Annotated in this window: 116 protein-coding genes, 1 tRNA gene and 1 pseudogene (2 of these 118 running past the window's edge); 36 read left to right on the forward strand and 82 right to left on the reverse strand. The window is 33.0% G+C overall.

The genetic code is table 11. The annotated features are described in order from the left end of the window. Both V1468_RS06630 and V1468_RS06635 read left to right on the forward strand, forming a co-directional pair. A protein-coding gene (locus V1468_RS06630; protein ID WP_331809453.1) for a rhomboid family intramembrane serine protease crosses the window boundary here: on the forward strand, window positions 1–282 show its 3' end. It extends 594 nt beyond the left edge of the window; the window shows 282 of its 876 coding nt (coding positions 595–876); the start codon falls outside the window, past its left edge; it ends in the stop codon at window positions 280–282. A 26-nt stretch (window positions 283–308) separates the two neighbouring features. Then, window positions 309–1,340, forward strand: coding sequence for an endonuclease/exonuclease/phosphatase family protein (locus V1468_RS06635; protein WP_331809454.1), 1,032 nt, complete (start codon window positions 309–311; stop codon window positions 1,338–1,340). On the opposite strand, the gene V1468_RS06640 is transcribed toward V1468_RS06635, so the two are convergent. From V1468_RS06640 to V1468_RS06670, 7 genes are all read right to left on the reverse strand, one after another. Continuing rightward, window positions 1,329–1,637, reverse strand: coding sequence for a DUF6122 family protein (locus V1468_RS06640; protein WP_331809455.1), 309 nt, complete (start codon window positions 1,635–1,637; stop codon window positions 1,329–1,331). The genes V1468_RS06635 and V1468_RS06640 overlap by 12 nt on opposite strands. After that, window positions 1,631–2,254, reverse strand: coding sequence for a WbqC family protein (locus V1468_RS06645; protein WP_331809456.1), 624 nt, complete (start codon window positions 2,252–2,254; stop codon window positions 1,631–1,633). Before V1468_RS06645 ends, V1468_RS06640 begins: the two co-directional genes overlap by 7 nt. A gap of 12 nt (window positions 2,255–2,266) precedes the next feature. Next, on the reverse strand, window positions 2,267–4,297 hold the full coding sequence (lepB, locus tag V1468_RS06650; RefSeq protein WP_331809457.1) for a signal peptidase I: 2,031 nt from the start codon (window positions 4,295–4,297) through the stop codon (window positions 2,267–2,269). A 61-nt stretch (window positions 4,298–4,358) separates the two neighbouring features. After that, window positions 4,359–5,060 carry a 4-hydroxy-tetrahydrodipicolinate reductase gene (gene dapB, locus V1468_RS06655; RefSeq protein ID WP_331809458.1) on the reverse strand — a complete coding sequence of 234 codons (702 nt, stop codon included), beginning with the start codon at window positions 5,058–5,060 and terminating at the stop codon, window positions 4,359–4,361. Then, the gene (locus V1468_RS06660; RefSeq protein ID WP_331809459.1) at window positions 5,060–5,665 is read right to left on the reverse strand and encodes a DUF5683 domain-containing protein; all 606 of its coding nucleotides are present in this window, start codon (window positions 5,663–5,665) and stop codon (window positions 5,060–5,062) included. Before V1468_RS06660 ends, dapB begins: the two co-directional genes overlap by 1 nt. Then, on the reverse strand, window positions 5,655–6,560 hold the full coding sequence (locus V1468_RS06665) for a ParB/RepB/Spo0J family partition protein (protein ID WP_331809460.1): 906 nt from the start codon (window positions 6,558–6,560) through the stop codon (window positions 5,655–5,657). Before V1468_RS06665 ends, V1468_RS06660 begins: the two co-directional genes overlap by 11 nt. Further along, the gene (locus tag V1468_RS06670; protein ID WP_331809461.1) at window positions 6,560–7,327 is read right to left on the reverse strand and encodes a ParA family protein; all 768 of its coding nucleotides are present in this window, start codon (window positions 7,325–7,327) and stop codon (window positions 6,560–6,562) included. Before V1468_RS06670 ends, V1468_RS06665 begins: the two co-directional genes overlap by 1 nt. A gap of 236 nt (window positions 7,328–7,563) precedes the next feature. On the opposite strand from V1468_RS06670, the gene V1468_RS06675 reads away from it, so the two are divergent. Continuing rightward, entirely contained in the window at window positions 7,564–10,326 is a 2,763-nt protein-coding gene (locus tag V1468_RS06675) for a M16 family metallopeptidase (protein ID WP_331809462.1), read from the forward strand. A gap of 92 nt (window positions 10,327–10,418) precedes the next feature. Here V1468_RS06675 and V1468_RS06680 read toward each other — a convergent pair whose 3' ends face one another. The 7 genes and pseudogenes from V1468_RS06680 to V1468_RS06710 all read right to left on the reverse strand — a co-directional run bounded on the left by V1468_RS06680 (window position 10,419) and on the right by V1468_RS06710 (window position 17,600). Next, a complete protein-coding gene (locus V1468_RS06680; RefSeq protein WP_331809463.1) occupies window positions 10,419–11,507 on the reverse strand; it encodes a hypothetical protein in 1,089 nt (362 codons plus the stop codon). Between the two features lie 28 nt (window positions 11,508–11,535). Beyond that, entirely contained in the window at window positions 11,536–13,653 is a 2,118-nt protein-coding gene (scpA, locus tag V1468_RS06685) for a methylmalonyl-CoA mutase (RefSeq protein ID WP_331809464.1), read from the reverse strand. Window positions 13,654–13,706: 53 nt separating this feature from the next. Further along, complete coding sequence (locus V1468_RS06690; protein WP_331809465.1) at window positions 13,707–15,077, reverse strand: methylmalonyl-CoA mutase subunit beta; 1,371 nt, start codon at window positions 15,075–15,077, stop codon at window positions 13,707–13,709. Then, entirely contained in the window at window positions 15,070–15,396 is a 327-nt protein-coding gene (locus V1468_RS06695) for an FtsB family cell division protein (RefSeq protein WP_331809466.1), read from the reverse strand. The genes V1468_RS06690 and V1468_RS06695 overlap by 8 nt, the downstream gene beginning before the upstream one ends. Beyond that, window positions 15,396–16,001 (reverse strand): uridine kinase, encoded by a 606-nt coding sequence (udk, locus tag V1468_RS06700; RefSeq protein ID WP_331809467.1) that lies wholly within the window; start codon window positions 15,999–16,001, stop codon window positions 15,396–15,398. The genes V1468_RS06695 and udk overlap by 1 nt, the downstream gene beginning before the upstream one ends. A 47-nt stretch (window positions 16,002–16,048) precedes the next feature. After that, window positions 16,049–16,504 carry a c-type cytochrome gene (locus V1468_RS06705; protein WP_331809468.1) on the reverse strand — a complete coding sequence of 152 codons (456 nt, stop codon included), beginning with the start codon at window positions 16,502–16,504 and terminating at the stop codon, window positions 16,049–16,051. Beyond that, window positions 16,501–17,600, reverse strand: a pseudogene (locus V1468_RS06710) (PQQ-dependent sugar dehydrogenase). Before V1468_RS06710 ends, V1468_RS06705 begins: the two are co-directional and overlap by 4 nt. 105 nt (window positions 17,601–17,705) lie before the next feature. On the opposite strand from V1468_RS06710, the gene V1468_RS06715 reads away from it, so the two are divergent. Next, window positions 17,706–17,780: transfer RNA gene (locus V1468_RS06715), tRNA-Pro, on the forward strand. A gap of 440 nt (window positions 17,781–18,220) precedes the next feature. After that, window positions 18,221–19,009 (forward strand): hypothetical protein, encoded by a 789-nt coding sequence (locus tag V1468_RS06720; RefSeq protein WP_331809469.1) that lies wholly within the window; start codon window positions 18,221–18,223, stop codon window positions 19,007–19,009. A 2-nt stretch (window positions 19,010–19,011) separates the two neighbouring features. Here the strand turns inward: V1468_RS06720 and V1468_RS06725 are convergent, their stop codons facing one another. Further along, window positions 19,012–19,494, reverse strand: a complete 483-nt coding sequence (locus V1468_RS06725) for a hypothetical protein (protein ID WP_331809470.1) — start codon at window positions 19,492–19,494, stop codon at window positions 19,012–19,014. 158 nt (window positions 19,495–19,652) lie between these two features. Between V1468_RS06725 and trxB the strand changes: the two genes are divergently transcribed. From trxB to V1468_RS06745, 4 genes are all read left to right on the forward strand, one after another. Further along, complete coding sequence (gene trxB, locus V1468_RS06730) at window positions 19,653–20,636, forward strand: thioredoxin-disulfide reductase (RefSeq protein WP_331809471.1); 984 nt, start codon at window positions 19,653–19,655, stop codon at window positions 20,634–20,636. Window positions 20,637–20,719: 83 nt separating this feature from the next. After that, on the forward strand, window positions 20,720–21,379 hold the full coding sequence (locus tag V1468_RS06735) for a YceI family protein (RefSeq protein ID WP_331809472.1): 660 nt from the start codon (window positions 20,720–20,722) through the stop codon (window positions 21,377–21,379). Window positions 21,380–21,406: 27 nt separating this feature from the next. Further along, window positions 21,407–22,744 (forward strand): hypothetical protein, encoded by a 1,338-nt coding sequence (locus V1468_RS06740; RefSeq protein WP_331809473.1) that lies wholly within the window; start codon window positions 21,407–21,409, stop codon window positions 22,742–22,744. Between the two features lie 66 nt (window positions 22,745–22,810). Then, the gene (locus tag V1468_RS06745; RefSeq protein WP_331809474.1) at window positions 22,811–23,407 is read left to right on the forward strand and encodes a YceI family protein; all 597 of its coding nucleotides are present in this window, start codon (window positions 22,811–22,813) and stop codon (window positions 23,405–23,407) included. A gap of 8 nt (window positions 23,408–23,415) precedes the next feature. Here V1468_RS06745 and V1468_RS06750 read toward each other — a convergent pair whose 3' ends face one another. The 6 genes from V1468_RS06750 to V1468_RS06775 all read right to left on the reverse strand — a co-directional run bounded on the left by V1468_RS06750 (window position 23,416) and on the right by V1468_RS06775 (window position 28,449). Further along, complete coding sequence (locus V1468_RS06750; RefSeq protein WP_331809475.1) at window positions 23,416–24,246, reverse strand: GIN domain-containing protein; 831 nt, start codon at window positions 24,244–24,246, stop codon at window positions 23,416–23,418. Between the two features lie 183 nt (window positions 24,247–24,429). Beyond that, on the reverse strand, window positions 24,430–25,158 hold the full coding sequence (locus tag V1468_RS06755) for a head GIN domain-containing protein (RefSeq protein WP_331809476.1): 729 nt from the start codon (window positions 25,156–25,158) through the stop codon (window positions 24,430–24,432). Window positions 25,159–25,190: 32 nt separating this feature from the next. Further along, window positions 25,191–25,466 carry a hypothetical protein gene (locus V1468_RS06760; RefSeq protein ID WP_331809477.1) on the reverse strand — a complete coding sequence of 92 codons (276 nt, stop codon included), beginning with the start codon at window positions 25,464–25,466 and terminating at the stop codon, window positions 25,191–25,193. Between the two features lie 334 nt (window positions 25,467–25,800). Next, a complete protein-coding gene (locus V1468_RS06765; RefSeq protein WP_331809478.1) occupies window positions 25,801–27,579 on the reverse strand; it encodes a PspC domain-containing protein in 1,779 nt (592 codons plus the stop codon). Further along, window positions 27,576–27,917 (reverse strand): PadR family transcriptional regulator, encoded by a 342-nt coding sequence (locus V1468_RS06770; protein ID WP_076620721.1) that lies wholly within the window; start codon window positions 27,915–27,917, stop codon window positions 27,576–27,578. The genes V1468_RS06765 and V1468_RS06770 overlap by 4 nt, the downstream gene beginning before the upstream one ends. Window positions 27,918–28,002: 85 nt before the next feature. After that, entirely contained in the window at window positions 28,003–28,449 is a 447-nt protein-coding gene (locus tag V1468_RS06775; protein WP_331809479.1) for a DUF4870 domain-containing protein, read from the reverse strand. A gap of 349 nt (window positions 28,450–28,798) precedes the next feature. Between V1468_RS06775 and V1468_RS06780 the strand changes: the two genes are divergently transcribed. From V1468_RS06780 to V1468_RS06790, 3 genes are all read left to right on the forward strand, one after another. Continuing rightward, window positions 28,799–29,254 carry a DUF4442 domain-containing protein gene (locus V1468_RS06780; protein ID WP_331809480.1) on the forward strand — a complete coding sequence of 152 codons (456 nt, stop codon included), beginning with the start codon at window positions 28,799–28,801 and terminating at the stop codon, window positions 29,252–29,254. 94 nt (window positions 29,255–29,348) lie between these two features. Then, a complete protein-coding gene (locus V1468_RS06785) occupies window positions 29,349–30,176 on the forward strand; it encodes a TIGR00266 family protein (RefSeq protein ID WP_320556515.1) in 828 nt (275 codons plus the stop codon). Between the two features lie 222 nt (window positions 30,177–30,398). Next, entirely contained in the window at window positions 30,399–30,596 is a 198-nt protein-coding gene (locus V1468_RS06790; RefSeq protein ID WP_243471359.1) for a hypothetical protein, read from the forward strand. 27 nt (window positions 30,597–30,623) lie between these two features. On the opposite strand, the gene V1468_RS06795 is transcribed toward V1468_RS06790, so the two are convergent. After that, window positions 30,624–31,562 carry a LysR substrate-binding domain-containing protein gene (locus V1468_RS06795; RefSeq protein ID WP_331809481.1) on the reverse strand — a complete coding sequence of 313 codons (939 nt, stop codon included), beginning with the start codon at window positions 31,560–31,562 and terminating at the stop codon, window positions 30,624–30,626. Between the two features lie 105 nt (window positions 31,563–31,667). On the opposite strand from V1468_RS06795, the gene V1468_RS06800 reads away from it, so the two are divergent. Beyond that, window positions 31,668–32,147, forward strand: a complete 480-nt coding sequence (locus tag V1468_RS06800) for a Dps family protein (protein ID WP_331809482.1) — start codon at window positions 31,668–31,670, stop codon at window positions 32,145–32,147. Between the two features lie 81 nt (window positions 32,148–32,228). Here V1468_RS06800 and V1468_RS06805 read toward each other — a convergent pair whose 3' ends face one another. Next, window positions 32,229–32,645: a DUF2141 domain-containing protein gene (locus tag V1468_RS06805; protein ID WP_331809483.1), complete on the reverse strand. Its 417-nt coding sequence runs from the start codon at window positions 32,643–32,645 to the stop codon at window positions 32,229–32,231. Window positions 32,646–32,865: 220 nt separating this feature from the next. Between V1468_RS06805 and V1468_RS06810 the strand changes: the two genes are divergently transcribed. Beyond that, on the forward strand, window positions 32,866–33,495 hold the full coding sequence (locus tag V1468_RS06810; RefSeq protein ID WP_331809484.1) for a trimeric intracellular cation channel family protein: 630 nt from the start codon (window positions 32,866–32,868) through the stop codon (window positions 33,493–33,495). Between the two features lie 63 nt (window positions 33,496–33,558). On the opposite strand, the gene V1468_RS06815 is transcribed toward V1468_RS06810, so the two are convergent. From V1468_RS06815 to V1468_RS06880, 14 genes are all read right to left on the reverse strand, one after another. After that, window positions 33,559–34,437 carry a T9SS type A sorting domain-containing protein gene (locus V1468_RS06815; protein ID WP_331809485.1) on the reverse strand — a complete coding sequence of 293 codons (879 nt, stop codon included), beginning with the start codon at window positions 34,435–34,437 and terminating at the stop codon, window positions 33,559–33,561. A gap of 205 nt (window positions 34,438–34,642) precedes the next feature. Beyond that, a complete protein-coding gene (locus tag V1468_RS06820) occupies window positions 34,643–35,134 on the reverse strand; it encodes a VOC family protein (protein ID WP_331809486.1) in 492 nt (163 codons plus the stop codon). A gap of 43 nt (window positions 35,135–35,177) precedes the next feature. Beyond that, window positions 35,178–35,801 (reverse strand): hypothetical protein, encoded by a 624-nt coding sequence (locus tag V1468_RS06825; protein WP_331809487.1) that lies wholly within the window; start codon window positions 35,799–35,801, stop codon window positions 35,178–35,180. Between the two features lie 65 nt (window positions 35,802–35,866). Next, a complete protein-coding gene (locus tag V1468_RS06830; protein WP_331809488.1) occupies window positions 35,867–36,532 on the reverse strand; it encodes a hypothetical protein in 666 nt (221 codons plus the stop codon). Window positions 36,533–36,688: 156 nt separating this feature from the next. Then, entirely contained in the window at window positions 36,689–37,195 is a 507-nt protein-coding gene (locus V1468_RS06835) for a DUF6896 domain-containing protein (protein WP_331809489.1), read from the reverse strand. 105 nt (window positions 37,196–37,300) lie between these two features. Further along, window positions 37,301–38,083 carry a hypothetical protein gene (locus V1468_RS06840; protein ID WP_331809490.1) on the reverse strand — a complete coding sequence of 261 codons (783 nt, stop codon included), beginning with the start codon at window positions 38,081–38,083 and terminating at the stop codon, window positions 37,301–37,303. A gap of 147 nt (window positions 38,084–38,230) precedes the next feature. Beyond that, window positions 38,231–38,581, reverse strand: coding sequence for a hypothetical protein (locus tag V1468_RS06845; RefSeq protein ID WP_331809491.1), 351 nt, complete (start codon window positions 38,579–38,581; stop codon window positions 38,231–38,233). A 250-nt stretch (window positions 38,582–38,831) separates the two neighbouring features. Continuing rightward, complete coding sequence (locus tag V1468_RS06850; RefSeq protein ID WP_331809492.1) at window positions 38,832–39,491, reverse strand: hypothetical protein; 660 nt, start codon at window positions 39,489–39,491, stop codon at window positions 38,832–38,834. 196 nt (window positions 39,492–39,687) lie between these two features. Further along, on the reverse strand, window positions 39,688–40,254 hold the full coding sequence (locus V1468_RS06855) for a hypothetical protein (RefSeq protein ID WP_331809493.1): 567 nt from the start codon (window positions 40,252–40,254) through the stop codon (window positions 39,688–39,690). Window positions 40,255–40,410: 156 nt separating this feature from the next. Then, on the reverse strand, window positions 40,411–40,869 hold the full coding sequence (locus V1468_RS06860; protein WP_331809494.1) for a hypothetical protein: 459 nt from the start codon (window positions 40,867–40,869) through the stop codon (window positions 40,411–40,413). A gap of 159 nt (window positions 40,870–41,028) precedes the next feature. Then, window positions 41,029–41,556: a hypothetical protein gene (locus V1468_RS06865; protein WP_331809495.1), complete on the reverse strand. Its 528-nt coding sequence runs from the start codon at window positions 41,554–41,556 to the stop codon at window positions 41,029–41,031. A 283-nt stretch (window positions 41,557–41,839) separates the two neighbouring features. Then, window positions 41,840–42,262, reverse strand: a complete 423-nt coding sequence (locus tag V1468_RS06870) for a hypothetical protein (protein ID WP_331809496.1) — start codon at window positions 42,260–42,262, stop codon at window positions 41,840–41,842. Between the two features lie 187 nt (window positions 42,263–42,449). Then, on the reverse strand, window positions 42,450–44,594 hold the full coding sequence (locus tag V1468_RS06875; RefSeq protein ID WP_331809497.1) for a M3 family metallopeptidase: 2,145 nt from the start codon (window positions 44,592–44,594) through the stop codon (window positions 42,450–42,452). A 62-nt stretch (window positions 44,595–44,656) separates the two neighbouring features. After that, a complete protein-coding gene (locus V1468_RS06880) occupies window positions 44,657–45,361 on the reverse strand; it encodes a peptidylprolyl isomerase (RefSeq protein WP_331809498.1) in 705 nt (234 codons plus the stop codon). A gap of 2 nt (window positions 45,362–45,363) precedes the next feature. Here V1468_RS06880 and V1468_RS06885 point away from each other — a divergent pair, with 2 nt between their 5' ends. Both V1468_RS06885 and V1468_RS06890 read left to right on the forward strand, forming a co-directional pair. Further along, on the forward strand, window positions 45,364–46,005 hold the full coding sequence (locus V1468_RS06885) for an NUDIX hydrolase (protein ID WP_331809499.1): 642 nt from the start codon (window positions 45,364–45,366) through the stop codon (window positions 46,003–46,005). Window positions 46,006–46,053: 48 nt separating this feature from the next. Then, window positions 46,054–46,851 carry a lysophospholipid acyltransferase family protein gene (locus V1468_RS06890; RefSeq protein ID WP_331809500.1) on the forward strand — a complete coding sequence of 266 codons (798 nt, stop codon included), beginning with the start codon at window positions 46,054–46,056 and terminating at the stop codon, window positions 46,849–46,851. Window positions 46,852–46,938: 87 nt separating this feature from the next. Here the strand turns inward: V1468_RS06890 and V1468_RS06895 are convergent, their stop codons facing one another. Together V1468_RS06895 and V1468_RS06900 are read right to left on the reverse strand one after the other, a co-directional pair. Further along, complete coding sequence (locus tag V1468_RS06895) at window positions 46,939–47,571, reverse strand: hypothetical protein (protein ID WP_331809501.1); 633 nt, start codon at window positions 47,569–47,571, stop codon at window positions 46,939–46,941. Window positions 47,572–47,575: 4 nt separating this feature from the next. After that, complete coding sequence (locus tag V1468_RS06900) at window positions 47,576–48,070, reverse strand: RNA polymerase sigma factor (RefSeq protein ID WP_278005687.1); 495 nt, start codon at window positions 48,068–48,070, stop codon at window positions 47,576–47,578. Window positions 48,071–48,207: 137 nt separating this feature from the next. On the opposite strand from V1468_RS06900, the gene V1468_RS06905 reads away from it, so the two are divergent. Further along, complete coding sequence (locus tag V1468_RS06905; RefSeq protein ID WP_331809502.1) at window positions 48,208–49,479, forward strand: NAD(P)/FAD-dependent oxidoreductase; 1,272 nt, start codon at window positions 48,208–48,210, stop codon at window positions 49,477–49,479. A gap of 183 nt (window positions 49,480–49,662) precedes the next feature. Here V1468_RS06905 and V1468_RS06910 read toward each other — a convergent pair whose 3' ends face one another. After that, window positions 49,663–50,340: a lysoplasmalogenase gene (locus V1468_RS06910; protein WP_331809503.1), complete on the reverse strand. Its 678-nt coding sequence runs from the start codon at window positions 50,338–50,340 to the stop codon at window positions 49,663–49,665. A gap of 131 nt (window positions 50,341–50,471) precedes the next feature. Here V1468_RS06910 and V1468_RS06915 point away from each other — a divergent pair, with 131 nt between their 5' ends. Continuing rightward, on the forward strand, window positions 50,472–52,622 hold the full coding sequence (locus tag V1468_RS06915) for a TonB-dependent receptor (RefSeq protein ID WP_331809504.1): 2,151 nt from the start codon (window positions 50,472–50,474) through the stop codon (window positions 52,620–52,622). 91 nt (window positions 52,623–52,713) lie between these two features. Then, entirely contained in the window at window positions 52,714–53,442 is a 729-nt protein-coding gene (locus V1468_RS06920) for an energy transducer TonB (protein ID WP_331809505.1), read from the forward strand. Window positions 53,443–53,516: 74 nt separating this feature from the next. Here V1468_RS06920 and V1468_RS06925 read toward each other — a convergent pair whose 3' ends face one another. Then, a complete protein-coding gene (locus V1468_RS06925; protein ID WP_331809506.1) occupies window positions 53,517–54,047 on the reverse strand; it encodes a GNAT family N-acetyltransferase in 531 nt (176 codons plus the stop codon). Beyond that, a complete protein-coding gene (locus tag V1468_RS06930) occupies window positions 54,038–54,592 on the reverse strand; it encodes a thioredoxin family protein (protein ID WP_331809507.1) in 555 nt (184 codons plus the stop codon). The genes V1468_RS06925 and V1468_RS06930 overlap by 10 nt, the downstream gene beginning before the upstream one ends. Window positions 54,593–54,652: 60 nt before the next feature. Between V1468_RS06930 and V1468_RS06935 the strand changes: the two genes are divergently transcribed. Continuing rightward, on the forward strand, window positions 54,653–54,994 hold the full coding sequence (locus V1468_RS06935) for a tRNA-binding protein (protein WP_331809508.1): 342 nt from the start codon (window positions 54,653–54,655) through the stop codon (window positions 54,992–54,994). Between the two features lie 147 nt (window positions 54,995–55,141). On the opposite strand, the gene V1468_RS06940 is transcribed toward V1468_RS06935, so the two are convergent. From V1468_RS06940 to V1468_RS06950, 3 genes are all read right to left on the reverse strand, one after another. Next, window positions 55,142–57,652 (reverse strand): M14 metallopeptidase family protein, encoded by a 2,511-nt coding sequence (locus V1468_RS06940; protein WP_331809509.1) that lies wholly within the window; start codon window positions 57,650–57,652, stop codon window positions 55,142–55,144. 86 nt (window positions 57,653–57,738) lie between these two features. Then, window positions 57,739–58,128 carry a PUR family DNA/RNA-binding protein gene (locus tag V1468_RS06945; protein ID WP_331809510.1) on the reverse strand — a complete coding sequence of 130 codons (390 nt, stop codon included), beginning with the start codon at window positions 58,126–58,128 and terminating at the stop codon, window positions 57,739–57,741. A 61-nt stretch (window positions 58,129–58,189) separates the two neighbouring features. Beyond that, window positions 58,190–59,947, reverse strand: coding sequence for an ABC transporter ATP-binding protein (locus tag V1468_RS06950; protein ID WP_331809511.1), 1,758 nt, complete (start codon window positions 59,945–59,947; stop codon window positions 58,190–58,192). A 133-nt stretch (window positions 59,948–60,080) separates the two neighbouring features. On the opposite strand from V1468_RS06950, the gene V1468_RS06955 reads away from it, so the two are divergent. From V1468_RS06955 to V1468_RS06975, 5 genes are all read left to right on the forward strand, one after another. Next, window positions 60,081–61,184, forward strand: coding sequence for a Glu/Leu/Phe/Val family dehydrogenase (locus tag V1468_RS06955; RefSeq protein WP_331809512.1), 1,104 nt, complete (start codon window positions 60,081–60,083; stop codon window positions 61,182–61,184). 92 nt (window positions 61,185–61,276) lie between these two features. Further along, window positions 61,277–62,221, forward strand: a complete 945-nt coding sequence (gene nusB, locus V1468_RS06960; RefSeq protein ID WP_331809513.1) for a transcription antitermination factor NusB — start codon at window positions 61,277–61,279, stop codon at window positions 62,219–62,221. A 111-nt stretch (window positions 62,222–62,332) separates the two neighbouring features. Then, window positions 62,333–62,869 carry a DUF1573 domain-containing protein gene (locus V1468_RS06965; protein ID WP_331809514.1) on the forward strand — a complete coding sequence of 179 codons (537 nt, stop codon included), beginning with the start codon at window positions 62,333–62,335 and terminating at the stop codon, window positions 62,867–62,869. 8 nt (window positions 62,870–62,877) lie between these two features. Further along, window positions 62,878–63,168: a preprotein translocase subunit YajC gene (gene yajC / locus V1468_RS06970; RefSeq protein ID WP_331809515.1), complete on the forward strand. Its 291-nt coding sequence runs from the start codon at window positions 62,878–62,880 to the stop codon at window positions 63,166–63,168. A 207-nt stretch (window positions 63,169–63,375) separates the two neighbouring features. Beyond that, a complete protein-coding gene (locus V1468_RS06975; RefSeq protein WP_331809516.1) occupies window positions 63,376–65,754 on the forward strand; it encodes a TonB-dependent receptor in 2,379 nt (792 codons plus the stop codon). Window positions 65,755–65,809: 55 nt separating this feature from the next. On the opposite strand, the gene V1468_RS06980 is transcribed toward V1468_RS06975, so the two are convergent. The 3 genes from V1468_RS06980 to V1468_RS06990 all read right to left on the reverse strand — a co-directional run bounded on the left by V1468_RS06980 (window position 65,810) and on the right by V1468_RS06990 (window position 68,622). Continuing rightward, window positions 65,810–66,409: a YdeI/OmpD-associated family protein gene (locus V1468_RS06980; RefSeq protein WP_331809517.1), complete on the reverse strand. Its 600-nt coding sequence runs from the start codon at window positions 66,407–66,409 to the stop codon at window positions 65,810–65,812. Between the two features lie 130 nt (window positions 66,410–66,539). Further along, entirely contained in the window at window positions 66,540–67,772 is a 1,233-nt protein-coding gene (pepT, locus tag V1468_RS06985) for a peptidase T (protein ID WP_331809518.1), read from the reverse strand. Window positions 67,773–67,791: 19 nt separating this feature from the next. Then, window positions 67,792–68,622: a universal stress protein gene (locus V1468_RS06990; RefSeq protein WP_331809519.1), complete on the reverse strand. Its 831-nt coding sequence runs from the start codon at window positions 68,620–68,622 to the stop codon at window positions 67,792–67,794. Window positions 68,623–68,768: 146 nt separating this feature from the next. Between V1468_RS06990 and V1468_RS06995 the strand changes: the two genes are divergently transcribed. The 3 genes from V1468_RS06995 to V1468_RS07005 are packed head-to-tail and all read left to right on the forward strand — an operon-like array spanning window position 68,769 to window position 71,321. Then, window positions 68,769–69,788, forward strand: a complete 1,020-nt coding sequence (locus V1468_RS06995) for a quinone-dependent dihydroorotate dehydrogenase (RefSeq protein ID WP_331809520.1) — start codon at window positions 68,769–68,771, stop codon at window positions 69,786–69,788. A 9-nt stretch (window positions 69,789–69,797) separates the two neighbouring features. Next, window positions 69,798–70,412 carry a LysE family translocator gene (locus V1468_RS07000; RefSeq protein WP_408647358.1) on the forward strand — a complete coding sequence of 205 codons (615 nt, stop codon included), beginning with the start codon at window positions 69,798–69,800 and terminating at the stop codon, window positions 70,410–70,412. A gap of 45 nt (window positions 70,413–70,457) precedes the next feature. Beyond that, entirely contained in the window at window positions 70,458–71,321 is an 864-nt protein-coding gene (locus V1468_RS07005) for a hydroxymethylglutaryl-CoA lyase (RefSeq protein ID WP_331809522.1), read from the forward strand. Window positions 71,322–71,384: 63 nt separating this feature from the next. Here V1468_RS07005 and V1468_RS07010 read toward each other — a convergent pair whose 3' ends face one another. Together V1468_RS07010 and V1468_RS07015 are read right to left on the reverse strand one after the other, a co-directional pair. Continuing rightward, complete coding sequence (locus tag V1468_RS07010) at window positions 71,385–72,026, reverse strand: HmuY family protein (RefSeq protein WP_331809523.1); 642 nt, start codon at window positions 72,024–72,026, stop codon at window positions 71,385–71,387. A 28-nt stretch (window positions 72,027–72,054) separates the two neighbouring features. Continuing rightward, entirely contained in the window at window positions 72,055–74,139 is a 2,085-nt protein-coding gene (locus V1468_RS07015) for a TonB-dependent receptor plug domain-containing protein (protein ID WP_331809524.1), read from the reverse strand. Between the two features lie 90 nt (window positions 74,140–74,229). Between V1468_RS07015 and V1468_RS07020 the strand changes: the two genes are divergently transcribed. From V1468_RS07020 to V1468_RS07035, 4 genes are read left to right on the forward strand one after another with little or no spacing between them, the layout of a single operon-like run. Then, window positions 74,230–75,135 (forward strand): DUF6607 family protein, encoded by a 906-nt coding sequence (locus tag V1468_RS07020; protein ID WP_331809525.1) that lies wholly within the window; start codon window positions 74,230–74,232, stop codon window positions 75,133–75,135. A 6-nt stretch (window positions 75,136–75,141) separates the two neighbouring features. After that, window positions 75,142–76,620, forward strand: a complete 1,479-nt coding sequence (locus V1468_RS07025) for an ankyrin repeat domain-containing protein (RefSeq protein ID WP_331809526.1) — start codon at window positions 75,142–75,144, stop codon at window positions 76,618–76,620. Window positions 76,621–76,627: 7 nt separating this feature from the next. After that, complete coding sequence (locus V1468_RS07030) at window positions 76,628–77,113, forward strand: DUF2271 domain-containing protein (protein ID WP_331809527.1); 486 nt, start codon at window positions 76,628–76,630, stop codon at window positions 77,111–77,113. Window positions 77,114–77,128: 15 nt separating this feature from the next. Then, window positions 77,129–79,327 (forward strand): PepSY domain-containing protein, encoded by a 2,199-nt coding sequence (locus V1468_RS07035; protein ID WP_331809528.1) that lies wholly within the window; start codon window positions 77,129–77,131, stop codon window positions 79,325–79,327. 77 nt (window positions 79,328–79,404) lie between these two features. Here V1468_RS07035 and V1468_RS07040 read toward each other — a convergent pair whose 3' ends face one another. Beyond that, complete coding sequence (locus tag V1468_RS07040; RefSeq protein ID WP_331809529.1) at window positions 79,405–81,636, reverse strand: TonB-dependent receptor family protein; 2,232 nt, start codon at window positions 81,634–81,636, stop codon at window positions 79,405–79,407. Window positions 81,637–81,864: 228 nt separating this feature from the next. Here V1468_RS07040 and guaB point away from each other — a divergent pair, with 228 nt between their 5' ends. Continuing rightward, entirely contained in the window at window positions 81,865–83,334 is a 1,470-nt protein-coding gene (gene guaB / locus V1468_RS07045; RefSeq protein ID WP_331809530.1) for an IMP dehydrogenase, read from the forward strand. A gap of 19 nt (window positions 83,335–83,353) precedes the next feature. Here the strand turns inward: guaB and V1468_RS07050 are convergent, their stop codons facing one another. The 21 genes from V1468_RS07050 to V1468_RS07150 all read right to left on the reverse strand — a co-directional run bounded on the left by V1468_RS07050 (window position 83,354) and on the right by V1468_RS07150 (window position 100,156). Continuing rightward, the gene (locus tag V1468_RS07050) at window positions 83,354–84,166 is read right to left on the reverse strand and encodes an alpha/beta hydrolase (protein WP_331809531.1); all 813 of its coding nucleotides are present in this window, start codon (window positions 84,164–84,166) and stop codon (window positions 83,354–83,356) included. Between the two features lie 24 nt (window positions 84,167–84,190). Next, entirely contained in the window at window positions 84,191–84,649 is a 459-nt protein-coding gene (locus V1468_RS07055) for an SRPBCC family protein (RefSeq protein ID WP_331809532.1), read from the reverse strand. Between the two features lie 21 nt (window positions 84,650–84,670). Continuing rightward, window positions 84,671–85,564, reverse strand: coding sequence for a tetratricopeptide repeat protein (locus V1468_RS07060; protein WP_331809534.1), 894 nt, complete (start codon window positions 85,562–85,564; stop codon window positions 84,671–84,673). A 62-nt stretch (window positions 85,565–85,626) separates the two neighbouring features. Next, a complete protein-coding gene (locus V1468_RS07065; protein WP_331809535.1) occupies window positions 85,627–86,088 on the reverse strand; it encodes a hypothetical protein in 462 nt (153 codons plus the stop codon). Further along, a complete protein-coding gene (locus tag V1468_RS07070; RefSeq protein ID WP_331809536.1) occupies window positions 86,088–87,170 on the reverse strand; it encodes a hypothetical protein in 1,083 nt (360 codons plus the stop codon). The genes V1468_RS07065 and V1468_RS07070 overlap by 1 nt, the downstream gene beginning before the upstream one ends. A 93-nt stretch (window positions 87,171–87,263) precedes the next feature. After that, window positions 87,264–87,644 (reverse strand): hypothetical protein, encoded by a 381-nt coding sequence (locus V1468_RS07075; protein ID WP_331809537.1) that lies wholly within the window; start codon window positions 87,642–87,644, stop codon window positions 87,264–87,266. A 1-nt stretch (window position 87,645) separates the two neighbouring features. Beyond that, the gene (locus tag V1468_RS07080) at window positions 87,646–88,209 is read right to left on the reverse strand and encodes a hypothetical protein (protein ID WP_331809538.1); all 564 of its coding nucleotides are present in this window, start codon (window positions 88,207–88,209) and stop codon (window positions 87,646–87,648) included. 173 nt (window positions 88,210–88,382) lie between these two features. Beyond that, complete coding sequence (locus V1468_RS07085) at window positions 88,383–89,114, reverse strand: sulfite exporter TauE/SafE family protein (protein WP_331809539.1); 732 nt, start codon at window positions 89,112–89,114, stop codon at window positions 88,383–88,385. 47 nt (window positions 89,115–89,161) lie between these two features. Beyond that, the gene (locus V1468_RS07090) at window positions 89,162–89,620 is read right to left on the reverse strand and encodes a RidA family protein (protein WP_331809540.1); all 459 of its coding nucleotides are present in this window, start codon (window positions 89,618–89,620) and stop codon (window positions 89,162–89,164) included. A gap of 229 nt (window positions 89,621–89,849) precedes the next feature. Further along, window positions 89,850–91,148: a M20 metallopeptidase family protein gene (locus V1468_RS07095; RefSeq protein WP_331809541.1), complete on the reverse strand. Its 1,299-nt coding sequence runs from the start codon at window positions 91,146–91,148 to the stop codon at window positions 89,850–89,852. Between the two features lie 74 nt (window positions 91,149–91,222). Continuing rightward, window positions 91,223–91,813 carry a Crp/Fnr family transcriptional regulator gene (locus tag V1468_RS07100; RefSeq protein WP_331809542.1) on the reverse strand — a complete coding sequence of 197 codons (591 nt, stop codon included), beginning with the start codon at window positions 91,811–91,813 and terminating at the stop codon, window positions 91,223–91,225. A 131-nt stretch (window positions 91,814–91,944) separates the two neighbouring features. Next, on the reverse strand, window positions 91,945–92,805 hold the full coding sequence (locus V1468_RS07105) for a hypothetical protein (RefSeq protein ID WP_331809543.1): 861 nt from the start codon (window positions 92,803–92,805) through the stop codon (window positions 91,945–91,947). Between the two features lie 567 nt (window positions 92,806–93,372). Next, complete coding sequence (locus tag V1468_RS07110) at window positions 93,373–94,260, reverse strand: hypothetical protein (RefSeq protein WP_331809544.1); 888 nt, start codon at window positions 94,258–94,260, stop codon at window positions 93,373–93,375. A gap of 165 nt (window positions 94,261–94,425) precedes the next feature. Beyond that, entirely contained in the window at window positions 94,426–95,106 is a 681-nt protein-coding gene (locus V1468_RS07115) for a hypothetical protein (protein WP_331809545.1), read from the reverse strand. Window positions 95,107–95,295: 189 nt separating this feature from the next. Further along, window positions 95,296–95,877 (reverse strand): hypothetical protein, encoded by a 582-nt coding sequence (locus V1468_RS07120; protein WP_331809546.1) that lies wholly within the window; start codon window positions 95,875–95,877, stop codon window positions 95,296–95,298. 121 nt (window positions 95,878–95,998) lie between these two features. Beyond that, complete coding sequence (locus V1468_RS07125) at window positions 95,999–96,388, reverse strand: hypothetical protein (protein WP_331809547.1); 390 nt, start codon at window positions 96,386–96,388, stop codon at window positions 95,999–96,001. After that, a complete protein-coding gene (locus tag V1468_RS07130) occupies window positions 96,378–96,770 on the reverse strand; it encodes a pentapeptide repeat-containing protein (protein WP_331809548.1) in 393 nt (130 codons plus the stop codon). Before V1468_RS07130 ends, V1468_RS07125 begins: the two co-directional genes overlap by 11 nt. A gap of 157 nt (window positions 96,771–96,927) precedes the next feature. After that, window positions 96,928–97,413 (reverse strand): hypothetical protein, encoded by a 486-nt coding sequence (locus tag V1468_RS07135; protein WP_331809549.1) that lies wholly within the window; start codon window positions 97,411–97,413, stop codon window positions 96,928–96,930. Between the two features lie 740 nt (window positions 97,414–98,153). Then, a complete protein-coding gene (locus V1468_RS07140) occupies window positions 98,154–98,945 on the reverse strand; it encodes an anti-sigma factor (protein WP_331809550.1) in 792 nt (263 codons plus the stop codon). Between the two features lies 1 nt (window position 98,946). Continuing rightward, window positions 98,947–99,477: an RNA polymerase sigma factor gene (locus V1468_RS07145; protein WP_331809551.1), complete on the reverse strand. Its 531-nt coding sequence runs from the start codon at window positions 99,475–99,477 to the stop codon at window positions 98,947–98,949. A gap of 97 nt (window positions 99,478–99,574) precedes the next feature. Beyond that, window positions 99,575–100,156: a superoxide dismutase family protein gene (locus tag V1468_RS07150; RefSeq protein ID WP_331809552.1), complete on the reverse strand. Its 582-nt coding sequence runs from the start codon at window positions 100,154–100,156 to the stop codon at window positions 99,575–99,577. 260 nt (window positions 100,157–100,416) lie between these two features. On the opposite strand from V1468_RS07150, the gene hemN reads away from it, so the two are divergent. Continuing rightward, window positions 100,417–101,781: an oxygen-independent coproporphyrinogen III oxidase gene (gene hemN, locus V1468_RS07155; protein ID WP_331809553.1), complete on the forward strand. Its 1,365-nt coding sequence runs from the start codon at window positions 100,417–100,419 to the stop codon at window positions 101,779–101,781. A gap of 16 nt (window positions 101,782–101,797) precedes the next feature. After that, window positions 101,798–102,631, forward strand: coding sequence for a universal stress protein (locus V1468_RS07160; protein WP_331809554.1), 834 nt, complete (start codon window positions 101,798–101,800; stop codon window positions 102,629–102,631). A 92-nt stretch (window positions 102,632–102,723) separates the two neighbouring features. Here V1468_RS07160 and V1468_RS07165 read toward each other — a convergent pair whose 3' ends face one another. The 9 genes from V1468_RS07165 to V1468_RS07205 form a co-directional block, all read right to left on the reverse strand. Further along, window positions 102,724–103,287, reverse strand: a complete 564-nt coding sequence (locus V1468_RS07165) for a hypothetical protein (protein WP_331809555.1) — start codon at window positions 103,285–103,287, stop codon at window positions 102,724–102,726. Window positions 103,288–103,365: 78 nt separating this feature from the next. Next, entirely contained in the window at window positions 103,366–104,067 is a 702-nt protein-coding gene (locus V1468_RS07170; protein WP_331809556.1) for a sulfite exporter TauE/SafE family protein, read from the reverse strand. A 1-nt stretch (window position 104,068) separates the two neighbouring features. Continuing rightward, window positions 104,069–104,515, reverse strand: a complete 447-nt coding sequence (locus V1468_RS07175; RefSeq protein ID WP_331809557.1) for a FixH family protein — start codon at window positions 104,513–104,515, stop codon at window positions 104,069–104,071. Window positions 104,516–104,522: 7 nt separating this feature from the next. Next, window positions 104,523–105,947, reverse strand: coding sequence for a cytochrome c oxidase accessory protein CcoG (gene ccoG / locus V1468_RS07180; RefSeq protein ID WP_331809558.1), 1,425 nt, complete (start codon window positions 105,945–105,947; stop codon window positions 104,523–104,525). 20 nt (window positions 105,948–105,967) lie between these two features. After that, window positions 105,968–106,990 (reverse strand): cbb3-type cytochrome c oxidase N-terminal domain-containing protein, encoded by a 1,023-nt coding sequence (locus V1468_RS07185; protein ID WP_331809559.1) that lies wholly within the window; start codon window positions 106,988–106,990, stop codon window positions 105,968–105,970. After that, on the reverse strand, window positions 106,987–107,172 hold the full coding sequence (locus V1468_RS07190) for a CcoQ/FixQ family Cbb3-type cytochrome c oxidase assembly chaperone (RefSeq protein ID WP_331809560.1): 186 nt from the start codon (window positions 107,170–107,172) through the stop codon (window positions 106,987–106,989). Before V1468_RS07190 ends, V1468_RS07185 begins: the two co-directional genes overlap by 4 nt. A 5-nt stretch (window positions 107,173–107,177) precedes the next feature. Continuing rightward, a complete protein-coding gene (gene ccoN / locus V1468_RS07195) occupies window positions 107,178–109,370 on the reverse strand; it encodes a cytochrome-c oxidase, cbb3-type subunit I (RefSeq protein ID WP_331809561.1) in 2,193 nt (730 codons plus the stop codon). A 10-nt stretch (window positions 109,371–109,380) separates the two neighbouring features. Further along, complete coding sequence (ccoS, locus tag V1468_RS07200; protein WP_331809562.1) at window positions 109,381–109,566, reverse strand: cbb3-type cytochrome oxidase assembly protein CcoS; 186 nt, start codon at window positions 109,564–109,566, stop codon at window positions 109,381–109,383. 74 nt (window positions 109,567–109,640) lie between these two features. After that, window positions 109,641–112,016, reverse strand: coding sequence for a heavy metal translocating P-type ATPase (locus V1468_RS07205; RefSeq protein WP_331809563.1), 2,376 nt, complete (start codon window positions 112,014–112,016; stop codon window positions 109,641–109,643). A 109-nt stretch (window positions 112,017–112,125) separates the two neighbouring features. Between V1468_RS07205 and V1468_RS07210 the strand changes: the two genes are divergently transcribed. Then, a complete protein-coding gene (locus V1468_RS07210; RefSeq protein ID WP_331809564.1) occupies window positions 112,126–112,803 on the forward strand; it encodes a Crp/Fnr family transcriptional regulator in 678 nt (225 codons plus the stop codon). Between the two features lie 58 nt (window positions 112,804–112,861). Here V1468_RS07210 and V1468_RS07215 read toward each other — a convergent pair whose 3' ends face one another. Next, window positions 112,862–115,343, reverse strand: partial view of a VPS10 domain-containing protein gene (locus V1468_RS07215; protein ID WP_331809565.1) — the 3' portion only. 725 nt of this gene lie beyond the right edge of the window; only the last 2,482 of its 3,207 coding nucleotides appear in the window; the start codon falls outside the window, past its right edge; the stop codon is at window positions 112,862–112,864.

Here is a 115,343-nt window from a genome sequence, read left to right on the forward strand (position 1 = left end):
GGTTACGTTTACGCAAGTCAATTGGTAAAAGGAAAAGATATAGGTAAAGGCTTTGAACGCTTTATGGACTCGATTGCAAGTTGGTTTAAGCCTAAATCTAAATTAAAAACCGTGCATAGAACATCAAAAAAGAAGACTTATGCAGGAAAAACCAGAGAAGAGTTCCATACGTATAACGATCAGAAGAAGATAGATCTAATTTTAGATAAAATTAGTAAAAGTGGTTATGAAAGTTTAACAGCAGAAGAAAAAGAGTTTTTGTTCAAAGCAGGTAAGAAATAAAGCTATCACTTGGAGGGCTAATGAATATGAAAAAATTAAAATTCTTTAGTAAGCTTGTGTTTATCGTCAACTCGTTGGCGGCATTTTTGTTGCTTGTTTCTTACTTATTGCCTTATGTGCCTCCAAAAAGTTTCGCTAGTTTATCTATTCTAAGTTTAGGTGTACCACTTTTAATTTCACTCAATATTGTATTTTTTATCTATTGGTTACTTCAAGTTAAGAAGCAAATGTTGTTATCGCTTGTGGTATTACTTTTAGGGTGGAATTATTTAGGGTCTCTCTATAAGTTTTCATCTTTGAAAAAAGTAGAAGAAGCAGATAATATATCTATAATGTCTTTTAATGTTAGGTTGTTTAATAAGTATAATTGGAAGCCTAATAAAACGACTAAAGAAGATATCATAGATTTTTTTTATAAGGAATCTCCAGATATTATATGTATTCAAGAATACACAAGAGGGAAGCCAATAAATTTAGAAGGATACACTGATTTTAATGGTAGGTTCGTCAAGGATACAAAGGGCGGACATACAATTTTTTCTAAATTTCCTATTATAAACTCGGGTTCTTTAGAATTTGAAGATACAAACAACAACGCTGTTTTTGCAGATGTTGTTAAGGGAAAGGACACTATTAGAGTGTATAACGTTCATTTACAATCAGCCAAAATAAATACTGAAATAGATTATATAAACAGTCAGTATTCAAGAGATGTGTTTATAAAACGTGTAAAATGGGCATTTCAAAAGCAACAATCTCAAGTAGAAAAATTTCTAAAGCATAAATCTAAATGTCCTTATAAAACTATTGTGGCCGGTGATTTTAATAATACTGCATTTTCATACAGTTATAAGAAAATCTTAGGTGATGATTTGGTAGATACATTTGAAAAAGCAGGCAATGGTTTTGGTAAATCGTTTGATATTAAATTCTTTCCTCTAAGAATTGATTTTATTTTAGCTGATAAGCGTTTTAAAGTTAATGGATTTAAGACATATAGTGACATCAATCTTTCGGACCATTATCCTATAAAAGCTACTTTGAATTTAAATAAGTAAGCAATCTACACTATCTGATACAATGTGTGCAAGCAATCCTAAAGCAAACACACGTGTTGGTTTTTTCCAAAGTAAAAAAAAGTAAACGGTAATGGCATAATAGCTATGAAGCGGATGAAAGTTTATGCTACATCTATTAGAATCAAAAATAGGGTCCGCTAATAAGTGGTCTAAATCTATTACAAATGCAGCGAGCATAACTAAATACATTTTTAGCCATTGCTTTCTGTAAAATACCAATGCAATAATTAAAGGCAGACCAAAATGCAAACCATAATGAATGGTAAATTTTAGCATAAGTTTACGCTTTGGCGAGTAAGATATAACTCTGTGTTAGGCCCTTCGTTAAAGAGTAAATCTAGAATACTTAAATTAGGAATAAAACCATGTTTTTCGGTAAAAACCTGAGTGTATTTTTCTAGGTTATTGGCTTCGTAATTTCGTTTTACTAAAGGTCTATAATCTGTTTTGTTTAAAGGTTCTTTTTCAAAGACTGCGCTTTCAGAAATGTTTAGCTCCAATTGAAGGCTATCTTGAAGAATTTCAAAACACTTAAAGTTTAAATCTAAGATGAAGTCAAATTTAGTTTCAAAAAGAGGCATTAAATCATCAATATAAAACTCAAAAAAAGGAGACATACTGTAGGCAGATTGCAACGATTTTAAATGTTGTAATTGCCAGTCGTCTTCATTAGCAATTTTTACATCTCTGTACAATTGCCTGTTTTTTTGAGAATAACTAACAGGCACAGTTAATGCTAACTTGCCATTGGCGCCATAGATCTCCGTACGATTTCTATACGATTGCTTTTGGTAATTGTCACAAACCTCAAAACATACTGAATCTGACTTTACCATAGCTACAAAGTGTACTATGTTAGGGAAGTATGTTGGATGCAATATAACATCTAGCATAATCCACTTTTTTTATTCTTTTTTTATTACGACAGAATTTACAGCTTTATCATGTATTGCTGTTTTGTTGTCACTAAAACTTATACTAATAAGCGAAATCCATCCTAATAAACTTTTTAATAAAAATCTCAACATGGCATTTGGAAAAGCAATGTTTTTATCAATATTATTACTTCTTCTAACAGTTATGTTTGCTGCTGAGTGACCAATAGTTCCACCATTAAAAGCTGTCATAAGTGGGTCATACAACAGAAAAATCAGTACCCATGAAACAACTTTTATATTATTGGGAACATTTCCTAAAAATGAAAATAAAACAGAAAAGGCATACATAAAAATTAATAAAATTAATGAGTCTATTAAAACAGCCTTTACTCTGTCATTTATTGATGCATAAACAGCTGTAGTACCTGATATTTTTTCATTTTCATCTAACTTCTTCTTTTTTAACCATTTGTTGACTAGATAAATAACTAATAATAAAAATAAAAACGGGATAAAATAGGATGTGGATTTACCACTTCCACTCACAGTTGTAAAGATTCTGTCCCAACGGAATTTCCAGTTTTTAATACCGCCTTTCATTAGTCCATCTATACTCATCCAAATAAATACAGGTTTACCAAAAATATGGTCATAAGGGACAAATCCCCAATATCTACTATCAATAGAGTTATTTCTGTTGTCTCCCATCATCCAGTAGTAATCTTGCTTAAAAGTGTAGGATGTTGCTAATTTATCATTAATATAAATTTCATCACCACGTGTAACAACCTTGTTCCCTTCGTACTCACCAATCGCACGTTTGTACAATCCTATGTTTGTTTTGTCTAGTGCTACGGTTGCACCAGCTTTAGGAATCCAAAGAGGGCCAAAGTAATCAGTGTTCCAGTCGTTGTGATAATTATCTCTTGGAAAAACATTGCCAGAAATACCTTTTTCTTGAGTCACCCGTTCTACACTAGCTACATTTGGCTGTACTCTTAGTTTTTTAACAGCTTCGTCTGAAGCTGCAGCTAGGTAGAATGTACCATCGGGATTAATTCTAAAACCATCATCAATATCAGCTTTATCTAACATATTATAAAACATGCGTTCTTCACTTGCTGAACTTATAGGCTTTTTTAAAGTTAATAAGTAAGAAAATTGTAAATGCGATCTTGGTGGTAATACATTTTGTTTACCGTTAATATATACGTAGCCATCTCGTATTTCTAATGTATCTCCAGGTGTAGCAACACAACGCTTTACTAAATTTGTCTTTTTATCAATTGGTTTGTAGTAGTTACGATCTGGATTAAAATCATTCATGTCCAAAAGCGTATCTGCAGGTTGGTTAAAAACAACAATATCGTTGCGTTCTACATTTTCAAAACCAGGCAGTCTAAAATAGGGTAGTTGTAGTTTGTTTTTCCAAGATGTATTTCTTTTATCATAGTTGTCACTAAATAAATATGATTTAGTTCCTAATTTAGGAATAGTGTCATGCACCATTGGTGCTGCAACAGTAGTCATTGGCGCTCTGGCACCATAATGTATCTTACTCACAATAAGAAAATCACCAACTAATAACGATTTTTCTAAAGATGAAGACGGAATAACAAACGGTTGAAAAAAGTATGTATGTACAATGGTTGCAGCAACAATAGCAAATAGAATAGAAGTAATCCATTCACCAGTAGAAGTTTTTGGCTTTAGTTGTCTGTTTTCAATATATTTAACATCTTCAACGTAGTTGAGGTAATAGAGATAAAACCCAAGAGTTACAATACAAATTAAAGCATCTAATTTACTGTCTTTACCAAATGCTCTGGCTGTTTCAACCCATGCAGCAGGAATCATAATTAGATTAACAATTGGTAAAAACATAAGAATTACCCACCACCAAGGACGCGAAATAATCTTCATTAAGATTACTGCATTATAAACAGGTACAAATGCTTCCCAAGCTTGTCTACCAGCTTTAATGTATAGTTTCCAAGTTCCTAAGCCATGAATAATTTGTAATATCAGTAAAAAAATAAACCACTCTGTCCAAGTCATGATGTTATGTTTAGTCTAGTAGGTTGAAAAATATTTTATTTTGTTTCAAATGATTGGCAAATTAACCAATGTTTAACACATCTTTCATGCTGAAGATGCCTTTTTTATCTTTAATCCATTCTGCTGCAATTACAGCACCTAAAGCAAAACCTTGTCTACTGTGCGCTGTGTGCTTAATGCTAATAGAGTCTATTTCAGAATTATAAGTTATTTCATGTGTGCCAGGAACTTCAGGTATACGTTTGGCTTCGATATGAAGCTCATCGGAATTTGGTTTATTTAATGTCCAACCTTTATAACGTGTGTTATCAATAATTTGTTCTGCTAAAGTTATTGCAGTTCCACTTGGCGCATCTAGCTTTTGCGTATGATGAATTTCTTCAATCTCTGTATCATAACCTTCAACGGAAGCCATAAGTTGGCTTAATCTTGAATTAATTTCAAAAAAGATATTCACACCCAAACTAAAATTTGATGCATATAAAAACGTACCATTATTAGATTTGCAGTAGTCCAAAACTTCATCATAATGGTCTAACCAGCCTGTTGTACCAGATATAACGGGAACACCAGCTTCGATAGCTTTTTTTATGTTGTTTACTGCAGTTGAAGGAATGCTAAAATCTATAGCAACATCTGTTTCAGAAAAATCAAATGTTGTGGTAGAACTTGTTGCCTTTAATGTAATATTATGGTTTCGGTCTAAAGCAATTGTTTCAATACTTTTGCCCATTCTGCCATAACCGAGTAAAGCTATATTCATTAGAATTTAAAGTTAAGAGTTAAGCCTAAATCTCCAGAGTTTTCCATTTGGTTATATTGGTAATGCGGACTTAAACTTAAATTTTCATCTACATTAAACTGAAGTAAATGTGCATCTACATTGGCATCGATGATATTAAGCGCATATAAGCCAATAGTAACCAAAAGTGAAACTTCTTTGTTTCTTCTAAACTGTTGTTGTGCTCTAATTAGCCCATCATTAGAAATGAGTGGATTTCCGTTTGCATCTGAAAATTCATCATCTGTAAAACCTGCTAATCGCCTTTTATAAGCATCTCTATAACGGTCATATTGCTTATCGTTTCTTATATAAAAGTAAACACCTGTGCCTATTGCACCCCAAACAATCGGGATTTTCCAATATTTTTTGTTGTAAAATTGTCCTGCACCTGGTAAAATAGCAGAATAGAATGCAGCTTTAGAAGGTCTTAAAGGGTCTATTTCCTTTTTTTCTATAAATGCATTATCAATTAATACTGTTTCTTTATCTAAACCAACATTTGTGCTGTCATTTTCTACTTGAGCTGATGAAAATGATATAGAAATAAAGCAGAGAATGCCAAAGAAAAGCTTTTTATTTAGCACGCTGTACTAGTTTTTTAATTCTATTGAAATCTTCTTCAGAATGAAACGGAATTGTAATTCTTCCGCTACCATTTTTACCAAGTTTCACATCAATTTTGTGACCAAAATAATCTGAAAAATCTTTAATTCCCTTTTTTACATATTTAGGAATCTCGGTAGTTGTTTTATCTTGTTTAGCTTCCTCTTCTTGGTTATTAAGGTTTTTTACAAGTTGCTCAGTAGCCCTTACAGAAAGTTTGTTGCTGATAATTTTTTCATAAACTTCAAGCTGGTCTACGGGACTTTCAATATTTACCATAGCTCTACCATGACCCATAGAAATAAATCCATCACGCATTCCGGTTTGGATAATTGGGTCTAGTTTTAGTAATCGAAGATAATTGGCAATAGTAGAACGTTTTTTACCTACACGCTCACTCATTTGCTCCTGCGTAAGGTTAATTTCATCAATTAAACGTTGGTAGGATAATGCAATTTCTATTGGGTCTAAATCCTGTCTCTGAATATTTTCAACCAATGCCATCTCTAAAGATTCTTGGTCATTAGCAATTCTTATATAGGCAGGAATAGTTTCTAAGCCAATAAGTTTCGAGGCTCTAAAACGGCGTTCTCCAGAAACTAGCTGATAGTTATTAAATGCTAATTTTCTAACCGTAATAGGTTGAATAACACCTAACTCTCTTATTGATGAAGCTAATTCTCTAAGCGATTCTTCATTAAAGTTGGTTCTTGGTTGAAAAGGGTTAACCTCAATACTGTCAATATCTAGTTCAACAATATTACCAACAACTTTGTCTGCATTTTTGTCTTCTGCAGATTTTATATCATTTTCAGGATCTTTAAGTAAAGCAGATAATCCGCGCCCTAAAGCCTGTTTTTTTGTAGCCTTCGCCATTACAATTCGTTTTTCTTTATAAGCTCTTTTGCCAAGTTCAAATAATTGGCAGCACCTCTACTACTTACATCATAGTTAATTATACTTTCTCCATAACTAGGAGCTTCACCAAGTTTCACATTACGCTGTATAATGGTTTCAAACACCATATCGCTAAAGTGTTTTTGAACTTCTTCTACAACCTGATTCGATAAACGTAAACGCGAATCGAACATAGTAAGCAGCATGCCTTCAATGTCTAACGCTTGGTTGTGTATTTTTTGTACACTTTTAATAGTATTTAACAGTTTTCCTAAACCTTCTAATGCAAAATACTCGCATTGAATAGGAATAATTACAGAATCGGAAGCTGTTAAGGCATTCAAAGTTAGTAACCCTAATGATGGAGCACAATCAATTAAAATATAATCATATTCAGATTTTAAACCTGAAATTGCTTGTTTAAGCATATACTCTCGCTCATCTTTATCAACAAGCTCTATCTCAATCGCAACAAGATCTATATGCGCAGGAATAACATCTACATTAGGTGCATTAGATGCCATAATAGCTTCTTTTGCTGTTTTGGTATGTTCTAAAACCTGATATGACCCAAGCTCTACGGTGTCAACATCAATACCCAATCCAGAGCTTGCATTAGCTTGCGGATCTGCGTCTATAAGTAGGACTTTCTTCTCTAGTGCACCTAAAGAAGCTGCTAAATTTACTGAGGTAGTCGTTTTTCCGACACCACCTTTTTGGTTAGCAATTGCAATGATTTTACCCATTAAATGATTTGGTTTATTAAGGGTTTAAAAATACAATTTATTATGAGTATAGAAAATTGAAGTTGTTAACAGTTTAGCTTTTTGTATGTCTACAATATTTTTAAACTTTTTTTCATTAATGTTTGAGTCAGATTTTTTAGAGTTAAATTCTTGTGAAGCTTTAATTGTCAGTTTTTTAACATGATTTTAAAATCTTAATATTTAACTTTAACGTAACCAATAAATTAATCAAAAACATGAAAACTAATTTTCGCACTGCATTAGTGCTGGTAATTGCTTTACTATTCTCTGTTATAGTAGAAGCTCAGCCAAAACAAACTGCCTCGGTAGAAGGTATTACAGAGTACAAATTGGATAACGGACTTAAAGTCTTATTGTTTCCAGACAATTCATCTCAAACCATTACAGTTAATATTACTTACAAAGTAGGGTCGAGACACGAGGGTTATGGAGAAAAAGGAATGGCTCACTTATTAGAGCATTTGGTGTTTAAAGGCACGCCTAATCATCCAGATATTCCAAAAGAGTTAACATCGCATGGAGCAAGACCAAATGGTACCACTTGGTACGATCGTACAAATTATTTTGAAACTTTTAATGCCACCGACGAAAATTTAGATTGGGCTTTAGACCTAGAAGCTGATCGTATGGTGAATTCTTACATAGCCAAGAAAGATTTGGATTCTGAATTTTCAGTAGTAAGAAATGAGTTTGAATCTGGTGAAAATTCACCAACAAGTGTATTAATGCAAAAAGTAATCAGCTCTGCATTTTTATGGCACAATTACGGACAATCCACGATTGGTAATAAGTCTGATATTGAGCGTGTGCCAATTGAAAACCTAAAAGCATTCTATAAAAAGTATTACCGACCAGATAATGCTGTTTTAATGGTAACAGGAAAGTTTGATAAGGACAAAACACTTGCTTTAATCGAAAAGAAGTTTGGTGGAATTAAAAATCCTGATACTCCTTTAAAAGATGTACCAACAATAGAGCCACCTCAAGATGGCGAAAAAAGAGTTGAGTTAAGTCGAGTAGGAGACTTGCAACTAGTTTCTGCATTGTATCATACACCAGCAGGTTCTCATGTAGATTATGCACCTCTAGCACTAGTAGAAAATATTTTAACAGATCAACCATCTGGTCGTTTATATAAAGCTTTAGTAGAAAGTAATAAAGCATCTTCTATATGGAGTTTTTCGCCGTTTACCAAAGAACCTGGGTTTATCTACTTTAATGTAGATGTACCTTCAGATAAATCTTTAGCGGAGGCAGAAGCTACATTGTTAGAAATGTTTGATGGATTACGTGAAAATCCAATTACAGAGGAAGAGCTAAAGCGTGCAAAAGCGAATTTAGGAAAACAGATGGATCAGATGCTTCGTAATTCTTCATACTTAGGAACTTATACAAGTGAATTTATAGGTGCTGGTGACTGGAGATTAATGTTTATTCACAGAGATCGTGTGGAAGCTGCAACATTAGATCAGGTTAATGAAGTTTTAAATAACTATTTTATTAAGACAAACAGAACGGTTGGAAACTTTGTTCCAACAAAGCAGCCAATGCGTATCGAGATTCCTCATACTGAAGGTTTAGAAGACTTGGTGACTAACTACAAAGGAAAAGAAGCATTAAGTACAGGAGAAGCTTTTGATGTGTCTTATGCAAACATTCAAGACCGCTTAGAAACAGGAACTATTGGTAAAACAGGTATCGAATATGGCTTCATTAAAAAAGATAACAGAGGAGAAACTGTTAATGTTAATTTCACTTTTAGAAATGGTGGTGTTGATGATTTAATGAACAAAGGAAGGGTTGCAAATTATACGGCAAGAATGCTTAATAAAGGTACTAAAACAAAATCCAGACAAGATATTGAAGATAAACTTAGTGAGCTTAAATCTAGCGTATATTTTAGTGGAAGTAATGGTAGAACGTATGCTTATGTAACATCTACCAAAGAGCATTTAATGGAAACATTAGATTTAATGACCGAAATGTTAAAAACACCAGCATTTAGTCAAGAGGAATTAGATAAATTGAAAACTCAAGATATTGCAAATATCGAGCGAAATAAAACAGAGCCACAGTACTTAGTGCAAAAACGTTTGGGTGAAATTAACCAGACGTATCCTAAAGGACATCCGTTGTATAACATGTCTATGGAAGAAGAATTGGCAGCTATCAATGATGTAACAGTAGAGGGAATGCAAGCCTATTATGATGATTTCTACGGAATTTCAAATAACGCGACTTTAGTGGCTATTGGTAATATTGATGAAGCAGCACTAAAAGGGTATTTTGAAAAAGAGTACGCTGATTTTAAATCGGATTTACCTTATTCTGAAATAAAAGATCCTTATAGAGCGAATAACCCAGCAAATGAACAAATAAAAACTCCAGACAAGAAAAACGCTTTTACCTTAGGATTCTTAAACTTTGAGTGTAGCCAATATGATGAAGACTATGCGGCTTTACAAGTAGCTGGATCTGTGTTTGGTGGTGGTTTCTTAAACTCTCGTATAGCAACAAGATTACGTCAGCAAGATGGTGTAAGCTATGGCGCAGGAGGTGGAGTTAATGTAGATGGAGATAAGGATGATAAAAATTCTGGAATGTATATCTACGCTATCTACGCGCCAGAAAACGAAGCTAAAGTTCAAAAAGGATTTGAAGAAGAAATAGCTCGTTTTATTAAAGACGGAATTACACAACAAGAGTTAGACGATGCAGTTGCTGGTTGGGTTCAAGCACAAAGTGTATCTCGAGCAAAAGATAATGAATTAGCAAGTACGATTAATAATAACTTGTATTATGAAAGAGATATGATGTTTCAGAAAAACATTGAGGAAAAGGTAAAAAGTTTAACCGTTGAAGATGTTAATAAAGCGATTAAAACCTATTTTAAAGAAATGAAAGAATGGTCTGTTGTTAATGGAGGTGATTTTAAAGAATTTGAGATTAAAGACACCAAAGAAAAAGTTGATGATTAATAAGAGTGAATTATAAATAAAAAAGCCCTTCGAAATGAAGGGCTTTTTTTAATAGATTTAAATTAGTTTTTGTTTGATCTTTTCGGATTAAATCATTCTCTTCTGAAATCTTGAATACCAATTATAACGTTTATGGCATCAAATATATCTTCTTGATCAGATTTTTCACTCCATCCTTTTTCTGCTAATAATAATCTGACTTCACTTATCGGTTTGTTTTTTTTAATAAGGAATATTGTATATTCTAGGACTTCTTCTGGTACCTTTTCATAGACAGCTTTCATTACAATAAGTGTAGATTTAAAAACGGCTATAATAAATGGTAGAACCAATTGAAATCCCCAAACAATTATTAGCCCAATCCAGCCGGTCTCAATGTTGTCAATTGTAAGTCCTCTTTCTAAATGTAAGTTGATGAAATTAAAAAAGCTTAAATCTGTTAAGCTGTTTTGAGTTTTTATAATAATGAATCCTATAAATTGACTTGATATTAAAATTATCAAAAGGATGCTGCCTATCATTATTTTAGCAGGTTTTTCGTGTAGATAGTTGGCTCTTACTAATATTTTTCCAAATAAATATCCTACAGATATACCAATTCCAAATTCATATAATCCAATTAAATACCCGAATAGATTAGTTAAATAACCATAAAAGAAACCAAGAATAATTGCTAATATTAGTCCACCAACTATAGCAATACTAATGTTAGGTTCTCGGTTCTTTTTTGGAAGTGGAAGTTTGTCAGGGACTTCGTATCCTTCCCAGTTATTTATTTTATTAAATTCTTCTTCTAATTCATTTAATTTGCCGTTAGCACTATACTCTTTTTCAAGTTTTTTAAAAAGCGCAATGAATAATCCGGTTCGTTTTGAGTTTTTTCCAAAATCAGTTAAGTGACCTTCTAGAGATTTGCTGTGAACTTCAATTCTTCCTGAAGATTTTTTTATAACAGTAATTTTCGCAGTTAGTTTGTTCCATTCATTTTTTCGCTTAGCTTCAACTGATTTATTATCGGTATACACGATGGGCCAATCTAATATTTTAAAAACCTCTTGGATTAATGGAATTATTTGGGTGTCTTTGATGTTGGTTTTGAAATTTTCAGAAAATTGAGGGTTAATCCTAAAACTAAATCTTCGCTTTACCAAATATTGTAAATCCTCTAATTCTTTATTCATCAGCTAGGAAGAGTAATGTTGGATAAACCTAATCAATCAAAATTTCCAAAATCTGAATCGCTGCATCACTAATTTTAGTTCCTGGTCCAAAGACTGCAACTGCACCAGCATCGAATAAATATTGGTAATCTTGTTTTGGGATAACACCACCAACAATAACCATAATATCTTCTCTGCCATAGTTTTTCAATTCTTCAATAACTTGTGGAACCAGTGTTTTGTGTCCTGCAGCTAATGAGGATACACCTAAAATATGCACATCATTTTCTACAGCTTGCTTAGCAGCTTCTTTTGGTGTTTGAAATAATGGGCCAATATCTACATCAAAACCAACGTCAGCGTAACCAGTAGCTACAACTTTAGCACCTCTGTCATGGCCATCTTGTCCCATTTTTGCAATCATTATACGTGGTCTACGACCATCTTGTTCTGCAAATTGGTCTGCTAGTTCTCTGGCTTTTTTAAAGCTTTCGTCGTCTTTTATTTCTTTGCTATACACTCCGCTAAATGATTTTATTTGTGCTTTGTAACGTCCAAATTCAGCTTCAAGAGCGTCACTAATTTCACCAAGTGTGGCGCGTTTTCTTGCTGCATCTACTGCTAAAGCTAATAAATTTTCTTCACCAGATTTTGCAGCAGCTGTTAATTTCGCTAAAGCATCAGTAACAACTTTGGTGTCTCTTGTGCTTTTTATATGATTAAGGCGCTCTATTTGTTGGTTTCTAACCGTTTGGTTGTCTACTTCTAAAATGTGAAGCGGATCTTCTTCTTTCAGTTGGTATTTATTCACACCCACAATAATATCTTGACCAGAATCAATACGAGCTTGCTTACGTGCAGCTGCTTCTTCGATACGTAGTTTCGGAATTCCGGCTTCAATAGCTTTTGTCATTCCGCCTAATTCTTCAACTTCTTCAATAAGTTGCCAGGCTTTTTCTGCAATTTCGTTGGTTAAGCTTTCAACATAATAACTACCAGCCCAAGGATCTACAGTTTTGGTAATATGTGTTTCTTCTTGAAGATATATCTGTGTATTACGAGCAATACGAGCCGAAAAATCTGTTGGTAAGGCAATCGCTTCATCTAGTGCGTTGGTGTGCAAACTTTGTGTGCCGCCAAAAGCAGCAGCAGCAGCTTCTATACAAGTTCTTGCAACATTGTTAAAAGGATCTTGCTCAGTTAAACTCCAACCAGACGTTTGGCAATGCGTTCGTAGTGCCAGAGATTTTGGGTTTTTAGGGTTGAACTGTTTCACGAGTTTTGCCCAAAGCATACGTGCAGCACGCATTTTGGCAATTTCCATAAAGTGATTCATGCCAATTGCCCAAAAGAAAGATAAACGCGGAGCAAAAGTGTCTATGTCCATTCCTGCACCTAATCCTTTTCTTATGTACTCTAAACCATCAGCTAAAGTATACGCTAACTCAATATCGCAGGTTGCACCAGCTTCTTGCATATGGTAGCCGGAAATACTAATACTGTTGAATTTTGGCATATTTTGACTTGTATATTCAAAAATATCTGAAATGATTTTCATCGATGGAGTAGGTGGATAAATGTATGTGTTACGCACCATAAACTCTTTTAGAATATCATTTTGAATTGTTCCTGCTAATAATTCTGGTTTTACACCTTGCTCTTCTGCAGCCACAATATAAAATGCCATGATTGGCAGAACAGCACCATTCATGGTCATAGAAACAGACATTTTATCTAGAGGAATTTGATCGAAGAGGATTTTCATGTCTTCAACCGAATCTATTGCTACACCAGCTTTACCAACATCGCCAACAACACGTTCGTGGTCTGAGTCGTAACCTCTGTGCGTAGCTAAATCGAAAGCAACCGAAAGTCCTTTTTGTCCTGCCGCTAAATTTCTTCTATAGAAAGCGTTACTTTCTTCTGCGGTAGAAAAACCTGCATATTGTCTAATCGTCCAAGGTCTGCGAACATACATGGTAGAGTATGGGCCACGAAGGTTAGGAGCAATGCCAGCTACAAAATCTAAGTGTTCTAAATCTTTTAGATCTTCTTTTGAATAATTAGATTTTACTTTAATGTCTTCAGCAGTTAGAAAATTTGTTGAGGTATTTTCGTTTTTTTCTGAAGCTTTTAATTCTATATGTTGAAGGTTTTTTCTGTTCATAACCTTGTTTTTTTATTAAAAATAGAAGCTATAGATTTTATCTATATTAAGTTTTATTCCTCTTTTAATCTTTTGATTTCCATATTTTCAGATAATCTTTTCTCAATTATTGGTTCAATAAGAGTTTTTCGTTTTTCAATCTTTAAAAAAGGACTCACTTCTAAATCATTTTTCATTTTATCAGCAGGATTTGGGTGCTTGTTTGTTCCTAAAAGGACTAGTTTTTCAGCATCAAAATCGGCTTGCTCTTTGTCAGCACTTTCTTTAATTTTTCGTTGGATTGTGCCTTCTTTTAATTGACTTAAAAAGCCTCCGTTAGCTTCAATATCTTTAAAAAGATCTAAAGCTCTTTCAGCTAACTGTTCGGTTAAACTTTCAATATAGTAAGCACCATCAGCTGGATTATTAACCTTATCGAAATAGCTTTCATTTTTGAGTACTAAGAGTTGATTGCGAGCTATGCGATCTCCAAATTCATTTGGATGGTGGTACAAACTATCGTATGGTAAATTGGCAATAATATCTGCACCTCCCAAAATCGCACTCATACATTCTGTAGTGGTGCGTAGCATGTTTACATTGTAGTCATAAATGGTTTTGTTGCGTTTGCTTGGTGTTGCAATTATTTTGCAGTTGGTGTTAAAACCATATTCGGTACCAAGTGTAGCCCATAATTGTCTGAGTGCTCTTAGTTTTGCAATCTCGAAGAAGTAATTTGAGCCAACGGCTGTGTTAAAAGTTACCTCGATTAATTCTTTTATTTCATCTGAAAGATTATCGAAATGATTGAGATACTCATTGACATGAGCTAAACTATAAGCCAATTGCTGCACAATGTTGGCGCCAGCATTTTGGTAAAGACTTGCATTTATTGAAAATTGATAAGATGATTTTACAATAGTATCAAACTTTTCATGATCGTCTTTTAAGTTTGTATACCAATTACCTGTTTTCGCCAAATGGCCTATAATATCCATATCGAAATACACTCTTAAGCCAGAAGAAGATACAGCAGCATTTTCTCCTATAAATTTTGAAGAAAGAAACTGCATTTTAAAACGTATGCTTGTTTTAACTAAATCTATTTGATTCAGTAAATCTTCAGTATTTGTGTCTTCAGATTTAATAACAAATGTTATGTGCTCAGCGCCTCTGGCAATAGCATCTGTGGCCTTTACATTAGCCTCTTTAGCATCTTCTACCTCAATAACTTGTGAGATTTTCCATTGCGTGGCTTTGCTTGTAGAGGTTTCTGGTAAATTTTCAAATTCATCAGAATGGTAAAATGGTTTAACGTCTATACCTTCATTGGTGTGCCAAATTAAGGTGTCGTTGTAATCTGCGCCTTTAAGGTCTACTTGTATTTTTTGTTTCCAAGCTTTTGAGGAAACAGCTTCAAAATCTTTAAATAAGGATTTACTCATCGTTATCTTGTTTAGCTATGCTGTCTTGGTACTCTATAATGAAAATGTCTTCATTATCTTTTTTCATATAGTAATTTTCGCGTGCAGCACGTTCAATTCCTTCTTCTGTACTCAGCTCTTTAATAGCTTTATTGTCTTTTGCAATTTCGTTTTTGTAGTGCTCTTTTTGATACTCTAGTTCTTCAATTTCAGAATTTAATTCATGGTGAAAAAACCATGAGTGTGCATCAAAAAACAGCATCCAAACAATAAATACAACCAATACAAGAACGTAAATATTCTTGAATGGTTTTAGATATTTATTATTTAAAAATTTCATTATAATCTTTCGTTTATAATTGTTTTAACGATATCTACGGCAACTGTGTTGTATTTGTTGTTTGGGATTATAATATCGGCATACTCCTTCATTGGCTCTATGAACTGTTGATGCATTGGCTTTAAAGTAGTCTGATACCTCGTTAAAACTTCATCAATATCTCTCCCTCGCTCTGTAATGTCTCGTTTTAAACGACGTATTAGTCGTTCGTCAGAGTCTGCGTGTACGAATATCTTAATATCGAACAACTCTCTAATTTCAGGATGAGATAGAATGAGAATACCTTCGACAATCATTACCTTTCTTGGTTGTGTCACAATAACATCTCCAGTGCGATTGTGCTTAACGAATGAGTATACAGGTTGATTTACGGATTTACCTTCTTTAAGTTCTTTTAGGTGTTGTTCTAGTAGTTCAAAATCAATAGAACGAGGATGATCAAAATTGATTTTTACACGTTCTTCAAAACTTAAATGAGATGTGTCTTTATAGTAAGAATCTTGCGATATGACGCCAACTTCTCCCTCTGGAAGTTCTTTAAGAATTGTATTAACAACCGTGGTTTTTCCGCATCCTGTTCCGCCACCAATTCCGATTATAAGCATTATAAATGTTTAGATTTAGTTAGTTGTGCAAAGTTAGCCATTTAAGCCTAGTTTTTAATGACTTTTATCACATCTTCTGCAGTAATTATTTCACCATAATTATTACCCCAACTATTGTTTATATAATTCATAACGTCAGCAACTTCTTCATTGCTTAAACCTAAAGGCGTCATTACACTATTGTAAGTAACTCCATTTACAACAATTTCACCAGACATGCCTTTTTTTACACCTCTTATGCTTGCTTCTTGATTCTCTTTTAAATAATCTGATTGGGCTAAAGGCGGAAATGCTTTAGGTGCTCCTTTACCATTACTCATATGGCAGGTTATACACATGTCTTCGTATACTAATTTACCGCGTTCATAAGTGTCTTTTAATTGCGGATCTAAGGCTGTGTTTTGTTTATTTATTGAATAATCTGCATGATTGTTTTTCTTGTTATTAGAATTACAAGAAGTTATCAATAGTAATAAAACCAACAATCTCAAACATTTTATCATTTTCTTAATAGCTTTACAATTCCTAAATTTTCTACTCCAACATATATGTAACCGTCAGGCCCTTGTTCTATAGACCTAACTCTACCTATGCCATCTAATAAACGTTCTTCTTTAATGACTTTACCATCTTTTAATGTGCATAAGTCTAAATATTGAAATTTTAATGAGCCAACTAATAGGTTACCCTTCCAATCACCATATTTATTGCTGTTAATAAATGCCATTCCGCTTGGTGCTATTGAAGGGACCCAATAGTGAAGCGGTTGTTCCATACCTTCTTTCTCGGTAATGTCTGTAAATTTTGTACCGCTGTAATTTACTCCATAACTAATAACAGGCCAACCATAGTTTTTTCCGGCCTTAATAATGTTTATTTCGTCACCACCTTTCGGGCCATGCTCGTGTGTCCATATTTCTCCGGTTTTTGGATGTATGGTCATTCCTTGAGGATTTCTGTGTCCATATGAATAAATTGCTTTTTTGCATTTTCAACCTCATAAAAAGGGTTGTCAGTAGGAATTGAACCATCGTCTTTTAAGCGGTAAATTTTTCCGCAGTCTCTTGTAATATCTTGAGGGTTTACATCTCTATCACCTCGTTCTCCAATAGAAAAATAAAGGTAACTATCATTGTCAAAAGCCAATCGAGAACCAAAATGTTGACCTTTTCTAGAGTTAGGACTAGCCTTGTATAAAACTTCAAAATCCACTAAACTATTTTCTTTAAGCTTAGCTCTTCCAATAGCAGTATTTCCTCCATCACCTTCTCCTTCAGAAGAAGCATAAGAAAAGTAAATCCATCCATTTTCTTTATAATTGGGATGTAATATAATATCCATTAAGCCACCTTGACCTCTTACATAAATATCTGGTAATCCAGTGATTTCAGTCTTTTTTCCGTCTTTAAAATGAATTAATTGTCCAGATTTTTCAGTAATAAGCATAGCACCATCTGGTAAAAAAGTAAAACCCCATGGTATATTTAGGTCTGATACTACAACTTGGTGCGTATTCTTTGTATTGGTAGGGTTTTTGTCTTGTGCGCAAGTAAGTATGCTTATTAGAATTAAACCCATTAAAGGAAATCTTAATTTCATAGTTGAAAGTGAAAATTTAATATGAATTTTTAAAGTTAGAAAAATGTTGTTGGATTGTAAAGAAAAACTATATATTTGCACTCCTAAAATTGATAACCACAAATTCGGGGTGTAGCGTAGCCCGGTTATCGCGCCGCGTTTGGGACGCGGAGGTCGCAGGTTCGAATCCTGCCACCCCGACTTAAATAAGAAAAGCTCAGCATTCGCTGAGCTTTTCTTATTTTTGGTTAGAACATTATTTATTGTAAGATAGTACCCGAAATAATAACTGCACTAATTAGAATAACAAGAACGAAACCTATCAATCTTGCACTAATAACAGTTTTTTTGTCCTTTTGAAAAAGGTAATCTCTTCTTTCTTCATTTTTGTCTTTTATAAACTTCATTTTTCTGTAATTTTTTTGGTTCACTTTAATATAAGGCTTTTAAGGCTTCATTACAAGTTAAAAAAGGTTAAAGCAAAACATAAAAAGCATAGAAAAGACGCCTTATTTCTAAAGTTTTGTTAATTTTTTAGATATAAATTATTATCCTATGGGTTATATATTATAATTCATCGATTATTTTTTTAATGTCTTAGATCTATACTTAGTTTAACTTTCTGAAAAAAAGTCTAAGATATGTTAACCTTTATTGTCCCTGTAAAAAGTAAGCGTGTCTCTGGTGATTGGTTAGAGTTTTGTAATCTTGTTGAACGGACTTTTAAATCTATATGTAATCAGACAAATCAGAATTTTAAATTGGTTGCTGTTTGTCATGAAATTCCACAAGTCAATTTCACACATAAAAATCTTCATTATGTACAAGTGAATTTTGAGCCTCCAATTCGTAAACAAAATGAAAGTAATGATAGTATTAACAAACGAAGGGAAATTGATAAAGGCAAAAAGCTAAAACTAGGTGTAAAATACGCGAAAGATAAATTTGACACTGATTATGTGATGACGGTAGACTCTGATGATTATGTTAGTAAAAGAATCGCGGAGTATGTAAATAATGCTAATGTTGATGTGCCTGGTTGGTATATTAAAAATGGTTATCTACATTTTGACGGTAAGTCATTTTTATTTGCCACATTTAAGTTTAGTTATCTCTGTGGAAGTTCTATAATTGTTAAGCCAGAATTACTTCAATATTTTTTTGAAGTAGATCCTGTGTTATTTTTTGATCATCGCTTAACTGTTTTAGACAATCGCATAAAACTAAAGCCTTTGCCTTTTTATGGTGGTATTTATAGCATCGCTAATGGTGAAAATCATTTGATGCATGTGTCTAACATAAAAAAGTTTAACAATCACAAAGGGTGGTTATCTTCCGATGGACTGAAGCGTATTGTAGCCAAACTTAAAAATTATCGTTTTAGGTTTATTACAAAAGCTATAAGGGAAGAATTTAGTTTTTATAGTTAAGCTTATTCTACCCTGACGTAATTTTCAGAATAAATTCTGTTCCCTTCTTCATCTAATTCTATTTGTTGAAACTTATTAGGATATAAGTCCAAATCAAAAACAAATTGCTTCTTTTCCGCTATAACTTCGTCCATTACTGCAGAACCAAAATCTAAAACCTCAGTTAGCTGGTCTCCATCATATTTGTATGTGCCATAACCAAACCACTCTGAAGAATCTGCAGGTCTGTGTTTACACCACATTACCTTGGTCTCTGTATACATTTTTAATTGCCTAAATTCAGGATTCATTTTAAAAGAATCTACAATAACGTTATCCTTGTAGTTATAGAACCCTGTGAGTTCCCAAGTACCTTTTAAAATACCTAGTTTTTCATTTAGTTCAGTATTGGATGAACTATTAGTTTCTTCTGTACTTTTAGCTTCATTCTTACAGGATAAAGCAAGTAACAATAGCACGATTAAAAAAAGAATTTTTGCTTTCATGACAGGTTAGGTTTAGCTGTTAAACACATAAAAATTAAGAAATTAATATGAGAAATTAAAGCAATTTGAAAACTTTATGACACTATAGTTAGTGTTAATAACTTCTGTGTAAGGTTTTGTTCAAAAATCCTACTTTTGTTTTGTAATAAACACAAGATATGTCTGATACAATTGAAAAAGTAAAATGCTTAATAATAGGTTCTGGACCTGCAGGCTATACAGCTGCAATATATGCCTCCAGAGCAAATATGGAACCGATTTTATATCAAGGGGAACAACCGGGTGGGCAATTAACTACTACTAATGATGTTGAAAACTTCCCTGGATATCCAGATGGAATCACAGGACCAGAAATGATGATACAATTACAAAAGCAGGCTGAGCGATTTGGGACAGATGTGCGTCATGGATGGGTGACTAAAGTCGATTTTTCTGGTGATATCCATAAAGTATGGGTTAATGATGAAAAGGAAATTCATGCAAAGACTGTGATAATATCAACTGGTGCTTCAGCAAAATATTTAGGGCTGCCTTCTGAGCAAAAATATTTACAATTAGGTGGTGGAGTTTCAGCTTGTGCAGTTTGCGATGGTTTCTTTTACAGAAATCAAGAAGTTGTTATAGTTGGTGCAGGAGATTCTGCTTGTGAAGAAGCACACTATTTATCTAAACTTTGTAAAAAAGTAACTATGCTAGTGCGTCGTGATGAGTTTAGAGCTTCTAAGATTATGGCAGAACGTGTAAAGAAAACTGAGAACATAGAAATCTTATACAACACCGAAACAGAAGAGGTTTTAGGAGATGGCCAAGTTGTAACTGGCGTTAGAGTTTTTAACAACCAAACTAATGAAAAGCACGATATACCAGCAACAGGATTTTTTGTAGCTATTGGTCATAAACCAAATACAGATATTTTTAAAGGTCAGATAGATTTAGACGAAACAGGTTATATTATTAATGCTGAACCAGGAACAAGTAAAACTAATGTTGAAGGTGTGTTTGTAAGTGGTGATGCAGCAGACCATGTATACAGGCAAGCTATTACAGCTGCTGGTACTGGTTGTATGGCTGCATTAGATGCAGAGCGCTATTTAGCGGCTAAAGAGGCTGATTTTGAAGTAGCAACTTCTACTTATAATTAACAACTTTTAATATACATACATATAATAGAGCCGAAGTCATTGACTTCGGCTTTTTTTATACTCTAATTTGAATCTATTAGGGTATGATTTTTATCATAAAATACTTTAAAGATTATTTAAACCTTTGTGAAACATTAAAAACCAAAAAAACTATGAACTTAATGATTAAACCGTCGGTATTTTACATTACAACACTATTTGTTGGTTTGTTTTTCTTTCAAGTATCAACTTCGCAAACATATACTTTAAACAATAGCTCTTCTGAATTAAAAGTAAAAGGAACGTCTTCATTACATGATTGGGAGCTAACTACAGAGGAACAGTCAGGTGAAGCAGAAGTTGAGAATTCAGATGATTTTACGATCAAAGCACTTAGTTTTTCCGTGAAATCTGAGAGTCTTAAAAGTGGTAAATCTGGAATGGATAAAAACACCTATAAGGCGCTTAAAACGGACAAGCATGAAACAATAGATTTCAATCTCTCATCTGTAAGTAAAGTTGAAAAAGTTTCAGAAAATCAATTCAAAGCTACTGTTAAGGGAAATTTGAAAATATGTGGAGTTAAAAAGTCTATTTCGCTTTCACTAAATATAAAACTAGAAGGAGCTAAGTTATTTATAGAGGGCGAAAAGTCTCTTAAAATGACAGACTACGGAGTCAAACCACCAAAGGCATTATTAGGAACTATAAAAACAGGAGATGCTATAACAATAGCTTTTAGCTCTGTTTACGATAAACAATAATAACAATTAACTAAAAAAATAGTAACCATGAAATCAATTTTAAAATATGCAAGTTTTATTCTTGTGCTAACATTTGCGAGTACTCTATTTGCACAAGAGAAAAGTAAAAGAGACTTAGATAATTACAGACAACCAGACAAAAGAGGTATTAATGTTTTTGAAGCACCAAAAGATACTGTTTCTACTTTTGAGGATATAAGAGTAAGAATAGGTGGCTCATCAACATTACAATTCCAAGCTTTGGACCATGAAAATGGTGTAGACCAAGCTTTAATTGATGGTGGAACAGTACAACCTTTACAAGATATAGGAAGTAACTTTAATTTAGCTACTGCAAACCTTGATTTAGATGTAGCTTTAGCAAAAGGTGTGAGAATGCATTTAAGAACTTATCTATCTTCACGTCATCACCCAGAACCTTATGTAAAAGGTGGATATTTCCAAATAGACAATTTAGATTTCATTTCTCCAGGCTTATTGGAAAACTTTATGAAATATACTACTATTAAAGTTGGGCATATGGAAAATAACTATGGTGATGCACACTTTAGAAGAACTGATAATGCACAAGCCATTTATAATCCATTTGTAGGAAACTTAATCATGGATTCATTTACCACTGAAGTAGGAGCTGAGATTTATTATCAACGAAACGGTTTTCTTGGTATGATAGGTTTTTCTAATGGAAAATTAAATCAAGATGTTGAAATAAACAATGGTAGTAATACAGGTGGAGCAGCTTTTATAGCTAAAGTAGGTTATGATAAACAGCTAAATGATGATTTACGTTTTAGATTAACAGGTTCTTTGTACAACACAGGGTATGCACCAAGCGTTTATTTATATACTGCTGATAGAGCAGGATCTAGATATTACTCAGTTATGACAACACCAACTTATTTTGATTGGCGAACTCAGTCAATGCAAAATACAACAGCCACAAATACATTTAGAACAGGACGATTTGACCCAGGATTTAGAAATAGAATTACAGCTATTATGGTTAATCCATTTGTTAAGTATGGTGGACTGGAATTCTTTGGAACTTTAGAATTCGCTAATGGTGGAGCTTCAACTGAGACAGATGACCGTAGTACAACTCAGTTAGCAGGTGAAGTAATCTATCGTTTTGGTAGCGCAGAAAACTTCTACATAGGTGGTCGTTACAATACTGTTAGTTCAGAACAGTCATTTGGTGATGCAGATATTGATAGAGTGCAACTATCTGCAGGTTATTTCTTAACAAAGAATATATTGGCTAAAGTTGAGTATGTATCTCAAAGTTATGATGGTTACCCAGATGATGATGTTCTTTATGATGGTAAATTCAATGGGTTAATGGTGGAAGCCGTGATAAGTTTCTAAAACTAAATAATTAATTTTAGGTCTTTAGTTTGTTAAAGCAAGCTAAAGACCTTAATTTTAAAAAAGATGATTAGATCAATTTCAATAGTCGTTTTATTTTTTTTAAGCTTAATATTCTGTGCTTTTACAGCAAGTGATGATGAAGTTAAAGAGGCTACTATAAATTTTTCTTCCGATAGTTATTTAAAAATCAAAGGTAAAACAAATGTAAACACCTTTAATTGTGCATTTAACATTGATGCGTTTTCAGATGCAATTAAGGTAAACTTTAAAGAGTATGATAGCTCTATTAAGTTTAGCAAAGCCATGTTAAGACTTTCTAATATCGAATTTGATTGTGGTGGAAAAGCTATAAACAAAGACTTTAATAAATTACTTAATACAGAAGAACATCCACAAATAGTTTTGAATTTAAAAGAGATTACAAAAATTGAAGAAGATGTAAATTCTATGACAGCAACTGTAGAAATTACAATTTGTAAAATTTCTAAAACTTATAAAATTCCTGTTTCTGTAGACCATGAAAAAGGATTGTATGTAAGTGGACTGATGCCTATAAATATTAATGATTTTAACCTAAAGGCACCAAAAAAAATGTTAGGAATGATAAAAGTCTCACCTAGAATACAAATAGAGTTCTCTCTAAAGATAACTGAAGTCTAGGCATAAAATTATCGCTTTTTCTTTTGAAGTTTTGCAGTATCCTCAAACTTGGTAATGGTAATTGCAGGACTTCCAAATAGGTAAATTTCAGTATCTCCCGATGCGTTAATAGTAATATTATCTATAGTACTTATTGTTAAATCGCTATTACCTTCTAAGGTGGCATCTACGGTTGTTACATCAAATTTAGGACTGTTAAAATTAGTAGAATTATCTAATCTAATTACAGAATTATTGGCAGCGCCTTCAATAACAGCATCGGCACGTTGATACAAATCAAAATCTGCTACTTTACTGTTTATTAAGGCATCTAACTTACTATTATCACTCAGTTCAATTTTTGTTGAATCTGCAGTAAGATTTAATCGAGTCTTAGATTTACCTGTACTTTTATAATCAAAATTGTTCGCTTTAATATTTAAGTAGGCTCTAGAATTATCACTGGTAATCAAACTAGCGTCACCTAGTTCCATAGAAGTTAAAGATCGTATTTCTCCATCACCTTTAATCTCTATATTTTGAAGTGCATCTCCATAATTTACAGTAATATTCAATCGCTTTTTTGATGTAATTCGCATTGTCTGTGCAAAAGACAGTACTCCATCTACAACTTCAAACTGAATAACATCATGTAAGTTGTCATCTGTTTCTACATTTACTGATGGTTTACTGTTGTATACAATCTCTATAGAAAAATCACCATTAACAACGATGGTGTGAAAGTCGTCAATGTAGGTCTGTTTTATGGTAACATTTCTATCACCTTTAATTTTCTCTTGGGCATTAATTGTAGGCATTAAAGCCAACATTAAGGCCAGAATAAGTAAAGCTTTTTTCATTTTTAATCTTTATTTCGCTATTAGTGAGACACAATTCAGGGAAAATGTCACTTTCATAGCTGTTAAACAAAGATATACAAAAACCGCCCCAAACTCTATAAAGAATTTAAAACGGTTTTCAATTGATTGGTTTTTAGTGTTTTATACTGCTTAAATATACTGATTTTTAGTGTGTAAATACTCTTAATTAGATCTTACGCTTCCAGAAGAGCTGTCAGATTTTTCAATTCTCTCCGGATTGCCAGAATACCTAATGTCTCCACCACTGGTTGCTCTTGCTGTAAGTTCTTTTGAAGTATTTACAGAAATGTCAGCTCCACTAGTGGCTTTTACTTTAGATGTTTCTGCTTTAAGTTCAGAGGCTTTTATATCACTTCCACTAGTAGCTTCTGCTATTAATAATTTGGTTGAACCACTAAGTCTAATATCGCTACCACTTGTTGAGTGGCAATTTAAGGTTTCTGTTTTTACATCTAAGGTCATATCAGCACCACTTGTACAATTAAGTTCTAAATCGTCAGATATAATTGTGTTTGTTGAATATACATCACTTCCGCTTGTGGCTTTAATGGCAGAAATATTGGTAACGTTTAGATTGATTTTTCTCGATGCTGCTTGTCTTATATTTTCCTTGGTGTAAATGCGAAGTGTTCCGTTTTCAACTTCAGTCATAATTAGTTCGTGAAGATTTTCGTCGGCTTCAACACTTAGTGACACTTCATTACTTTGCGTGATGTACAGGTCTAGACCTTGGCTCACTTTAATAGATTCAAAGTCATTAGAGATAGAACGCTCTTGAGAAACAACGATTCTGTTTCCGTCTATTCCAGGCCCAAAATTCATTGAAAAATTACAGGATAGCATTACAATACCTAAAATGCTAGTGATTACTACTCTTACTAATGTGCTCATGATTTTTGTTTTTTGATTGATGTTTTTATTGTTTAGTTTTTTGTTTCTTCTTTTGAAACATGATTATAACTTATAACACGCTTTAGTTTCCACTCTTCATTTTCTAAAATCCATAAATGTGAAAACAAAGCATAGTTGTCTGTTTTTTCATAAGTCATGTCTTTATCTGTAGAGAAAAAGTGTTTTCCGTTTTGTAGAGCGCCATAGAGTTTACCGTTGTTATACATAGGGAAAACTTCTAAGCTTTCCTCAACTAAAAACCGATAGACTTTTTCGGAATTGTTATCACTACAAATTCCGTTTTTCATGATTGAAACAAATTCGTCTTTTGAATTTGTAACTCCTGCTTTATCATGATAAAACTCTAAGTCATCATAGATTATTTCTGCACTCTTTTCAACTTCACATTTATTAAATCCTATATCAAATAGGATACTGTCTTGTTATTTGAGTGTTTTAAAAAGATCTGAATTTTTGTCCACCTGAGCTGCTGCAATACCAGAAACCAGAAGGAATCCGATACTGCTCAGCAAAAGTGATTTGATTGATTGGTTCATTTTTTGATTGATGATTACAGAACAAAAGTCTGTGTTATTTTGATTGATTTAAACTTATTATTACCGAACTGTCGTTTTCTCGGTATCAATTGTCATTGACCTCTAAGTCAACACCATCTTCGTCTATTTTTTCAGTAATAATAGATTTCTCTTCTTTAGACGACTGTTTTGGTTTTGAGGTTACAGTATCTTCTGTGTCTGCTTCTTTTGTGCAGTCTAGACATTCTACACTGTCTTTTTTTATTCTGTAATGTTTCCCAAATTCAATATCACTTAAAATATTAGTGCCATATCTTGAATAACTATATCTCCAAGATCTTGAGAAGCTTTTATCAGTATATAGTACGGTTCCCTCCGGTAGATAGATAATAACTCTTACTTCTTGTTCACTAAATTTATTCTCAATATCTGTTTTTAAATATTTGTCTAGCACAAGTCTGTTACCATCTAATCTATAGCCATAATTAATGTTTTCTGCACGCTTTTTGGCCCTGTTGTAGTCGCCTCCAGTGGCTTCCTTTTCAATAGTAATTGAAGCTACAGAATCTGTTGTTGATTTTACGATATATCTAACGTTATTTGAGACTAGGCTTCGTCCTTCATCATTCTCTATAATATTAAACTCATTATTGTGATGGTAACGATAGCTGCTGTATTCGTCAAACTCAGAATTACTTAAATTTATAGTATCACTGGCTTTAATGGTCAATTCATTTTTGGTAACAACCTTTGCATCAAAAGTATGCTCAGTGAGTTGTTTTATTATTAAAATGACTATTCCGATAATAGTAATTAACCAAACTCCGAGTAGTGTAAACTTAGCAACATTACCTATAGATTTTAAGTTGTTTACCAATATCTTTAAACCTAAATAAAAGATAAAGACAAACGGTATACCAACAGCAAAGAATACAAGTGTAGACATGAGCCATATTGGTGTATTTGCTGCATTTGCTACATAAAGTAAATCAATACCAGGTAAATGAATTGCATCAGTAATACCTACTGTAAATAAAGCTACAATCAATGTAATTAATGCTCCTATACCAGTAATTATTAACACAATGCCAATGAACTTGGCCATTATTTTTAGGAAAAACATTATAATGTTCCCAATGGAATCAAAAAAGGTTTGCGAACTCGATTTTATCCGGTTGCCTTGCTTCTGAAAATCGACACTCTTTACAGTTTCTGAAATATTATCTGTAAGATCGTCTAATTCTTCTTTTAATTTTTCGCCATGTTTTTTAAAATCAACATTTTTTACGGTTTCTGAGACCGAATGAATGCTGTCTTTAATTTTTTTTTCAATGTTACTGATGTTCACAGGGTCACCAGTCATCATTAGCTTTTCAGCCGTAGTCCTGGCCTCTGGGACTAATGCCCAAAAGATAAGATAGATGAATATGAATGTGCCACCAGAACCTATAGCTAATAATAACCATATAAGTCGCATCCAGATAGATTCTATACCAAAGTAATGCCCTAAACCTGCAGCAACACCGCCAATGTATGAGTTATCTGTATCTCTAAATAGTTTTTTAGTAGGACCAGAGTTGTAAGATTTTTTTTGTTGAGGTTCGTCTTCAAAGATTTCGTCGTCTACCAAATAATCTTCTGGTTGTCCCATTATGGTAATCACTTCGTCCACAAGTTTAATGCCTACTACTTGTTTTTCATTTTGTATGCGCTCAGAGAACAACTCGGCAATACGAGCTTCGATATCTGCTATAATTTCTGAACGACCTTGAGAGTCTGTAAATGAACGTTTTATAGCCTCAAGATAGCGCGATAACTTAAGATATGCATCTTCATCTATGTGGAAGAATATACCTGCTAAATTTATATTGACTGTTTTATTCATTTTTTTGTAGTTTTTGTACTGGTTACTAGGTTTACTGCATTTTGTAATTCACTCCAAGTCGTGTTTAATTCGTTTAGAAACAACTTGCCTGTTTCTGTAAGACCATAATATTTTCTTGGTGGTCCAGATGTGGATTCTTCCCAACGATAGTTAAGCAATCCAGCATTTTTCAATCTTGTTAATAGTGGATATATAGTTCCTTCTACAACAAGCATTTTTGCGTCTTTTAGTGTTGCCAGAATCTCTGCAACGTAGGCATCTTCATCTTTTAAGATGGATAAGATGCAATACTCCAGAACACCTTTACGCATTTGTGCTTTTGTGTTTTCTATCTTCATGTGATGAGGTTCTTAAATTTGATTAAACTGTTCATTTTTTGATTGATTATTGATGACCCTTCGACTTCGCTCAGGGCAAGTGATTTTATTTTAAAAAATTGATAGTCAATGGATATTTGTATTCTAGACCATCTCTTGCAGATAAACTTGCCTTAACAATAAGTGCTAACTCAACGATAAAACCGATAATAGCTAAAGCACCAAGTCCGCCACCAATATATAGTAGAGGCGAAGGTTCACCTAAACTGATATGAAAATCATGGAATCCATGAAAATCGATGACATCTAATCTTCTAAAAAATTTAAAGATGAAAAACGGAACACTAATAGTGCCTATAATTATGGCATAGAGCAAAACACTAATTTGAAAGTTAATAGCTTGCTTTCCATGTTTGTCAACAAACTCTGATTTATCTTTATTAGCAGCCCAGAGTAATACTGGTCCAATAAAGTTTCCAAACGGAATTATAAATCTTGAAAATGTTGAAAGATGTATAAATGTGGCTAAATTTTTATGATGATTGTCTACCATTTTAAAAAGTATATAATAGTTTCTTATACAAATATATGTCTAAAAGAAGGTATTATGTTACGCATAGTACTTAAAATTAACATTTTTTTAACAATAAATGCTAATTTATTTTTGGCTAATTTTGAAGAAATTAAAGTTTATGGATTACAGAAATCATTATAAGTCAATAGTGTTCTTTCTTTTCTTTCTATTTATAGTTTTCGTACCTGTAGATAAACTAAACATGACTGGAAATTTTGTTAACATGAAGCCTTATATGGTTTTTGCTGGCTTAATCATTTGTGCATTGTTTTTTCTCCAAGAATTAAAAAAGAACAAATAATAGTACATCAATTTCACTAATTAATATATGAATATATCGCCTTCTAAACTCAATACCTTTTTAATGTTTAAACTACCTGCAGCATATTTTACAGGAGTAAGAACAAAATCTTTAGATGATACCACCTGTGTAGTCACCGTAAAACACCGTTGGATAAATCAAAATCCGTTTAATTCAATGTTTTGGGCAGTGCAAGGTATGGCTGCTGAGTTAACCACAGGTGCATTAGTAATGACAAAAATTAAAGGAAGTGGTAAAAAGATATCTATGTTAGTGGCCAATAATAACGCTACGTTTACAAAAAAGGCTACAGGAAGAATTACCTTTACATGTAAGGAAGGTCATAAAATAGACGATGCTATTGCAAAAACTATTAAAACAGGTGAAGGGCAAACCGTTTGGCTTAGTGCTAATGGAATTAATTCAGATGGAGTAGAAGTATCTTCGTTTAATTTTGAGTGGACGCTAAAAGTGAAATCATAGTGTCATTGCGACCACAGTGAAACAATCTCATTAAAATGTAACAAAATGTTATTTTAAACAACATATAACTGTCAACCAAAAACAAAAAAACATTATGGAAAGATTACCAGATTTTACAGACAGAAATGCTCACGAAATAGATTACCGTATCTATGGAGAAGAAATGCAATATGTAGAAATAGAATTAGATCCACAGGAAGCAGTTATCGCTGAATCAGGAAGTTTTATGATGATGGATGATGGTATTAAAATGGATACCATTTTTGGTGATGGCTCACAAAAAGACAAAGGTTTTTTAGGTAAAATATTAGGAGCAGGAAAACGAATCCTTACAGGCGAAAGCTTATTTATGACTGCGTTTTACAACGACCTGACAGGAAAGCGCAATGTATCATTTGCATCACCATACCCAGGAAAAATTATACCAATAGACTTAACAGAGTATAGAGGGAAGTTCATTTGCCAAAAGGATGCTTTTCTATGTGCTGCTAAGGGAGTAAGTGTTGGTATTGAGTTTTCAAAAAAGCTTGGTAGAGGTTTATTTGGTGGCGAAGGTTTTATAATGCAAAAGCTTGAAGGAGATGGTATGGCATTTGTGCATGCTGGTGGTACTATGGCAGAAAAGACTTTACAACCAGGTGAAACCTTACGCGTAGATACAGGCTGTATTGTCGGTTTTACACAAGATGTCGACTACGATATTGAGTTTGTAGGAGGTATTAAGAATTCTATTTTTGGAGGTGAAGGCCTGTTCTTTGCCAAACTAACAGGACCAGGAAAAGTATACATACAGTCCTTACCATTTAGCAGATTGGCAGATAGAGTTATTGCATCTGCACCAAAAGCAGGTGGAAAAAGTAGAGGAGAAGGAAGTATTCTTGGAGGTTTAGGTGATTTGTTAGATGGTGATAATCGGTTTTAGAGAATTTAATTTTCGTAAAATCAAAAGGTTACGTCGTAAGAAATCTCTTTGAATAATTTCAGCCTTCAACGAGTAATTTCAACTTTTAACATAATAAGCTGTTAAACTTTTAGAGTTTGATTTTTGTAAATGTGATTTTTTTCTATATTAGAGATTGAATTGAAACAATAGCCTATAGAGAAAAACTACTTTTTTGTTGAACTTAAAAACTTAAAATTACCAATGGCGAGAGCAATGTTTGAGTACACCAAGACTGTACTTAAAAAGGTTAGTTTTGATGCGACATTATTCTGTAAGGAAGTGGAAAAAGCAGTAAAGAGATTACTGCCTCACGAATTAGAAGAATTAAGAATATTTATTCAGTCCCTAATCAATCAAAACCCAGATTTAAATCAATGTTTAATTTATTTAAAAGCATAAAAAAAAGCGACTCACGAGTCGCTTTTTTTATTTTGCTAATGGGCTTATAATTTCAACATTGCTAAAGGCAATAGCACCTCTAATTACAGATGAAATTAAATCGTGCATAGCATTAATAATTTGCATTTTTAATTCACTCTTATGGTAAATTAAGCTTACCTCTCTTGCAGGCGAAGGCTCAACAAAATGTTTTAAATTGCTATAGTACTTATCGCTAATATCTTGTGTGTGTAAATACGGTAGAAGTGTCATTCCCATGCCTTCATTAGACAACTTTATTAAAGTTTCTATGCTACCACTTTCTAATTGAAAGTGCTCATCATCCTGATTTTTAAAAGCTTTGCACAGATTAAGAACACCTTCTCTAAAACAATGACCATCTTCTAGCAATAGCATGTCCTCGATTTCAAGATCAGAAACTTCTAATTTTTTCTTATCTCTTAATCTATGATTTGTAGGAACATAAGCTACAAAAGGTTCATAATATAAAGGACGCTCCTTAATATTATCACTTTCTAGTGGAGTTGCAGCAATAGCCGCATCGATGTGGCCATCGTTAATTCTGGTAATAATTTCTTCTGTAGTAAGCTCCTCTATTTTAAGCTTTACTTTAGGATATTTTTTAATGAAATTGTTTAAAAACATTGGTAAAAGTGTTGGCATAATAGTAGGTATTATACCAAGTCTAAATTCGCCACCAATAAACCCTTTTTGCTGATCTACAATATCTTGAATACGCTCTGCCTCATTAACAATATTTCGGGCTTGAAACACTATTTTTCTACCAACTTCGGTCAGTTCGATAGGTTTTTTACCTCTATCAAAAATAACGACGTCTAATTCGTCTTCAAGTTTCTGAATCTGAGTACTAAGTGTAGGTTGCGTAACAAAGCATTTTTCTGCTGCTTTTGTAAAATTCTTGTGCTCTGCTATAGCTAGAGCATATTTAAGTTGTGTAATGGTCATAACTATTTATTTAGACTATAAAAATATAAAAACTATTTATAAAATCTATAGTAATTATAGTTTTGTTTAATGGTAAATTTGAATAAACATTAAAACCACGATAAAATGACATTAAATAGTATAGGTTTAGATACCCAAAAGACAAAAGCAGTAGCTAAAGATTTAAATCAATTATTAGCTAATTTTCAGTTGTATTATCAAAATTTAAGAGGTATTCATTGGAATATACAGGGTAGAGCATTTTTTAACTTACACGAAAAGTTTGAAGAGCTTTACACAGATGCTAACACTAAGGTAGATGAAATAGCTGAACGTATTTTAACCTTAGGGGAAACACCGTTACATACGTTTGAAGATTACACTAAAGCAGCTAAGGTGCCAGTTGGTAAAAACATATCTATAGATGAGAAAGCTGTAAACCTTATCGTAGATTCTCTTACAGAATTATTAAAAATAGAGCGTAGCATTCTTGAAGCAGCAGGTGATGCTAATGATGAAGGAACTGTAGCTATGATGAGCGACTTTATCACAGAACAAGAAAAAACAGTTTGGATGATGAAGGCTTGGTTAGGTGAAACAGTATAGCTTGAAAAACTTAAGTGATAAAAAAAAGACTGCGATAAGCAGTCTTTTTTTTGATTGATTGATGATAAGAATAACTTTTGCCTAAAATCTAATGTTGAGGTCTAAGTCTTCGTTAGCTACTTTAAATTTAGCATCTTCATACTGAGGAGGTCCCATTACCATCACATTATTAGACATTCCAAAAGACTCTTTTGGCATACCATTGTCCTCATAATCCATACGTTTGTTATCATTTTCGTCGTGTAATGCTAAAATAGCATACTCGCCTGGTAGTACATTTTCAAATGTAATAGTCACTTTTCCATTTTCAATTGTGGTTTCAGCATCTTTTATGCCTTTTCCTTTCATAAAAGTTTCTGAAGTGTGAAGCGACATTAATACTTTTCCTTTGTCATTAGTTACATTATCTACTGTTACTGTAATTGTGATGCCTTCATCCTGAGCGAAACTAAATAATGTTGAGAAGGCTAATACTAAGGTTAAAACTAAATTCTTCATGTTGTATTTGATTAATGGTTATTTGTTCGTTTTTTGATGATTCAAATATCTAACATTACTTAAAGATAATATAATTGTTATTACCGAACTGTAATTTTAAGAAGATGAATTGTTTATTTGTGGAGTTATCTTTTTCTTTTTACGATTTTGAATCGTAGGTTTTTAGATGTTTAGAATTAAATTTAATTTCGCAGTAATCACATAAGATAAACTGCTGTAGATGTTTTTTCAGACTTTAGATATATTAGGAACCATAGCCTTCGCCATTTCTGGTGTATTAGTGGCCATGAATAAACGTATGGATCCGTTTGGTGTTCTAATTATTGCTTTTGTAACAGCTGTTGGTGGTGGTACACTACGAGATATTATGATAGGTGTAGAGCCTGTATCTTGGATGCGAAATATGACTTTTGTCTATGTAATTATCGGTTCTGCTATTTTTGCTGTAATTTTTAGAAACTACCTAAAACACCTTCGACGCTCTTTGTTTTTGTTTGATACCATTGGCATTGGGCTTTATACCGTAGTTGGTATTGAGACTGGTTTGGTTGCAGGCTTACACCCAATAATTTGTATAGCATTAGGTACGATGACTGCTTGTTTTGGTGGTGTAACCAGAGATATTTTATGCAATGAAATTCCTGTGATTTTTAGAAAAGAAATTTACGCTACAGCTTGTATACTGGGAGGTTTAAGTTATTTTATAATGCGACTATTTTTAGATGACGAAAACTATCTTTTTATTATAGCAGGTTTGGTTGTAATAGTCATTAGATTAATAGCAGTACGTTTTAAAGTGAGTTTACCGAGTTTATATAAAAACGAAGCACTCAACGAAGACCAAAACTAATGGTTAAAAAAAATGCGGAAAATCTTAATTGAATTTCCGCATATGCTTAAAATATAAGTGCTTTTATTTTTTAATAAATTTTAGTGTCTTAGAACTGCCAATGGTTAATAGGTAGATACCATTTGCAAAATCGTGAGTGCTAATTTTTTCGTTATTCGAAATATTACCTGACGCTACTTTAGTACCTAAAATATTATGTATTACATAAGTTTTCTCTTCCTTAAGCCCATTAATTTGAATATAATTTGTAGTTGGGTTTGGTAATACTGTAATGCTTTCATTGTCTTGAAAATCATCTATACCTAACACAGGCATTGAAAAATCTAATTCATCAATCATTAATAACGAAATTGAACTATTATCACCACCAGTAAAACGCACTTCATCAATATTATCCCAGTCCGAAGAAAATGTTAATACACCACCATTAGCGGCAGCAATAGCATCTTTAGTATAAGTTACAGAACCGCTAGAGTCGCTTACAGTAAAGTCTATATTATCTGAAGCTACAAGAACTCCATCTTTATATCCCGAAATTGTAGCAAGAAAAACATAGCCATTAGCTGAATTTTTTGCAGACATATCGGCTTCCATAGATTCAAGTTTAAACTCTGTTCCATCAGCACTTCCAAACCGATAATCAAAAGCACCAACATTAGGGCCATTTACGGTACCAGAATTATCTAAGTTGTATAATAGACCTAAATCTGAAGCGGTTGGAGTAATAATAAAGTCCGAACTTTCAGATAAAGATCCCATTTGACTGATGGCTGTAGGTGAAATTTGCTGAAATCTAATACCGTTAGTCGTATAATCTAGACCTCTAAAATTTGGATCCAGACCATCAAAGTTTTCATCATTTACTTGTGCAAATAGCGCAGTAGAGCTGAGAATTAATAATAAAAGAGCCGATTTAAGCTCACATAAGTAGGTTTTTTTCATTTTTTTGGTTTTGGTTTATAGTAACTTTAAAAAAAGACGACGCCATTGGGTTTTGTCGTTAATCCTTATTTGGGAGCAATATACTTATAGTTAGGAAAATAAAAATTGATTTTAAAAATCTTTTTACTTTTTTCAAAATTGAACAAATTATTTTCTAAAGGATTACGCTTTTCTTAAATAGAATGTAAAAGGTTGTTTATTGAGTTTACTTTTCAAGTTCAGAGAGTAAATCTCTGATGTTTAATGGTCTTGTGTACATGTCTAGTCCACCATTAGATTTTTGAGGCCAAAGTTCTTTTGGTCTATCCCAATAGAGTTCTACACCATTTCCATCAGGATCGTCTAAATAAATTGCTTCAGATACACCATGATCTGCGCTTCCTGTTATGGGATAGTTTTTTTGTATTAGTCTACCCACAATAAGCGCTAAGTCTTTTCTAGTAGGATAGACAATAGCTGTGTGAAACAAACCAACGCTTTTTGTTGCTGCTTTGGGTGCATTTTTAGAATACCACGTATTAAGACCAATATGATGATGGTAACCACCAGCCGAAATAAAAGCAGCATCCTCTCCATATTTCATAGTGAGTTCAAAGCCGAGAAGTTCACAATAAAAGTCTAGTGAGCGTTGTAGGTCTGAAACCTTAAGGTGTACGTGACCTATTCTGGTTTGGTTTGGGATTTTATAGTCTTGCATTGATTGGTAATTAGGGTTTAGTTAAACTGTGAAATAGAGGTTGTTATTTTCTAATCTTTGTGTATTCTTTTGAGTTCTCTATTGCTTTTTCGTAATCTTTTATAATTGATTTTAACTCTTCAATATCTGGCAATTCATTAGATTGATAATTATAAATCATAGGCTCAGTAACAAATAATTTCATAAGGATAAGTTGGTCGCTTAAATTTCTTTTTAAATCAGCAATTGAATCCATTTTTGTCTCATGGTTAGCTATTCTTTTGGTATAGCTTGTTTCGAGCTTATCAATAATAGCAAGAACTTCTATTCTTTTAATACTGTCATTTAATTTATTTGCATACGATTTCGCTGTATTCCAATAACGATTATTAATGTTAGTATACTTTAAATAAGCACTGGTTTTATCATAAAGACTATCGGAAGTTATTTCTTCTATCAGTTCATTTAATTTATCTAACTTTTCATTTTTACCTAAGGCTTCTCCATAAAGCTCTTCAAGTATGTTCTTGTCGTACCTTTTGCTTCTTAAAAAAGAGACTTCGCTTTTGGATTCATTAAGAACTTCAGGTGTATCATTTATATTATCAAGGTCTGATTCTTTTTTTTTGTAGTCTGAACAACCCATAAGTAGAATTGAAATGAGAACTAAAATTTTAGTGATTTTCATAATTGAATTTTATTGATAGGTGAGGATAAGTAATTATTTATAGTAAAGTTGTAGCTAGGTTTTAATTAGTGATTTCTTTGTTCCAAAATTATCCGGTTGTAACTCTTTTCCAATAATTCGGATAGTTTTAGATTCACCTCTTTTATTTTTAATAACATCTCATTATATAAAGAAATATTTTCTTCATTATGTTCGGGATGTGTTTCGTCAAATATGAAATAAAATATGCTCTCTATTTCTTTGTCTGATAACTTTTTCAGTTTCTCACAAGCAATTTTTGTATCGGATAAAAAACGTTCATAAATTTCAAAACCAGTTCTTAAATAATCAGCTCCATACTCACCTCCAATACATATATTAAAATACTTTTTGTAGTATGCATCTTTGTCATAATAGTCCATTGAGCTTAAATATTTAACCCAAGGATTTACAACATATAGTTTAGAAACAAAATCTTTTTTGTGTTTGTTTTTTTTCCATTCCAAGTTTCTTTTCCATGAGTCTATGTACATTGCATCACTCATCTCAGAATGACTATTTGGAAGTAATTCAAAAAAAAGTTTCTCTAATTCTTTCTTTTTTTCTCCTTCACTTTTGAGAAGTTTATTAAAATAAAGGTTAATCGAATTGACTCTAGATTCAGTTATACTTAATTCAGAAAAATCAATATCAGTTTGACTTGAACATAGATTGTAAATCAACAAAAAAAGAATCAAAAGTTTACTTTTCATAGAGTTTTTTTAAATAAGATGCATCGGTTTTGGCTATGATTCTGTTGTGTGTTAATTCGGCAGAATTTCGGTGTAGAAATCATAGGTTGAATAAAAGTAGTTAAAAATCGTGTAATTAACCAACAAACAATGGATTACAGTCGCTTTTGGAAGTGGTTATTTCCAAAATTTCCAGCGTAATTTCTTTAGGTTAATATTAGCGATTTGATCTTTTATAATTAAATCTTCGTCAAGATCCTTAATCCAGAAGTAATTGTGGGTTAAACCAACAGTTAAAGGGTTGTAAATAAGATTTTCCTTTTTTAGTTGTTCAAATTCGGCTTCAATTTGTTTTTCATTCAGAAATTTAGCGTATTTCTCAGGTTGACTTTTTGCAAAAGCAGTTAGTCTCAATAAATCAAAGCCATCATATCGTAATTCAGGTAAATAGGCGAAATCAAAATCAATTATTTTATCTGAAAAGTGAGCTGCAATGCCTATTCCATGACAAGCGTAAAACTTCAAACCTTCATCATGAATTTTTCCAGTTTGTTCATATTTTCCAGTGTGCCAGCCTTCTAGAATATTATCTACATTATATGCTCTTTTAAAAATCTCTACGACTTCTTTTGCTGAATTTTGAAAATCAGCAATTAGTTTATATATGGTTAATTCTTTGTTCATAGTAATTACTAACAATTATCCGCTAAACGCAGTTTAGCCATGAGAAAAAAGATACTAAAGAAGGAAGGTAATAATAACCGTTTTCGCGCGACTATGCGGTAGGTGTTAATTTTCAGTTTCTTTTTTATAAAATTCTTTAAATATCAATTCAGGCGTTTCATCTTTTAATTTCGTTTTGTTCTTTTGTGTAGAGATAATTTTAATTTCATCATCGATGAAAATCCCTTTAGTTATTCTTTTGACTATTTCCTTTTCAGGTTGTTCTATTAAAGTCACTTCTATCATATTTGGAAGCTCTTTTTCTTTTTCAGTCGGTGTTTCGTCTGCTGATATAAATCCAAATCGTTTCTCTCCGTTGCCTAAATAGTATATAAAACGTATTGTTGCGAGCTTATTTATATTCGGAATATTTTTAAAGGGAATTTTTAAGCTGAAATCATCTTCCAGTATCATTTCAAACTCTTCAATTTCCCAATCTTCTTCTCCCAAATCAAAAAGAAATGCGATATTGATATTTTTGTTAGTTAAGTCAGAGCCTTTATCCGTTTTAAATTCTAGTTGGAAAAATTCGTTTTGGTTGTTAGTTGAAAAACTAAAATGAGAATCACTTGCTTTTACCTCATACTGGTCATAAAAAAAGATTGTATCGTTTTTTCTTTCCCAAATTCCATTATATTCTCTCCAAGTTAAACAAGAATTAATTACTTGTCTACTCCAAAATTCAAATTCACTGTCTGTTTTGAGAGTTATTTCAGATATTTTATTGTCAATTACCCAACCTTGATTATTTCCAATCCGTGAATCATTCACATAAGAAACAGGTGTTTTTTGCCCAAAAATATACTGAACTAGCAGAAGTGAAAATAAGATTGCAAAGATGCTTTTCATAATTTTGGGCAACGGTTTTGTATAACCGTAAATTACGGGATTAAAGATAGTGTTTTACGGTTAAGAACTGGCGTTAGCAATTCCGAGTGGATTCGGACGCAGTCGAATCCGCCGTAATTGCGGTTATACATTGTTGTAAACAGTGCTTTATTCATTTTTCAAATCCAATTTCAGGAAGCTTATGTCAGTCACTTCTTTTTTATTCTTAGATAATTTAAGTGCGATTTCATAATTCTCATTTTTTGGTGATTTCGTGAACACAATTGCATTAATTGGATGATGGTAATATTGAAAGTCAAATTCCGCATTTTTTTCAGTCAGTCCGATTTTAATTTCCATTGCATCCTTCCATTCGATAAACGGATACAATGTGGAAGACAAAGGACTTCTGTCAGGTGATGTATGCCATTCTTTATGTTCAAATCTGGAATTGTTATTTCCGTCGCAACTTATCATTAGGATATTTATGGTCAGAAATAAAGCAAAAATTTTATTCATTCAATATCGATATTTTATTTCCATCGTCCTGCTTGGGGCATTGTTTACAACGTTCTGTGTATGGACAGTAGGGCAGATTCGAAGGACTTCACTTTCGGTTTACCACTAAGCCAAAACAAACGTTTTTGCTTTTAATTTTCTTTTTGTTAAACGTCAAAACTTTGTTTTGGCGTTGCCTGCTCAAAGAACAGAACTTTCAATTTATCTCCAAATGCCCTATTGGCTATACACCTTGTTAGCAACTGTTTTTTTATACTTTCCAAAATGATATGAAGCTTTTAATCTTCATCAGCTTATTAAATCCTATTGCTCCATTCTTCCAAAATTCAGAAGCTTCTATTGAACCTTTTATCAAATTGAATATTTCAGGTTTGTTTTCTTTGTAGTCATCTTGAACCTTGTCAAGGCTTCCAACCCCATTTTTAATAATTTCTTTTAATTCAATAAATCCTTTTTCAACTTCTTGATGTCTAAGCTGAGCGATAGTGAAATTTGTAATAACATTTTCGGAAACAGTGAAAAATAAGACAGAAGGTGAAGGAAGGTTTTCCTTATTTATTAGGTTTTCAGCAATGATTTTAGGGCTAACGTTTACAGGTCCGCCAATTTTTTGCACCCCTAGTTCAATATGCATTAAGTTGGATTCGGAAGCTACTTTACTTTGATAATCTAAATATTGACTGTTGATATAAAATACGGTTAGTTTATCTCCTGAGATATAGTCTAAAGCATCAAAGTATTTTTGGTTTTGAAGTATTTCTATGACCTGTGGATCTTCAAAGTCGTAAACAATTAATGCGAATGCTAGTGCTCTTTTCTCTTTAAAGTGATTCGCACAAGTTTTCATAATGTATTCTATGAGATTACTTATGGACGAAAATTCACCTTGATTGTTTTGTATTTGATGCATTTCTTAATAGTTGCCAACGGTCTCGTATAACCCTCAGTTACGGGATTAAAGTTAATAATTTTCGGTTTAGCACTGACGTTAGCAATTCCGAGTGGATTCGTTTAAGCCTGCCCTGAGCGCAGTCGAAGGGTAGTCGAATCCGCCGTAATTGCGGTTATACATTGTTGTAAACAGTTTTTTATCCGTCATAACCGAACTATTCATTCAAGCATTTAACTTTGTCTGTCTCAATTTCTTTAAACTTATTTTCGTTTAAATCAATAATCCAAGTTTTTAATATTTTATCGAAATATTCAACTTCCTCATTTTCAACCAAGCTAAATATTATTTTGTTATCAGGATTTTCAATTAACTCACAATGAGTTAAGGCAATATATTGGTCGGAATTTTCAAATGTCAAACTCACTTCATCAAGAATTGAATAATTGGGTTTAGGTGATGAGTTTTTTATTATTTTTTCTAGAATTAAGACTTTTAAACTGTCCTTTTGAATGTAAACCAAAGCTTTGTCAGAATTACCTAAAACTTGTCCGCTGATTTTTTTAAATCCGTTATACTTTTCTAATTCTGTAATATCCCGAAAAACCGCATTTTCAGAATTCTTTTTTGAGATAGAATTGTTGTCAGATTTGGGTTCCGTTTCTGAATTATTTTTGTCAAGTTCAATTTTTGAATCAGTATTTCTTTCTGATGATTTCTTTTCTTGTTGACAACTAAAAGTCAAAAAAAGAACTAAAATTATAATGCTTTTTATGGTTTTCATAAATTGTTTACAACGGTTTTGGCTATGGTTTCGTTACGGAATGGTACGCGAGTATCATTCCGCCGTAACCATAAATTTAGCAAAAAGGCTCGAAATTCCGATTAGGAATTTCAGCCGTAATGAACTATAGCCGTTGTTGGCATGTCGTTTTTATTTCTACCAACTCAAACAGAAACTGTTTTCACCATTTTTTCTATCAATTTCCATTGAGCCTGATTCCGCTCCATAAGTCCAGTCCGCAAAGAATTGAAGTTCAATCGGATTAGATTTATTCAAGAGTTCTACTTTTCTTATATTCCAGATTCGAGTATTTGCGTACTCTTTGGTGTTTCTAGTATCAGTATCCAAAGTCCATTTTATTTGTCCATTCTCTTTTAAAGTCAAAATAGGTGAGAGCGAGTCAGTTCGGTTGTCAATAATTAATTTTCCATTTTCAGATAAGTCAAATTCTTGAGCTGATTCCGAAATTTTTATTGGTTCAACTAATACAGCAATAAATGGTCCATCATCCATTCCACAATCATCAGCCAACCAATTAAATGATAAAAAGCCATAGATTAAGTAACCTAAAAATGCAAAAATTGCAACAGCTATAATTATTAAAATTCGTTTCAATTTATTTTTTTAGGATTTTGGGTTTAAATGCATGCCAACGGTCTCGTATAACCGTCAGTTACGGGATTAAAGATAATGATTTTCGGTTTAGTACTGACGTTAGCAATTCCGAGTGGATTCGGACGTAGTCGAATCCGCCGTAATTGCGGTTATACATTGTTAGGCACTGGTTTTTATTTTTGTTGTTAAGAACTCAATGATCTTACTAAATTCAGATTCTCCTAATTCAGATTTTCCAACAATATAGCTATGATTAACATCTTTGGTTTTAATAAATATGTTATTGTCTATTATTTCAAACCCAGTAAATAGAGACCAATCTAATTTATAATCACACTTAAAGCATTTATACCTGAAATATTCATCTTTGAATTCCCACACACTTATATCTTGAACTTCTTTCTGCTCTAACGAGAACTTTTCAGATTCAAAGAAGTATCTTTTTTTATTTTTATGATAATATTGATAGTATTCATAGTATTTGTAGAAAAATAACAGACTTAAAACAATAAATACATAACCAATATTACCATTGCCATAAACAGCTAATATTCCGAGTAAGAAAAATGGAATTCCAATATATAATTTTGATTTGTTCTTTTTAAAACCTTCAGACCAAACATTGTCAAATTGAAGCTTCATTTGTTCATTATAAATATTTTCGTCAAATGGAATTTCAAATTTCATTTCGCAGTGTTTTGTTAACTTATGCCTAACGGTCTTGTATATGGCTCGTAGCGTGTAAATTAGAAAATTATTTTCGGTTGAGCACAAGCCAGATTTTTAAATTTTACTATTTATCTTTTTTATTGGAAAGTCGTCAAATTTAAAAATTTGGCGACTTTCCAAATATGCCTTAACTTCATTTAAGCAGCTGATTAGCTATGAGTTATATACGGTGTTGCCCACAGTTATTTCCGCGTTCAGATGCTATTTCGATTTGTTAAAAATAATTGCCTACAATCATTTATTAATCTTCGTAAGTGAATGTTCTTGGATTTGATGTAGCAACATTTCCGCTCGCATCTGTTGCGGTGAAAACTACATTATAAGTTCCCGCATTCGTTGTGCTAAAATTTTCAGAAATCAAGAGTTGAGTATCGCTATTCGGTGTACTTTCAGCATTATCTTCTAAAACAATAGTTCCGTCACTATTCGTAACTGTTAATTTCATTGTCGATATTCTTGTTTCGTCAACACCTTGCGCTGTTAAATTTACTAATTCAGGACCTAATCCATTTCCTAAATCCGTTGAATACGTTTGGTTTAAATCTGGACTTTGTATTGAAATTGTTGGTGCAGTTGTATCTGCGTTTGAGTCATCGTCGCTTGAGCAATTCGTAAATGTAATTCCGATTGCTACTAAAGCACTTAAAAAAATAGTTTTTTTCATTCGTTCGTTTTTGTTAGTAATGTTTGTTTTTAATTGTGGGCAACAAATGGATATACATATTACGTATATCCAACTTATATATTTATAATGAACAATTTAAAAAAAAATAATAGTACTTCTTCTCAATAACTAAAAATAAAAAGCCATCACAATTTGTGATGGCTTTTAAATATATATTGAAAACATCTTAATTCTTAGGAACAGGAAAGCCTCTATCGCGCATTAAGGCTTCAATCTTAGCGTCACGTCCTCTAAATAGTCGGTACGCTTCTGCAGGATCCATAGCGTTGCGTGGTGCAAACAAGTATTTTACTAATTTGTCAGCAACAGCTTTGTCGTAAAACCCATCTGGTGCTTCTTTAAAAGCTTCAGAGGCATCACTCGTTAATACATCTGCCCACATATAACCATAGTATGCTGTGGCATAACCTTCACCAGAAAATACGTGTCCAAAATGTGGTGTTCTGTGACGCATTGGCAATTCTTTTGGCATACCTAACTCGTCTAAGGCTTCACGCTCAAATTTATCTATATCTATATTAGTTGGATCTGCTAAGTGTAGTTTCATATCAATTAAAGCAGAGGCTAAATATTCTGTCGTACCAAAACCTTGATTAAACGTTGCTGTTTTTTTAATTTTTTCAACCAATTCTGCTGGAATTGGTTTTCCTGTTTCGTGGTGTACCAAAAATTGATTGATAACTTTATCTGTAGATAACCAACGTTCTAGCAATTGCGATTGAAACTCGGTATAATCTCTAACACCTCCCTGTAAAGTTGGATACTTTACATCTGCCGCAAAGAAGTGTAATGCGTGCCCAAACTCATGGAAAAATGTTGTAGCATCATCCCAAGACACTAAAACCGCTTCGCCAGGTGCTGGCTTTACAAAGTTAGAGTTGTTAGATGCTAATACATTGGTTTGCCCTTCAAAAGTGGTAGAACTTCTGTAAGTTGTAGCCCAAGCACCAGAACGCTTACCTTCGCGAGCATAAGGATCTAGATACCAAAGCCCAATGTGTTTGCCAGAGTCTTTATCTGTAACTTCCCAAACCTTTACATCCTCATGAAACACAGGGACTGAGCCTTCTTCAACAGGTGTAAATTTATAATTAAAAATTTCTCCAGCCACAAAGAACATAGCTTCGGTTAATTTGTCTAACTGAAGGTATTGTTTTACTTCATCGCTATCTAAATCGTATTTCTTTTTACGAACTTTTTCGGCATAGTAACGGTAATCCCAAGGTTCTATCGTAATGTTATCGCCAAGCTCATTTGCAACAGCTTGCATGTCTGCAACTTCTTCTTTAACTCTTGCGGTTGCTGCAGGCCAAACCTTTAGCATTAAATCCATAGCGTTTTCAGGGTTTTTTGCCATTCGGTCTTGTAATCTCCACTCAGCATAATTATCATAACCCAACAGTCCGACACGTTCTTTACGTAGTTTTAAAATTTCGGCAATAATTTGATTGTTATCGTATTCATCTCCATTATCTCCTCTAGAGTAGTAGTTTTCCCAAACCTGCTTACGTAATTCTCGCTCAGTAGAGTAGGTAAGGAACGGATCCATAGAAGAGCGTGTGTTGGTAATAGCATACATGCCTTCTTTGCCTTTGTCTGCAGCTATTTTAGCAGCCGATTTTATAAAACCATCAGACAAACCACCAAGTTGGTCTTCGGTTAAATAAGTCACATAGTTTTCTTCATCATGCAGCACATTGTTAGAAAACTTAGTGTATAAGGTTGAAAGTTCTTTGTTTATTTCGGCATAGCGTTTTTTCTTTTCAGCATCAAGGTTGGCACCATTCATTTCAAATTGTTTGTATGTTAAATCTACAACACGTTGCTCTTGTGGTTCTAGAGAACTTTTTTGTGAAGCTTCATAAACGGCTTTGATGCGTTGAAAAAGTTTTTCATTCTGAGAAATCTTAGAACGAAATTCTGAAAGTTTTGGTGCTAATTCTGCTTGAACTTCTCTAAATTCTGGTGAAGACATATTGCTAGATAATATGCCATAATAGGTAAACACACGATCTAAAGTTTTGCCTGCACTTTCCATGGCGACGATGGTGTTTTCAAAAGTTGGTGCTTCTGTATTATTGGCAATGGCATCAATTTCTTCTAATTGTAATTCCATGCCTTTTTCAACAGCTTCTTTTACATCAGCTACATTCATTTTGTCAAAAGCAGGAACACCTTGGTAAGGGCCTGTCCATTCTTGTAACAGAATATTTTCAGTCATTGATTTGTCGTCGGTTTTTTGTTCTTCTTTGCAACTTGTAAATAAGATGATACTGCTTAAAACGGTAGCTTTAAATACTTTAGAAATCATTGTTTTAGTTAAATTAGTTTTAGAGAAACAAGATAAAGAAAATAGTGCAGTAGACTTCTTAATTATTCTATAATTTCTACCTTTCTAATGTAAACATTATTTACTGGCCAGTTACCATCATCGGTCTTTACAGCATTAATTTTATCTACCACATCCATGCCTTTTATAACTTCTCCAAAAACTGTATAGTCACCATCTAGATGTTTGGCTTTTTCTCTGTTTACAACAATAAAAAATTGAAATGGCGAGGCGAGTTTGTATGCGTTTTCAATTTCGCTACTTGGCATTGAGATAGAACCACGTTGGTGTGTATAGCCACGTTTAGTATCTGGAGGTAAAAGATATTTTCCGATTTTGCGTCGCTTTTTATAAAGGTCTAAGCCATCACTGCTTCCTCCTTGAATTATAAAATCTTTTACAACTCTGTAAAATTGTGTACCATCAAAGTACTTACGTTTGGTAAGATAAATGAAATTAGAACGATGAAACTTGGTTTTATCATAGAGTAATAGGTCTATATCTCCAAAATCAGTTGTAAGTCGTACTTTATTCTCCTTGTGTTCTTTGTCATATTCTAAAAAGAACTCCATGGCATTAGCATCCGTAAGAACAGGGAATTTTGATGTTTTTTTAGTTTTCTTTTTTTGAGTTGGCTTCTCCTTTGATATAGTATCTTTTACAACAGTAGTGTTAGAATTTTTTGAAGTTTGCTTATCTTCACAGTTCCATAAAAAAAGAACGATTATAAACATTAATTGAAATCTCATAAATGCGCTTTAATACGTTTTCTGAATCTGTAGTAAAAATAAAACATCTAGAGCTTTTTGGCGAACAATCGCACGCCAAAATGTCTCCACCTTACCGATTAGACTTGGCAGAACGCATGAAGGAAAAAGCTAAAACGGCTAAGACTGCTGGTGTTATGGCTTTGTTTTATCCAGATCAAAAAGAGGAAACGCATTTGGTGTTAATTCTAAGAAAGACCTACAAGGGTGTACACTCTAATCAGGTTGGTTTTCCTGGCGGTAAGTACGAGGATACCGATGATAATTTAATGTTTACTGCTTTGCGAGAGACAGAAGAAGAAGTTGGTGTACCGATGGATAAGGTGAATGTAATTAAGACCATTTCACCATTGTACATTCCACCAAGTAATTTTATGGTGCATCCTTATTTAGGACTTATGGATACAACACCGCAGTTTGTAAAACAAGATGAGGAGGTAGAGGATATTCTCGAAGTTCATATACAAGAATTTTTAGACGAAAGTAATATTATTACCACTAATGTGCCGACATCCTTAAATATTAGGGTAGATGTACCAGCCTTTAAATTAAATGGTCATATTGTTTGGGGAGCAACAGCAATGATGCTGGGTGAAATCAAAGACTTGTTAAAACAAGTTTTATAAGTTGTCTTATTTATTACTTTTGTCATTCACAAAAATTGAAATTTTATAATGGGATTATTCAAAAAAAATCCTTTCGGACATATACTCTGGGTAAAAAAATGGTTAATCAGAATCTTAGGCCTTTTAACACATAGACGTTTTAGAGGTTTTAACGAACTGCAGATTGAAGGTTCTGAAATTATAAAAAACTTACCAGATACCAATGTGTTATTTATATCTAACCACCAAACATACTTTGCAGATGTTATAGCTATGTTTCATGTGTTTAATGCCAGTCTTAGCGGACGATTAGACAATATTAAAAATGTTGGTTATTTATGGAATCCTAAGCTAAATATGTATTATGTTGCTGCTAAGGAGACGATGAAATCTGGTTTAATACCTAAAATTTTTGCGTACACAGGTTCTATTAGTATAGAGCGTACATGGCGTTCGCAAGGAAAGGACGTTAATCGCCAGGTTAAAATGAGTGATATTACAGCTATAAAACGCGCATTAGATGATGGTTGGGTAGTTACGTTTCCACAAGGTACTACAACACCATTTAAGCCAATTAGAAAGGGTACAGCTCATATTATAAAAACATACAAACCTTTGGTTGTACCTATTGTTATTGATGGTTTTAGACGTTCTTTTGATAAAAAAGGATTACGTATTAAAAAGAAAAATATCTATCAAACTTTTGAAGTAAAAGAGCCTTTAGAGATAGATTATGATAATGAATCTATAGCAGAAATTGTTGAAAAGATTGAATATGCCATTGAGCAACATCCTTCTTTTTTAAAGGTTATTCCACAAGAAGAATTAGAAGAACAAGAGCGCTTAAATAAACTTCGTGATTGGTAATTTTGCCCGACTAGACTGCAGACGAGATGCTAGTTTGATCACATATGTCTAAAAGTCTGATGAGTCTAAAACTCAAATAATCTAAACTCAAACTTCTAGTTTTTTAAGCTCACTATAATTGCTATTCAGACGTTTTAATAGAATACCGTAAATAAGTCTGTAAAATAGCCATATAATTCCTAAGAATATTGCAGTTACTAATATAGTTACAGCAACAAGAACTGTCATTTGGGTGTTGTCAAAAGCAGCAACCTGATCGTGAAATTCTGAGTTTTGATTAAATTCAAAATAAAGCGAAAGCGGTATAGAAATAAAAATCATAACAAGGTTGTAGAGTACATAGTACTTAATCACTTTTCTTGTTTTTAAGATGCTCTCCATTAATTTTTTTGCGTTATCTGTAGAGGATATAGATTTATGAGATTTGTAAAGTAGATATACAAATAATGCAACTACTGCAAAACCAAAAATTGTTAATCCTGTAAAAAGAGGGTTTTCATAGCTGGCTTCTAGTTTTGCTCGCATTTTATCAGAAAAGAAATACGGAACATAACTGACAAGTACCCAAAAGACAAGTTCTGCAACACTAATGTAAAACAAGGTTTTTACAATAGACGATGATTTTTTATGCAACATTGGGTAAATATCAGAACCTGAATAATTTTTGAATGTTTCAGTTCCTTTGTTCCAATCCTTTTTTAATAACTCTAATTCATCCATGAGCTTACGGATTTAAAATTGTTTTTAGTTTCTTTTTTACACGGTTCATTTTCACTCGTGCATTTACTTCTGTGATACCTAGTGTTTCACTTATCTCTCTGTAATCTTTATCTTCTAGGTATAGAAATACTAACGCTTTTTCAATGTCATTTAACTGTTGTACAGCTTGGTACATAAGCTTCAACTGTTGTTCTTCGGTGTCGTCGTATTCTTCAGCTTTTATTTTAAATTGAACACTATCAAACTCTTGTGTATTAATGCGTCGTTTCGATTTTCTATACAGTGTAATGGCTGTATTTAATCCTACACGATACATCCATGTACTAAATTTAGAATCTCCTCTAAACTTAGGATAGGCTTTCCACAGTTGTATGGTTATTTCCTGAAACAAATCGTTATGCGCATCGGCATTGTTGGTATACAAACGACATACCTTATGTACAATGTTTTGATGCTTCTGCAACTGCTCTACAAAACTATGTTCAAGTTCTTTGTTCAATTAATCTATTTGGTTAGTTATACTATTAGTAGTTGTAATGTTAATATTGTTACAAAATTGAAAGACATTTCTTTAATCAACCTGTTTTAGGGTTCTGAATTCGTATTTTTGTAAGTATAATTTCCAATTACATTTTTATGAATATTCCTCAGTCCAATCTACCAAGAGTTGTCATTATTGGTGGTGGTTTTGCTGGTATAAATTTAGCAAAAACAATAGCGAATAAAAATCTTCAAGTTGTATTAATAGATAAGCACAACTACCACACCTTTCAACCGCTTTTATATCAGGTGTCTAGTTCTGGTTTAGAGCCAGATTCTATAGCTTATCCACTGAGGAAAATTATAAAAAAGCATAAAACTTCATTTTTTAGATTGGCAGAAGTCAATGAAATACAACCAGAGCAAAAAAACATTAAAACCAGCATTGGAGATTTAACCTACGATTACTTAGTGTTGGCAACAGGAACAAAAACTAATTTTTTTGGCAATACAGATATTGAGAAGAATAGTATGCCAATGAAAAGTGTACCACAAGCATTAAATATTAGAAGTCTTATTCTTCAAAATTTTGAAAAAGCAGCAATTGCAAATACAAAAGAAGAGCGCGAAGCCTATCTTAACTTTGTTATTGTAGGAGGCGGACCAACTGGAGTAGAATTAGCAGGTGCTATTGCGGAATTAAAGAATAATATTTTACCAAGAGACTACCACGATCTTAATGCTAATGACATGCATATTCATTTGTTAGAGGGTTCAACAAGAGTTTTACCTCCCATGAGTGAGCATGCTTCTAAAAAGGCAGAGAAATTTTTAAAAGCTTTAGGTGTAAACGTACACTGTAATACCCAAGTTACAGATTATGATGGGTTAGTGGTATCTACAAACACAGATTTAAAATTACAATCCGAAACTTTAATTTGGGCAGCAGGAGTTACAGGTGCACCAGTAGGAGGATTAAATGCTTCTGCTCTGGTAGATCGTGCCAACAGATACAAGGTGAACGAATTTAATCAAGTTGAAGGTTACGATAATATTTTTGCCATTGGAGATATTGCGCTTATGACTTCAGAAGATTACCCTAAAGGTCATCCGCAAGTGGCACAACCAGCTATACAACAAGGAAAGTTATTGGGTAAAAATTTATTAAAATTAGCGCAAAAGCAACCAATGAAACCTTTTAAGTATTTTGATAAAGGTTCTATGGCGACTATTGGTCGTAATAAAGCTGTAGTAGATTTAAAACCTTATAAGTTTGGTGGCTTTTTTGCCTGGTTTATTTGGATGTTTGTGCACCTTATGTCTTTAGTAGGTTTTAGAAACAGAGTGATTGTGTTCTTTAACTGGACATACAATTACATTAATTTTGATAAAGCAGCACGACTAATTATTAGACCATATAAGAAGTAAACCTTTTTATTTTTATAAAATTCGTCAGTTCGAGTGATTCTGAGGTACGAGGAATTGTATCGAGAACTTTTTTAATGCTATAATTCTGATTCTCGATACTAATTTTTCTCATTTCAATCGAAAAATCCACTCGAATTGACGCATCAATTATGTCATATTTTCATAAAACTGAAGATGTGAGGCTTAACCTCTTTTCAACTTCAAAATTCCTATTACAATTAAAAACTGCGCCAAGGCATAAGTTAGCATAATGCTTATGTTAGAGAAGGGTAGTGGCTCATAGAATTTGTTTAAGGCTAAAATGCTATCAGAAATCATAAAGAAAATAGCACCAGTAAATACTAGATTGTAACTGAGGTTGTTTACCATGCCTTTTCTTAAAAATGCTGAGGTTGCCATGCTCAAAATTACAATCATATAGACAATTACAGGAATAAGCATGTCGCCCAAACCATCTTTTAGTAAATAGAATAATCCTGAAGCATATATTAATAAAAACACTATAAAGCCAATAAAGGATTTTTGCTTGTTTCTATGTTTTAAAAACGCAAGAATGTACATGATATGTGCAGTTAAAAAAGCAACGAGCCCAATGGTAAAAAAGTGAGGTGATTGCTCTACAAACATTAATAATATATCGCCTAATAACGAAAACACTAAAGCCAAAAGCGTAATCCGTTTTATAGATTTTGAAACGCCTTCAGAGGTTTTAATAAACAAAAAGATTAAGCTAATAACAATTGCAGGCTTGGCTATATAATGTGCCATTTTTAAGGTTTCTGTGCTTCCTGATATAATTTCAAACAGAACAATTACAAAGAATAAAACGCTGAATTGTTTTTCGGTGTTGGTTAGTTTCATAATCTGAAATTAATTAAAAATTTTCAATTCGTCTATCAAAAATTACAACTCAGTAAATTAGAATTTGGTTCATATTAAGAATGATTGAAGTTTGTCTCATCAAAACAAGAACAAATCAAATCAATCAAAAAATGAATAAGTTAATTACTCTAATAGTTTTATGTCTCATCAATATAAACTATGCACAAACTACAATTTCTGGTAAGATTCTAGATAATAAAAATCAACCGATAGAAGGAGCCAATGTATATCTCGATGGTACTTATGACGGAGCAACATCTAACGTGGATGGTGAGTTTTCATTTACCACAGAAGAAACAGGAACACAAGCCTTAGTGGTTTCATTTTTATCGTATGAAACAAAGACCATTGTAGACGATGTTTCAAAATTCCAAAATATAAATATCATCTTGAGAGAAGATGTAGAGTCTCTGGATACTGTAGTGTTGAGTGCTGGTACGTTTGAAGCAAATGACAATAGTAAAGTGTCTGTGTTAAAACCACTCGATGTGGTAACTACAGCAAGTGCGCTAGGCGATTTTGTAGGTGCATTACAAACCTTGCCAGGAACCTCTAATGTGGCAGAGGATGGACGTTTGTTTGTGCGTGGTGGTAATGCAGACGAAACCCAAATTTTTATTGATGGTATTAGAGTTTTTACTCCGTACTCGCCAACGGCCAACAATATGCCAACTCGTGGCCGCTATTCTCCATTTTTGTTTGATGGTATTACGTTTTCAACAGGTGGTTATTCTTCAGAATTTGGGCAGGCATTATCTAGTGTTTTATTGTTAAACACGATTGATGAACCAGTTCAGGAAAAAACAGATATTGGCTTAATGACCGTTGGAGCTGCTTTAGGAAATACGCAAAAATGGGAACGTTCTTCGCTTAGTTTTAATGTAAATTATATTAATCTGGCACCTTATTTGGCTGTTTTTAAAGATAGAAACGATTGGCAAACACCTTACCAAGGTGCGCAAGGAGAAACGGTTTATAGATATCGTCTTAACAATGGTATGCTAAAATTTTATGCCGCTTTTGATACTTCTAAATTTCAATTAACACAAGAAGATATCAATTTGGAAGAAGGCTTAGATTTTAAATTGAATAATAACAACTTCTATCTTAATACATCATACAAAGGCATCTTAGAAAATAATTGGACCTTAAGTACAGGACTAAGTTACACCTATGCAAAAAATGATTTGGGTGTAATGACAAGTGATATTGAAAACTCAGAAAACTCTGCTCATGTAAAGTTGAAATTAAAAAAGCGATTCAATAGTAGATTTAAGTTGAGTTTTGGTGCAGAGCAGTTTATTACAGACTTTAATGAAGATTTTAAAGAAGAGACAATAGACGTCACTTATGGTTATGACAATAATATTACAGCAGGTTTTGCAGAAGCAGATTTAATTTTTTCAAAAGACTTCGCATTAAAAGTAGGATTGCGTGCAGATTACAGTTCAATATTTAGTGATCTAGATGTTTCACCAAGAGCTGCATTGGCATACAAAACTTCTAAAAACGGACAAATGTCTTTGGCTTATGGTAATTTTTATCAAAACCCAAACAGTTCAATATTAAAGTTTAATCAAGATTTAAAGGCAGAAAAAACATCACATTACATATTAAACTATCAATATGTTAATGATGGTAAAATCTTTAGAGCAGAAGCTTATAGAAAAGACTACGACAACTTAGTGAAGTTTGATACTGAAATGACGTCATTCGATAGCAATTACAATTCTAATGGAGATGGTTATGCACAAGGTTTAGATGTGTTTTGGAGAGATAATACAAGTATTAAAAATCTAGATTATTGGGTAAGCTATTCTTATTTAGATACTGAACGTAATTACAGAAATTTTGAAGCATCTGCGCAGCCAGGTTATGCCACCAATCATAATTTATCTGTTGTTGGTAAATATTGGATAGACAGCTGGAAAAGTCAAGTTGGACTTAGTTATAATTTTTCTTCTGGACGACCATATACCAACCCAAATACTAATGCGTTTTTAGGAGAGCGTACAAAGTCTTTTAATAGTTTAAGCTTCAATTGGGCATATTTATTAGATCAACAAAAGATTTTGTACTTCTCTGTAAATAACGTGTTAGGTTTTAATAATGTAAATGGTTATCAATATGCTAATACAGCAGGTATCAACGGCCAGTTTAATCGTAGAGCTTTAAAGCCTGCTCAAGATCAATTCTTTTTTGTCGGCTTCTTTTGGACTATTAGTGAAGACGGAAGCGACAACCAGTTAGATAACCTTTAAATGTTAAAATAATGGGTTTGTTCCAAACATGATAAATGTCATATGTTTTACGCTTTATGATGGGTAACTTTATACTATAAAATTAAACGTCATGGAACTAAAGAAGAACCCAAGAGCCAATGTAGGTCGAAACAGCAGTTTATATTTTGCTGTTGGCTTAAACGTAATGTTACTCCTTACATACTTAGGACTAGAACATAAGACTTACGAAGTAGAGACGACTAAAGTTGATGTTTTAATGTTAACAGAGCAATTGGAAGAGGATATTCCTATTACAAATATTAGTATTCCTCCGCCACCTCCGCCACCAAAAACAGTAGTTTCTGAAGCAATAAAAGTAGTAGAAGATGTTGTTGAAATAGAGGAAACGGTTGTTGAGAGTAGCGAGATAGGACAAGACGATATTATCGAAGAACGTGTAGTAAGTGTAGAAGAAGTTGAGGTAGAGGAAGTTGAGGAAGATGTAGAAGTGCCATTTGCGGTTATTGAAAAAGTACCTCAGTTCCCTGGTTGTACTGGTAATAATGCTGAATTAAAGGCTTGTTTTCAACGAAAAATGCAAGAACATTTACAGAAGCATTTTAGATATCCTGATGCAGCAGCAGAGCTTAATATTCAAGGTAGAGTATTTGTATTCTTCTTAATAGATAAACATGGTAAAGTTGCCAAAATTCAAACACGTGGACCTAATGATTTATTAGAAAAAGAAGCATCACGTATTATAAGTTTATTGCCAAAAATGGAACCTGGCAAACAACGTAACAAACCAGTTGGTGTTCCTTATAGTATACCAATTAACTTTAAATTACAACAACAATAAATTAAATTCAATATATGGTTTAGATAAATTTTTGATTGATTGCAAAACCTCTTCGGAAGAAGAGGTTTTGTTCTTTATGGAGTTGGATTTTGCAAAGTATACCAATTACAAAGTTCATTATCATATGTAAAAGTACCAGAAGGCTTTAAGCCTATTTTCTTAAGAATAATATTAGAAACAGTATGCCTCGCATAAGCAGCAGCACAAATTTCTTTGAGTTTTAGATCATTAAAGCCATAATGTAAAGACGCAATTGCAGCCTCTGTAGCAAAGCCGTGTCCCCAAAATTTTTCTTTTAGTCTGTAGCCTAAATCATAATAATCAAATTCTTTGCGTACTTCACGCTCAAATTTTAGTCCAGACCAACCTATAAATTCACCAGTATCTTTTTTTATCATCGCTAAGCGACCAATTCCATAGTCTTTATACTGCTGTAAAATGCTTTTAATATAGCCTCGAGATTCTTCAATCGATGTTACAGGATTATTCCCTAAAAACTCATGCACTTTAGGGTTAGAGTCTAACTCAAAGAAGTCTTTATCGTCATCTTCTTTGATAGGTCTCAGATAGAGACGTTTGGTTTCTATTTTAGGGTTTATTTCCATTTAATATTACAACCCATACTAGGTTTTTGGTTTGGGTTTATAATTTCATTGTTTAAAAGTGCATCCATAGCAGCTCTTAAATCTTCACCAGTAACAGGAATATCATTTCCTGGTCTAGATCCATCCAATTGCCCAGCATATACCAATTTTAAATCTTCATCAAACAAGAAAAAGTCTGGTGTACATGCAGCATCATAGGCTTTTGCTACAGCTTGTGTTTCGTCGTACAAATACGGAAAAGGATAGTTGTTTTCTTTGGCATGTATTTTCATTTCATCAGGACCATCTTGCGGATAGTTTTCTACATCATTACTTGAAATAGCTATGCAATTAATACCTTTTGATTTATAATCGTTTGCTAATTTTACTAATTCTTCATTAACATGAATTACAAAAGGGCAGTGATTACATATAAACATTACCAATGTGCCGTTAGCTCCTTTAAGTTGGTTTAATGATTTTTTTTGATTGTCTTTAGTATCTACCAAATTGAAATCTGGAGCTTTTGTGCCTAAAGGCAGCATATTTGATGGTGTTAAAGCCATTATATTTTTGTATTTTAGAAGTTCATTTAAAGGATTAAAAGATACTGAAACGAGTTCAGCATGACAACAGATAATATAATAACATTTGAAGACTTTACAAAGGTAGATTTAAGAGTGGGAACCATTGTTGAAGTGAACGATTTTCCAAACGCACATAAACCTGCTTATCAACTCACTATAGATTTTGGTGATTTAGGTATTAGAAAATCTTCTGCTCAGATTACAACGCAGTACAAAAAAGAAGATTTAGAAAACCGTCAGATTGTAGCAGTTGTTAATTTCCCTAAAAAGCAAATCGCCAATTTTATGAGCGAATGCCTTGTTGTTGGTGCTGTAAAAGAAAATGACGTCTTTTTATTGCATCCTGAAAGTAAGGTTAAAAACGGCTCGCAAGTATCGTGATGTTTGTTTAACTGTCAAATCGTTTAATCGTTAAGATGTTTATTTGTGTATTTGTTTAGTGAATTATTAGGTTTTTAGTTTCACTACTCACTACTCACTACTCACTACTCACTACTCACTACTCACTACTCACTACTCACTACTTAACTACATCTCATCCCTAAAGAAAATAGCATTCATTAATAATTTATTAGTGCCATACCAAAACGCTCTAAAGTTGGTGTTGTCTGTAAAAGCCATGATTTTTCCGCGTCCAATTCTTCCCGTTTTAAATGGAATAGTTTGTACTAAACTCTCTAAGTTTTCTTCAGAAATATAACCGCTTAACAAAGGCTTTTCTGAATATTGAATTGGATTATCATAACTGTTCTTGTTAGGTTTTATAAATAATGTTGTGTTTCTAAACATGGCTAACTTATCGTTTTTATAGCCAAAATTAATTGGGTGGGAACGGTCTAACTCTGTTTCAAAAATAGCACCACCTATAACTTGTGCTCCTCTAAAATTACTTCGATCTTCAAAGCTTATGTTTTTTGCTTTTAAGGCGCTTTTCTTTTTAAAATTAATTTTCATTAACTCACTGGAATTTAACCAACGCAATGTGTTTCTGTAAGCTATTAGAGAGCCACCATCTTGTAACCATTGTTTTAGTTTCTTGGTATTACCATTGTCTAATGCCGAATTAGAATTTACCATTATAATAGTGTTGTACCTACTTAAATCAGCTCTGCTAAAATTTTTGGTATCTAATTTTGTTGGTACAATATCATACCTAGTATCTAGTAAATGCCAGATCTCGCCAGCATCATAAGAAGTAACACCATCACCAACCAACAACGCTATTTTAGGAAGTTCTAATGCTCTAAAATTTCGGCTTCCAAGATCTATACCTTCATTTAAACCTGTAGATACTGCATCTATTTCGATATGACTTTCTTGGGCAGTACTGTTTAAAAATGAATACAATTCAGAAGCTTCCATATCTTGATTTTGTACAGGAATCATAATCGTACCATAATCGTAAGACTTTCCATTAGCTTTAAAATTTTTCATGCTTACCTTAGCACGAATTCCTTTTTTAAGAATTGAATTTAGAAGTTTTGGCGCATAATATTCATTCCAAGTAAATAGATAAGCATATTCACTTTTTGAAGATACTCCACCTTGTAGATGTTTTAACTCAGTGACAACATTGCTAGCCTTTTCCATGCTAGTTTCAGTATAATCGAGATTAAAAGCTAGTGGAAACGTCCATGCAGAAATATCATAAAACAAACTGTCTTGAAACGTTGTTCGTTTTTCAAACATTGCATTTATAAGTCGTGTGTTCTTTTGGTTTTTAGGAATTACGTAACTGAAACCTTTTTTATAGGTTTTACCATTTAATGCAACATCAGATTTTAAATGATGAAATTTTATGTTGTGGCGTTTAAGGATTTCAGCCAAGTGATAGGTTTTGGCAGCATCTTTTTCATCACCAAAGATTATAGCTTTATTTCCTTCTTTTGAAGCTTCTTTACGTGCGTTTTTATAAAAATCATGTTGATATTCTAGTATTTCTTTTCGCATTCCATTTGCAGCTTCGAGAGTGGATAGTGCTGCTGTAAATTGGTTTTTAATAGTAAAAGGAAAGGTGAGAAGTCCATTGTCACTTTCTTGAGCATGACCTCGAGAACTCGCTTGTTCAAACAAAATACCTATGCCACCATTTATATCCGGAAATGTTGAGCCTTTTCCGTAATAAAAATCATCAAAACTTTCTTTGGAATAGTATAAAGATCCAATTTTATCTAGCGCTTTAGCATGATGTTTGGCAATACCTTTTGTCAATTCCTGATTCATTTTTGGAGTTAAAGGATGTGTGCGTGAAGGAATACCAGGTTGAAAAAAGAAACTCGAATTAGTGCCCATTTCATGGTGATCGGTTAAGATATTTGGTAACCAATCGTGAAACGTTTGTATGCGTGCTCTAGACTCTGGTAACTGTACAGGTAGCCAATCTCTATTCATATCAAACCAATAATGATTGGTGCGACCACCAGGCCAAACTTCACTAAACTCTCTATCGTTAGGGTCGGCATTAAGATTCATACCACGGTTAGTATTTGCCCAATAAGCAAAACGTTGTAAACCATCAGGATTTAATGATGGATCAAAAAGTATTATTGTATTCTCTAGTAAATCTTCAATTTCAGTGCCTTCTGCAGCAGTTAGGTAATAGGCTACGGCTAATGCTGCATTGGATCCGCTAGGCTCATTGCCGTGTATAGAAAATCCTTGATAGACAACAATAGGTCTGTTATTAAAATTTGAAGCATTATTTTCTGTGGCTTCTAGATGCTGTGTTTTTATGGTCTCTAAATTGGTATGGTTAGAAGGTGACGTTATAGTTAATAAAACAAGTGGTCTGCCTTCAAACGTTTTGCCTCTATCTTCTATACTTACACGATCTGATGCTTCAGCAAGTTCTCGCATATACTGCACAAGTTTGTCGTGTGTAATATGCCACTCACCAACCTCGTGTCCTATGATGCTTTTAGGTGTTGGTATATTGGGATTATAGGTTACATCATTGGGTAGATAATAAGATAAATCTGTTTTAGATTGCGAAAAGAGGGTAGTGGTAAATAAAAGGAAAAATAGAGCAATGCGTTGCATGTATTTATAATGTTGGTTAAACCCTAAAAATAAAAAACCCTAACTAAATCTAGTTAGGGTTTTTTATAATTTAACAGAAGTTAATTCTAAATGTCGTCGAAACTTATGTCTGTAAAACTCTCTGTTCCGTTTAAGTTCTCAGCTGTTTTTGTTTCCTGAGTTGCAAAATCGTCTTCGCGTTTAAAATCTCTTTGATGGCGCTCGCTAATTACTTCTTCACCTTTTTCGTTAATAATGTAATCCGTCATCTCAGCTAAAATTTCTCTAAACTCAGAAAAATCTTCTTTGTAAAGGTAAATTTTGTGCTTTTTGTAGTGGTAAGAACCGTCGTCGTTAGTAAATTTTTTGCTTTCGGTAATGGTTAGATAGTAGTCTCCAGCTTTTGTTGCTCTTACATCAAAGAAATAAGTTCGTCTGCCAGCGCGTAAAACTTTAGAATAAATCTCTTCTTTATCCGTCATTTCATAATCGCTCATAAATCAATCTTTTTTTAATTTCAACTCAAAAATCTAAAAAAAAAGTAAACTGACAAACAATTTATTGCATTTCTTTTTCTGAGAGTTGCTTTGTGTAAAGTTCCTTATAATATCCATCGATATTCATAAGATTTTCATGATTTCCGGTCTGTGTAATTTTACCATCTTCTAGGACAATTATTTGATCGGCATTTTTAGCTGAAGATACACGATGACTTACAATTATGGTAGTTTTATTCTTTGTTAATCTTACCAAGTTTTTAAGAATTTTTTCTTCAGTTTCTGTATCTACAGCAGATAGGCAGTCATCAAATAGAAGGATTTCAGGCTTTTTAATAATAGCTCTGGCGATAGAAACACGTTGTTTTTGACCTCCTGACAAGGTTATGCCACGCTCACCTAAAATAGTATCGTAACCTTTACTAAAGCCAATAATGTTTTTATGAACTTTGGCATCTTTAGCAGCATCAATCACTTCCTCATCTGTGGCGTCTTCCTTACCAAACTTAATGTTGTTTTTTATAGTGTCTGAAAACAAAAATGCATCCTGTGGCACGTAGCCTATACTTTCTCTTAGGCTGTAAAGATTAAGTTCGGAAATCTTAGTATTGTCTATTAAAATATTTCCATTATCAACATCATATAATCTGCCAATTAGGTCTAATATTGTAGATTTTCCTGAGCCTGTTTTACCAAGAATAGCTAAGGTTTCTCCAGACTTTAAAGTAAAACTAACATCCTTAAGAGCCTCAATATTAGTATCTGGATAGACAAAAGAAACATTTTTAAATTCAATATCACCTTTAATAGGTGTAAGTTCATGAACCTTGTTCTGAATGTCTGGTTCTGTTTTTAAAAACTCGTTAATACGCTCTTGTGAGGCTTCTGCTTGCTGTACTAAAGACGTAACCCAACCCACTGTGGCTACAGGCCAAGTGAGCATATTAACATAAATGATAAACTCAGCTATGGTACCAATATTTTCAATTTCCCCATTCATATATTGCATTCCGCCAACATAAATTACGATGAGGTTGCTAATACCAATTAGAAGTATCATTAATGGGAAGAAAAGTGCTTGTACCTTAGTTAGATTAATTTGTTTTTGGCGGTTTTCTGCTGAAAGCCCTTCAAATTCATCATTTGTTTTTGGTTCTATTCCATAAGACTTTATTACCGAAATTCCACTAAAGGTTTCCTGGGCATAGGTAGATAAAGTAGATAATGATTGTTGTACAATCGTACTGCGTTTATTGATTAATCTACTTAATTTATAAATAGAAACAGATAAAATTGGTAAAGGTAATAATGTGTATAGTGTAAGCTTCGGTGCTGTATTTACCATGTAAATAATTGCTACAGTAAATAGCGTAATAGTATTAATAGTATACATTAGAGCAGGACCAACATACATGCGTACTTTACCAACATCTTCACTAATACGGTTCATTAAATCACCAGTTCTGTTTGACTTATAAAAGTTTAAGGATAAAACTTGGTAATGTTGGTAAATTTCATTTTTTAAATCATATTCAATATATCTAGATACATTGATAATGGTTTGCCGCATTAAAAAAGTAAATATTCCGGCAATAATTGCTGCACCTATAATTAACAAGATATTAGTTATAAGATCGGTTTTAAAAACTTCATAAGATATTTTTCCATCTAGTTTATCCGAGATAATATTTATAGAATCACCAACGAAACGAGGTGTAAACAAGACAAATATCTTAGAAACAATTGTAATTACTACACCAATAATTAATCGATATCTATATTTGTAAAAGTATTTATTAAGATGTTTTAATGCCTTCATAGTGTATTTGGTCGGTCAAAAGTATTACGATAATCTGATTTAGACGTTAATATTTTGCTAATCCTCTAATTATGGTTTATTTTTGCACGCTGTTTTTAAATAATTTTCAAACAGCCTTAAATCTTATTCAATAATGACTTCAGAATTAATAAGTTCTAAAGAACTTACAAAAGCAGATCCTGTATTTGGTCAGGTCTCATTTGATGATCACGAGCAAATCGTTTTCTGCAACGACAAAGATACTGGTTTAAAAGCTATAATTGGTATACATAATACTGTTTTAGGTCCAGCTTTAGGAGGTACCAGAATGTGGAATTACAGCAACGAGTGGGAAGCACTAAATGATGTGTTGCGTTTATCTCGTGGTATGACCTTTAAATCTGCGATAACAGGATTGAACCTTGGTGGTGGTAAAGCTGTAATAATAGGAGATGCTAAAACTCAAAAAACTCCTGAATTAATGCGTCGTTTTGGTGAGTTTGTACACTCTTTGAGCGGAAAATATATAACTGCAGAAGATGTGGGTATGGCAACAGAAGACATGGATACTGTAAGAGAAGTAACACCATATGTTACAGGGATTTCAGAAAGCAAGGGAGGCGCAGGTAATCCATCACCTATAACAGCTTATGGAGTATTTATGGGTATGAAAGCTGCTGCTAAATTTAAATATGGTTCTGATGTTTTAGAAGATAAATCTGTATATGTGCAAGGTATTGGCCATGTTGGTGAAGGATTAGTTGAACACCTGGTAAATGAAGGTGCAAAAGTAACTATCGCAGACATCAACCAAGAACGCTTAGAGGAAATACGCTCTAAGTATGGTGTAACTATATATGGAGGTAATGACATTTACAGTGAGCCTATGGATATATATGCTCCATGTGCTCTGGGTGCAACTATCAATGAAGATACCGTGTATAGATTACAAGCTGATATAGTGGCTGGCGCAGCTAATAACCAGTTAGCAGAAGAAAACAAGCACGGAAGAATTTTGCAAGAAAGAGGCATTGTTTACGCGCCAGATTTTTTAATTAATGCAGGCGGAATTATTAATGTCTATGCAGAATTAGAAAACTATGATAGACAAGAAATAATGCGTAAAACTGAAAATATTTACAATACAACGCTAGAGATTTTAGACAATGCTAAAGTTAATAACCTTACAACACATGCTGCAGCATTAAATATAGCAAGAGAGCGTATAGAAACTCGTAAAAGAGAAAATTCTAAATAATTTTTTTCAGAATTAAATAATAGTATTTTTGCAAGGTGAATCAGAAAACGATTCACCTTTTTTTAGTAACGATATAAAGCAGTTCTGTATACATGCTAAACAGAAGACACATAAGAATAAAAGTAATGCAATCATTGTATGCTTTTAAAGGTCATGAAAGTGAGGACCTAGTCAAAGATGAAAAGTTTTTAATGCACAGTTTAGACAGCATGTTAGATTTGTACCTTTCTATCCTAGCTCTGCTTACTGAGTTGCACAAAAAGAGTAAAGACTATAACGAAAAACTTCAGAAAAAGCTTTTAGGGTCTGAGTCTGACAGAAATCCAAATACAAAGTTTCAAGATAATACACTTCTAAGCATAATTAGTGACAATAAAATGTTACAAGATGTTATCGCAAAACGAAAATTGAATTTTTGGGATTTAGATTTTGAATATGTAGACATACTTTTTAAAGAGATAAAAAGTAGTAGTTTGTATGAAGAATACATGAGCAACCCAGAAACTGGGTTAAAAGTAGATAAGAAATTTATAATAGACATCTATACAGAAATCATAGCACCAAATGACAAGCTTTATGATTATTTTGAAGATAAAAAATTAACTTGGATAGATGATTTCCCTGTTGTAAATACAGTGCTTTTAAAGGTTTTAGGAAAGCTTAAGTTAACTTCGCCAGAGACAAAGCTCTTACCTGAATTATATAAAGATGAAGATGATAAAGAGTTTGCAAAAGAACTCTTTAAAAAAACAATACTCAATAACTCTAAATTTGCAGAAGAGGTATCTAAAAGAACTACCAATTGGGACACAGAACGTTTGGCTAGTTTAGATGGCTTACTTTTAAAAATGGCTTTGTGCGAGTTTCAGAAGTTTCCATCCATTCCATATAAAGTAACCATTAATGAATATCTTGAAATAGCTAAGGAATATTCCACACCAAAGAGCAGCTTATTTATTAATGGAATACTAGATAAAATTGTAAAGGAATATCAGTCTAATAACCTATACCCAAAAACAGGTAGAGGACTTATGTAATAGTATTTCTTTTAGAAAGATGTTAAGGACATTCTAAAAGTTTTAATTGCTGGGAATAATTATTACCTTTGACAACTTAGAGAATCAATAATATTAATTAAAATATAAGTAATGAAAAAGATTATCTTAGGAATGAGCGCATTATGCATGGTGGCTTTTACTTCATGTAAAGAAGATGCAGCTAGTAAAGTAAATTCAGAAAATGTAGCCGTTGCAGCAGAAAGAGATGCTAATGCAGGAGATTTTCCGGTGATGGAATTAGATAAAACAGTACACGATTTTGGTACTATTGAAAACGGAACACCTGTAGAAACAATATTTAAATACAAGAATACAGGAAACTCTATGCTTGTAGTAAGTAACATTAAGAGTACATGCGGTTGTACAGTACCATCTAACTATACTAAAGAAGTTGCACCAGGACAAACAGGTCAATTTACAGTAAAGTTTAATGGAAAAGGAAATGGTAAAGTATCTAAGTCATTAACAATGACAACTAATACAGAAAAGGGTACTGAGATTGTTAAAATTACAGCAATGGTAAACAATCCAGATGCTGCTAATAAGGCTGCAGTACAAAAGAACCCAGTTTCAACAACAACCAGAACGTCAACTAAGCCTGGACACGAAGGGCATAACCACGACTAATAATTAATATGGAAGGATTAGGTTCATTTTTACCATTTATTGCCATTTTTGCTGTGATGTATTTCTTTATGATTGCACCTCAGTTAAAACGACAAAAACAAGAGAAAAAGTTTGCTAGTGAAATGAAGCGAGGTGATCGTATAATTACCAAGAGCGGAATGCATGGCAAAATTGTAGAATTAAACGATAAAGATAACAGCTGTGTTATTGAAACGTTAGCAGGGAAAATTAAATTTGACCGTTCTGCAATCTCAATGGAAATGAGTAAAAAATTAAACACACCTGCTACTGTAAAGTAGAAATAGGGTTATAAAAACTATAGAAAAGAGCCACTCAATTTGAGTGGCTCTTTTTTTTATTTTATAGATTTTAATAGTAAATAACTGATTTCTAATTTTCTAAAATTTAAGCATAAAAATTATTTGTATTTAGTCTAAATAAAGTTTTTTTTGATGATTTAGGGTTTTATATTTGCGCCTTATTTAAAACAATTCTTAATAATAAAAATGCTTAAAAAACTTATTTGGCTAGTCTTAGTCGTTGCGCAAATATCATTTTCGCAAAGTAAAATTTCGGGAAAAATTACAGGAAGTAATAAAGAGGTAATACCTTATGCAACAGTCCATGTAAAAGGAACAACCCTTGGTGCTGTAGCAAATGAAAAAGGATATTATGAACTTAAAAATCTATCCGCTGGTGATTATGTAATTACAGCATCTTATGTTGGTTATAAATCATTAACCAAAAGCATTACTATCCTCGATAATGAAATTAAAGAACTTTCTTTTCAATTAGTAGAAGACACAACATTAGATGAGGTTGAGGTTTTTGGTAACCGTTTTGAACATCCAGATAAAATTGAAGCGTTAACACGATTACCTTTAGCACCCTATGAACAAATTCAGAGTATTTCTATTATTTCTGATAAATTGATAGAACAGCAAGGAAATTTAACCATTGCAGATGCAACAAGAAATGTTCCGGGAGTATATACCTTTGCAACTTACGGAAATAGAAGAGAGAGTCTATCCTCAAGAGGATTTAGAGGCATTCCTATATTAAAAAACGGAGTAAGAATTCACTCTGATTTTAGAGGTGTTGGAGTACTTACAGATATGCAGGGAGTAGACAATATACAAGTGCTTAAAGGTGCTGCTTCTGTTACTCAAGGTGTAGCAACCGATTTAGGTAGTCCTGGTGGTGTGGTAAATATAGTTACCAAAACACCTAGATATATTTTTGGTGGTAACGTGTCGTTGAGAGCAGGTAGTTTCGGACAAGCAAGAACAGCTTTTGATGTTTATGGACCTTTAGTGAAAACCAACAAAGTAGCTTTTAGATTAAATGGTGCATTGGAGAGAGCAGATAGTTACCGTTCTGGTATTTCCTCAGACAGATTTTATTTAAATCCATCATTAGAATGGCAACCAGATGACAAAACGGTATTTACTTTTGAAATGGATTATTTTGAAGATGCAAGGACCACAGATATTGGTACAGTAAACCTGGATAAAACAGATACAAACGCTATTTACGATTTGCCTCATAATCAATTTTTAGGGTTTAAAGATGACAAAGCATTAACCTCTAATACAACTTACTCGTTAAGGGTAAAACGAGAATTAACTGAAAAGTTAAGCCTTCAAGGAGCTTTGTATAAATCTGATTTAGATTTAGATGGAAAAAGTGCTAGTTTAGGAAGGGTAGTTAATGATGAGTTTGGAGATCCAATCTATAATCAACGTAAAAGAGGGTACTCTGTAACAACTAGAAATGACAATAATAGCGTCGTTCAATTCGATCTAATAGGAGATGATGTTAAAACAGGATCAATTTCTCATACCTTTCAAGTTGGTTTTGATTACAGAACCACAGATTATCACACAACATCTCAAAGAGTTGCAACTGTAGATACTATAGATGTTTTTACAACAAACACAAATACATTACCAGATGATTTAGATTTTGCAGCAAAAACAACATTGGCAGCCAAGTCTAAGGCTTTTGGTGTAGTAGCTCAAGATGTGATTACTTTTAATAAGTATTTAAAATCATTTATAGGACTTAGATACAGCAAAACAAGAACGATAACAGAAACAGAAACGACAGAGAGTGATGCCTTTAATCCACTGTTTGGTATTATAGTATCACCCTTTGAAAATGTTAATGTTTTTGCATCATACACAAACAGTTCTTATCCACGTACAGGAACTAGGCTAGATGTAGATGGTAACGAACTAGGTAATGAAAGATTCGATCAACTAGAAGCAGGTATTAAAACCAACTGGTTAAATAACAGATTACGATTTAATTTTACGTTTTTTAAAATTAATAATAAGGATATCAACTTACCTGTATATGACGAAAACTGGGAGCCAACAGGTTATTTTGCAAAAGGAGGTAATGATGAACGTAAAGGAATAGAAGTAGAGTTAACAGGTAGAGTTTTAGAAAATCTTGAAGTTATAACAGGATATTCTTATATAGACGCTCAGTATAAAGAACACACTTCGTTTGTATATGGTTCTGCACCATTAAATACACCAAAACATACATTTAATGTGTATACCAATTATAGTTTTAAGCAAAAGCTAGAAGGCCTGTCTGTAGGTGCAGGTGTATACTACACCGGAAAAAGACCTATTAACGATTGGAGTGCAGGTGCAGTAACACATGAAGGTATAGTACCAAATCAAGAACCTTTTAATATAGATGCTTACACGCAGGTCAATGCACAAGTGGCTTATAGATTTAATAAACAATGGAATTTTAGATTTCTAATTAATAATCTTTTTGATAATATTGGGTATAACGCTTACAGAACAACTTATATCAATCAAAACGATCCTAGAAATTTTGCAGGTGTTTTAAGCTATTCATTCTAAAACGTAACTATAAAAAACAAAAAGCCACTCAAGAGAGAGTGGCTTTTTTATGAATTTAGCATTTTTTGTATTTATCGTGTAAGCCAACACCCTTTATTATCATAGGTGTTATTTTTTCTAGTCTAGAAAGTTTTGTGGCCTCGCGTTTTGCATCATTAATATAACCGCAATACTCACGTTGTTTGCCAGGTGTTAGAATATTAAAAGCATCTTCTAAGTTTTTATTTTTTGTAAAAGCAGTCTTTAACTCTAAAGGAACAACCACAGGTTTTGTAGCACGCGTAGGTTTTATTTCCTTTCCTAACTTTTGGTTCTCAATAGCTTCTTTTACATAACTCAAAACTGCGGCTTCATTAATATCTGTCTTAGATTCAAAACGCATTTGTCTTAAGGCTTTTGTTTTGTTTTCTTGTGCATTAATGAGTAGATTTTTTTCATCTTTTAAAAACACGCCATTAAAAAACCAAATACCAAAATGGTTTTTAAATGCACCTAAGCCAACAACATTTTTACCACTAAGTGTGTAGACAGGTGCATTCCATTTTATGGTTTCTTCTAGTTCTGTAGAATCAATAATTTTCCTAAGAATGGTTAATTCTTCTGCGAAGTGAGTGTTTACTTCTATATATTCTTCAATTGATGAGACTTTTTTCATAATCTAAATTTAGCAAAAGGATTGGTCCTTAAAATTACTATTTTGTTTACTTTTTATTGTTGTTAAAATAAAAAAGTCTAAGAAGGCATATTTTCTTAGACTTTAAAATTTTCTTAAAAAAGGTAATTTATTAGCTATATTTTTGAGATGTTAGCTCAGCAATCTTACATATCACTTCTACTGCTTTTTGCATACTTTCTACTGGGACATATTCATAGCGTCCATGAAAGTTGTGGCCACCAGCAAAAATGTTCGGACATGGTAAACCCATATACGATAATTGTGAACCATCTGTACCACCTCTAATAGGTTTAATTAAAGGTTTAATATTTAAGGCTTTCATAGCCTCTTCAGCAATATCTACAATATGTTTTACAGGTTCTACCTTTTCTTTCATATTATAGTATTGGTCTTTTATTTCTATCTCAAAGATTTCGGCTTCAAACTTGGTATTTAAGTCAAATACTACCTTTTCCATCAAAGCTTTGCGAGCTTCAAATTTATCTTTATCATGATCTCTGATAATATATTGAAGTAGTGTTTCTTCAACTTTACCATCTATTTTATGCAAATGGAAAAAACCCTCATAACCTTCAGTATGTTCTGGTGTCTCAAGACGTGGTAAAGCATTAATAAATTCTGTTGCATAGTACATAGAATTTACCATTTTTCCTTTAGCGTAGCCAGGATGAACAATTTTTCCTTTTACTTTAATTTTAGCTCCTGCCGCATTAAAATTTTCGTATTCTAGCTCACCAATTTGACTGCCATCCATGGTATAGGCCCAATCGGCACCAAATTTTTCAACATCAAATTTATGAGCACCTCTACCAATTTCTTCATCTGGCGTAAAACCTACTTTAATCTCACCATGTTTAATTTCAGGATGATTAATTAGGTATTCCATAGCTGTTACAATTTCTGTAATACCAGCTTTATCATCAGCACCTAAAAGGGTCGTACCATCAGTAGTTATTAGAGTTTGACCTTTATAAAGTAATAGGTCTTCGAAATAATCTGGTGATAAAATGATGTTTTCTTCAGCATTTAAAACAATATCCTTACCATCGTAATCTTCAACAATTTGCGGATTTACATTAGCACCTGTAAAGTCAGGAGATGTATCAAAATGCGATATAAAACCAATAGTTGGCACATCATGATCTACATTACTAGGTAAAGTTGCCATAATGTATGCGTTATCGTCTATTGATACATCACTCATACCAATAGCTTTTAGCTCTTCGACTAATTTATTGGCTAAATCCCATTGTTTTTTAGTACTTGGTGTAGTTTCAGAATTAGGATCTGATTCTGTGTCTATAGTCACATAGCTTATAAAACGATCTATGATGTGCTGCATATTTTAACTTGTTTCTTTATTAAAGCTTAAATGTAATTACAGGTAAATTAGAATGATTTACTAAGTCTTCTGAAATGCTTCCTCCAAAGAAGTGACTTAAGCCTGTTCTACCATGCGTTATTATAGATACGGCATCTGCACCTTCTCTTTTAGCATAGTTTAAAACACCATCTTCTACCATATGATCAGAAGCGTATGCTATATTTAAGTCTTTTTTGTCTAAATGAGCAAGCTTTAAAAAATCATCCACTTTTTCATTGATTTCATCAGTACTTAAAAAGCTTAGATTAGGAAGGTTTACATGAAGTAAAGTTACTTTGTCAGCTAACTTATTAAGCGTTTCTAATGCATTTTTTACAGCAGATACACTTTCTTCGTTAAAATCGCAACCAAGAACAACATTTTTAAAGTTTACAGAACTAGGTTTTGATTTTATAACCAAGACAGGAGTATCACTGTAACGAACTACTTTTTCTGTATTGGAACCAGTGAAAACACCATCGTGCTCACTATGACCTCTAGATCCCATAATTACAAGATCTGCTTTTTCATAGCTAGCGACTTCAGAAACTTCTTTAAGTACTTTATGGTGTTTAATCAACGGAGTAACAGTAATACCCTCTAGGTATGGTTTATCTAAAAACTCTTCGAAATTTTTGTTAGTTACCATTAACATAAATGCAGTTTCTTCACTTTTTTCCGAGCCAGAAGTCGAAAAAATAGATTCAGAAAGTTCTAGCATATGCATAACAATAAGCTCAGCGTTATGTTGTTTGGCTAATGCAGCGCCAGCTTCTAATGCATATTCTGAATGTTGAGAGAAATCTACAGGAATTATAATTTTTTTCATGATGTGGTTATTAGTTAATGCTCAAAGTTAATAATTTGAATGATTAAAAATAATGATAATTGACAGTTTATGTTTAAATCTTTTTTGAAGGTAGAGCCTGCTTAAAATTATTAAGATTCTTATTTTTGTACAGCAAATTTCTTTCCATGTATAAAGCTATTATAAGACCGATTCTGTTCTGGTTCGATCCAGAAAAAGTGCATCATTTTACATTTTCTTTAATAAGAACACTTTCAAAACTGCCAGGCTTTAAAAGTCTTTTTAAAAAAATGTATTTAGTTGAAGATAAAAAGCTTGAGCGTGAGCTTTTTGGCTTAACCTTTAAGAATCCAGTTGGTCTTGCCGCTGGTTTTGATAAAGATGCAAAACTCTTTAATGAGTTGTCTAATTTTGGTTTCGGATTTATTGAAATAGGTACACTAACACCAAAACCTCAAGATGGAAACCCTAAAAAACGTTTGTTTAGGTTGAAAGAAGACTCAGCTATTATTAACAGAATGGGTTTTAATAATGGAGGAGTAGAAGAGGCAGTTGAGCGACTAAAAAAGAATAAAGGAGTATTAATTGGTGGTAATATTGGTAAGAATAAAGTAACACCTAATGAAGATGCGGTAAAAGATTACGAAATCTGTTTTAATGCCCTTTTCGATTACGTCGATTATTTTGTAGTTAATGTAAGCTCACCAAACACACCAAATTTAAGAGCGTTACAAGATAAAGAGCCATTGACGGAATTACTTAAGGCTTTGCAAGTGCTTAATTTTCAAAAACCTAAGAGCAAACCAATTCTTTTAAAAATAGCTCCAGATTTAACAAATGAGCAACTCGATGATATCATTGATATTGTAAAAACTACTAAAATAGATGGAGTAATAGCCACGAATACAACTATTTCTCGTGAAGGTTTGCAAAGCAAAAACAAATCTGAAATCGGAGGTATGAGTGGTAAACCATTAAAATCGCGCTCTACAGAAGTGATTAAATACTTGTATGAAAAAAGCAATAAAGCTTTTCCAATTATAGGAGTAGGAGGTATTCATTCGGCTGAAGATGCTTTAGAAAAAATAGAAGCTGGTGCAGATTTAGTACAATTATATACTGGCTTTATTTACGAAGGCCCTAAACTCATTACTTCTATAAATAAGGCATTACTTCAAAAATCATAATTTTTATTGATAACAGAAACACTTATATCATTTGCATTTGCTACTTCTGCTTTGGCAATTTCGCCAGGACCAGACAATATTTATGTTTTAGTACAAAGTATTACTAATGGCAAAGCTTACGGTTTGGCAACTGTTTGTGGCTTAATAACAGGTTGTATAGTCCACACCACCCTATTGGCATTTGGTGTTTCGGCTATCATAAAAGCAAATGAAGATTTGTTTTTTGGAATAAAAGTACTTGGAGCTTTGTATCTGTTGTATTTAGCTTACAAAGTTTTTAAATCAGATGCTCAATTAGATTTTGATTCTGAAACTGCTCCTAAGAAAAGTCTAAAAGCTTTATTTGTTCAAGGGTTTTTTATGAATGTTTTAAACCCTAAAGTCACTATTTTCTTTCTCGCTTTTTTTCCAGGGTTTTTGTTCAGTGAAACAATGAGTACAATTGCTCAATTCTACATTTTAGGTGGTATTTTTATGTTAGTGTCTTTTATTATTTTTTCGGCTATAGCTTTATTGGCAGGAGAAATTAAATCTTACACATTGAAGCATAGAAACTCAGGGATTGTGTTTAAGTGGTTGCAAATAGTTGTCTTTATTGGTATAGCTGTATTTATTTTGGTCTAAAAATGATACTATGAAATCGTTTTCGGAAACCGTATATTTGAGGCAATGAACAAAGCTGTAAAACTTATAGAATGTCCTAGAGATGCAATGCAAGGCATCAAAGATTTTATTCCAACTGAAAAGAAAGTACAATACATTCAATCATTGTTAAGAGTTGGTTTTGATACTATTGATTTTGGAAGTTTTGTATCACCAAAAGCCATTCCGCAAATGGTAGATACGGCTGAAGTTTTAGCACAGTTAGATTTATCTAAAACTAAGAGCAAATTACTGGCAATAATAGCCAATACAAGAGGTGCAAATGATGCTTCTATACATTCTGAAATTAATTATTTAGGATTTCCATTTTCAATTTCTGAAAACTTTCAAATGCGTAATACGCACAAAACTATTGCGCAATCTGTAGTAACACTACAAGAAATTTTAGAAATCGCAGATAAGAGCAATAAAGAAGTTGTAGTATATATTTCTATGGGTTTTGGTAATCCTTATGGAGACCCTTGGAATGTAGACATAGTAGGAGAGTGGACAGAACGTTTAGCAAAAATGGGAGTAAAAATTTTATCGCTAAGTGATACAATAGGGAGCTCTAATCCTGAGAATATAGATTATTTATTTTCTAATCTTATTCCCAAATATCCCGAAATAGAGTTTGGTGCGCACTTACACACCACGCCAACCACATGGTTCGAAAAAATTGATGCTGCATACAAGGCTGGTTGCCGTCGTTTTGATGGTGCTATTCAAGGTTTTGGAGGTTGCCCAATGGCAAAGGATGATCTTACTGGTAATATGCCAACCGAAAAAATGCTGTCTTATTTTACACAACAAAAAGCTCACGATTTAAATGCCATGAGCTTTGAGAGCGCTTACAACGAAGCGACAAAGATATTTTCAAAATACCATTAAAAAAGCCCTTTCACAATTTCAGTAAAAGGACTTTTCAAGTTATCAATTAGGGTTATAGAATTACTAGAATGTTGTTACACCTTCGTTAGGTTGAAATACATAGTTAAATGTGTAATAAGGTGTCGCATCAGCAAAAGCATCTGGGTTTTCAGGTGCATCTTCGTAGTAGCTTAAAAATTCTACTTTTGCATACTTTCCTTCGTTTGTTTTGAAAACAAAAATCTTTCCTGCTATAGGAGTAATTAAGTGTGTTGGAGGACCAGCATAAGTGTACCAACCATTTCCACTACCAGTAGTTATAGCATAACCTTCAGCAGAATCTTGAGTAAATAAAGTTGTGTCAACATCAGTTACTGAGGCGAAAGTTCCAGAGGTTTCATATACCGCAGCTTCTCCAGTTCTAGAAGGTTCGTCAGTTGTACCAGCAGATACACCACCATTAACAATTATTGAGGTTCCTCTAAAAGCAATATCCCATTCCGTTTCGCTTGTTGTTATTAGGCCTGTTTCAAAATCAAACTTTGTAAAGTCACCAGATACAGGTTGCCCTTGTCCACCTTCTTGTGGAGCATATAAATTAGTAACAGTTTCTGTTTCTATGTCTAATAGGTTGTTAGAGACATTATCATCATCACTACTGCAAGCAGTAAATCCAATACATAGTGCTAATAATGCTAAAAGTTGAATTGATTTAAGTGTTCTCATGTTTTTGTTATTTGTTTATTATTAAGTGTTAAAATTGAATATTTAGTTTTCCGTATATAATTCTACCAGCAATATTGCTGATGTTTTGAGTATCTGTAAAATTGAAAAGGTTATCTACTCCAAACCCAAGCGTATAGTCACTAAAAAATCTTTTGTTTATAGCAAAATCTATAACTGTGTACCCATCTACAAAGTCGTCATAGCTATCTAAGTAATTATTTCCATTGGTGTCAAACAAACCATATTTGCTTCGGTAAGTCCCTCTAACATTAGCATCTAGGTTTAGCTTCGGGAAAGCATAAAAAACTTTTAAGTTAGCCATATGTCTAGAGCGGTTGTAGAGTCCGAAGTAATCTTCTTTTTTTAGCTGAAACGACGGCGAACTTGGAGTTTCTCTTGCATATACTTCACCATTTTCAAAGGCTCTTTCTGCTTCTTTGTCTTTTGCAAATAGTAGTTGATAGCCACCAGATATTTTTAGTTTATGATTTGGTTTCCATGTAGAATTAAATTCCAGACCTTGTGTATAGACTTCGTTAATGTTGTAGTAACTAAACACATTTTGTCCGTTGGTTTTATTGGCAATGACTCTGGTGTCAATTAAATCGTCAATAGTATTTCTGAAAGCATTAATGTTAAAGTTGAACTGAGAGGACAATTTAAAATCCACTCCTAAATTGATACTTATGGAATTCTCTGGGCTGAGATCTTCTTCAAATTCTGAAAGTGGAACAACGATATTTGAAATTTCTCCTTGCTCTTGCAATTCCGAAATTACATCAGAAACAGCATTATAACCCAAAACAGTATAACCTACGGTCGCATTAGTAAAATCAAAATATAATTGTCTAAAATCTGGTGCTTTATAACCATAGCCTACAGACCCTTTTACGGCAATTTTGTCATTGATTTTATAGCGAACCGCAGCTTTAGGACTGAATTGCGATTTATATTTGTTATGACTGTCAAATCGAGCACCAACAATTACATTTAAGCGTTCTGTGAAGTTGCCATCATATTGCAAGTAAGCGTAAGGGGAATTGAAGATTGGATTTGCTGTAAAATCTGTTCTATCTAAGGTTTCATGATTAAAACCAATACCTCCGATAAATGTATTCTGGTCTTTTGGTGAGTAAGTAGCTCTTATTTCTGGCCTTACCAATAATTGATTATAGAAACCGTCACTGTATCTACTTCCATCTTCATTATTTAAATATTCATCAGCCTTGTATCGTGTTGTGTAAAATTCAAAATAACTACTCCATTTTTCACTGTATTTGTGGCTTAGTTTTGTATGCACATTCCATTCGTTAATAGAACTTTCTCCGCTTAGAGTTGAAGACGCTACGTAATCTTGATTTTGTGTGTAAAAACGTCCTGAAACAAATAAGTCAGTGTTGTCTGTAAAATCGTAAGTTAATTTAGAGTTTAAGGTGTAGTTGCTAAAAGGCTCAACCGTATTTAAATCGTCATCTTCATTTAAGTCATAACCGTCACTGCTGTAACTATTAATAAACAGACTTGCACCTAGTTTTTCTTTTTTATAACCAATTGTTGCACCAATATCGTTAGTGTTAAAAGCACCAGCTCTGTAGTTAATGTTACCTTTTAATCCATATTTAGGCTGTTCGGTAATAATATTAATGACACCACCTAAGGCATCATTACCATAAAGGCTAGAAGAAGCACCTTTTACAACTTCTATCTGCTTTATGTTTCCAACGGTTACTCTACTTATGTCTAAGGTACCAGCCGAACGACCTACGAGAGGCACACCATCAACTAATATAAGCGTGTATTGTGAGTCTAAACCTTGTAGCTGTATGCCTTCACCACCACCAAAATCTGGTATTGTTACTAATCCTGTTTGCTCATTTAGTATATCGTTAAGTCTAATGGAGTTACTTCTTTTAATGTCCTTTTTTGAAATGATTTGAGCAGGTAATGGAAGGGAAGAAAGTTGTCTAACGGTTCTTGTTGCAGTCACAATAACTTCATCAAGTTTTTCCGTTTCAGAAGAATCTTTTTCTACAGACTTGATTTCTTGACTAAAAGCAACTGAAGTGAAAAAAATTAAAAAATAAATACAGATATTATTTTTATTTAGACTCATTCTTGATTAATTTTGCTACAAATATAAAATCTTATTTTAAATCAATCTAAATAAGAATAAAAAATTTAAAAATAATTTTAACCCATAATCATGAAACAAATTTTAGCTTTTTCATTAGTATTTTTAACTATTACTTTATCTGTTGATGCTCAAGACAAAAAACAGAAAGATCAGGCAGCCATTAAGGGAATGTGTGGTTGTTTTGAAGTCACTTTTAACTTTGCCGAAACGTTTTCATTTAGTGAAGATTCATTGTATAAACCATCAAAAACTAAGGTTGATAAAGGTTTAGAGTGGGCACAATTAGTAGTAGATGAGGACGATAAAATTTCAATTCAGCATTTATTACAAGTAGGAAGACCAGATCAACCACATATTGTTAAGCACTGGAGACAAGACTGGTTATTTGAAAACAAGGATTTTTATGTGTACAACGGAGATAATGAATGGTTATTTGAAGAAAAAACAGACGATGATGTAGAAGGTCAGTGGACTCAGAAAGTGTATCAGGTAGACGATAGTCCACGTTACGAAGGTTCTGCAACTTGGGTGCATGTAGATGGTAAAAGCTATTGGGAAAACACAACTACAGCACCATTACCAAGACGTGAGTACACTAAGCGTAGTGACTACAATGTTACTTTGAGAGGTAATCGTCACGAGATAACCCAATATGGTTGGTTACACGATCAAGATAATGCTAAAGTCATTAGAGAAAAAGGACAAGATGATGTAATTTTGGCGCACGAAAAAGGATATAATACTTACGTAAAAGTAGAGGATAGCCGTTGCCAGGCAGCACAAGATTGGTGGAAAGCTAATTTTGATAAATGGGCAACTGTAAGAGCTAAATGGGATGAGGTTTACGGAAGAGATAAAGATTTAGTATTAGAAGAAAAGGTAGATAACAAAGTTCTTTATAAGCATTTATTTGATGAAGAAATGACTGCAGAGAAAGATATTGATACTACTATAGAATTATTTGTTAAGAAATAATCACATATGAATACATTAAAAAAAATCACAGTAATCTGCGCAATAATGTTTGGGTCGCTTTTATCTGCACAAAACAACGTGTTTTTAAATCGCGATTTTTGGGGTACAAAACCCAATGTCGAAACGATTGAAACTAAGATTAAAGAAGGCAATAATCCATCTGAAGCTAATAGAAATAATTTTGATGGAGTAGTATATGCCATTCTTCAAGATGCACCAACAGAAAGCATTGTGTACTTAATGTCTCAAAAAGGTAATGACGTTAATAAATTAACTCACGATGGTAGAACCTATATTTTCTGGGCAGCTTATAAAGGCACCACAGATATTGTTGAGTATCTACTTAAAAATGGTGCTAAGACAGACTTAACAGATGATAAAGGCAACACTATTATCACGTTCGCAGCAGCTGCAGGTCAACAAAACACTAAGGTGTACGATTTATTAATTGAAGCAGATAAGACTTTGGTTTCAAAAACCAATCCAGATGGTGCAAATGCCCTATTGTTAGCAGCACCTAAAGACGAAGATTTTAAATTGATAAATTATTTTAAGTCTAAAGGATTAAGTCTTAAAAGTACAGATTCTAATGGTAATGGCATATTTAACTATGTAGCAAGAACAGGAAACTTCAAGTCATTAAAAGAATTAGAAGGAATGGGACTAAAAGGAACTGATCAGGCTTTCATTTTTACTGCATATGGAGCACGAGGACATGTCAACAATGTAGAAGCTTATAAGTTTTTAAAAGAGCTAGGTTTAAACCCAAAGGTCGCTAATGAAGAAGGTGTAACACCTTTACATATTATAGCATCTAGAAGTGATGATAAAGAAATTTTTAATTTCTTGTTAGAAAACGGTCTTGATGTAAATACAGAAGATACAGAGGGCAATACAGCATTTATAAATGCGGCTTCTCGTAATAATCTTGAAGCAGTAAAATTGTTAGCCTCTAAGGTTAAAGATATAAATAAGTCTAATAAAAAAGGCGAAACGGCATTAGCATTGGCTGTTAAGAATAACACCAAAGATGTTGTGTCTTTTTTAATTGAAAAAGGAGCAGATCTTAAGTTTAAGGATCAAAAAGGCAACAACATTGTTTATTATCTGTTAGAAGGTTACTCAACTAGAAATGAAGCAAAGTTTATTGAAAAACTGAATCTATTAACTGAAAATGATGTCGATTTTTCAACACCTCAAAAAAATGGAAATACTTTATTTCATTTAGCTACAGAAAAGCAGAGTTTAAAATTATTAGAATTAGCAGCTAAGCAGGATATCAATATCAACGCTAAAAACAATGATGGTAATACGGCCTTACATATTGCAGCTATGAAAGCTAAAGACGATAAAATTTTGAAGTTTTTAATCGCACAAGGTGCAGATGTTAAAGCTACAACAGAGTTTGATGAATCGGTTTATGATTTGGCTTCAGAAAACGAATTATTGAAAAAGAATAACATAGTATTAGACTTTTTAAAGTAAAAACAGAATGAAGAATTTTAAAATATTAACAGTCCTATTTATCACCATTATTGGATTAATGTCCTTTACCTCAATGGTAGAATCTACCAAATATAAGTGTATGATTCAGATGACCAATTACACAGGAGAAGGCGCATACATTGTTATCTCATTAATTAATCCTGAAGGTGAATATGAAGAAACTTTGCACGTTAAAGGTGAGGATGACGAATGGTATAACACTGTCGAAGAGTGGTGGGATTTTTACGGAAAAAAACGTAACGATATCGATGCCATAACAGGTGCAACTATTAGTGGAGGAGAACGCTCTATTAGTGTTATAGAAATTGTAGACGATAAACTAGACAAAGGTTATAAATTACGATTTGAAACAGCTGTAGAAGACCAGGAATATTACACATCAGATGTTGAGGTAGAATTAACTTCGGCAAATGTAAAAGGTAAGTTCGATGGTACAGGTTTTATTCGCTATGTAAGGCTAATGCCTCAATAATCTATCAGTAGATATATGACAATTTCAATATGGAGATATAGTCACTTTACACTGGCTATATCTTCTTCTATTTTTATACTTCTAGCAACCGTCACAGGTATTGTTTTAGCGTTTGAACCCATTTCAAATCAGCTAAAGCCTTATGCTATAACCAATGCAGATGATATTAAATTGTCTGAGGTTATTACGGTTTTACAAGATGAATATGATGAAATTGTTAGTGTTGAAGTAGATAACAACAACTTTGTAAAAGCCTCTGTTTTTACGTTTGGAGGTGATAGCGAAACCTTTTACTTAGACCCAAATACAGGAAAAAAACTTGGAGAATTGGAGAAAAAAGCACCAATCTTTGAGTTTGCAACAAATCTGCATCGCTCTTTATTTTTAAAATCTACAGGTCGGTTTTTAGTCGGTTTATTTTCGTTTTTATTGTTGCTCATAGCTATTACCGGAATTCAGCTGATTGTAAAGCGACAAGGTGGTTTAAGGAAGTTTTTTAGTAAAGTTGTAAAGGAAAATTTCGAGCAATATTACCACGTGGTTTTAGGGCGTTGGTTCTTAATTCCTATAGTTATCATTACACTCACAGGTGTTTATTTATCCTTAGAAAAGTTCGATATGTTGCCTGCCAGTAAGATGGAACATATTGAAACCGTTGAGCAACAATCTAAAGAAAAGCTAGAATTATCTAAATTCAAAATATTTAATGACACACATTTAGATGAGCTTGTGACACTCGATTTTCCATTTTCTGAAGATGAAGAAGATTACTTTATTCTACAAACAACATCTGGCGAGTTTTATATTAATCAATATACAGGCAATGTTCTTAGCGAAGCTAAGAAACCGTTGGTAAGTCAGTTATCTTATTGGAGTTTAATTTTGCATACAGGACAAGGCACCATCGTTTGGGCAGTAGTATTATTATTGGCTTGTTTTGCGATTCTGTTCTTTATGTATTCAGGTTTTGCAATGAGTTTTAAGCGTTTGGCTAAAGGATCTAAACTGAAAAATAAATTCACAAAAGATACTGCAGAATACATCATTCTTATTGGTTCAGAAACAGGGCATACCAACAAGTTTGCGCATCAGTTTTACAATGCCTTGGTAGACGCTGGTAACACGGTTTACTTTTCAACGTTAAACCAATATGATAGTTATAAAGAGGCAAAGCACATCATCATTTTTACATCTACTTATGGTGAAGGTGAAGCACCTCGCACTGCCAAGAATTTTGAAAAATTGTTGCCTGCGATTCAACAACCCAATAACATAAAACATTCTGTAGTTGGTTTTGGGTCGTTAATGTATCCAGACTATTGTAAATACGCGATTGAGGTGGATGAATGGTTGCATAATCATCCAAATTTTGAACAGAATTTACCTGTTTTCAAAATAAATAATCAATCTTTTGAAGCTTTTAAAAATTGGGTAATTCAGTGGAATGAAACTACAAAGCAAGATTTGAAAGTTGTATTAACCAAACCATTGGTTAATCGTAAAAAACTGAAAAATTTTAAGGTAATATCAAATTCAGGTCTTAACATAGATGATACCTTTTTAATCGAATTAAAGCCTGAGAAAAAAATAAAATTTCAATCAGGAGATATTGTGTCATTTTATCCTGAAGACGATAATATTGAACGGCAATATTCAATAGCCAAAGTTGATGATAGCATTTTATTGAGTGTAAAAAAGCACGAGTTTGGTAAATGTTCAACATTACTAAGTCAGTTAACGGTTGGAGCTACAATTAAAGGGAAAGTCAGCAGGAATTTAGATTTTCATTTTCCGACCTACGCAAAAGAAGTGGTAATGATTGCCAATGGTACCGGAATTGCACCTTTCCTAGGAATGCTCAACGAAACCAATAAAGACATAAAAACACATCTGTTTTGGGGCGGACGAACCAAAGCTTCTCTTCAATTGTATGCTTCATATATAGAAAACGCAACTCAAAAAGGCTATTTAGATAATTTTAATGTAGCCTATTCGCAAGAACAGGAAACTAAGGTTTACGTTCAAGATAGTATTAGAGCAAATGAAATACTTATTTCTAATGCGCTTAAAAACGATGGAGTCATAATGATTTGTGGTTCTGTAGCTATGCAAAATCGTGTGTTAGAAGTTTTGAATACCATAACCACAACTATTTTAAACGAACCATTGAGCACGTTTGAAAACAACGAGCAAATTTTAATGGATTGTTATTAAGGTTCTATCCAAAAAAAAAGCGCTATCCAAAAAATGGATAACGCTTTTACCAATCAACTAATTTTAAAACTGAATATTTAAAATCTAAATTCAAATCCTAGGTTACCACCAAATGGATGACCAGGACGTAGACCTGCAGGAACTCTTGAAACAGCATATGTTTCATCAAGTAGGTTTATAATGTTTCCTGTAAGACTAAGGTTCTTTGTAAAATGATATTTTGCAGACATATCAATGATAAAATTAGAATCTACACGTTCAGTATCTGGAATAGATCCTGTACCAGCTATAGTTCTAAATTCACCATTAAATCTTCCGTTGATGTTAAGCTCATATTTAGTATGCTCTAACGATAAGCCAACATTAAATTGATGTGTTGGAATGTATGGTAATTCGTCACCTTCAGTAACTTCTCCCCATAAATCGTCACTACTACCAAAGCTATTTAAAAACTCTGTATTTGTAAACGTATAAGCAAACGTTACAGGTAGCTTAAACGATTTGTTGTTAGACAATAACTCGTAGTTTAATAAAACTTCTAGACCACTTACGGCTACTTCACCAGCATTAAATTGATCTAAAGAGCCAGTTCCGCCAGTAGCAGCTAAATCGCTACCTAATAAGTTACTGTAGTCATTATAGAAACCAACAACTTCACCACGTAATTGACCAAACGCAAAACGCGACCCTAATTCGTAATTGATACTTTCTTCAGCTTCTTCACCATCAGAACTTCCTGGAGGTGAAAATCCTTTGTGTACACCACCAAATACAGAAAAAGCATTTGTAAACGCGTAGTTAACACCAATGCCAGGAATAAAAACATCTACTTTGTTTTCTCTAAAAGAAAGGTCACTACCAGTTCTGTATGGATCATTACTACCGAAGTTATCTCGCTGCAGAATGATATTTTCATATCTAACGCCAGGTGTTACAGTAAGCTTATCATATTTTAGTTTATACATCGCATAAGCTGCAAAGGCCTTTGCGCTACTAATTCTGTTACCTTGCGCACCACGTACACCATCAGATGTTTTAGACATATTTTGGTTTATGATACTGTAACCATCTTCCCACTGAAATCGGTCTTCTTCATCGTAATGGTATCGCAAGCCAACTTCTATATCATGAAACGTGTTTTCACCATACCAGTGGTAGTCAAATTTTGTTTGTACACCTTTAGAATAATACACACGATTATTCGCTTTAACCAATAAAGCATCAGCAGATGAATCTACATCACCACGAATAATATTCATATGGTCTGCATATGTTGTTGGGTCTGCTAACACAGTGGCAACACCTTGTTTGTCACCATTAAATATAACATCGTCTAGTTTATACCAGTTACGTGAAAATTTATTGTAATAACCGTTAGTCGTTAAACGCATATTTTTAGTGAAGTCTAAAGTATGCGTAAGCATTAATTGAATTTGCTCAGCAATCATACGATCATCTTGCGAAGCTGCATATCTACTATAAGGAGATGAATTAAAGTCGCTTTCAGTAAGCCCTAAATAAGTTTCGTAAGAACGCTCATCGTAATAATGAAATTTGGCTTCTAATGACTGCTGAAGTTTAGCGTCAGCATCAGTTTTTACTTTAAATTTAGCCGTTAATTCGTTAATGTCAAATCCAGTGTTGTTACCGTTAGGTAAGTCCTTAAAACCATCAGAACCGTAGTTAAGGAATTCTACCATGTAGCCAATATTTTCTTTTGTATTACCTATACGTGCCAAAACTTGCTGTGTATCAAAAAAACCATAACCAGCTCTAACTTCTCCACTAAAGGTGTTTGGTATTTGTGCAGAAATCATATTAATAGCACCACCAGTTGTAAATGGGCCAAATTGTACCTGGCTACTTCCTTTTAAAATTTCTAACGCCTGCATACGACCAACTGAAGGAAAATAATAAGCAGCAGGAGCACTGTAAGGGGCAGGTGCTATAAGTACACCATCTTCCATTAAGGTAATTTTTGCACTACGCTCTGGAGATGTACCTCTCAAACTTATGTTTGGTCGTAATCCAAAACCATCTTCCTCGTAAAAAGTAACACCAGGAACTGAACGCAACGCACGATTAATGTCTGTAAACCCGAATTTCTTTAATTCTTGTGTAGACAAATAATAGGCAGAACCTGTACGGTTACTTGCTACATATTTACTTCCGAAAATTTGATTTGAGTTAATAATAACTTCATCTAGTTTTTGAATAGAATCTAATGGTTTTTCGTTAGTTTGGTTTTGTGCATTTAAAAGAAATGTACCTGTAAAACCAATTACTGTAAGGGCTAATTTCCGAATCATTTATTTAGACTTGTTAAAAATAGGTTTGTTTTCAGCGTGCAAAATTACGACCTAAGCTTAAATTTTCAAACTTTATTTAGAACAAATAAAAATAAATTACATGTAATCTTTGATTAGCAGTTCATTATATACAGATATTTTCTAGATTGAATTTTATTTAACCATAAGTTGACGTTTGTCCAACGAAAAAAAATGTATCTTTGCGTGCAATTACATCTTAATTGCACTATGACAGCACACGAAAACAAAATCTTAGGTGAAGGTCTTACCTATGATGACGTACTTTTAGTTCCAGCATTTTCTGAAGTACTTCCTCGCGAAGTAAATATTCAAACAAAATTTACGAGAAACATTACCATTAATATACCTGTAATTTCCGCAGCTATGGATACGGTTACAGAAAGTAGAATGGCTATTGCTATGGCTCGTGAAGGTGGTATTGGTGTGTTGCACAAAAACATGACTATAGAGCAGCAAGCAACCAAAGTGCGTCGTGTAAAACGTGCTGAGAGTGGTATGATTATAGATCCAGTAACGTTGCCAATGGATGCTGTTGTTGCAGATGCTAAAAATGCCATGAAAGAGCATAGCATTGGAGGTATTCCTATTGTTGATGACAAAGGAAACTTAAAAGGTATTGTTACCAATCGTGATTTACGTTTTGAGCATCAAAATAATAGACCAATTGTTGAGGTAATGACAGGTGAGAATCTTGTTACAGCTCCTGTTGGTACATCGTTAAAAGATGCCGAAGCGATTTTACAAGAAAATAAAATTGAAAAATTATTGATTGTTGAAGGTGATAAACTTGCAGGTTTAATCACCTTTAGAGACATTACTAAAGTAACCCAAAAGCCAATAGCTAATAAGGATTCTTACGGAAGGTTAAGAGTTGCAGCAGCAATTGGAGTAACAGGAGATGCTGTTGATAGAGCAGAAGCGTTAGTAAATGCAGGTGTTGATGCTGTTGTTATAGATACTGCTCACGGACACACAAAAGGTGTGGTGTCTGTTTTAAAGGAAATAAAATCTAAATTCCCAAAACTTGAGGTTATCGTTGGAAACATTGCAACAGGTGAGGCAGCTAAATATTTAGTTGAAGCTGGTGCAGACGCTGTAAAAGTTGGTATTGGTCCAGGTTCTATTTGTACAACACGTGTTGTTGCAGGTGTTGGTTTTCCACAGTTTTCAGCAGTATTAGAAGTTGCCGCAGCTATTAAAGGTTCTGGTGTTCCTGTTATTGCTGATGGTGGAATTCGTTATACAGGTGATATACCAAAAGCTATTGCTGCAGGTGCTGATACTGTAATGTTAGGTTCCCTTTTAGCAGGAACTAAAGAGAGTCCGGGAGAAACAATTATTTACGAAGGTCGTAAGTTTAAATCGTATCGCGGAATGGGTTCTGTTGAAGCTATGAAACAAGGAAGTAAAGACCGTTATTTCCAAGATGTTGAAGACGATATTAAAAAATTAGTACCTGAAGGGATTGTGGGGCGTGTACCATATAAAGGTGAATTGTTTGAAAGTATTCATCAGTTTGTTGGTGGACTAAGAGCCGGAATGGGTTACTGTGGTGCAAAAGATATCGCAACATTAAAAGAGTCTGGAAGGTTTGTAAAAATTACATCAAGTGGTATTCACGAGAGTCATCCACATGATGTAACCATCACTAAGGAAGCACCTAACTATTCGAGATAGAATATTTTAAGATTTTCTTTTAGTCATTTAAGGTCCAAATAAGCGCTTTTTCTTTGATGGCTCTAAAGATTGTGCCGTGCTGCTCGTTAGGCTCATCTGAGTAATTCCAAGTTAAATTTGATGGTGCATTGTTCTGTAACGCTTCATTGACTTGCTTGGTATATTGAGAGATATCCGGTACACTAGAGCCTGCAAACCATAGTTTTAAATCTTTCTCAGGAAGTTTGGTTAGCAAAATATCTGCATTACTAGCTAGGTAATTGTTGTTCCACCAAAGTGAAGGGTCAATGGCAATGTAAAAATCGAAAGTTTCTGGTGCTGTAAAAAAGGTTTCCATAACAAACAGACCAGCTAAAGATTCTCCTATAATTCCTTTTTTAGGTTGTGTTCTGTATCTTTTATTGATTTCAGACATTAATTCTTCAGCAATAAACGCTCTAAAATCTTTTGCTCCATCTGTGATTGGGCAATATTGTTTATCATCCTCTGCTTCAGAAGAACCTGTTAGATCTCTTCCTCTTTCGGTATTTTCTATTCCGACTAAAATAAAGGGAGGGATTTTATTTTCTTCCAGCAATTTAGCCAATGTATTAGCTATATGCGGAAAGTCTTCTTTTATACCTCCATCAGGCATATAGAGTACAGGAAAACTTTCAGTAGACGTTTTATAGTTGGGCGGAGTCCATATGTTAATAACACGATCTTCATTAACATATTTAGATGTTATTGTTAAGCTGTCATGTTCTGGGATTGAATCGTTGTATGTGGTACCTTTATTTTTGCAAGCTATTACTAGAATGAATATTGCTAAGATTGAAAGTGTTTTTTTCATTAGGCAGATTAATCTTTTAATGATTTATTTTTCAGAGATTTCTTTCAGTTTATCTAAGGCTTTCGGCCAGGTTGTATCAAAATAACCTAAATATTCATCATCAGCTTCGGTTTCAACAGTTACAGTTGTTATACCATTATGTTCGTCGAAGGTATAGTTTTCAAGTCCACCAGCCCATTTCTCTACATCAGGACCATCGGTTATTTCATTATCACCATCTAAGATTCCGTAATGACGAATTGAAACAAATTTTGAAGGAATATTGTTTGCTATTTCAGATACCATTCCTCCACGTTTACCATTTTCATCAGTACCAACAAAATAGATTTTAGATCCTCTGTCCCAATTGCCTTCGTAAGTTGAGGTTGGGTTAAAAGTTGCTGTCCATTTTTCGTAGGTCTTTATATTGTCTAGTCCTAGCATCGTATTATAAACTTTTTCAGCAGATGCTTTAATATCTATTTTATATTGTAGCTTTTTCATAATATTATAGTGTTTACGATATTATTCTTTTAACTCTTTTAGTTGTTGTTTAGCATATTCTTTTGCGCTTTCATCGCCATATTCAACAGTTTTTTCGTAGTATTCAATCGCTTTTTCTTTGTCTCCTTTTAATTTATAACCCAGAGCAATATTTCCGAGAACGATATAATCTTTAGGGTTGATTTTTTCAGCTTTTAAAAGTGGTTCTATTCCTTTGTCATACTCTTCTGTGAGTAAATATGTAATAGAAAGATTTGATAAACTCTCAATATGGTTAGGGTAGTGTTCTAAGACTTTGTTAGCAATCTCTCGCATGTTTTTTAGTAAGTCATCATTTCCTGTATTGTATAATTGTAATTGATAACTTTGGATACCTAAAAGGAACTCTTTTTCACCACTATCATATTTTTCATTGTTGGTCCAGGTCCAGTTATTATTGTTTTTAGCAGAAAATTCAATTGTTTTAAGTATTTCTGAAGTAAAATAAGACCAATCTTCAATTTGGCCCAATACAAAGATTTTACCAAATCTCATATCTAGGCGGTTAGGATAAAGTTTAATTCCTTCATCAATTTTATCGAGTCCCTTTTTTAATTCTGTTTGGTTAAATTGAATTTGACTTCCTAAATATCCTGCATTTTGATTTAAACTATCTTTTAATACAAAACTATCTCCATTAGGTTGATCTTTAGTTAAAGTGACAATTTCTTGTCGAGATTTCATAAAATGATAATTAAAATAACTTGTAAAAAGTTCAGGATCTTTAGGTGTTTTAGATTGCCATTCTTTTAAAGTTTTTAGTTGATTTATGGTATCGTTGGTTTGGCAATATTTCTGAAATTCTAACTGAAAATCTTGACCGAACCCAATTTGGGAGATCAGAAATACGATTAGAATTACTAGTGTATTTTTCATTTGCTGTAGAAAAGATTTTATCTGATTATAAATATTAAGTTTAATCTTTATTTTTTGTGGTTTTAACCATTCATAGATTTTTCAATAAAATCTACAACGTCTTTAACTTCAATTGTAAACACTCCACCTTCACCATTATCAAATGCTTCTTTCCATTGTAGATAACCATCCATGTACTCAGGCAATTTATCTATTGTGCCTTCTAATTTTGTTAGGCTCTTTAAAAGTGATTCTTTATTAAAAGGTAGGTGTTCTATGTCTTTAGAGTATCCACCTTCAATCTGTTGGTTCTTAATCTTTAATTGGTTAACAGCAATGTGAACTACTTGTCCTTTTCTTCCATAATCTTCAACTTTAAGAATTACAACTCTAGATTTTTCTTCACCCTTTCGAGTGTTATACTTCCATATTTGTCCACTTTTTAATTCATGTGTTTTTAGGCTTTTATCATTTTTATTTTGTCCAAAAAGACCAAAAAAAGAGAATAATAATATCACAGAATATAATTTGATATTTGGTTTCATTAATTTAAGATTTTAATTCTGGATACAAGATCATTCAATAAATTCATATTTCTTTTAATTGTTTTAGGGGTAGAGGTAAAGAAGACCAATAGATAATGACTTCCTGTATCTAAAGTATAACAGATGTTTTCGTAAATAGAACTTCCTCGCGCTACCTGTATGTTGTATGCCACACCGTTAACGGACTTTGGAGTTTCTATTTCTTTGGTTAACAGAACCGTACCTCCTCCTAACTTGTCTCCGATTTTTAGTTTTAATACATTTTCATTATTAAATTTAGAAAAAGAGCTGTCAAAAGTTTCTTTTTTATAAGGGCTTATTATGATTGCATTTTTTATATTATCAATATCTGGAAATGTGCCTCCAAAGACAATATTAGAATTGGTATTGATAACATTAAACCATTTAGGTATTTCAATTTCATAATGGCTTAAAGAGTCCGTGTAAACAATCTCTCTTTCATCATCTTTAGCATCCACTTGATAGTACAGCGCATCTAAGTTAATTTCGCTACCATACACTCTGATATTCTCACTTATTTTATGCAGAAAATTAGAGATATCATCATTGTCCTCAAATGCAGGAATTGATATGCAAGCTACATATCTGTTGGCTATAAAAGTTAGAAAATAATTCTTAATTGTTTGTACATCAATGTCAGAATAATCCATTTCTGGTAACTTATATTCCCATAACAAAAACCGTTTTCCTAATTTGTTTTTAAAAACGTTATAGTTGCTTTTTACTTTCTGTTTTAGTACTTCATCTTGTATGTAATCTAGTTCCCATTTCATCTTACTTTTTAACAGTTCAATCTCTTTTGTAGAGTCCATTTTATTAGTGTACTCTTCTGTAGAATATGGGTTTTTTATAAATTGAATGATGTAGTCATCAACTTTAAAAGCTCCTTGAATTTCACTAAGATTTATACTATCTCCAGGTATTTCAATAGCATAAAAAGAGTCTGGTTCATTATCTGCATAAACAAATGTTTTATCTGTTTTAAAATATGATACTTTGTCTTCTTGAGAAAAAATAGACCCTGTTATAACTAAACAGATAAATAAGGAGATGTATCTCATATTGAATTGGGATTAATTGCTTAAAATTACTTAAAGTTGAGGCATTTAAGCCATTGGTATTGCATTAAATTATGATTTTATTGTTTTTTGATATTACTCAAGCCTAAAAACAATTATAATTAAAGGGAATAGTGTTAATGCTAATACATTACCAATGCCTGGTGAAAAATCTTGAACTGGAAGATATAATGAAAACGACCCACCAATGAAGTAAACAAATGAAACAATTAGACTGGCAGTTAAAAATCTTTTTCTTAATACGTAGGTTTTACTTGTTTGAAAACCAATTATTAAAATTGCAATCAATAAATAGCAACAAATTAAATCTGTTTGCTGAAAGACAAAGTTGGGTATCCAATCTAACTCTTCAGTTTCTTTATAATGACTTAAATAATAAGAGTAGGGAACAACCAAAATTAGTAATAGAACCAAATTTAAAACATAAGTTACTTTCTTTTTAGTTAATAGCTTCATGTTAGTCTTTTGGCACCTTAACTTTTTTTAGGTTTGAGGTCAACTTCAAATTTGACAATTTTTTTATTTGCTCAAATAATTGAGGTTCATCTTTGTAGTATTCTTTTATTTCATTCATTAAATCAGTGTTAGAGCTGTCAAATTCATATACTACACTAAGCTCAAATGTTTTACCTTTTATGTCTTCACAGACACCAAAAGATGCACCTTCATAGATAAATGTATCTTTTGTGTTAGGTTTAATTTCCAGAAAAAATGAAATAGGCTTTACATCAACTTCCCAAATTTCACAACTTTCTATTTTTGGATTTATTGAGACGTCATATAAACTAGGTAGAGCAAAATTATCTTCACTGGCTTTTAATATGTAGATAGGCTCTGAGCTGTTATTAGTAATCTCTAATACTAGATCAATATTAGAATCATATTTATTTTCAATTATATAGTCCTTTATAGTTAGCAAAACCTTGTTATTAACTTTATTGGGATCTTTAATTTTGGACGATTTGCAGCTGAAGTTAACAAGTAGAATTAATGAAATTGCTACAATACTAAGTCTTTTCATATTTTTAAATATTCACATTTATAGTTATATATGGCTTGTGGTGAGAATTCCACAGGTACGAAAGATAAAAACTACGTTTAGACTTTCCTATCCGTCTGAATAAAAACAGTAAATCGCAGCTAATAATTTTTGTGTTATTTAGCTTATGATGAAAAGCTAAAAGATTATTGTCTTTAAACTAAAAATAGCTTAGAAAGTGTCGCAATACCAATTAAAAGGATTAAATATAATGCTAGTTTAATAAATGCAGATTGAGGTATGTAAGCCAATATTTTCTTTCCAATAAAAGAACCTAATAGCCCAATTATAAGTAAAAAAGGAACATATTTAAGGTCGTGTTTATGTATATAGCCATTGTTATAATAGACAAAGGTTCTAGAAAAATCTATTAAGAAGTCAATAAAGGCAGATGTTGCTATAAACACACTTTTTTCTAAATTAAAAGCAGCCATGGTTAGACCGCGAATTGCACCTCCTGTCCCCAATAAACCGGCAGATAGACCAGACATAGATCCACCCAATATTGCATTTTTATTTGTAGGATTAAAAGTAAGATTCTTTTTAATTAGGAATATTAAACTAAGAACAACCAGAAAGATTCCTAAGAAGATTTCTAAAAATAATGTGTTAATTAGTTTAGATGCTAAACCACCTATAACAACAAAGAGAATTGAAGGAACTCCGATATATAATAGCAATCTTTTGTCTAGCCCTTTTTTAAATAAAAAAATCTTACTCAAATTACTAGATAGATGAAAAATAGCTGTTAATCCAAGAACAGAGTAAAAGTCAAAATAAAAATTACCTAAAGGAACGAAGAATACTGAAGATCCAAAACCACCAACAGTACCAACAATTTCGGCAACCAAAGCTAAAAGTAAAAACACAAAATTATAATCTCTCATGTAACTTTAAAGTTTTGATGTTGTTGCCATTAAGTGTTTAAATGGTTTTATTCAGATTTATGAACTTCGAGTTCAATTTCAACCATAAATTCAGGTAGAGCTAGTCCCTTTACTTCGAGCCATGAGCCTGTGGGAAAACCGTTTTTATAAATCTCAGCTCTATAGGAGGATTTCTCCAGCATTTGTGCCATGTCAGTTGTAAAAATATCTTCTTTAACCACATCGTTAAAGGTGCAGCCAAAATGTGTTAATATTTTTTCTAAATCTGCATAACAGTTTTTCATCTGCTGTTCTATATCTCCAATGGCAGTTGGGTTTCCTTCGGCATCCATACTTACGGCACCAGAGATTTTAATACTATTTCCGATTTTTACCGCGTGAGAATAACCATAAGCCTTTTCCACATCTGGTCGTAATAAGAAATATTCAGGTTTCTCGGATTCAATTACTACTTCTTTTTCAATTTCTTTGATTTCTTTCTGTTGATTTTGTTCACAGCTCTGCATAATAAAAGTTAGCAAAAATGTAGTAGTGAGCAACGTAAGTTGATGAATTGTTTTTTTCATAAGTCTGATTGTTTTATGCCTACTATCTTTGGTTTTCGGCTATATCGTGATTATTATTAGTATGCAGAAGAACGTTTGTACTTATTAAATTAGTGGTCTGACCACACATCTAATTTAATGAAAAAAAACACTGTTATTGATTGATTTCTAGTATTTTCTGATGGAAATATTACTTAAGTCTTTCTATGATCATTGATGAAAAAAAGTTTACTCCAGAGGCTATACTATCTTCATCAACAGCAAAATTTGGTGAATGTGGCATGGAAACTATACCCTTTTCAAAATTTGATGCTCCCATTAAAAAATAGACTCCTGGAATTTCACGTTGAAATAATGAAAAATCATCTCCACGTCCATCTGGTATAGCTCCGTAAAGCGGAAGAACATGATTGTTTCCATAAATTTCAGCAATTGAAGCCATTGTTGATGAGGTCAGTTGAGCATCATTAAGCACTAATGAAGTTTCATAATAAAAAGCTCCACCCAAAAATTGATCTGCGTATTCAGAGGCTTTAAACTTCTGTTTTATTTCGTTTAAAAGGGTGTCTAGCTGAGTTTCTTTTTCTGCACTCAGATAGGCTCTCACTGTAATCTCGTCTTCGTTTTCTTTAACTGTAATATTGGAGTTAACAGTGATATAGTCTTTAAAAATAGTGTTGGGATTTCCTAGTCCAATATTAGGATCTAATAGGTTTCTATTATCCCAGAATTTACTATCAGAAGCGACATTCTGAAGATTTAAGAGCAGCTCTTTTGTATAGTTAATAAGCTCTGTGTTATTCTCAGTGTTTTTTAAAGTAAGTTCAATTCCTTTATAGTCTGCATAAGGATTTCTTGCCTTAGTGCTTATTACCCCTTCTGGCATAGGTGCAACATGTAAAGCATAGATTTCATCCGGATTTATAATATTGAGCAAACCATCATTAAGCATGGCTTTAGCTCCTTTCCAATTTTCTTCTGCAGGCTGAAAGATAAAATAAACCGTCCCAGTAAGATTTTCTTTTAAACTTGTTAAGACGTTTGCTATTCCTAGTCCAATAGTTGCATGTATATCGTGTCCACAAATATGTCTTACACCTTCATTTTTTGAAGAAAAATCAACAGCATCATGATGGTCAGAAGCGAGAGCATCAATATCAGCTCTCCACGCTACTTTTTTGCCTTCTTTGTTAGTTCTTAATATTCCCACAACACCATAACCACCAACACCAGTATGTACTTCTAAGCCTAAGGATTTAAGGTATGTTGCTATTTTATTTGACGTTCTTTTTTCTTGCTCAGCTAATTCAGGATACTTATGAAAATCTCTTCTGATAGTTACCAAACTGTCAAAAATAAGTTCAGTTTGTGCTTGTACCATTTTATGAATGTTGCTGTTTACTGTTGTATTTTGCCCAAACAATAAGCATGGTAAACAAGCAAATTGTAGCGTTATAATTATTTTAATGATTTTTTTAATTGATGTCATTTTCACAAGATTTTAAATTATACTGTAAAATTGCAAATCAATAATGAAGTGAACCTGACACATTTGTGACAATTTTATTTTTCAACAATTTTTTTTCGTATTCTACTTAATGACTGTCTTTCAATGCCCAAATATGATGCTAAATGAGTTAGGCTTATTCTATTAATAATATCAGGATTCTTATCTATGAAGTTTAAATATCGCTGTTCGGCATTTTCAAACAAAAAGCTTTCTACTCTATCAGTTTGAACTGTTAATACATGCTCGGCAATTAGCCTTCCATACATTTCATTGTTTTTAAATTTTTTGTACCCTTTCTGTATATCCTCGTAGGATAACAGTATAATTACTGAGGGTTCAAGACACTCCATGTTATATTTGGTTGGTTTTTGTCTTATAAAAGCAGGATAATCTGTTGCATATTCAAATTTTTTAGCAAAGCCAGTTGTTATTTTATTTCCCTTTTCATTAATATAATATCTTCTCAATAATCCTTTGCACACATAACCCATATGTCTTTGAATTTCACCACTTTCAAAAAAGAATTCCTTTTTACCAAGTTCTTTTATAATTAATTGCGAACGTAAAATTTCTAACTCCTCCGAGCTTAAATGTGTAAATAGTTTGAGATAATAATCAATATGTGCTTTGAATTTTTCTTTCAAAATAGAAGGTTGTTTTAGCTTGCTGCTGAAATTAATATATAATTCTGTTTTAATCAACCAAAACTAAATACTCCATATCTTTGATTAAGAATTTGCTAAGCATAATTAAAGGGTAGTGGTTTTTGGTATAATTATAGATTCTTGTTAACTAATTTTTTTGTCATTTTATAATGTAAATTCAAGAACCTCATGCCGTAAAAATTCAGATTATGATCAGCCCTTAATACATTTTCTTCATCTTCATAGACTCGTATCCATTCGTGCATTGATTTTACAAATCTCGCCCAATATTCTCCTTTTTCATTTGTTAATGTAAAGTAAAACCCATTATCTCCAAATTTTTTCCCATCAGAGCAGAGAAGAAGTGCGCCATCTTTTTCAACTTTCTTAGTCATAATCACAGATGCATTGCCGTTTGGCAATGGAAATACAACTTTTAGAAGTGGTTTTTCGTAATTAGGATTTTTACAAGTTGTGTAAATGCCTGAATAAATAACATCGTTCGTACTTTTTATTATTCTGTACCAAATTGTCCATTTGGTTTTCTTTGTCTGTTTATCCTTTAGTTTAATTATGTCACTCTGTAGTCCTTTTGCCGTGTCGATTGAATTTAGAGGTAAGTTTAATTGTTGAAGTCGTTTACTAAAAATCAGGGAAAGAAGTTTTCCAAAAAGTTTAAAGATACCTTTCCATTCCGACCAAACTTCAAAATTGTAATTAGATGTATTTTCGTAGAAGTCAGCAACCTTATCGTTTAAACGGTATTTGTCTTGGTCAGAAATTCCTAGGTGCTCTATTTTTTCGAGAAGTCCAGAATTTGGTAAGTTTTTTTGAATTTCTAAATTTTCCTTTTTAGCTAATTGAAATATAAATTTATCTTTAATAATATCGGTATTTCCGATTGGTCCAATTAACCACTCATAATCGTTTGGATTTATTTTTTTTCCTGTAGTTTTTACCCAAATTTGAGTGATTTTATCTTGTATTGCCATTAAATAAGTTGAAATATTTACAAGTGGTTCTGGCTATGATATGTTGCAGAAAATTAGCTTTGATTATCCTCTTTAACCGAAAGATAGCAAATTGCAATGAATTCTGATTTGGGATTTAGTTGCCATGAGTTATAAACATTGTTTTAGCACTTTTTTTTGTTCAATTCATTTTGTTCGTTCTCTAATTAATAGAAAAGATAAAATCATAATGATACTGACTCCAACTATTAGTAATCCATATTTAAGTAATCCTGTCAGAAAGAAAGTTGGAAACCCTTTATGTCTTAACTTATCCATTTTTTCTACAAGGTTTGGTATTAGGTCGGATTTCTCTAAATAAAAGAACAATCCAATACACAATATTCCAACTATGTAGAGTCTAATAATTTTAAAATTTCTCCTATAAAGACTTGATATCATCCTTTGTTTTAAGTTTTACGTCCAAACCTGCTTAAACAATTAAAAAACAAGTTCCGTTTCAGTCAAATAATATTTGTAAGGTCTATTGCCCGCATCTGTTTTCTATTCTTGTCGCAATGAGCTATACAAGTTGTTGTACGTAGTTTTTTATTCATAAACATATAAATGTGTTATGTCAGGTTTATTCATTTCTGAATACATAACTGTTTTTAAAATTCTATTATTTGAATCATATTCAGTAGTTTTTTTGTGAATGAATTCATCTTTTTCGGTAGTGACAAATTCTTCTATTTCTTGACCTTGTTCATTCAGTTTGTAATTGTAAATATATTGAGGTCTATATTCACCAGCTTTTACGTTTAGGTGTCTTGGATTTCCCTCATAATCGTACCAGGTTGATATATATTGATACCCATTTTTATAATACTTATATTTTTCTACCCAAAATAGTCTTTCGTCTTTGAAATAGGATTCCTTAATAACCTTACCATCTTCGTTATATTCGAAATTCTTTTGAGCAACGTAAAAGGATTCAGGTGTTGTCTCCTTAATTAATCTGCCAAAACTATCATATTCATAAAAAGTCTTTGAACTTAATTCCCATTTACGCTCTTTTTCATAGTCATCAGATGTAATGTTATCTTTTAATTCAGTTCCTTTCTTTAAAATTCGTTTATAGTCGAAATATAGCTTTGTGTCAAGAAGTTTTTTGCTATTGTACTTATATTCGGTTCTTGAACTGTCACAGCAAATTCCGTTTGGCAAATTCGGATAATACCTTAAAATTTTAATTAGTAAAGAATCCTTGTATATTTTAGTTACGTTTATGTCGGACGAACTATTCGCATAATCCGTTTTAAAACCTCTTTTTTTCTCTGAAATAATTAAACCTTTTCCATTAAAATTTACTTCTTTCACTACTTTAGTATTCAAGCTGTCAGTTCCCTCATATTGAAGTGTTTTGTAATCAAAAGAATTTTCCTTACACGAAAAGAATAGAAATAAAAGCAATAAAAAAATCAGAGGTTTATTCATTAAGTTCTGGGTTTGGTCAAAATTATGTACAACGGTTTTGGCTATGGTTTCGTTACGGAATGGTACGCGAGTATCATTCCGCCGTAACCATAAATTTAGTAAAAAGGCTTGAAATTCCGATTAGGAATTTCAACCGTAATGAACTATAGCTATTGTTGCGCAACGTTATTTTGTTATTTTAAACTTTGGATTATAAGTCGGAAAGTATAATTCTGTTAATAGTTTTGGTGATTCCTTTTCTAATTCAGTCAACCTATTTTGAGCAAGTTCATAAAATTTGTAATGACTTCTTTCTTCTCTTATAATTTTCAAATAAATTTCTTTTGCTTTCCCTATTTCTTCAGTATTCTCGTAAAAATTCCCTAAAATATAATCAGTTATATAATAACCTTTTCCTGCTTTTTCTATTTGTTCAAAAGCAATTTTATATTTCTTTAGTTTCATATAATTACAAGCTAAAACCAAATTATCGTGAGAGCTTATTAGTGATGATTTTAAATGAATTTCAGAATTAGCAATAATTTCGTCAATAGAATTTTGATATTGTTCCGTTTTATAAAAGATTTCAGCTCGTAACGAGAATAAATAATCTAGTTTGTTCCTCGCAATATTAAGCGAATCACTTGAGTTCAAAGTTTGATTTATTAAAGATTGTGTCTCTTTAAGGACTTTATCTGGTTGTGATTCACTTTTAGTGTGTAATTCAGAAATGTGATTTTCGAATTCAGAGATTTTATCAAATGCTCTTTGTTGTTCCTTATTTAGACCACCATGAGTTTTAACATGTTCAATACAACTGTTAAAACAGGAAAGTATAATTATTAGAAAACTTAAATTTTTCAGCAATGACGTTTGTTTTTAATGTTTGTCAACGGACTCGTATAACCGTCAGTTTACGGGTTAAAGTGCGCAAATTTTTCGGTTTAGTACTGACGTTAGCAATTCCGAGTTGATTCGTTTAAGCCTGCCCTGAGCGCAGTCGAAGGGTAGTCGAATCCGCCGTAATTGCGGTTATACATTGTTGCCAACAGTATTTTATTTTTTCCGATTATGAAATTCATTTAGGATTTTTTGCTTTTCCATTTTAGAGAGGCCAAAATCAACAATTAATTCAGGTCTAAAAGGTGGAATTCGGTCGTCAATCATTAAAACATTTTGAACTAAATATTCTCCAATTTCTAATTTATCTCCTAAACAACCAGATTGATAGTAAACAGAATAAACCGTGTCTTTAATCGCATTTGAAATCAATTCAGTTTTGTTTTTGAAATTCTTTTTTCTTAATAATCCCTCGTAAGCAATTGCTTTTATATTTCCGTTTGGAAATTCCGTTAGTTTTAGAAGTTCAGATTCAGTTGCGTTTTGCATAATCCATTTTCGGCTTTCAATTTCTTCAGGCATTGCTCTTTCATTTCCACCAATTCCGCTCGAAATAGATTGATATTTATAAACACTAATTGAATCTTGGATATTTTTTTCAATTCCGTTCCAATTAAACGTCCAGCTTTTTTCGTAACCAGAAGTTAACACAGCAATAATTCCAATTCCGAGTATTGTCAGGATTGGAAATAAAATCGAAAATCGACTTCTTTTGTTTTTATTTCTGTGTTTTCTCATATTGTTGGCAACGGTTTTGTATAAGATTAGTTGCGTGGTTTAGCAACGAATTTAGCAAACACAAACCGAATAGAAAATCCGCGAGGATTTTCGTAAGTAGGCTCGTACCAAGCAATTAATTTTATACGTTGTTGTAGCACGTTTTTATTTTATTTATCCAGTTATTTTTGTTTTCTATAATATCCCTCGGCAATTCATTAATTTCATTCTGTTCAATTTTTTCTAAACAAGCCGATACTATTGTTTCAGTTCCATTAATTTTCAAAATTTCATTTCGGTCAGGTTTTCCAAATTCCAATGTTATGAACGATGACCAAATTCCAACACGATATTGAGATTCCATTATAAATTCAGCAAAATTTTGAAGTCCGATTTCACTTATTATTTCTTTACCAAGTTCAATTATTCCTTTGTATTCATTAGAGTTCGATTTGTCAAAATCAAATGGATGAATTCCTGAAAAATAAAGGTTTTTGCATCCAAACATAAAGTCAGTCGTTTTAGGATTCATTGTCTTCGTTTAATATTAGACTAACAAACTCTTCCGTTGTAATTGTATATCCATACCAATCTGCACCATCAAATTTAGCGTTAGAAAATTTACAATTAATAAATTCAGCTCCACTCAATAAACTCCCACTTAAATCAGCATTTGTAAAGTCAACACGTTCAAATTTACAGCATTTGAATCCGCAATTTTTTAAATTACAATTCCGAAAACTAGTTCCTGTAAAATCAGCACTAAAGAACATAGAGCCTTGAAGATTTGAATCGTCCAGAGTCAAATGTTGAAGATTTTCGTGTACCTCAAAATCACAATTCGGAAATTCACGTTCTCCCTTTTCATACCTTTCTAAAAGGTCTCCTATGTATTTTGGAATTTCATTAGTCATTTCTCTAATGTGCTACAACGGTCTCGGCTATGAGTAGTTGCGTGGGTTAGCGGTTAACTTTGCAAGTACGCACCAAACTGAAAATCCGCGAGGATTTTCAGAAGTAGGCGAGAACAAGCAATTACTTATAGCCATTGTTAGCATACGTTTTTATTTCTTATGGAACTACGTCAAATTTTGTCGTTCCGTTTTTGTTGAATATTGTGGTCATTATTTCTTTTCCAATTTCAGTCGCTTTGTATTTATCCACATTTAATTCGAGTTTATAAACAGGTGCTTCTTTTAAATCAGAGTAATGAGGTTTATTTCCGTAAGTCGTTTTGATTAAATTATAGTTATTCTTATTCGCAAAACTTGTAATTTTTTCAATATAAGGTTTTTGGTCATTTGTCATAACCTCAAATTCAATGTTTATCTTACCTTTATTATCAGCGAAATATATGCAGTCAATTCCGTCAGATGTTATTCCGAAAAAATCGTACTCCAATTGTCCGTTCAGCAATTGAGTCATTACAGATTCCAATTCGTTAAGTTGAATTTGTTTAGCAACTTGTATATTCTGATTATTTCCGTTTTTGTTTTTAGATATGAAGTAGATAATTCCGATTAATACTAAAACTCCAATTATTATTCCTGTTTTCATTTGTTGTTCGGTTTTCTTAAATGTATGCTAACGGTTTGGCTATGGTTTGTTGCGTGAAAATCCGCGAGGATTTTCCGCTATAGAACCAAAGATAGCAAAAGTGCGAGGAATTTCAGTTATGAAATTCCGAAGCAATGAATTATAGCCGTTGTTACCTGCTGTTTTTATTTATTTTATTCGGATATTTAAAGTTCGACCAAAACCATTTAGGCTCATCATCAAGTTTAAAAGTCAAATAATCTTTGTGATAATTCTTTTGATTTTTAAATAATATTATACCTTTTTCATACAGGCCATATCGTCCGTAGTCAATTGTTTTAAATATAACATTTTTTATATCAGTTTTTGTATAGTACTGTTTATAATTCGGACGTAAAAGGTATTCCACTGTTATATTAAAATCCTCTCTTATTATATGTCGTACAATTATTTTTCTTCCAATGAGCACAAAACTTAAAATTCCGATTGCTATACTTAAAGTTCCGATTGTAATTTTATTCAGATTTGTAATTATATATATTGCAAAAAAGACTATTAAGACACAAAAAAGTGAAGTCAAAAGTGTAGTTTTAATATTCTTATATTTCGATTTGTGTATCGGTTTCTTCAAATTGCAGGTAACAACTGAATATAGATATTAACTATATCCACATTATATGTTTTTCGCTACAATTTACAGAAAATAAAAACCACTAATACAGTAATTAGTGGTTTTTTATAATGGTATTTGTGTCGTTTTTTTATGGAGTAGAAGCCACCACACCAAGCGTGTAGAGTTGTTCCATTGTTGGGCTTTCGCTACCACCAGCTGGCTCTAAAGTTATACCAAAGGCCTGGCTTTCGTTGGCATTGGCAATGGTAAATATTTTATTATCATCTGAGTTAAAGTCGTCAATAGTCCCTAAACTCGTTGGTGTTAATGGATTTAGAGTTAAGGACCATACTTGCCATACTTTACCTTCTGGTGCATTTGGTAAACCTTCTCCATCTAGGTAGATGGTATTGTCGGCTTTGTTCCAATATACTTTGGCATAGGTAGACGCATAATCACCTTGGCCACCTAAAGGTACAGCTATAATATCTTTGTCTCTAATAGCATCCAACAGATTTTTGGTAGCTGCAAGATCGCCTCTGGCTTCTTCAATTTGTATTTCGAGATATTGTTTTTCGGTAGAGACGGTTTGTAGCTCTTCCTCAACCTTGTTTTTGTTGTTAAGTGTCCATAGTAAACCACCAGCCAATAATATAGAAGCTGCCCAGCCTGTGTAAGAAATCCAATTTGGTTTTCTAGGTTTTAGATCTACTACTTTAGTGTCAGTGTTTAACTTTCCTTTAAACGATTCAAAATCTATGGCATGTGGAGATACAGCTGCTGTAAGTTTTACAATAGCCGACTCTATTTCTAATACCTCTTGTAATATTTCAGGATGTTGTTGCATCAATTCATAAACATCCTGATTTTCAGTTTCAGAAAGTTTACCAGCTACGTAGAGCTCTAAAATACCCGATTCTATGTATGCTTTTATATCCATATTACAATACCATATCCCTTAATTGTTGAATACAGTTTCTATTTCTTGTTTTTATTGTGCCAATGGGCATTTTTAATTCTTCGGAAGCTTCCTTTTGTGTAAATCCTTTAAAATACAGCAACTCTATAACTTCTTTACATTTTTGGCCGAGGTTAGTTACAAACTTTTTAATTCCGATAGCATCTGTACTATTATCTAAATTATCATTGCCTGCTATTATATCTACGAAAAAATCGGAGTTAAGGTTTTGTTTAGATTGTTTAAAGGCCTTAGACCTTGTCATATCAATAGCTGCGTTGCGCGCTATGTTTAAAATCCACGTAAAAAAACGTCCTTTTTTTGAAGAATAGGTGTCTGCCTTATGCCATGCCTTTATAAAGACATCTTGCATAATCTCGTCTGCAATGGCATCGTCTTTTACAATGTTGTAAACTACACCATGTATACTATTACTATACATACCATATAGTTTTTTGAATGCAACCTGGTTTTTAGACTGAAATTGCTGTACTAATGTATCTAATTCGGTCATACGCGACTTGCTTAGAATTTTTGCAGACAAGGGGAAGGTTAGTACTGCAATAGCTCTAGCTATTTGTTTTTTGGGTTAGTGTTTAGTGTTTTATTAATTATTCTATAATAGCACCACAACTTACTCTACTACCAGCTGCACCAGATGGTTGTGATGTAAAGTCGTCTGTGCCTTGGTGAACTATTATAGCTTTTCCAATAATATTTTTTGTAGAATCCTCACAAGTTAGACACCATTCGTCTGTGGTAAATTTAATTTCTCCTTTACCATTTGCATCTACTTTAAAGTTACCGATATCTCCTTTATGATATCCTGTTTCTGCTCCCCATTTACCATGAGGTTGTGCAGTAGGATTCCAGTGTCCACCTGTAGACTTACCATCAGGTGATGAACAGTCTGCAGATTCGTGAATATGAATAGCATGCTCTCCTTCATTTAAACCAGATAGGTGAGCCGTCATGGTAACTTCACCATTTTCTTCAACAAATACTATACTACCTGTAGCATTAGAACCACTTTTAGGGTCTAATTTAATCTTCATTTCAGTTTTTGTAATTACTGGTTCAGCCGTTTTTTCTACTTCGGTCTCAACAGTTTCTTCAGTTTCTTTTTTATTGTCTTTACAAGATGTTGCAAAAGCTACAGCTAATGTAAGTATGCTAAGTTTAAGATATTTCATAGTTGTTTGTTAGTTTTTAGTAAAGTTAAGAATATAAGACTTCCAATGCAAATAGAGTAACATTAATCTTTAAAATTTACAGTGAAAATGAAGCGTCTGTGTAAGTATGTTATTTTAAATTAAGAGTTTTTCTGAAGGTTAAAAAATTGCTCTAAATACTTGGTATAATAGCATTTAGTTGTTAATTAAATTGTTACATGACAAAAATCATATTTTATACAGTCGCTTACGAGTAATTTTGACTTTAGACTTTATTAAGTATGTGTCAGAATTTAGTAAATAAATACAATGTGGCAGGTCCACGTTACACCAGTTATCCTACGGTTCCGTATTGGAATGCAGAAACATTTTCATTGCATCAATGGAAACAAGTTTTAAAGCAGTCTTTTGAAGAATCTAATACAGAAGAAGGCATAAGTTTGTACTTGCACCTGCCATTTTGCGAAAGCCTTTGTACGTTTTGCGGTTGTCATAAGCGCATTACTAAAAGGCATGAAGTAGAGTTGCCTTATATAAAAGCGGTACTAAAAGAGTGGCAATTATACCGAGAATTGTTAGGCGAAAAACCAAAAATAAAGGAACTGCACCTTGGTGGCGGAACACCTACATTTTTCTCAGCCGAAAATTTAAGTTTTCTCATAACAGAATTACTTAGAGTATCTGACCTTGCTAAAGATTATGAATTCTCATTTGAAGGACATCCAAATAATACTACCGAAGCGCATTTGCAAGCATTGTACGATTTAGGATTTAGACGCGTGAGTTTTGGAGTTCAGGATTACAATTTGAAAGTTCAGAAGGCCATAAACCGTATTCAACCTTTTGAAAATGTAAAACGCGCTACAGAAATGGCCAGAAAGATTGGGTATACATCTGTTGGGCACGATATTATCTTTGGGTTGCCATTTCAAACAGAAGCTGATGTTATAGAAACCATACAAAAAACAGAAACCTTAATGCCAGATCGTATAGCGTTTTACAGCTATGCACATGTGCCTTGGATAAAAGGAAATGGGCAACGAGGTTTTAAAGATGAGGATTTACCAACTGCTGAATCTAAGCGTAGACAGTATGAAACTGGTAAATCACTTTTAGAAAAAGTAGGCTATACCGAAATAGGTATGGATCATTTTGCCTTACCAACAGATGGACTTTATAAAGCCATGAAAAATGAAACCATGCATCGTAATTTTATGGGCTATACAGCATCTAAAACGCAGGCTATGATTGGTTTGGGAGTGTCGTCAATAAGTGATAGCTGGTATGGTTTTGCACAAAATGTAAAGTCTATTGAAGAATACTACAATTTATTAGAAAATAATATAATACCAGTTTACAGAGGGCATATTTTAAGCGAAGAAGATCTTAAAATTAGAAAGCATATTCTTAATCTAATGTGTCACTTTAAAACATCTTGGTTACAACCAGAAATGACTTTTAATGAGTTGCCAGATGTCCTCATAAAACTACAAGAATTAGAACAAGACGGTTTAATTGAATTTGAAAGAAAACAGATGACCGTAACTGAAAAAGGGAAACCTTTTATAAGAAATATTTGTATGGCTTTTGATTTGCTATTACAACGCAAAAAAACAGATACTCAATTATTTTCAATGACAATTTAAAAAAAACACTAACACCATGAAAAAGATAATTGTACCTATAGATTTTTCGGAGCATTCAGAATATGCTTTAGAAGCCGCTGCTAACCTAGCTCAAAAGTTTGGTTCAGAGCTCATAGTATTACACATGTTAGAATTGTCCAATGCCATATTAACAGCTAATGGAAACTCTATTAATGAAGAAGCTGTTTTCTATCTAAAATTAGCAGAACAGAAATTTGATGCCTTTTTAGACAGACCTTTCTTAGAAGGAATAAAAGTGACGCCAATTGTAAAGCATTTTAAGGTGTGGAGTGAGGTTAACGATGTGGCGAATGAGCATCATGCAAATCTTATTGTAATGGGTTCTCATGGTGCAAGTGGAGTAAAGGAAGTTCTTGTAGGTTCTAATACAGAGAAAGTGGTGCGTCATGCAGATATTCCGGTATTGGTAATAAAACATAACCCTATATTATTAGATTTTGAAAATGGTGTATTCGCAAGTGATTTTACAGACGAAGCTATTGTGCCATATCTCAATGCCAGAAAGACTTTTGAAAAAATAGGAGTTACAATGCACTTGGTTTATGTAAACTCGCCAGACGGTAATTTTAGAAGTTCAACAGAAATAGATAAACGTATATCCTTATTCCTTAAAAAAGCTGATGGTGATTTAGATAACCTTGAAAATGTACATGTCGTTTCTGACTATTCTATAGAAAAAGGTATTTTAAGTTTTGCCAATACCATTGGTGCAGATCTTATTGCAGTAGCAACTCATGGCAGAAAAGGTTTAGCACACTTCTTTGAAGGTAGTATTTCTGAAGATATAGCTAACCATTCTACATTGCCAGTTATGACTTTTAAAATATAGTTCTTGATGTTTATTAGTTAGTGTTATTAATATCAAGTTAAAACGCCAAAGACGAGGGCTTTGGCGTTTTTTATTTTTAGATTTATTTAGAATTAGAAGCGATAGCCTAGCCTTAGGTGTAAGTTTAGGGCTAAATCACTTTCTTCTTTTAAATTTATGTTTTCATCTTCAAAATAGTGAACATAACCTATGCCTATACCTGTTTCGTAGGTAAAATGTTTACCAACATTACGACGAATGCCCCAAGTTGGTATAATGGATATATCACTTATAAAAACAACATTATCCCTTAACGATCCTAAAACAATATCAGGATGGTAGGTTGTTTTTATTGAAAGAAAGTTTCCACTATTACCATCCACACGTCTATTCTTATCAACTCTTTTATTGAGGTTGTAATACCATCTTGGTTCTAAGGTTATGGCTGGTACCATAATAAATCCTTTTTTACCAACAAAGTTACCGCCAAAGATGGCTGCACCTAAGCCAAGTTCGCTTCTAAGGGCAATAGAGTTAGATAGTTTAGACTCATTATGTGCCCAAACACCAAGGAAACCAGTCTGAATACCAAAAGTAGATTTCTCTACGCTCGCATCTTGTGCTGCTATTTTAAATATTGAAAACGTGAGGACTAGGGCTAAAAGAAATGGTTTCATATTACAATTGATTGCTTATTGATAGTGCAATAATACCAAAAAAGTTAGTTGAAAATTGAACAGTTGAATTTTTTAATCTTAATGACAATCTATAGCACTAGTTGCCATTTCAACTACAGGAGCAGGAGAGATGTAAGGTATACCTAAACCCAAGCCTCTAAGAATGAATAAAACTCCAATTATAACTACAAAAACTGGAATGGCTTTTTGAATGCGTTGTTTTATAGTTTGATTTAAAAACTTTCCTAAATAAATAGCTGAAGTCATCAAAGGAATAGTACCAATACCAAACAAAACCATATAGAAGCTTCCTTGTAGTAAACTTCCGGTTGCGATAGCGCCAAACACTGCCATATATACCAAACCACAAGGTAAAAAACCATTAAGGAAACCTATGGTTAAAAATGTGTCTGGTGTTTTTTTCTTTAATGCCTGGCCAAGGTTAGACTTTACTTTAGAAATAATCTTATTAAGTGGTTTGGATAAATTGTATTTAGCAAAAGTCTTGTAAGGAATAAGAACAACAACAATCATTAAGACACCAATGGCTATAGAAAGTTGTTGTTGTACTCCAAAAAGATTAAGACTTTTGCCTAGCAGACCAAAGACCAAACCAATTAAACTGTAAGCTAATAGTCTACCAATATGATATACACCAATTTGTGATACTTTTTTAAACGAATTAGAACGATCTACTGGCAACATAAAGGCTATTGGTCCACACATACCAACGCAGTGCAAACTACCCAATAAACCTAGTATAAATGCCGAATATAACATGCTAATAGTTTATTTCTTTCTTGTATAGGTAAGCTTCATTATTATAAGTCCAATCTATACTAATGTTCCAGCGACCATCTAACAATTTGTTGTCAGGTATGAGCAAATTATGATTAGACAATGAAATAGGAATTTCAAAATCTAACGTTTTGTTAGATGGTCTGTATAGGAACACTGAACCTTCAATTTGTTTTATGTCTAGTTCATTAGGGAATTCTACAAGAATACCATCTTTGGTTTTCTTCCAAGTGATATCTGTTTTAAGGTTTTTAGAATTTTCCTCTTTATCAATATTCGACTGAAATTTTAATTCTTGTTGGTAATAATCTTCAACTACCAAATCATGGTCATATTTGTCATTTGTAGCCATGTTAACTACAAAATACATAATGAAGCCTATAAATCCTACAAAGGCTATAACTATTGCTGTTCCCCAATTTACTTTCATAACTATCTTAATTAAAACTTCTAGGGCCTAAGAAGGTTACCGAAGTTGTTTCTATTAATTTATCTCCACTGTACACATCTATGGTTAATGTGTTTTTATCTCCAGAAAGGTCACCTTGATTTAACTCTATAAATAAAGTTCCCTCGGCTAAACCACTTTCTTTAACTTCAAATGTATCGTTAGTAGAGACCATTTTTATTTCACCATTTATACCTCTAAGTTTAAAGCTAACATCTTTAATAGTTTCAGTAGTTTTATTTACTATCTTATAGGTAAATACATTGCTTATGATGTTGTTATCTTTTTGCTCATAGAGTTGACCAGGTAATCTAAGCACTCTTGCTTCAACATCATTTCTCAAGGCTAACATACCTAATAATACACCAATTAAAATGATAAGTACAGCGATGTAACCTTTCATACGAGCCGTTAGTTTAAAAGGCTCTTTCTTTTCTATATTGTCTTCACTAGCATAACGGATTAAACCTTTAGGCTTATCTATTTTCTCCATTATGGTATCACACTCATCAATACAAGCAGTACAGTTTACACATTCTAATTGTGTGCCATTTCTAATGTCTATGCCAGTTGGGCAGACATGCACACATTGAAAACAATCTATACAATCCCCATGACCAAGAGCATCTCTATCTTCATTTTTTCTAAATTTCTTTCTGCCACTTTCACCTTCACCACGCTTATGGTCGTAAGCTACTACAATAGATTTGTTATCTAAAAGTACACCTTGCAATCTACCGTAAGGACAAGCAATAATACATACTTGTTCTCTAAACCAAGCAAAAATAAAATAGAAGACTCCTGTAAAAATTAATAGAGGAAATAATGTACCTAAATGCTCAGTAGGTCCTTCTTTTATATATCTAAGAAGTTTGTCGCTACCAATTAAATAGGCTAAAAATATATTAGCAATTAAAAAAGAAATCACTAAAAATATAAACCATTTTAAAAGTCGCTTTTTTATTTTTTCAGCATCCCATTTTTGCTTTTTAAGACGCATTTGTTTATTTCTGTCTCCATCTATCCAATATTCAATACGTCTAAAAACCATTTCCATAAAAATGGTCTGAGGACAAATCCAGCCACAAAAAATACGACCAAATCCTACTGTAAATAGTGTTATGAATACTACACCTATAATCATGGAAATAACAAACAGATGAAAATCCTGAGGCCAAAATGGAAAACCAAAGATGTTAAATCGTCGTTCTAAGACATTAAACATTAAGAATTGATTTCCATTTATTTTAATAAATGGTGCTGCAAATAAGAAAGCTAAAAGAAAATAGCTAACTAATTTTCGCTTGTCGTAATAAGGGCCTGAAGGTTTTTTAGGAAAGATCCAATTACGTTTACCTTCTTCATTGATGGTACCTATTGAATCTCTAAAAACTTCGTTGTCTGGCGTTTCCATAAATAGAAGTGCTTTAAGAATTAATCAATAGAAGCAACGGTTTGGTTCTCTAATGTTGCTTCTGTTTCGGTTTCTTCTTTTTGGTTAGCGTCTTCTTGGTTAGTTGGTTCTTCGGTGGTATTAGGATAAGTTTCAGGCGTGTCATCAGCGCTTTGTGCTGCAGATTCGTCTACCCAAATATCTCCTTCAGCTGGTTTTCCTTTGGCAGGAGTTGTACCTTGAAATTGTAGGACATAACTAGCAACTTGGGCAATTTCAGATGGTTTTAATCCTTCATTAGACCATGCAGCCATTCCTTTTCCAGGTCTTCCACCTTCAGAAATGGTTCTAAAAACATTTTTTATTCCACCACCTAGAATCCAATACTCATCTGTTAGGTTTGGTCCAATACTACCACCTCCATCAGCTAAATGACAGGCAACACAGTTGGTTGTGAAAATAGCTTTTCCTGCGTTTAGGTCTGCCGCATCGGTTAAAATCTCTACAGTACTAGCGTCTACTAAGTCTTTTGCGGTTTTTCTATATTCTTCAATAGCTTTGTCGGCCTCAGCGACTTCAATTTTATACTCAGCAAATTGGTCGTCTGCATTAAAGACATGGTAGCGTACCATATACACTACACCAAAGATTATAGTGGCATAGAATCCGTATAACCACCACGGCGGAAGATTATTATCTAATTCTTTTATGCCATCGTAATTATGGTCTAAAATGATTTCACCTTCTGCTTCAACAGGTTTTGAGTCTAAAAGCTTCTTGTATGTCTTCTGAACCCATAAAGTCAATTTAGATGGTGCATTTCGTTGTGCGTCGTATCTTGCTTTACCTTCTTCATCTAAACTTTGATAAAGAATATTGTCTAAAGAACCAACAATCCCTTCAATTGCTATTAATACCAATAGCACCAATAAAAGGAACAATAAAATTAATGGCTGTTCCATAAATGCTGGTTGATCACCAGAATCTACAAAGTATTCTATAAGACCTGCAATAGCAAAAAAGATTACAGGTACTCTAATGTATGATGGGATTAGTTTTCTCATAATGTGAAATCGTTTTGGTTATCTAAAGGTATGTTGCTGACTTTTTTGATGTATTCTTTCTTAGCTGTAAACACCCAATAAAATAGTACTACAAAAAAGATAAAGAATATTAAGAGCGATATTAGAGGGTAGATTTCTATCCCAGTAATACTTTCCATATGATTTTTTACAAACTTTAGCATTGTGTTTAGTTTTGAGCGGTTTCGTTAATAATCTCTTTCACTTTAATGTCTGTACCTAATCTTTGTAAGTACGCAATAAGTGCAACAATTTCTCTATTTCGCATCTCTACAAAATCTTCTCCACCTGCAACTTTATCTGCCTCGTAAGACTCGGCAAAGCTAGGATCACTGTAGAGGCTTTTCTCTATTTTAGTACCTTGTTCTAACATAGAAGCTTGTGCGTTTGTAATGTCTTCTTCGGTATATGGTACTCCTAGGCTTACCATAGCTTCCATTTTCTTTTCAGTCATGGATTTGTCTAATTCGTTTCTGATTAACCACTTATAGGCAGGCATTATAGAGCCTGTTGAGGTGCTCTGTGGATCGTACATGTGGTTAAAATGCCAGTTGTCATTGTATTTACCACCTACACGATGTAAGTCTGGACCTGTTCGTTTACTTCCCCAAAGGAATGGATGGTCATAAACATATTCACCAGCTTTAGAGTATTCACCGTAGCGTTCTACTTCACTTCTGAATGGTCGTACCATTTGAGAGTGACAACCAACACAACCTTCTCTAATATAAAGATCTCTTCCTTCTAGTTCTAGAGGTGTATATGGCTCAACACTACTAATTGTTGGGATATTAGATTTTACTACAATAGTTGGTATAATTTGTACTATACCACCAATTAAGATAGCTATTGTAGCATAAATAGTTAATAATACAGGTTTACGCTCTAACCAAGTGTGCCACCCTTCACCAGCAACACGTCTCTTAGATACGCGCTGTAATGCAGGTGCTTCAGCAAGTTCATCAGTAACTTTGCTTTCAGCTCTAGAAATGGTCATTACAATGTTATAAACAAGGATTAACATACCTGTAATGTATAATGTACCACCAATAGCACGCATCCAGTACATTGGCATAATTTCAGTTACCGTTTCTAGGAAGTTACCGTATAATATTTTTCCGTCAGGACGGAATTGTTTCCACATTGTTGCCTGAGTGAAACCAGCAACATACATTGGCAATGCATATAAAATGATACCCAATGTGCCAACCCAAAAATGTACATTGGCTAATCCTACAGAGTGTAATTTTGTTTTAAATAGTCTTGGTACTAACCAGTAAATCATACCAAAGGCTAAAAATCCATTCCAGGCTAAAGCTCCAACGTGAACGTGAGCAATAATCCAATCTGTAAAGTGCGCGATAGCGTTAACGTTTTTTAATGAAAGCATAGGACCTTCAAACGTGGCCATACCATAACCTGTAATAGCAACAACCATAAATTTAAGAACAGGATCTGTACGTACTTTATCCCAAGCACCACGTAAGGTTAAAAGTCCATTAATCATACCACCCCAAGAAGGTGCAATTAGCATTACAGAGAATGCAACACCTAAATGTTGAGCCCATTCTGGAAGTGCAGTATATAATAAGTGGTGAGGACCTGCCCATATATAAATGAATATTAAGGACCAGAAGTGAACGATAGATAATCTATAAGAATATACAGGTCTATTTGCTGCTTTGGGTACAAAATAGTACATCAATCCTAAGAAAGGCGTAGTTAAGAAGAACGCAACAGCGTTATGTCCATACCACCATTGCACCAAAGCATCTTGTACACCAGCATAAACAGAGTAGCTTTTTAAACCACTTACAGGTAATTCTAAACTATTGAAAATATGAAGAACTGCAACTGTAACAAACGTAGCAATGTAAAACCAAATAGCAACATATAAATGACGTTGACGACGTTTTAAAATTGTACCAATCATGTTGATACCAAAAGCCACCCAAATAAGCGCAATTGCAATATCAAAAGGCCACTCTAATTCGGCATATTCTTTTGATGTTGTAAATCCTAAAGGAAGTGTAATTGCAGCACCAACAATGATGAGCTGCCATCCCCAAAAGTTAATGTTACTTAATAAATCGCTAAACATTCTTGCCTTTAATAAACGTTGTAGCGAATAGTATACACCAGCAAAAATGGCGTTACCTACAAAGGCAAAGATCACAGCGTTAGTATGTAATGGTCTTAAACGACCAAAACTTAACCATGAAATACCATCAGTTAAGTTTGGGAATAAAAACATAAATGCTAGTAGCAATCCAACTAGCATACCTACAACTCCCCAAAGTATGGTGGCGTAGAGGAATTTTTTAACGATTTTGTTATCGTAGTAAAATTGTTGCATTTCCATATTAATATAATTAGTCAGTTTTTGTTTGTGTTGATTTATTTTTTTTGACTTTAATAATTTCGTCTTCAAAGAGCATACGCACAGAAGGTGTATAGCTGTCATCATATTGACCAGACTTTACGGCTAGTAAAAAAATGATTAAAAAAGTGACGCCTACAATGACACTCACAGTTAATAAAATGTATATAACACTCATACCTATTTGAAGTTATGGTTCAAAAATACTATTGACCTAAAGTTTAAAATATGACATTTATCATATTCATTTTTTTATTTTAATTTTCTACCTAAGAGATTCGTTAAAACCGTTGTAAATACAACAATACTTATAGAACTCATTGGCATTAATATAGCCGCAACTACAGGTGCTAATTGTCCTGTGACAGCAAAATATAATCCAACAACATTGTATATAAATGAGAGCACAAAGCTCCATTTTATGATTTTTATAGCTGATTTTGATGCTTTTATATAAGCATATAATTCTTTGAATTTTGAAGCGTCTAAAATGGCATCACAAGCAGGTGAGAAGACATTAACATCTTCGGAAATTGCTATACCAACATCACTTTGAGCTAAGGCACCAGCATCATTTAAACCATCACCTATCATTAAGACTTTTGCTCCTTCAGATTGATGGTATTTGATAAACTCTAGTTTGTCTTCGGGTTTTTGATCGAAAATGAGTTTGGTTTTGGCAGGCAATAATTTCTTAAGGTTTTCACGTTCACCTTCATTATCTCCTGAAAGAATTACTAAATCAAATTGCTTTTTTAGTTTATTAAAGAGTTTGGAAACGCCTTTTCTATAACTATTATAAAAGGTGTATTTTCCTTTATAAATATTATTACTGCTAATATGGACTGTGGTATTTAAAACAGCAGCTTCTCGTGTATTACCAACAAAGCTTGCAGAGCCTATTTTGAGATTAATATCATTGTGTTTTGCTTCAATACCTTTACCAATATGTTCTTCAAAAGTGTCTAGAGTCACAATATTGTGTTCCTCTAGAATATTATAAAGGCTTCTACTTAAAGGATGGTTAGAACCTCTTAATGAATTTTTTAAAACTAAACTTTCACTATCCGAAAGCGATTCACCATTATAAATGGCATTACTAGATTTATTTGAAGTAATGGTTCCTGTTTTATCAAAAATTACAGTATCTATCTGTGCTAGTTTTTCAATAACACTTGCGTTTTTGATGTAAAATTTCAGCTTACCAAATATGCGGAGCAAGTTTCCAAAAGTAAATGGTGCCGATAGTGCAATGGCACAAGGACAGGCAATGATGAGTACTGCGGTGAAAACATTCATGGCTTTACTTGCATCTGTAATCAACCAGAATGTTGTGGCAACCAGAGCAATTGATAAAATAGCAATCGTAAAATGTTTACTCACCTTGTTGGTTATGGTTGCAAAGCCATCTTCTTTATTGTTGTTAAAGACATCATTACTCCAAAGTTGTGTTAAGTAGCTTTGCTCAACAGATTTTAAAGCTTCAAGTTCTATGACTCCTGAGGTTTGTTTGCCGCCAGCAAAAAGCTTATCTCCAGATTTTTTTGAAACGGTTTGTGATTCACCAGTTACAAAACTGTAATCTATCTCTCCTTTACCATTAATTAAAATACCATCAACAGGAATTAGCTCTTCATTTCTAATGAGTATTCTATCACCTTTCTCAATATCGTAAACCTGTATCGATGATTCTGCGCCATTTTTATCAATCTTAGTGATGGCAATAGGGAAGTAGGATTTATAATCGCGCTCAAACGATAAAAAGTCGTAGGTTTTTTGCTGAAAGAATTTTCCAACTAACAAAAAGAAAATCAAACCCGCTAGACTATCAAAAAAGCCAGAGCCTAAATCGAAAATAATTTCAATAGTACTTCTAATAAATAATACCGAAACACCTAGTGCAATTGGTACATCAATATTCAGAAGTTTAGCTTTTAAACCTTTGTATGCTGAAATAAAATAATCTTGAGCAGAATAAAAGACAATAGGAATAGACATGGCAAACATTAACCATCTAAACACATGTTTGTACTGTTCTAACCAAAATTCATTGAGTTCAAAATATTCTGGAAAAGAGAGAAACATAATGTTTCCAAAGCCAAAACTGGCTACACCTAATTTGTAGATAAGGCTTCTGTTGATATGGTTTTTTCCAGAGTTAAAATCATCAAGACTAATGTAAGGCTCGTAACCAATTGAACTTAATAAAAGCACAATAGACTTTAAATTTGTGGCTTCGGGATTATAGGTAACACGAACGGTCTTTTTACCAAAGTTGACTTGCGAAGATGAAATATTAGCATCTAGTTTGTTTAAATTTTCTAAAATCCAAATACAAGAACTACAATGAATATGTGGAATGTACAGTGTAGCGACTTCAGCAGTATCACTTCTAAATTCGGTTAACTTTTCAATTATTGAGTCTTGAGATAAAAAGTCATATTTGCCTTCAATCTCTTTCGGAACTGCTCCTGGAGCATTTTGCATGTCGTAATAACAAGTTAAATCATTTTCGTTAAAAATTTCGAAAACAGTTTTACAGCCATTGCAGCAAAACGATTTATCCTGAAGAGTTATTGGGTGACTACCACAGTCGTCACCACAGTGAAAACATGTTTTGTTTTCCATTTTTAATTTGCTCATTTATACCTGTAACAAAGGTGACATAAAGTGTTATTTTAAAATATGATATTTGTCATGTTATCATTATATTTGGATAGTCACAAAAACAATAGGTATGAGTAAATGTGAGTCTTGTATTATAAAGGAGTTTAATTCCTTAAAGTCATTGACGCGCGAAGAACTAATGCGAGTTTCTGCTTGTAAAACAGGAAAAATATACAGAAAAGGTCAAGTTATTTTTGAAGAAGGTGAAACTCTAAACGGAGTTTACTGCGTAAGAGATGGTGTTTGTAAATTGACTAAGTTGAGCGAAAATGGTAAAGACCAAGTTGTAAAACTTGTTGTTAAAGGTGATTTATTAGGTAAACGTTCTTTAGTATCTGATCAAAAAACAAACTTAAGTGCTGTAGCCTTAAATGACATGGAAATGTGTTTTATTCCTAAAAGTGAGATAATTGATGATTTGTCTAAAAACCCGAAATTTACCATGGACGTTTTAAGGGAGATGGCTAATGATTTAAAAGATTCTGACGTCTCGTTAGTAAATATGGCGCAAAAGTCCGTTAAAAGAAGAATGGCTGAAATATTAATGTATAGTCATGATAATTTTGGTACAGATGACGAAGGTTATTTAAGTATTGTACTCTCTCGCGAAGATTATGCGAGTATTGTAGGAACAGCAACTGAATCTGCAATTAGAATTTTATCTCAGTTTAAAAAAGAAGCGCTTATTTCTACCACAGGAAAACGTATTAAAATTGAAGACTATAATGGTCTTAAATGGATTGAATAGAAAATAAACTAAATACTAAAAAAAAGCGCTCTAAATTTTATTTAGAGCGCTTTTTGTTTTAGTCTACACTAAAGGTTTTGGTGTCTTTAAATGGATTGATTTTTAAATCTTTCATTTTATTTTGATAGTCTTTCCAAGATGTTTCAAAGAAATTATTGGTATCATTAAACACCTTCTTGAAAGCATCTTTAGCGTGCTTTATTAATATGGTTTCGGTTGAGGTTAGTCCTGTTTGACTATCATTTACATAACTTTGGGCAATTCTTAAACGCTGCATTGGTGTTACTTCAGGATTCCTAGTTATACCTTGTCGTTTATCAACTTTACCTAAATAGCTATCAATTAAACTATCAATTGCTTTAATGGTTTCCTTAGAACTTTCAATTTGTGCTTTGTATAATTCTCTGTCAAGCTTAGATAATTCCTTCTTATATTCTTCAGCAATAGTTTTACTTTTTACAAGTTGCTCAACAGCTTCAGCAGCTTTTTGCTGTAGTTGTTCTAACTCTTTTGAAGCTGCATAAACTTCATTTATATTTTTTTGAGAGACCTCAAGTCTTGGATCAGACTCTACTTTGATTGTTGTTTCAGAGGTTAAATCTCCATAGTGAAGCACTGCTTTGTAATTTCCTGGTTTTACAGTAACTCCACCTGGTTCTCTGTTTTGCTCACGAACTCTTCGAGATGGTCTACTTACTCCAGCTTCATCCATGTACCACGTCCATTTATGTAAGCCGTTTTCTTTAGGCGCTTTCTGTTTTAGAGTTCTGATTAATCGATCTCCATCATATATTTTTAAAGTTAGAGAGTCCCAACTAATCTCATTACCAACTTTTTTGTCACTTATATTTTTATCACCTTTTTTAGCATCCGCTTTAATATCAGATTTAACGGCTTCTTTTTTATTAAACAAATACGAAAATTGAGCACCATATGCACGATTTTCACCATGATACATGGCATCTGCACCAAAGCGACTTCCGGTTGGTTGTTGGTAGGCAGCTTGATAGGCAGTTGGTGGATCAAATAATTCAATATTTGAGTTTATAATTGACTTATCTTTCGCCATAGCTCTTAGTGGTCTAACATCATCTAAAACCCAAGCAGCTCTTCCAAATGTTCCTATTACTAAATCGTGCTCACGTGGATGAATTACCAAATCCTTAACCGATGTAGTTGGGAAACCTTCAGTCCATTTGGTCCATTTTTCTCCAGCATTTAGAGAGATATAAAGTCCATCATCAGTTCCAAGAAACATAAGGTTTGGTTCTTCAATATCTTCAATGATTGCTAAAGCATAACTTTGAACATCGTTTTGATCAACAATTCTTTCCCAAGTTTTACCATAGTTTTTAGTTCTATAAGCGTAAGGAGTGTAGTTGAAACGTCTGTAGTCATTAGCAATCAAAAGCGCTTCCCCTTTATTCTTGTTAGATGCTTTTATTTGTGCTATCCAACTGTTTTCAGGTAAACCTTTAATCTTAGAAACATCCGTCCAGTTTTTACCTCCATCAGTTGTGTAGTGTACTTTACCATCATCTGTACCAACCCAAAGCATATCCTCTTCTATTGGTGACGGTTCAATAACTAAAATTGTAGTGTGATTTTCTGCACCAGTGGCATCCATGGTTAAACCACCACTATCAGATTGTTTTTGTTTTTCCGGATTGTTAGTGGTAAGATCTGGTGATATAATTGTCCACGTTTCACCTTTATCAGTCGATTTATGTACAAACTGACTTCCGAAATAGATGGTACTATTATCAAAAGGATCAATATTTATTGCTGAATTCCAATTGAAGCGTAATTTCACACCAGCATCTGGATGTGTTGGCCTCACTAAATAATTATTTCCCGTTTGCCAATCGTATCTGCTAACATAACCTTGTTGGCTCATAGACCAACCGTAACGCGAATCATCTCTATCAGGAACCACATCAAAGCCATCACCAAAACTTATTTCTTGCCAATAACTATTTCTAATACCTTGGTCTTTCCAAACATAAGCTGGCCCTCTCCATGAACCATTATCTTGCATACCTCCATAAATATTGTACGGAAATTCATTATCTACTGCTATGTGATAAAATTGGGCTACAGGAAGATTGCCAATAAATCGCCATGTTTTTCCACCATCTTTAGTAATATTCATACCTCCATCATTACCATCAATCATAAAACTGCCATCCTCTGGATGAATCCACCACGCATGATGGTCTGGATGTACACCATTACTCACACCATAAGCAGGCATAAGTTGTTCAAAGTTTTTTCCACCATCCTCAGACACATTCACATATGTAAATACAGAATACACACGGTTTTCATTTTGTGGATCAACGTAGATTTCAGAATAGTAGAATGGACGATTACCAATATCGTTTTTATCGTTTATTTTTTTCCATTTAAAACCACCATCTTCACTCTTATAAAGCGCATTTTTTTCAGCTTCTACAAGCGCATAAACTATATTTGGTTTTCCTGGTGCAATCGCTACACCAATACGACCTAAATCTCCTTTTGGGAAACCGTCATCTTCA

The organism is Winogradskyella poriferorum, assembly GCF_036553625.1.
Lineage (GTDB): Bacteria > Bacteroidota > Bacteroidia > Flavobacteriales > Flavobacteriaceae > Winogradskyella > Winogradskyella poriferorum.

Bases quoted from the DNA above. Each gene is read 5' to 3' on its own strand.
- V1468_RS06635 (WP_331809454.1), top strand. From the start codon at position 309: ATGAAAAAATTAAAATTCTTTAGTAAGCTTGTGTTTATCGTCAACTCG.
- V1468_RS06640 (WP_331809455.1), bottom strand. From the start codon at position 1,637: ATGCTAAAATTTACCATTCATTATGGTTTGCATTTTGGTCTGCCTTTA.
- V1468_RS06645 (WP_331809456.1), bottom strand. From the start codon at position 2,254: ATGCTAGATGTTATATTGCATCCAACATACTTCCCTAACATAGTACAC.
- lepB (WP_331809457.1), bottom strand. From the start codon at position 4,297: ATGACTTGGACAGAGTGGTTTATTTTTTTACTGATATTACAAATTATT.
- dapB (WP_331809458.1), bottom strand. From the start codon at position 5,060: ATGAATATAGCTTTACTCGGTTATGGCAGAATGGGCAAAAGTATTGAA.
- V1468_RS06665 (WP_331809460.1), bottom strand. From the start codon at position 6,560: ATGGCGAAGGCTACAAAAAAACAGGCTTTAGGGCGCGGATTATCTGCT.
- V1468_RS06670 (WP_331809461.1), bottom strand. From the start codon at position 7,327: ATGGGTAAAATCATTGCAATTGCTAACCAAAAAGGTGGTGTCGGAAAA.
- V1468_RS06675 (WP_331809462.1), top strand. From the start codon at position 7,564: ATGAAAACTAATTTTCGCACTGCATTAGTGCTGGTAATTGCTTTACTA.
- V1468_RS06680 (WP_331809463.1), bottom strand. From the start codon at position 11,507: ATGAATAAAGAATTAGAGGATTTACAATATTTGGTAAAGCGAAGATTT.
- scpA (WP_331809464.1), bottom strand. From the start codon at position 13,653: ATGAACAGAAAAAACCTTCAACATATAGAATTAAAAGCTTCAGAAAAA.
- V1468_RS06690 (WP_331809465.1), bottom strand. From the start codon at position 15,077: ATGAGTAAATCCTTATTTAAAGATTTTGAAGCTGTTTCCTCAAAAGCT.
- V1468_RS06695 (WP_331809466.1), bottom strand. From the start codon at position 15,396: ATGAAATTTTTAAATAATAAATATCTAAAACCATTCAAGAATATTTAC.
- udk (WP_331809467.1), bottom strand. From the start codon at position 16,001: ATGCTTATAATCGGAATTGGTGGCGGAACAGGATGCGGAAAAACCACG.
- V1468_RS06705 (WP_331809468.1), bottom strand. From the start codon at position 16,504: ATGATAAAATGTTTGAGATTGTTGGTTTTATTACTATTGATAACTTCT.
- V1468_RS06720 (WP_331809469.1), top strand. From the start codon at position 18,221: ATGTTAACCTTTATTGTCCCTGTAAAAAGTAAGCGTGTCTCTGGTGAT.
- V1468_RS06725 (WP_331809470.1), bottom strand. From the start codon at position 19,494: ATGAAAGCAAAAATTCTTTTTTTAATCGTGCTATTGTTACTTGCTTTA.
- trxB (WP_331809471.1), top strand. From the start codon at position 19,653: ATGTCTGATACAATTGAAAAAGTAAAATGCTTAATAATAGGTTCTGGA.
- V1468_RS06735 (WP_331809472.1), top strand. From the start codon at position 20,720: ATGATTTTTATCATAAAATACTTTAAAGATTATTTAAACCTTTGTGAA.
- V1468_RS06740 (WP_331809473.1), top strand. From the start codon at position 21,407: ATGAAATCAATTTTAAAATATGCAAGTTTTATTCTTGTGCTAACATTT.
- V1468_RS06745 (WP_331809474.1), top strand. From the start codon at position 22,811: ATGATTAGATCAATTTCAATAGTCGTTTTATTTTTTTTAAGCTTAATA.
- V1468_RS06750 (WP_331809475.1), bottom strand. From the start codon at position 24,246: ATGAAAAAAGCTTTACTTATTCTGGCCTTAATGTTGGCTTTAATGCCT.
- V1468_RS06755 (WP_331809476.1), bottom strand. From the start codon at position 25,158: ATGAGCACATTAGTAAGAGTAGTAATCACTAGCATTTTAGGTATTGTA.
- V1468_RS06760 (WP_331809477.1), bottom strand. From the start codon at position 25,466: ATGAAAAACGGAATTTGTAGTGATAACAATTCCGAAAAAGTCTATCGG.
- V1468_RS06765 (WP_331809478.1), bottom strand. From the start codon at position 27,579: ATGAATAAAACAGTCAATATAAATTTAGCAGGTATATTCTTCCACATA.
- V1468_RS06770 (WP_076620721.1), bottom strand. From the start codon at position 27,917: ATGAAGATAGAAAACACAAAAGCACAAATGCGTAAAGGTGTTCTGGAG.
- V1468_RS06775 (WP_331809479.1), bottom strand. From the start codon at position 28,449: ATGGTAGACAATCATCATAAAAATTTAGCCACATTTATACATCTTTCA.
- V1468_RS06780 (WP_331809480.1), top strand. From the start codon at position 28,799: ATGAATATATCGCCTTCTAAACTCAATACCTTTTTAATGTTTAAACTA.
- V1468_RS06785 (WP_320556515.1), top strand. From the start codon at position 29,349: ATGGAAAGATTACCAGATTTTACAGACAGAAATGCTCACGAAATAGAT.
- V1468_RS06790 (WP_243471359.1), top strand. From the start codon at position 30,399: ATGGCGAGAGCAATGTTTGAGTACACCAAGACTGTACTTAAAAAGGTT.
- V1468_RS06795 (WP_331809481.1), bottom strand. From the start codon at position 31,562: ATGACCATTACACAACTTAAATATGCTCTAGCTATAGCAGAGCACAAG.
- V1468_RS06800 (WP_331809482.1), top strand. From the start codon at position 31,668: ATGACATTAAATAGTATAGGTTTAGATACCCAAAAGACAAAAGCAGTA.
- V1468_RS06805 (WP_331809483.1), bottom strand. From the start codon at position 32,645: ATGAAGAATTTAGTTTTAACCTTAGTATTAGCCTTCTCAACATTATTT.
- V1468_RS06810 (WP_331809484.1), top strand. From the start codon at position 32,866: ATGTTTTTTCAGACTTTAGATATATTAGGAACCATAGCCTTCGCCATT.
- V1468_RS06815 (WP_331809485.1), bottom strand. From the start codon at position 34,437: ATGAAAAAAACCTACTTATGTGAGCTTAAATCGGCTCTTTTATTATTA.
- V1468_RS06820 (WP_331809486.1), bottom strand. From the start codon at position 35,134: ATGCAAGACTATAAAATCCCAAACCAAACCAGAATAGGTCACGTACAC.
- V1468_RS06825 (WP_331809487.1), bottom strand. From the start codon at position 35,801: ATGAAAATCACTAAAATTTTAGTTCTCATTTCAATTCTACTTATGGGT.
- V1468_RS06830 (WP_331809488.1), bottom strand. From the start codon at position 36,532: ATGAAAAGTAAACTTTTGATTCTTTTTTTGTTGATTTACAATCTATGT.
- V1468_RS06835 (WP_331809489.1), bottom strand. From the start codon at position 37,195: ATGAACAAAGAATTAACCATATATAAACTAATTGCTGATTTTCAAAAT.
- V1468_RS06840 (WP_331809490.1), bottom strand. From the start codon at position 38,083: ATGAAAAGCATCTTTGCAATCTTATTTTCACTTCTGCTAGTTCAGTAT.
- V1468_RS06845 (WP_331809491.1), bottom strand. From the start codon at position 38,581: ATGAATAAAATTTTTGCTTTATTTCTGACCATAAATATCCTAATGATA.
- V1468_RS06850 (WP_331809492.1), bottom strand. From the start codon at position 39,491: ATGCATCAAATACAAAACAATCAAGGTGAATTTTCGTCCATAAGTAAT.
- V1468_RS06855 (WP_331809493.1), bottom strand. From the start codon at position 40,254: ATGAAAACCATAAAAAGCATTATAATTTTAGTTCTTTTTTTGACTTTT.
- V1468_RS06865 (WP_331809495.1), bottom strand. From the start codon at position 41,556: ATGAAATTTGAAATTCCATTTGACGAAAATATTTATAATGAACAAATG.
- V1468_RS06870 (WP_331809496.1), bottom strand. From the start codon at position 42,262: ATGAAAAAAACTATTTTTTTAAGTGCTTTAGTAGCAATCGGAATTACA.
- V1468_RS06875 (WP_331809497.1), bottom strand. From the start codon at position 44,594: ATGATTTCTAAAGTATTTAAAGCTACCGTTTTAAGCAGTATCATCTTA.
- V1468_RS06880 (WP_331809498.1), bottom strand. From the start codon at position 45,361: ATGAGATTTCAATTAATGTTTATAATCGTTCTTTTTTTATGGAACTGT.
- V1468_RS06885 (WP_331809499.1), top strand. From the start codon at position 45,364: ATGCGCTTTAATACGTTTTCTGAATCTGTAGTAAAAATAAAACATCTA.
- V1468_RS06890 (WP_331809500.1), top strand. From the start codon at position 46,054: ATGGGATTATTCAAAAAAAATCCTTTCGGACATATACTCTGGGTAAAA.
- V1468_RS06895 (WP_331809501.1), bottom strand. From the start codon at position 47,571: ATGGATGAATTAGAGTTATTAAAAAAGGATTGGAACAAAGGAACTGAA.
- V1468_RS06905 (WP_331809502.1), top strand. From the start codon at position 48,208: ATGAATATTCCTCAGTCCAATCTACCAAGAGTTGTCATTATTGGTGGT.
- V1468_RS06910 (WP_331809503.1), bottom strand. From the start codon at position 50,340: ATGAAACTAACCAACACCGAAAAACAATTCAGCGTTTTATTCTTTGTA.
- V1468_RS06915 (WP_331809504.1), top strand. From the start codon at position 50,472: ATGAATAAGTTAATTACTCTAATAGTTTTATGTCTCATCAATATAAAC.
- V1468_RS06920 (WP_331809505.1), top strand. From the start codon at position 52,714: ATGGAACTAAAGAAGAACCCAAGAGCCAATGTAGGTCGAAACAGCAGT.
- V1468_RS06925 (WP_331809506.1), bottom strand. From the start codon at position 54,047: ATGGAAATAAACCCTAAAATAGAAACCAAACGTCTCTATCTGAGACCT.
- V1468_RS06930 (WP_331809507.1), bottom strand. From the start codon at position 54,592: ATGGCTTTAACACCATCAAATATGCTGCCTTTAGGCACAAAAGCTCCA.
- V1468_RS06935 (WP_331809508.1), top strand. From the start codon at position 54,653: ATGACAACAGATAATATAATAACATTTGAAGACTTTACAAAGGTAGAT.
- V1468_RS06940 (WP_331809509.1), bottom strand. From the start codon at position 57,652: ATGCAACGCATTGCTCTATTTTTCCTTTTATTTACCACTACCCTCTTT.
- V1468_RS06945 (WP_331809510.1), bottom strand. From the start codon at position 58,128: ATGAGCGATTATGAAATGACGGATAAAGAAGAGATTTATTCTAAAGTT.
- V1468_RS06950 (WP_331809511.1), bottom strand. From the start codon at position 59,947: ATGAAGGCATTAAAACATCTTAATAAATACTTTTACAAATATAGATAT.
- V1468_RS06955 (WP_331809512.1), top strand. From the start codon at position 60,081: ATGACTTCAGAATTAATAAGTTCTAAAGAACTTACAAAAGCAGATCCT.
- nusB (WP_331809513.1), top strand. From the start codon at position 61,277: ATGCTAAACAGAAGACACATAAGAATAAAAGTAATGCAATCATTGTAT.
- V1468_RS06965 (WP_331809514.1), top strand. From the start codon at position 62,333: ATGAAAAAGATTATCTTAGGAATGAGCGCATTATGCATGGTGGCTTTT.
- yajC (WP_331809515.1), top strand. From the start codon at position 62,878: ATGGAAGGATTAGGTTCATTTTTACCATTTATTGCCATTTTTGCTGTG.
- V1468_RS06975 (WP_331809516.1), top strand. From the start codon at position 63,376: ATGCTTAAAAAACTTATTTGGCTAGTCTTAGTCGTTGCGCAAATATCA.
- V1468_RS06980 (WP_331809517.1), bottom strand. From the start codon at position 66,409: ATGAAAAAAGTCTCATCAATTGAAGAATATATAGAAGTAAACACTCAC.
- pepT (WP_331809518.1), bottom strand. From the start codon at position 67,772: ATGCAGCACATCATAGATCGTTTTATAAGCTATGTGACTATAGACACA.
- V1468_RS06990 (WP_331809519.1), bottom strand. From the start codon at position 68,622: ATGAAAAAAATTATAATTCCTGTAGATTTCTCTCAACATTCAGAATAT.
- V1468_RS06995 (WP_331809520.1), top strand. From the start codon at position 68,769: ATGTATAAAGCTATTATAAGACCGATTCTGTTCTGGTTCGATCCAGAA.
- V1468_RS07005 (WP_331809522.1), top strand. From the start codon at position 70,458: ATGAACAAAGCTGTAAAACTTATAGAATGTCCTAGAGATGCAATGCAA.
- V1468_RS07010 (WP_331809523.1), bottom strand. From the start codon at position 72,026: ATGAGAACACTTAAATCAATTCAACTTTTAGCATTATTAGCACTATGT.
- V1468_RS07015 (WP_331809524.1), bottom strand. From the start codon at position 74,139: ATGAGTCTAAATAAAAATAATATCTGTATTTATTTTTTAATTTTTTTC.
- V1468_RS07020 (WP_331809525.1), top strand. From the start codon at position 74,230: ATGAAACAAATTTTAGCTTTTTCATTAGTATTTTTAACTATTACTTTA.
- V1468_RS07025 (WP_331809526.1), top strand. From the start codon at position 75,142: ATGAATACATTAAAAAAAATCACAGTAATCTGCGCAATAATGTTTGGG.
- V1468_RS07030 (WP_331809527.1), top strand. From the start codon at position 76,628: ATGAAGAATTTTAAAATATTAACAGTCCTATTTATCACCATTATTGGA.
- V1468_RS07035 (WP_331809528.1), top strand. From the start codon at position 77,129: ATGACAATTTCAATATGGAGATATAGTCACTTTACACTGGCTATATCT.
- V1468_RS07040 (WP_331809529.1), bottom strand. From the start codon at position 81,636: ATGATTCGGAAATTAGCCCTTACAGTAATTGGTTTTACAGGTACATTT.
- guaB (WP_331809530.1), top strand. From the start codon at position 81,865: ATGACAGCACACGAAAACAAAATCTTAGGTGAAGGTCTTACCTATGAT.
- V1468_RS07050 (WP_331809531.1), bottom strand. From the start codon at position 84,166: ATGAAAAAAACACTTTCAATCTTAGCAATATTCATTCTAGTAATAGCT.
- V1468_RS07055 (WP_331809532.1), bottom strand. From the start codon at position 84,649: ATGAAAAAGCTACAATATAAAATAGATATTAAAGCATCTGCTGAAAAA.
- V1468_RS07060 (WP_331809534.1), bottom strand. From the start codon at position 85,564: ATGAAAAATACACTAGTAATTCTAATCGTATTTCTGATCTCCCAAATT.
- V1468_RS07065 (WP_331809535.1), bottom strand. From the start codon at position 86,088: ATGAAACCAAATATCAAATTATATTCTGTGATATTATTATTCTCTTTT.
- V1468_RS07070 (WP_331809536.1), bottom strand. From the start codon at position 87,170: ATGAGATACATCTCCTTATTTATCTGTTTAGTTATAACAGGGTCTATT.
- V1468_RS07075 (WP_331809537.1), bottom strand. From the start codon at position 87,644: ATGAAGCTATTAACTAAAAAGAAAGTAACTTATGTTTTAAATTTGGTT.
- V1468_RS07080 (WP_331809538.1), bottom strand. From the start codon at position 88,209: ATGAAAAGACTTAGTATTGTAGCAATTTCATTAATTCTACTTGTTAAC.
- V1468_RS07085 (WP_331809539.1), bottom strand. From the start codon at position 89,114: ATGAGAGATTATAATTTTGTGTTTTTACTTTTAGCTTTGGTTGCCGAA.
- V1468_RS07090 (WP_331809540.1), bottom strand. From the start codon at position 89,620: ATGCAGAGCTGTGAACAAAATCAACAGAAAGAAATCAAAGAAATTGAA.
- V1468_RS07095 (WP_331809541.1), bottom strand. From the start codon at position 91,148: ATGACATCAATTAAAAAAATCATTAAAATAATTATAACGCTACAATTT.
- V1468_RS07105 (WP_331809543.1), bottom strand. From the start codon at position 92,805: ATGGCAATACAAGATAAAATCACTCAAATTTGGGTAAAAACTACAGGA.
- V1468_RS07110 (WP_331809544.1), bottom strand. From the start codon at position 94,260: ATGAATAAACCTCTGATTTTTTTATTGCTTTTATTTCTATTCTTTTCG.
- V1468_RS07120 (WP_331809546.1), bottom strand. From the start codon at position 95,877: ATGAGAAAACACAGAAATAAAAACAAAAGAAGTCGATTTTCGATTTTA.
- V1468_RS07125 (WP_331809547.1), bottom strand. From the start codon at position 96,388: ATGAATCCTAAAACGACTGACTTTATGTTTGGATGCAAAAACCTTTAT.
- V1468_RS07130 (WP_331809548.1), bottom strand. From the start codon at position 96,770: ATGACTAATGAAATTCCAAAATACATAGGAGACCTTTTAGAAAGGTAT.
- V1468_RS07135 (WP_331809549.1), bottom strand. From the start codon at position 97,413: ATGAAAACAGGAATAATAATTGGAGTTTTAGTATTAATCGGAATTATC.
- V1468_RS07140 (WP_331809550.1), bottom strand. From the start codon at position 98,945: ATGGATATAAAAGCATACATAGAATCGGGTATTTTAGAGCTCTACGTA.
- V1468_RS07145 (WP_331809551.1), bottom strand. From the start codon at position 99,477: ATGACCGAATTAGATACATTAGTACAGCAATTTCAGTCTAAAAACCAG.
- V1468_RS07150 (WP_331809552.1), bottom strand. From the start codon at position 100,156: ATGAAATATCTTAAACTTAGCATACTTACATTAGCTGTAGCTTTTGCA.
- hemN (WP_331809553.1), top strand. From the start codon at position 100,417: ATGTGTCAGAATTTAGTAAATAAATACAATGTGGCAGGTCCACGTTAC.
- V1468_RS07160 (WP_331809554.1), top strand. From the start codon at position 101,798: ATGAAAAAGATAATTGTACCTATAGATTTTTCGGAGCATTCAGAATAT.
- V1468_RS07165 (WP_331809555.1), bottom strand. From the start codon at position 103,287: ATGAAACCATTTCTTTTAGCCCTAGTCCTCACGTTTTCAATATTTAAA.
- V1468_RS07170 (WP_331809556.1), bottom strand. From the start codon at position 104,067: ATGTTATATTCGGCATTTATACTAGGTTTATTGGGTAGTTTGCACTGC.
- V1468_RS07175 (WP_331809557.1), bottom strand. From the start codon at position 104,515: ATGAAAGTAAATTGGGGAACAGCAATAGTTATAGCCTTTGTAGGATTT.
- ccoG (WP_331809558.1), bottom strand. From the start codon at position 105,947: ATGGAAACGCCAGACAACGAAGTTTTTAGAGATTCAATAGGTACCATC.
- V1468_RS07185 (WP_331809559.1), bottom strand. From the start codon at position 106,990: ATGAGAAAACTAATCCCATCATACATTAGAGTACCTGTAATCTTTTTT.
- V1468_RS07190 (WP_331809560.1), bottom strand. From the start codon at position 107,172: ATGCTAAAGTTTGTAAAAAATCATATGGAAAGTATTACTGGGATAGAA.
- ccoN (WP_331809561.1), bottom strand. From the start codon at position 109,370: ATGGAAATGCAACAATTTTACTACGATAACAAAATCGTTAAAAAATTC.
- ccoS (WP_331809562.1), bottom strand. From the start codon at position 109,566: ATGAGTGTTATATACATTTTATTAACTGTGAGTGTCATTGTAGGCGTC.
- V1468_RS07205 (WP_331809563.1), bottom strand. From the start codon at position 112,016: ATGGAAAACAAAACATGTTTTCACTGTGGTGACGACTGTGGTAGTCAC.
- V1468_RS07210 (WP_331809564.1), top strand. From the start codon at position 112,126: ATGAGTAAATGTGAGTCTTGTATTATAAAGGAGTTTAATTCCTTAAAG.